At 49.5% G+C, this 113,539-nt stretch carries 103 protein-coding genes, 1 tRNA gene and 1 riboswitch (1 of these 105 cut by a window edge); of the genes, 37 read left to right on the top strand and 67 right to left on the bottom strand.

Annotation, left to right across the window (positions count from 1 at the left end; all coding sequences use genetic code 11):
- Positions 1-8 precede the first annotated feature (8 nt).
- Positions 9-275 carry a DUF1294 domain-containing protein gene (locus ACYVUT_RS01635; protein ID WP_484499776.1) on the top strand — a complete coding sequence of 89 codons (267 nt, stop codon included), beginning with the start codon at positions 9-11 and terminating at the stop codon, positions 273-275.
- Here ACYVUT_RS01635 and ACYVUT_RS01630 read toward each other — a convergent pair.
- Complete coding sequence (locus ACYVUT_RS01630; protein ID WP_484501402.1) at positions 268-1,143, bottom strand: hypothetical protein; 876 nt, start codon at positions 1,141-1,143, stop codon at positions 268-270. The two genes, ACYVUT_RS01635 and ACYVUT_RS01630, sit on opposite strands and share 8 nt — an antisense overlap.
- A 251-nt stretch (positions 1,144-1,394) precedes the next feature.
- On the opposite strand from ACYVUT_RS01630, the gene ACYVUT_RS01625 reads away from it, so the two are divergent.
- Entirely contained in the window at positions 1,395-1,949 is a 555-nt protein-coding gene (locus tag ACYVUT_RS01625) for a cysteine hydrolase family protein (protein ID WP_439776019.1), read from the top strand.
- A gap of 68 nt (positions 1,950-2,017) precedes the next feature.
- Complete coding sequence (locus ACYVUT_RS01620; protein WP_439776018.1) at positions 2,018-3,454, top strand: nicotinate phosphoribosyltransferase; 1,437 nt, start codon at positions 2,018-2,020, stop codon at positions 3,452-3,454.
- 70 nt (positions 3,455-3,524) lie between these two features.
- Here the strand turns inward: ACYVUT_RS01620 and mscL are convergent, their stop codons facing one another.
- The 11 genes from mscL to mmuM form a co-directional block, all read right to left on the bottom strand.
- On the bottom strand, positions 3,525-4,001 hold the full coding sequence (mscL, locus tag ACYVUT_RS01615; RefSeq protein ID WP_439776017.1) for a large conductance mechanosensitive channel protein MscL: 477 nt from the start codon (positions 3,999-4,001) through the stop codon (positions 3,525-3,527).
- 110 nt (positions 4,002-4,111) lie between these two features.
- A complete protein-coding gene (locus ACYVUT_RS01610; protein ID WP_484501401.1) occupies positions 4,112-6,019 on the bottom strand; it encodes an ABC transporter permease in 1,908 nt (635 codons plus the stop codon).
- The gene (locus ACYVUT_RS01605; RefSeq protein WP_484501400.1) at positions 6,009-6,773 is read right to left on the bottom strand and encodes an ABC transporter ATP-binding protein; all 765 of its coding nucleotides are present in this window, start codon (positions 6,771-6,773) and stop codon (positions 6,009-6,011) included. The genes ACYVUT_RS01610 and ACYVUT_RS01605 overlap by 11 nt, the downstream gene beginning before the upstream one ends.
- A 78-nt stretch (positions 6,774-6,851) precedes the next feature.
- The gene (locus ACYVUT_RS01600) at positions 6,852-7,835 is read right to left on the bottom strand and encodes an ATP-binding protein (RefSeq protein WP_484501399.1); all 984 of its coding nucleotides are present in this window, start codon (positions 7,833-7,835) and stop codon (positions 6,852-6,854) included.
- Positions 7,825-8,490: a response regulator transcription factor gene (locus tag ACYVUT_RS01595; protein ID WP_484501398.1), complete on the bottom strand. Its 666-nt coding sequence runs from the start codon at positions 8,488-8,490 to the stop codon at positions 7,825-7,827. Before ACYVUT_RS01595 ends, ACYVUT_RS01600 begins: the two co-directional genes overlap by 11 nt.
- Positions 8,491-8,497: 7 nt before the next feature.
- The gene (locus tag ACYVUT_RS01590; protein ID WP_484501397.1) at positions 8,498-9,328 is read right to left on the bottom strand and encodes an HAD family hydrolase; all 831 of its coding nucleotides are present in this window, start codon (positions 9,326-9,328) and stop codon (positions 8,498-8,500) included.
- A 117-nt stretch (positions 9,329-9,445) separates the two neighbouring features.
- Complete coding sequence (locus tag ACYVUT_RS01585; RefSeq protein ID WP_484501396.1) at positions 9,446-10,453, bottom strand: asparaginase; 1,008 nt, start codon at positions 10,451-10,453, stop codon at positions 9,446-9,448.
- A complete protein-coding gene (locus tag ACYVUT_RS01580) occupies positions 10,443-10,895 on the bottom strand; it encodes a MarR family winged helix-turn-helix transcriptional regulator (protein ID WP_484501395.1) in 453 nt (150 codons plus the stop codon). The genes ACYVUT_RS01585 and ACYVUT_RS01580 overlap by 11 nt, the downstream gene beginning before the upstream one ends.
- Positions 10,896-10,956: 61 nt before the next feature.
- Positions 10,957-11,220: a chorismate mutase gene (locus ACYVUT_RS01575; RefSeq protein WP_484499770.1), complete on the bottom strand. Its 264-nt coding sequence runs from the start codon at positions 11,218-11,220 to the stop codon at positions 10,957-10,959.
- 240 nt (positions 11,221-11,460) lie between these two features.
- Positions 11,461-11,922 carry a YbaK/EbsC family protein gene (locus tag ACYVUT_RS01570; RefSeq protein ID WP_484501394.1) on the bottom strand — a complete coding sequence of 154 codons (462 nt, stop codon included), beginning with the start codon at positions 11,920-11,922 and terminating at the stop codon, positions 11,461-11,463.
- A gap of 55 nt (positions 11,923-11,977) precedes the next feature.
- A complete protein-coding gene (gene mmuM, locus ACYVUT_RS01565; protein WP_484499769.1) occupies positions 11,978-12,910 on the bottom strand; it encodes a homocysteine S-methyltransferase in 933 nt (310 codons plus the stop codon).
- Between the two features lie 78 nt (positions 12,911-12,988).
- Between mmuM and ACYVUT_RS01560 the strand changes: the two genes are divergently transcribed.
- From ACYVUT_RS01560 to ACYVUT_RS01550, 3 genes are all read left to right on the top strand, one after another.
- Positions 12,989-14,383, top strand: coding sequence for an amino acid permease (locus ACYVUT_RS01560; protein ID WP_484499768.1), 1,395 nt, complete (start codon positions 12,989-12,991; stop codon positions 14,381-14,383).
- Positions 14,384-14,533: 150 nt separating this feature from the next.
- On the top strand, positions 14,534-15,499 hold the full coding sequence (locus ACYVUT_RS01555; RefSeq protein WP_484499767.1) for an ATP-binding protein: 966 nt from the start codon (positions 14,534-14,536) through the stop codon (positions 15,497-15,499).
- A gap of 94 nt (positions 15,500-15,593) precedes the next feature.
- A complete protein-coding gene (locus ACYVUT_RS01550) occupies positions 15,594-16,859 on the top strand; it encodes a carboxylate--amine ligase (protein ID WP_484501393.1) in 1,266 nt (421 codons plus the stop codon).
- 79 nt (positions 16,860-16,938) lie between these two features.
- On the opposite strand, the gene ACYVUT_RS01545 is transcribed toward ACYVUT_RS01550, so the two are convergent.
- The 3 genes from ACYVUT_RS01545 to ACYVUT_RS01535 form a co-directional block, all read right to left on the bottom strand.
- Entirely contained in the window at positions 16,939-17,703 is a 765-nt protein-coding gene (locus ACYVUT_RS01545) for a nucleoside phosphorylase (RefSeq protein WP_484499766.1), read from the bottom strand.
- A 120-nt stretch (positions 17,704-17,823) separates the two neighbouring features.
- Entirely contained in the window at positions 17,824-18,711 is an 888-nt protein-coding gene (locus tag ACYVUT_RS01540; RefSeq protein ID WP_484499765.1) for a mucin-binding protein, read from the bottom strand.
- Between the two features lie 788 nt (positions 18,712-19,499).
- Positions 19,500-20,345 carry a helix-turn-helix domain-containing protein gene (locus ACYVUT_RS01535; RefSeq protein WP_439776005.1) on the bottom strand — a complete coding sequence of 282 codons (846 nt, stop codon included), beginning with the start codon at positions 20,343-20,345 and terminating at the stop codon, positions 19,500-19,502.
- 94 nt (positions 20,346-20,439) lie between these two features.
- Here ACYVUT_RS01535 and ACYVUT_RS01530 point away from each other — a divergent pair, with 94 nt between their 5' ends.
- On the top strand, positions 20,440-21,672 hold the full coding sequence (locus ACYVUT_RS01530; protein ID WP_439776004.1) for an MFS transporter: 1,233 nt from the start codon (positions 20,440-20,442) through the stop codon (positions 21,670-21,672).
- A gap of 158 nt (positions 21,673-21,830) precedes the next feature.
- Positions 21,831-22,784: an Rpn family recombination-promoting nuclease/putative transposase gene (locus ACYVUT_RS01525; RefSeq protein WP_484499275.1), complete on the top strand. Its 954-nt coding sequence runs from the start codon at positions 21,831-21,833 to the stop codon at positions 22,782-22,784.
- Between the two features lie 49 nt (positions 22,785-22,833).
- On the opposite strand, the gene ACYVUT_RS01520 is transcribed toward ACYVUT_RS01525, so the two are convergent.
- Positions 22,834-24,306: a glycoside hydrolase family 1 protein gene (locus ACYVUT_RS01520; protein ID WP_484499276.1), complete on the bottom strand. Its 1,473-nt coding sequence runs from the start codon at positions 24,304-24,306 to the stop codon at positions 22,834-22,836.
- A gap of 138 nt (positions 24,307-24,444) precedes the next feature.
- Here ACYVUT_RS01520 and ACYVUT_RS01515 point away from each other — a divergent pair, with 138 nt between their 5' ends.
- Positions 24,445-25,287, top strand: coding sequence for a helix-turn-helix domain-containing protein (locus ACYVUT_RS01515; protein ID WP_439775287.1), 843 nt, complete (start codon positions 24,445-24,447; stop codon positions 25,285-25,287).
- Positions 25,288-25,321: 34 nt separating this feature from the next.
- On the opposite strand, the gene ACYVUT_RS01510 is transcribed toward ACYVUT_RS01515, so the two are convergent.
- The 3 genes from ACYVUT_RS01510 to guaB form a co-directional block, all read right to left on the bottom strand.
- Positions 25,322-26,932, bottom strand: a complete 1,611-nt coding sequence (locus ACYVUT_RS01510; RefSeq protein ID WP_484501392.1) for an ATP-binding cassette domain-containing protein — start codon at positions 26,930-26,932, stop codon at positions 25,322-25,324.
- Positions 26,933-27,084: 152 nt separating this feature from the next.
- Positions 27,085-28,638 carry a glutamine-hydrolyzing GMP synthase gene (gene guaA, locus ACYVUT_RS01505; RefSeq protein WP_416724746.1) on the bottom strand — a complete coding sequence of 518 codons (1,554 nt, stop codon included), beginning with the start codon at positions 28,636-28,638 and terminating at the stop codon, positions 27,085-27,087.
- The gene (guaB, locus tag ACYVUT_RS01500; protein ID WP_484499763.1) at positions 28,638-29,795 is read right to left on the bottom strand and encodes an IMP dehydrogenase; all 1,158 of its coding nucleotides are present in this window, start codon (positions 29,793-29,795) and stop codon (positions 28,638-28,640) included. Before guaB ends, guaA begins: the two co-directional genes overlap by 1 nt.
- Positions 29,796-29,984: 189 nt before the next feature.
- Positions 29,985-30,082: riboswitch (purine riboswitch) on the top strand.
- A gap of 73 nt (positions 30,083-30,155) precedes the next feature.
- On the opposite strand from guaB, the gene ACYVUT_RS01495 reads away from it, so the two are divergent.
- Positions 30,156-30,725 (top strand): xanthine phosphoribosyltransferase, encoded by a 570-nt coding sequence (locus ACYVUT_RS01495; protein WP_484501391.1) that lies wholly within the window; start codon positions 30,156-30,158, stop codon positions 30,723-30,725.
- A 29-nt stretch (positions 30,726-30,754) separates the two neighbouring features.
- Positions 30,755-32,047: a nucleobase:cation symporter-2 family protein gene (locus ACYVUT_RS01490; protein ID WP_484499761.1), complete on the top strand. Its 1,293-nt coding sequence runs from the start codon at positions 30,755-30,757 to the stop codon at positions 32,045-32,047.
- Positions 32,048-32,112: 65 nt separating this feature from the next.
- Here the strand turns inward: ACYVUT_RS01490 and ACYVUT_RS01485 are convergent, their stop codons facing one another.
- The 3 genes from ACYVUT_RS01485 to ACYVUT_RS01475 form a co-directional block, all read right to left on the bottom strand.
- Positions 32,113-32,472, bottom strand: a complete 360-nt coding sequence (locus ACYVUT_RS01485) for a hypothetical protein (RefSeq protein ID WP_484501390.1) — start codon at positions 32,470-32,472, stop codon at positions 32,113-32,115.
- Positions 32,465-33,772 (bottom strand): Y-family DNA polymerase, encoded by a 1,308-nt coding sequence (locus ACYVUT_RS01480; protein WP_484501389.1) that lies wholly within the window; start codon positions 33,770-33,772, stop codon positions 32,465-32,467. Before ACYVUT_RS01480 ends, ACYVUT_RS01485 begins: the two co-directional genes overlap by 8 nt.
- A 140-nt stretch (positions 33,773-33,912) precedes the next feature.
- Entirely contained in the window at positions 33,913-34,905 is a 993-nt protein-coding gene (locus tag ACYVUT_RS01475) for a GMP reductase (protein ID WP_439775280.1), read from the bottom strand.
- Positions 34,906-35,089: 184 nt separating this feature from the next.
- Between ACYVUT_RS01475 and ACYVUT_RS01470 the strand changes: the two genes are divergently transcribed.
- From ACYVUT_RS01470 to ACYVUT_RS01455, 4 genes are all read left to right on the top strand, one after another.
- Positions 35,090-36,379, top strand: a complete 1,290-nt coding sequence (locus ACYVUT_RS01470) for an adenylosuccinate synthase (protein ID WP_484499758.1) — start codon at positions 35,090-35,092, stop codon at positions 36,377-36,379.
- 135 nt (positions 36,380-36,514) lie between these two features.
- A complete protein-coding gene (locus tag ACYVUT_RS01465; RefSeq protein WP_439775278.1) occupies positions 36,515-36,985 on the top strand; it encodes a hypothetical protein in 471 nt (156 codons plus the stop codon).
- A 168-nt stretch (positions 36,986-37,153) separates the two neighbouring features.
- On the top strand, positions 37,154-37,714 hold the full coding sequence (locus ACYVUT_RS01460) for a hypothetical protein (RefSeq protein ID WP_484499757.1): 561 nt from the start codon (positions 37,154-37,156) through the stop codon (positions 37,712-37,714).
- A gap of 54 nt (positions 37,715-37,768) precedes the next feature.
- A complete protein-coding gene (locus ACYVUT_RS01455) occupies positions 37,769-37,978 on the top strand; it encodes a hypothetical protein (RefSeq protein WP_484499756.1) in 210 nt (69 codons plus the stop codon).
- A gap of 42 nt (positions 37,979-38,020) precedes the next feature.
- Here the strand turns inward: ACYVUT_RS01455 and greA are convergent, their stop codons facing one another.
- A complete protein-coding gene (gene greA / locus ACYVUT_RS01450; RefSeq protein ID WP_484499755.1) occupies positions 38,021-38,485 on the bottom strand; it encodes a transcription elongation factor GreA in 465 nt (154 codons plus the stop codon).
- A gap of 232 nt (positions 38,486-38,717) precedes the next feature.
- Between greA and ACYVUT_RS01445 the strand changes: the two genes are divergently transcribed.
- The 9 genes from ACYVUT_RS01445 to ACYVUT_RS01405 all read left to right on the top strand — a co-directional run bounded on the left by ACYVUT_RS01445 (position 38,718) and on the right by ACYVUT_RS01405 (position 46,915).
- Positions 38,718-39,143 (top strand): Hsp20/alpha crystallin family protein, encoded by a 426-nt coding sequence (locus ACYVUT_RS01445; RefSeq protein ID WP_484501388.1) that lies wholly within the window; start codon positions 38,718-38,720, stop codon positions 39,141-39,143.
- 206 nt (positions 39,144-39,349) lie between these two features.
- Positions 39,350-39,508, top strand: coding sequence for a bacteriocin (locus tag ACYVUT_RS01440; protein WP_484499753.1), 159 nt, complete (start codon positions 39,350-39,352; stop codon positions 39,506-39,508).
- A gap of 97 nt (positions 39,509-39,605) precedes the next feature.
- Positions 39,606-40,706, top strand: coding sequence for a glycosyltransferase (locus ACYVUT_RS01435; protein ID WP_484501387.1), 1,101 nt, complete (start codon positions 39,606-39,608; stop codon positions 40,704-40,706).
- Between the two features lie 16 nt (positions 40,707-40,722).
- On the top strand, positions 40,723-40,944 hold the full coding sequence (locus tag ACYVUT_RS01430; RefSeq protein ID WP_439775271.1) for a hypothetical protein: 222 nt from the start codon (positions 40,723-40,725) through the stop codon (positions 40,942-40,944).
- Between the two features lie 73 nt (positions 40,945-41,017).
- Positions 41,018-41,185, top strand: a complete 168-nt coding sequence (locus tag ACYVUT_RS01425; protein WP_484499750.1) for a bacteriocin — start codon at positions 41,018-41,020, stop codon at positions 41,183-41,185.
- Positions 41,186-41,195: 10 nt separating this feature from the next.
- Positions 41,196-42,548, top strand: a complete 1,353-nt coding sequence (locus ACYVUT_RS01420) for a GHKL domain-containing protein (RefSeq protein ID WP_484499749.1) — start codon at positions 41,196-41,198, stop codon at positions 42,546-42,548.
- A 2-nt stretch (positions 42,549-42,550) separates the two neighbouring features.
- Positions 42,551-43,312 (top strand): LytR/AlgR family response regulator transcription factor, encoded by a 762-nt coding sequence (locus ACYVUT_RS01415; RefSeq protein ID WP_439775269.1) that lies wholly within the window; start codon positions 42,551-42,553, stop codon positions 43,310-43,312.
- Positions 43,309-45,489, top strand: a complete 2,181-nt coding sequence (locus tag ACYVUT_RS01410) for a peptide cleavage/export ABC transporter (RefSeq protein WP_484501386.1) — start codon at positions 43,309-43,311, stop codon at positions 45,487-45,489. The genes ACYVUT_RS01415 and ACYVUT_RS01410 overlap by 4 nt, the downstream gene beginning before the upstream one ends.
- 115 nt (positions 45,490-45,604) lie before the next feature.
- Complete coding sequence (locus tag ACYVUT_RS01405) at positions 45,605-46,915, top strand: C1 family peptidase (protein WP_484499746.1); 1,311 nt, start codon at positions 45,605-45,607, stop codon at positions 46,913-46,915.
- Between the two features lie 63 nt (positions 46,916-46,978).
- On the opposite strand, the gene ACYVUT_RS01400 is transcribed toward ACYVUT_RS01405, so the two are convergent.
- Both ACYVUT_RS01400 and ACYVUT_RS01395 read right to left on the bottom strand, forming a co-directional pair.
- Positions 46,979-47,344 (bottom strand): type II toxin-antitoxin system PemK/MazF family toxin, encoded by a 366-nt coding sequence (locus tag ACYVUT_RS01400; protein WP_439775267.1) that lies wholly within the window; start codon positions 47,342-47,344, stop codon positions 46,979-46,981.
- Positions 47,337-47,519 (bottom strand): hypothetical protein, encoded by a 183-nt coding sequence (locus ACYVUT_RS01395; protein WP_484501385.1) that lies wholly within the window; start codon positions 47,517-47,519, stop codon positions 47,337-47,339. Before ACYVUT_RS01395 ends, ACYVUT_RS01400 begins: the two co-directional genes overlap by 8 nt.
- 136 nt (positions 47,520-47,655) lie before the next feature.
- On the opposite strand from ACYVUT_RS01395, the gene ACYVUT_RS01390 reads away from it, so the two are divergent.
- The gene (locus ACYVUT_RS01390; RefSeq protein WP_484499743.1) at positions 47,656-48,969 is read left to right on the top strand and encodes a C1 family peptidase; all 1,314 of its coding nucleotides are present in this window, start codon (positions 47,656-47,658) and stop codon (positions 48,967-48,969) included.
- Between the two features lie 69 nt (positions 48,970-49,038).
- Here ACYVUT_RS01390 and ACYVUT_RS01385 read toward each other — a convergent pair whose 3' ends face one another.
- The 19 genes from ACYVUT_RS01385 to ACYVUT_RS01295 form a co-directional block, all read right to left on the bottom strand.
- Complete coding sequence (locus tag ACYVUT_RS01385) at positions 49,039-49,722, bottom strand: DUF975 family protein (RefSeq protein WP_484499742.1); 684 nt, start codon at positions 49,720-49,722, stop codon at positions 49,039-49,041.
- A 169-nt stretch (positions 49,723-49,891) separates the two neighbouring features.
- On the bottom strand, positions 49,892-50,845 hold the full coding sequence (locus ACYVUT_RS01380; RefSeq protein ID WP_439775261.1) for an ABC transporter ATP-binding protein: 954 nt from the start codon (positions 50,843-50,845) through the stop codon (positions 49,892-49,894).
- Positions 50,846-50,859: 14 nt separating this feature from the next.
- A complete protein-coding gene (locus ACYVUT_RS01375; protein WP_484499741.1) occupies positions 50,860-51,903 on the bottom strand; it encodes an ABC transporter ATP-binding protein in 1,044 nt (347 codons plus the stop codon).
- Positions 51,904-51,916: 13 nt separating this feature from the next.
- Positions 51,917-52,948: an ABC transporter permease gene (locus ACYVUT_RS01370; protein ID WP_439775260.1), complete on the bottom strand. Its 1,032-nt coding sequence runs from the start codon at positions 52,946-52,948 to the stop codon at positions 51,917-51,919.
- Positions 52,949-52,969: 21 nt separating this feature from the next.
- Positions 52,970-53,890, bottom strand: coding sequence for an oligopeptide ABC transporter permease (gene opp3b, locus ACYVUT_RS01365; protein ID WP_484499740.1), 921 nt, complete (start codon positions 53,888-53,890; stop codon positions 52,970-52,972).
- Between the two features lie 424 nt (positions 53,891-54,314).
- Positions 54,315-55,961 (bottom strand): peptide ABC transporter substrate-binding protein, encoded by a 1,647-nt coding sequence (locus ACYVUT_RS01360; RefSeq protein WP_484499739.1) that lies wholly within the window; start codon positions 55,959-55,961, stop codon positions 54,315-54,317.
- Between the two features lie 231 nt (positions 55,962-56,192).
- Positions 56,193-57,827: a peptide ABC transporter substrate-binding protein gene (locus ACYVUT_RS01355; protein WP_484499738.1), complete on the bottom strand. Its 1,635-nt coding sequence runs from the start codon at positions 57,825-57,827 to the stop codon at positions 56,193-56,195.
- A gap of 175 nt (positions 57,828-58,002) precedes the next feature.
- Complete coding sequence (locus ACYVUT_RS01350) at positions 58,003-59,631, bottom strand: peptide ABC transporter substrate-binding protein (protein WP_484499285.1); 1,629 nt, start codon at positions 59,629-59,631, stop codon at positions 58,003-58,005.
- A gap of 234 nt (positions 59,632-59,865) precedes the next feature.
- Positions 59,866-61,494: a peptide ABC transporter substrate-binding protein gene (locus ACYVUT_RS01345; protein ID WP_484499286.1), complete on the bottom strand. Its 1,629-nt coding sequence runs from the start codon at positions 61,492-61,494 to the stop codon at positions 59,866-59,868.
- Positions 61,495-61,750: 256 nt separating this feature from the next.
- Positions 61,751-63,382 (bottom strand): peptide ABC transporter substrate-binding protein, encoded by a 1,632-nt coding sequence (locus ACYVUT_RS01340; protein WP_484501384.1) that lies wholly within the window; start codon positions 63,380-63,382, stop codon positions 61,751-61,753.
- Positions 63,383-63,581: 199 nt separating this feature from the next.
- Entirely contained in the window at positions 63,582-64,232 is a 651-nt protein-coding gene (locus ACYVUT_RS01335) for an HD domain-containing protein (RefSeq protein WP_484499736.1), read from the bottom strand.
- A gap of 84 nt (positions 64,233-64,316) precedes the next feature.
- Positions 64,317-65,468 carry a diguanylate cyclase domain-containing protein gene (locus ACYVUT_RS01330; protein WP_484501383.1) on the bottom strand — a complete coding sequence of 384 codons (1,152 nt, stop codon included), beginning with the start codon at positions 65,466-65,468 and terminating at the stop codon, positions 64,317-64,319.
- A 95-nt stretch (positions 65,469-65,563) separates the two neighbouring features.
- A tRNA-Thr gene (locus ACYVUT_RS01325) sits at positions 65,564-65,636 on the bottom strand.
- 98 nt (positions 65,637-65,734) lie between these two features.
- Positions 65,735-67,000 carry a tyrosine--tRNA ligase gene (tyrS, locus tag ACYVUT_RS01320; protein ID WP_484499734.1) on the bottom strand — a complete coding sequence of 422 codons (1,266 nt, stop codon included), beginning with the start codon at positions 66,998-67,000 and terminating at the stop codon, positions 65,735-65,737.
- A 202-nt stretch (positions 67,001-67,202) separates the two neighbouring features.
- A complete protein-coding gene (locus ACYVUT_RS01315) occupies positions 67,203-68,897 on the bottom strand; it encodes a hypothetical protein (RefSeq protein WP_484499732.1) in 1,695 nt (564 codons plus the stop codon).
- Positions 68,898-69,033: 136 nt separating this feature from the next.
- On the bottom strand, positions 69,034-72,030 hold the full coding sequence (locus tag ACYVUT_RS01310; protein ID WP_484499288.1) for an LTA synthase family protein: 2,997 nt from the start codon (positions 72,028-72,030) through the stop codon (positions 69,034-69,036).
- A gap of 78 nt (positions 72,031-72,108) precedes the next feature.
- Positions 72,109-72,726: a glycerol-3-phosphate acyltransferase gene (locus ACYVUT_RS01305; RefSeq protein WP_439776274.1), complete on the bottom strand. Its 618-nt coding sequence runs from the start codon at positions 72,724-72,726 to the stop codon at positions 72,109-72,111.
- A 2-nt stretch (positions 72,727-72,728) separates the two neighbouring features.
- Positions 72,729-73,979 (bottom strand): LCP family glycopolymer transferase, encoded by a 1,251-nt coding sequence (locus ACYVUT_RS01300; protein WP_439776273.1) that lies wholly within the window; start codon positions 73,977-73,979, stop codon positions 72,729-72,731.
- Between the two features lie 265 nt (positions 73,980-74,244).
- On the bottom strand, positions 74,245-74,934 hold the full coding sequence (locus ACYVUT_RS01295; protein ID WP_008461910.1) for a 2,3-diphosphoglycerate-dependent phosphoglycerate mutase: 690 nt from the start codon (positions 74,932-74,934) through the stop codon (positions 74,245-74,247).
- A 163-nt stretch (positions 74,935-75,097) separates the two neighbouring features.
- Here ACYVUT_RS01295 and ACYVUT_RS01290 point away from each other — a divergent pair, with 163 nt between their 5' ends.
- Complete coding sequence (locus ACYVUT_RS01290) at positions 75,098-75,847, top strand: hypothetical protein (protein ID WP_484501382.1); 750 nt, start codon at positions 75,098-75,100, stop codon at positions 75,845-75,847.
- A gap of 11 nt (positions 75,848-75,858) precedes the next feature.
- Positions 75,859-76,824: a Gfo/Idh/MocA family protein gene (locus ACYVUT_RS01285; RefSeq protein WP_484501381.1), complete on the top strand. Its 966-nt coding sequence runs from the start codon at positions 75,859-75,861 to the stop codon at positions 76,822-76,824.
- A gap of 101 nt (positions 76,825-76,925) precedes the next feature.
- On the opposite strand, the gene ACYVUT_RS01280 is transcribed toward ACYVUT_RS01285, so the two are convergent.
- The 5 genes from ACYVUT_RS01280 to ACYVUT_RS01260 all read right to left on the bottom strand — a co-directional run bounded on the left by ACYVUT_RS01280 (position 76,926) and on the right by ACYVUT_RS01260 (position 82,503).
- Positions 76,926-78,764, bottom strand: coding sequence for a monovalent cation:proton antiporter family protein (locus tag ACYVUT_RS01280; protein WP_484501380.1), 1,839 nt, complete (start codon positions 78,762-78,764; stop codon positions 76,926-76,928).
- A 111-nt stretch (positions 78,765-78,875) separates the two neighbouring features.
- On the bottom strand, positions 78,876-80,483 hold the full coding sequence (locus ACYVUT_RS01275; protein WP_484501379.1) for an SLAP domain-containing protein: 1,608 nt from the start codon (positions 80,481-80,483) through the stop codon (positions 78,876-78,878).
- 21 nt (positions 80,484-80,504) lie between these two features.
- Positions 80,505-81,707, bottom strand: a complete 1,203-nt coding sequence (locus tag ACYVUT_RS01270; RefSeq protein WP_484501378.1) for an SLAP domain-containing protein — start codon at positions 81,705-81,707, stop codon at positions 80,505-80,507.
- A 289-nt stretch (positions 81,708-81,996) separates the two neighbouring features.
- Positions 81,997-82,233 carry a DUF2922 domain-containing protein gene (locus ACYVUT_RS01265; protein ID WP_439776267.1) on the bottom strand — a complete coding sequence of 79 codons (237 nt, stop codon included), beginning with the start codon at positions 82,231-82,233 and terminating at the stop codon, positions 81,997-81,999.
- Positions 82,234-82,293: 60 nt separating this feature from the next.
- The gene (locus ACYVUT_RS01260; RefSeq protein ID WP_484499723.1) at positions 82,294-82,503 is read right to left on the bottom strand and encodes a DUF1659 domain-containing protein; all 210 of its coding nucleotides are present in this window, start codon (positions 82,501-82,503) and stop codon (positions 82,294-82,296) included.
- 215 nt (positions 82,504-82,718) lie between these two features.
- On the opposite strand from ACYVUT_RS01260, the gene ACYVUT_RS01255 reads away from it, so the two are divergent.
- The 3 genes from ACYVUT_RS01255 to ACYVUT_RS01245 all read left to right on the top strand — a co-directional run bounded on the left by ACYVUT_RS01255 (position 82,719) and on the right by ACYVUT_RS01245 (position 86,413).
- Complete coding sequence (locus ACYVUT_RS01255; protein ID WP_439776265.1) at positions 82,719-83,669, top strand: hypothetical protein; 951 nt, start codon at positions 82,719-82,721, stop codon at positions 83,667-83,669.
- A gap of 116 nt (positions 83,670-83,785) precedes the next feature.
- Positions 83,786-84,199 carry a hypothetical protein gene (locus ACYVUT_RS01250; protein WP_484499722.1) on the top strand — a complete coding sequence of 138 codons (414 nt, stop codon included), beginning with the start codon at positions 83,786-83,788 and terminating at the stop codon, positions 84,197-84,199.
- 153 nt (positions 84,200-84,352) lie between these two features.
- Positions 84,353-86,413 carry a KUP/HAK/KT family potassium transporter gene (locus ACYVUT_RS01245; protein WP_484499721.1) on the top strand — a complete coding sequence of 687 codons (2,061 nt, stop codon included), beginning with the start codon at positions 84,353-84,355 and terminating at the stop codon, positions 86,411-86,413.
- Between the two features lie 306 nt (positions 86,414-86,719).
- Here the strand turns inward: ACYVUT_RS01245 and ACYVUT_RS01240 are convergent, their stop codons facing one another.
- The 7 genes from ACYVUT_RS01240 to nrdD all read right to left on the bottom strand — a co-directional run bounded on the left by ACYVUT_RS01240 (position 86,720) and on the right by nrdD (position 95,385).
- Entirely contained in the window at positions 86,720-88,672 is a 1,953-nt protein-coding gene (locus ACYVUT_RS01240) for a M13 family metallopeptidase (RefSeq protein ID WP_484499720.1), read from the bottom strand.
- 24 nt (positions 88,673-88,696) lie between these two features.
- Positions 88,697-89,035 carry a glutaredoxin gene (locus ACYVUT_RS01235; RefSeq protein ID WP_439776261.1) on the bottom strand — a complete coding sequence of 113 codons (339 nt, stop codon included), beginning with the start codon at positions 89,033-89,035 and terminating at the stop codon, positions 88,697-88,699.
- Positions 89,036-89,162: 127 nt separating this feature from the next.
- The gene (locus tag ACYVUT_RS01230; RefSeq protein ID WP_484501377.1) at positions 89,163-90,383 is read right to left on the bottom strand and encodes an MDR family MFS transporter; all 1,221 of its coding nucleotides are present in this window, start codon (positions 90,381-90,383) and stop codon (positions 89,163-89,165) included.
- A gap of 105 nt (positions 90,384-90,488) precedes the next feature.
- Positions 90,489-91,805 carry a DUF438 domain-containing protein gene (locus ACYVUT_RS01225; protein WP_484501376.1) on the bottom strand — a complete coding sequence of 439 codons (1,317 nt, stop codon included), beginning with the start codon at positions 91,803-91,805 and terminating at the stop codon, positions 90,489-90,491.
- A complete protein-coding gene (locus tag ACYVUT_RS01220) occupies positions 91,805-92,362 on the bottom strand; it encodes an iron-sulfur cluster assembly protein (protein WP_484501375.1) in 558 nt (185 codons plus the stop codon). The genes ACYVUT_RS01225 and ACYVUT_RS01220 overlap by 1 nt, the downstream gene beginning before the upstream one ends.
- 18 nt (positions 92,363-92,380) lie before the next feature.
- On the bottom strand, positions 92,381-93,103 hold the full coding sequence (gene nrdG / locus ACYVUT_RS01215; RefSeq protein WP_003614463.1) for an anaerobic ribonucleoside-triphosphate reductase activating protein: 723 nt from the start codon (positions 93,101-93,103) through the stop codon (positions 92,381-92,383).
- A 71-nt stretch (positions 93,104-93,174) separates the two neighbouring features.
- On the bottom strand, positions 93,175-95,385 hold the full coding sequence (gene nrdD, locus ACYVUT_RS01210) for an anaerobic ribonucleoside-triphosphate reductase (RefSeq protein WP_484501374.1): 2,211 nt from the start codon (positions 95,383-95,385) through the stop codon (positions 93,175-93,177).
- A gap of 637 nt (positions 95,386-96,022) precedes the next feature.
- Between nrdD and ACYVUT_RS01205 the strand changes: the two genes are divergently transcribed.
- Together ACYVUT_RS01205 and ACYVUT_RS01200 are read left to right on the top strand one after the other, a co-directional pair.
- Entirely contained in the window at positions 96,023-96,559 is a 537-nt protein-coding gene (locus ACYVUT_RS01205; protein ID WP_274606154.1) for a phenolic acid decarboxylase, read from the top strand.
- Positions 96,560-96,607: 48 nt separating this feature from the next.
- A complete protein-coding gene (locus ACYVUT_RS01200) occupies positions 96,608-97,141 on the top strand; it encodes a PadR family transcriptional regulator (protein WP_439774778.1) in 534 nt (177 codons plus the stop codon).
- A 164-nt stretch (positions 97,142-97,305) separates the two neighbouring features.
- Here ACYVUT_RS01200 and ACYVUT_RS01195 read toward each other — a convergent pair whose 3' ends face one another.
- From ACYVUT_RS01195 to ACYVUT_RS01180, 4 genes are all read right to left on the bottom strand, one after another.
- Complete coding sequence (locus ACYVUT_RS01195; RefSeq protein ID WP_484501373.1) at positions 97,306-98,565, bottom strand: carboxylate--amine ligase; 1,260 nt, start codon at positions 98,563-98,565, stop codon at positions 97,306-97,308.
- Between the two features lie 33 nt (positions 98,566-98,598).
- Positions 98,599-100,548 (bottom strand): asparagine synthase (glutamine-hydrolyzing), encoded by a 1,950-nt coding sequence (gene asnB, locus ACYVUT_RS01190; RefSeq protein WP_439774780.1) that lies wholly within the window; start codon positions 100,546-100,548, stop codon positions 98,599-98,601.
- A 96-nt stretch (positions 100,549-100,644) separates the two neighbouring features.
- Positions 100,645-102,045, bottom strand: coding sequence for a metallophosphoesterase family protein (locus ACYVUT_RS01185; protein ID WP_439774781.1), 1,401 nt, complete (start codon positions 102,043-102,045; stop codon positions 100,645-100,647).
- A 57-nt stretch (positions 102,046-102,102) separates the two neighbouring features.
- Positions 102,103-102,588: a hypothetical protein gene (locus ACYVUT_RS01180; protein WP_416721351.1), complete on the bottom strand. Its 486-nt coding sequence runs from the start codon at positions 102,586-102,588 to the stop codon at positions 102,103-102,105.
- A gap of 251 nt (positions 102,589-102,839) precedes the next feature.
- Between ACYVUT_RS01180 and ACYVUT_RS01175 the strand changes: the two genes are divergently transcribed.
- Entirely contained in the window at positions 102,840-104,465 is a 1,626-nt protein-coding gene (locus tag ACYVUT_RS01175; RefSeq protein ID WP_439774782.1) for a peptide ABC transporter substrate-binding protein, read from the top strand.
- A 74-nt stretch (positions 104,466-104,539) separates the two neighbouring features.
- Here ACYVUT_RS01175 and ACYVUT_RS01170 read toward each other — a convergent pair whose 3' ends face one another.
- From ACYVUT_RS01170 to ACYVUT_RS01140, 7 genes are all read right to left on the bottom strand, one after another.
- Entirely contained in the window at positions 104,540-105,277 is a 738-nt protein-coding gene (locus tag ACYVUT_RS01170; RefSeq protein WP_484501372.1) for a hypothetical protein, read from the bottom strand.
- 406 nt (positions 105,278-105,683) lie between these two features.
- Positions 105,684-106,316 carry an ABC transporter ATP-binding protein gene (locus tag ACYVUT_RS01165; protein WP_484501371.1) on the bottom strand — a complete coding sequence of 211 codons (633 nt, stop codon included), beginning with the start codon at positions 106,314-106,316 and terminating at the stop codon, positions 105,684-105,686.
- Positions 106,317-106,505: 189 nt separating this feature from the next.
- Positions 106,506-107,318 (bottom strand): phosphonate ABC transporter, permease protein PhnE, encoded by an 813-nt coding sequence (gene phnE / locus ACYVUT_RS01160; protein ID WP_484499711.1) that lies wholly within the window; start codon positions 107,316-107,318, stop codon positions 106,506-106,508.
- On the bottom strand, positions 107,318-108,118 hold the full coding sequence (phnE, locus tag ACYVUT_RS01155) for a phosphonate ABC transporter, permease protein PhnE (protein WP_439776191.1): 801 nt from the start codon (positions 108,116-108,118) through the stop codon (positions 107,318-107,320). The genes phnE (ACYVUT_RS01160) and phnE (ACYVUT_RS01155) overlap by 1 nt, the downstream gene beginning before the upstream one ends.
- A gap of 2 nt (positions 108,119-108,120) precedes the next feature.
- A complete protein-coding gene (gene phnC / locus ACYVUT_RS01150; RefSeq protein WP_484499295.1) occupies positions 108,121-108,891 on the bottom strand; it encodes a phosphonate ABC transporter ATP-binding protein in 771 nt (256 codons plus the stop codon).
- Positions 108,892-109,006: 115 nt separating this feature from the next.
- Positions 109,007-109,951 carry a phosphate/phosphite/phosphonate ABC transporter substrate-binding protein gene (locus ACYVUT_RS01145; protein WP_439776189.1) on the bottom strand — a complete coding sequence of 315 codons (945 nt, stop codon included), beginning with the start codon at positions 109,949-109,951 and terminating at the stop codon, positions 109,007-109,009.
- Positions 109,952-110,370: 419 nt separating this feature from the next.
- A complete protein-coding gene (locus ACYVUT_RS01140; RefSeq protein WP_439776188.1) occupies positions 110,371-110,844 on the bottom strand; it encodes a universal stress protein in 474 nt (157 codons plus the stop codon).
- 205 nt (positions 110,845-111,049) lie between these two features.
- Between ACYVUT_RS01140 and ACYVUT_RS01135 the strand changes: the two genes are divergently transcribed.
- The 4 genes from ACYVUT_RS01135 to ACYVUT_RS01120 all read left to right on the top strand — a co-directional run.
- On the top strand, positions 111,050-111,847 hold the full coding sequence (locus ACYVUT_RS01135; RefSeq protein WP_484501370.1) for a tyrosine-protein phosphatase: 798 nt from the start codon (positions 111,050-111,052) through the stop codon (positions 111,845-111,847).
- A 152-nt stretch (positions 111,848-111,999) separates the two neighbouring features.
- A complete protein-coding gene (locus tag ACYVUT_RS01130) occupies positions 112,000-112,785 on the top strand; it encodes a hypothetical protein (protein WP_484499709.1) in 786 nt (261 codons plus the stop codon).
- Positions 112,772-113,425: a hypothetical protein gene (locus ACYVUT_RS01125; RefSeq protein ID WP_439774969.1), complete on the top strand. Its 654-nt coding sequence runs from the start codon at positions 112,772-112,774 to the stop codon at positions 113,423-113,425. The genes ACYVUT_RS01130 and ACYVUT_RS01125 overlap by 14 nt, the downstream gene beginning before the upstream one ends.
- Positions 113,422-113,539, top strand: partial view of a hypothetical protein gene (locus ACYVUT_RS01120; protein WP_439774970.1) — the 5' portion only. The gene runs 515 nt beyond the window's last position; the window shows 118 of its 633 coding nt (coding positions 1-118); its start codon is at positions 113,422-113,424; its stop codon lies beyond the right edge, outside the window. Before ACYVUT_RS01125 ends, ACYVUT_RS01120 begins: the two co-directional genes overlap by 4 nt.

Below are 113,539 nucleotides of genomic sequence, written 5' to 3'. Positions count from 1 at the left end.
GAGACGACATGAATCACTTTTGGCAAAGCAGCCTGCTGCTTATCAACTTAATCGCCTTTGCCCTCTACGGCATCGACAAGGCTAAAGCCCGGATGCACGCCTGGCGCATCCCCGAACGGCTGCTGCTTACTTGCGGCCTGCTGGCCCCTGCCGGGTCCGGCCTGGGCATGCTGCTCTTTCACCACAAAGTCCGCAAGTCCTACTTCTATTTAGCAGTCCTTACCGGCTTTATCCTCTGGGCTATTGCTACTTATCTGCTTTTAAAGCTTAGCTAAGGCTCTTAAGCATCTTAAAGGCGGTCTCCGTGCTGTGGGCCTTGAGCTGGTAAACGCTGGATCCTTTGGCCCAGGTGATTACCGTGTTCAAAGAACCCAGGCTTTCACCAACATCAACCTGTACGCTGGACTTTGCCGTCACATCCGGCAGGCCATATTGCTGGTAGAGCGATAGCAGCTTTTGCGCCGTTGGCAGCGGCTTTTGCCCCTGGACATTGCTTGCCCGGACGACAAAGGACCACTGGCCCTGGTTGAACTGCAGATAAGTCGACCCAGCCGCCCCTTCTTCTGTCCCAGTCACGTTACCAGCAATCTTAACTACCGGCAGGCCGGTCTTGGGCTCTTGGTAATTGATTAAGCTGCTGGCGTCAGCCACATTCTTATTTTCCGTTAAAACGGCATATGGCTTTTCACTGGCAATCCGGCTGTCGTTTAAGGCCAGCGGGCTATTTCCGACGCTGTAGTAGACAACATTCTGGCTGCTTGAGCTGGTGTAGCGGATATTCAAGTTGCTGCTGCCCTGGCCTAAGCCGTCAGCCGCGGGCAAAAGCATCCCCGGCAGCTTGACCCTTAATTGACTAGTTAAAGTCCCTATCCGGTTTGTGTCTGTACTTGTACTTTGACTTTGGCTGCTGGAAGCCGCGGACTTAGAGTTGGCCTGGCTTGAGGAGGATTTTGCTGAACTAACGGCAGAACTGGCCGCAGATTTAGCCGCCGACTTAGAGCTGGCCTTATTTTCCGCCTTCTTCTCGCTCTTAGCCTGGCTGGATTGACTAGACTGCTGCTCACTTTGACTTTGGCCCGCGCAACCGGCAAGCAAGCTTGTCGCCAGCAGAAGCAGGGCCAAATTTTTCCTGTTCTTCTTCATTTTTTACACTCTTTCTTTATCAATAATTATCCTGCTTTTCACCCCTAATTATAGATCTTAGCCCGGCTTTTATAAAGAAAGTTCCGTTTTCCCCGGTTAAAAATTGTTTATTCCTCGTAAATTGTCTGAGAAAACTTGCAAAATAATCTTTTATGGAGTAAAGTTTACGTCAAGCGAGTAAAAGTTTATTTTACTTTTTATTTTTATCCTGTTTTAGGTAAGTTATACTTTTAACAAAAAGGAAGAAAAAGATGGAAAATGAAGCACTCTTGATCATTGACTATACCAATGACTTTGTAGATGACAAAGGCGCCCTGACCTGCGGGGCACCTGCTCAAGCCCTGGCTGACCAGATCGTCAGCTTGGCCGACCAGTTTTTGTCCGCCGGCAAGTGGGTCATCCTGCCAACCGACAAGCACTTTAAGGGCAACCCCTACCACCCGGAAACCAAGCTCTTCCCGCCGCACAACCTGCCAAATACTTGGGGCCGGGAGTTCTACGGTCCCCTGCAAACTTGGTATAATAAACATCAAGACGACGAGCACGTCCTTGTCTTGGACAAGTCACGCTACTCTGCCTTCTGCGCTACCGGCCTGGACCTGTTCCTCCGTGAGCGCCAGGTTCGCCGGGTTCACCTGGCCGGGGTCTGCACGGACATCTGCGTCCTGCACACCGCCATGGACGCCTACAACCATGGCTACGACATCACGGTGCACGAAAAGGCAGTTGCTGCTTTAAACGACGCGGGACAGGAATGGGCACTGAACCACTTCAAGTCCTGCCTGGGCGCTGAAGTCGTCGACTAACCTTTACCGTTTAAGTTTTTATTTTTACTTTTAACAGTTATATTTTTGAGAAAGCAGATTTTTACACTATGTCTTTATCACACGCGTTAATTACCGACCTGTACGAATTCTCAATGGCAAACGGCTACTTTGAAACCCTGCCTAGAGATACCGAAGCCGTCTTCGACGTCTTTTACCGGACTGTTCCGGACAACGGCAGCTTCGTCGTCTCCGCCGGCCTGGAACAAGTCGTTGAACAGCTGCGGGGCTTCCACTACACCAAGGAAGACATCGACTACTTGAAGTCCCTCAAGCTCTTCAGCGATGAATTCATTTCCTACCTGGAAACCATGACCTTCGACTGCGTCGTTTACGCGATTCCAGAAGGCACCCCGGTCTTCCCGCGGGTGCCAATCCTGACGGTCAAGGGGCCGCTGATTCAATGCCAATTGCTGGAAACCTTCGTTTTGAACCTGATCAACCACCAGTCCCTGATCGCCACCAAGTCCCGCCGGATCAACCTGGCCGCCGCTGGCCGGCCAGTCATGGAATTTGGTGCCCGCCGGGCACAAGGGCCAGACGCTTCCGTTCTTGGCGCCAGAGCTGCCGTTATCGGCGGCTGCGGGTCAACCAGCAACGTCTTGTCAGCAGCCAAGTACAACATTCCAGTTGCCGGCACCATGGCCCACGCCTGGGTTCAAAGCTACCCAACTGAACTTGAAGCCTTCGAAAAGTGGGCTGAAGTCTACCCGGACAATGCCCTGCTTTTGGTCGACACTTACGACGTCTTAACCAGCGGCGTACCTAACGCCATCAAGGTCTTCAAGCAGCTCCGCGCCAAGGGTCACAAGAAGTTCGGTATCCGGATCGACTCCGGCGACATCGCTAAGTTGTCCCGCAAGGCCCGCAAGATGATGGACGACGCCGGTTTCCCGGAAGCAACCATCACCGCTTCCAACGCCTTGAACGAAAACGTCATCCACTCGCTTCTCCAAGAAGGCGCTCCGCTTGACAGCTTCGGCGTTGGTGAACAATTGATCACCAGCTCTAGCTCACCAGTTCTGAGCGGGGTCTTCAAGCTGGCTGCTTTGAAGATTGGCGACGGGGAATGGCAGCCAAAGATCAAGCTGTCCAACTCCAAGGAAAAGGTCACCCTGCCTGGTGAAAAGAAGGCCTACCGCCTCTACCACAAGGGGACCAAGAACGCCTTCGCGGACGTCATCGCCCTGGCTGATGAAGAATTGCCAGAAGAATTCACCGGCATTAACATGGACCCAATGATGACTGAAACTGAAGCTGACTTGAAGGACTTCGACGCCGTCCTCTTGACCCAGGTCGTTGTCGGCCCAAAGGCCAAGTCAATCGAAACCGACACCTTCAAGATCCAAAAGCACATGTACGAAAAGCTGGCTGAACTGCCAGAAGAAACTCAAAGACTGCTTAACCCGGACCGCTACCCGGTCTACCTGACTCCTGCCCTGGCTGACCTACAGGCCAAGATGATCAAGGACCACAAGCTTAAGTAAGTCACCAGTTCAATTGAATAAGCAAAAAACGAAGTTGCTCGAGCAGCTTCGTTTTCTTTTGCCTTTTATTTTATTGTTCAGCCAGTTTTTCTTCCAATTGTGACGTACACATCGGGCAACGGCTGGCTTCGATATCGATCTCGCTCTTGCAGTAAGGGCAGACCTTGGTCGTTGCTTCTTCTTCAGCTTCCTCTTCCTTCTTGATCAAGGACCCGGCCCGGTTGAAGGCCTTGACGATCAAGAACAGGACGAAGGCCATCATCAAGAAGTTGATGACCGCGGTCAAGAACTTCCCGTAAGCCAGGGTCACCCCGGCAAATTTCAGTGAGAACTGGTCAAAATTCATCCCGCCGACCAAACCTAAAAGAGGACTGATGATGTCACTTACCAGGGACTTGACGATGGTGGTGAAAGCACCGCCGATGATGATACCGACGGCCATATCCATCACGTTGCCCTTAGAGATAAAGGCCTTGAACTCCCCGAAGAAGCCCTTGGTAGATTCGACAGCCTGCTGGCCGTCTGGCAAATTAATTCGCTTTGGCATTTTTTACTCCCGAAAAAATATAATCGCTGACTGCTTATTTTGCTATAAATAGCGAACTAATTATATCATTCCCGGGAAAAAGTTGACAGCTGACGGGGAAATTTTTCCCCCTATTCGTTGACGATCCGCCGGTAAACCCGCGTGGTGATCGCGTAGATCAGCAGGTAGAAGGCGAAGACGGCCAAAGTTACCAGGCCCCCTACCCGCAAAAGCAGGGAGCGGTCGTAGACGCCCAGTTCCGACAAAACGGCGGAGACGGCGGGCGCGGCGATCAACAGGTTCACGATCCCGCCCAGCAGCGGGAAGAAGAAAATCATGAGCACCTGGGAGTGAATGGCCTGCACGCTTTCCTTCTGGCTCAGTCCCACCTGCTCCATGGTAATGAACCGCTGCCGGTCAGCGTAAGCTTCCGTGATCTGCTTGAAGTAGATGATCACCGCCGTGGTCAAGATCAAGGCTATGCTGATCATCATCCCGGCCATGATCAGGCCGCCCATGACTGCCGTAAGCAGGGAGGAGCTGGTGGTGTAAGAGGAAGCGTAGATCTTAAAGGAAATGCCGGACAGGGCCCTTTCATACTTGATCCGCTTTTGCTCCTGGTTGTCCCGCAGGCGGTAGTTGTAGGCGTAGTAGTAAGTCCGCCCGCTGGCTGCCGGCAAGGACTTGACGATCAACCAGACCGGCTCAAAAATCGCGCGTTCAGGATTGAATGACCAGCGGTAGCTGCTGACCGGCTTGATCCGGTAATTCCGGTTGAGAACGGTCAGCCGGCCTGGCAGTTTCTTCGTCTTCGAAATTGCCAGCGCCTCATTGGCCCGCAGCTTGACCTTCTGGCCGCTGAGCTTTTCATAGCTGGCCTGGTCCATCATGATCAAGGTCGTGTCGCTACTGCGGCTGATGATCTGCTTGCCAGTGAACTTGCCGCCAGAAATGTAGCCATACCACGGCCGGCTGCTGTAGAAGTCATAAACCTGCCCGGTCCGCGCCTGGTGCTCGCTGCCGATCTTTTGGATGCTGGCCCGGTCCTTGGAAGTAAACGGGCTCTGCTTGATCAAGACGACATCGGTCGGATTCCAGTTGGCCAAAGTGGCTTTCTCGCCGCTGTAGGCACTGATGGAGCCAAACAAAACGACCATGACCGCGCTGACCATCAGGCAGATTGAAGCCAGCCCCGCCCCGTTGGCCTGCATCCGCTGCAGCAGGCCCGAAACGGCGATGAAGTGCTTCGGCCGGTAATAGTAGCTCTTTCTTTTTTGCAAAAACTTCAGCAAAACGATGCTGCCGGAAATGAAGACCAGGTAGCTGCCGGCAACGACCAGGACTACCGCCGTCATGAAGCGGGTAAAGGCCGTCATCGTCGGCTTGGTGGTCAAGGCCTGGTAATAGCCGCTGCCCAGCAGGACAGCCCCCAGCAAACCGAAGAAGTACGGGGTCCGGTGCTTGATCTTGACCGGCTTTTTCCCGGCCTGCCAAAGCTGCTTGGGCGTCATCTTCTTCAAGCGGATGCTGCCCAGGATGAGCAAGAAGAGGTAGATGCCGGCCAAAAGCAGGGCAGTTTTCCCGGCGGCCGCTGGCGAGAACCAGCTTTCCTTGATGCCGGAGATCTGCAGCAGGCGCGCGTAGCCCTGGAAGGCGATTTTTTCAAAAATGCCCCCTAAAAGGACGCTGCCCAGCCAGCTGGCCGCGGCCAGAAAAAGCTGCTCCAGCGCCAGCAGGCGGGTCAGATCCCGGCTGGTCATCCCCAGCATGCTGTAAAGGCCCATCTCTTGCTCGCGCTGCTTGGCGATGAAGCTGCTGGCGTAAAGCATGAAGGCGACCGTCAAAAGCAAGACGAAGGTCTGACCCAGGTTGAGCATAACGGCTGTCATCGCGCCCGCGCTTTGCTTCATCAAGCTGCGGTTGGCCAGCATGGCCCAGATGATGTAGTTAAGCGAGCCCAGAACGGCCGCCGACAAAAGGTAAGGCAGATACAAGCGGCGGTTGCGGCGCAGGTTGGATTCGACAAGTTTACGCAGCATCGTCATCACCGCCCGTCAAAGCCAGCATGGCCTGGTTGATCCGCTCCTGGTAGCCGCGCTGGTCCAGGTCACCCCTGAAGAGCTCATGGTAGATCCGCCCGTCTTTGATGAAGAGGGTCCGGTTAGCGTAACTGGCCGCGGCCGTGGAGTGAGTCACCATGATGATCGTCTGCCCCTGCCCGTTGACTTCATCAAACAAGCCCAGCAGTTGCCGCGAGGTCGCTGAATCCAGCGCCCCGGTCGGCTCATCGGCCAAAAGCAGGTCCGGCCGGGTGATCAAGGACCGGGCCACGGCGATGCGCTGGCGCTGGCCGCCGGAAATTTCTACCGGAAAACGGTCCAGCAGCTGCTCGATCCCCAATTTCGGCGCCAGGTCTTGCAAGCGCCGCTCCATTTCAGAGACCGGCTGCTTGGCCAGAACCAGCGGCAGGAAAATATTGTCCCGGTTGGAGAGGCTGTCGAGCAGGTTGAAGTCCTGGAAGACAAAGCCCAGGTGCTCCCGGCGGAAGCGCGCCGCGTCGTCGGGCTTCAGCTCGTTCAAGTTCTGCTCGCCCAGAATTGCCTGGCCGCTGCTGGCCTGGTCCAAAGTGGCCATGATGTTCAAGAGCGTGCTTTTGCCGGCTCCGGATTCCCCCATGATCGCGACATACTCGCCTCTTTCAACAGTGAAGGAAACGTCCTTGAGGGCCGTTACGGCATTGGCTGACTTTTCATTGTAGACTTTTTTTACATGATTCAATTTTAAAAGCGTCATCGTTTTTCCCCTTTCATTGACTAATACCATTATAAAAAGCTTCCCCGCCCTTTCCTACTTACGGAAATGCGAAGAAGCTTACGATTTTGTAAGGTACTTGACCCGGTCGCCGGGGAAAGTCAGCCGGGCACTGACGCCGCCGTTTTCTGAAGCCAGCCGGGCGCTGAGGCCCAACTGGCCGGCCGCCTGTTTGACGAAATACAGGCCCATCCCGGTCGACTGCTGGCTGCGGTGGCCGTTGACGCCGGTAAAGCCCTTGTCAAAAACCCGGACCAAGTCAGCCGGCCTTATTTCCGGGCCCTGGTTGTGAACCGTCAAAGTCTGGCCTTGAAAGGAAATGACGATTTCCGGCCCGGTCCCGTATTTCAAGGCATTGCTTAAATACTGCTGGATAATGAAGCGGAGCCACTTGCGGTCGGTTAACAGGGCCACCGGCTCCATTTCCAGCCGCGGAACCGTCTTTTTCTCCAAAAAGCTGGCCATGTTCTGCCGCAAAACTTCGTTGACCAGGCTGGCCAAGTTGACCCACTCGAAGTCAAAGTCGTGCTGGCTGGCCGCCAGCCGCTGCCCGTTCAAGAGCAGGTTGAGCTGGTAGTCAGCCTGGACCAGGGGCTGGCGGAGCTTGGCGCTGGGCACTTGATCGCCCTGGCTGCACAGGCTCGTCAGTTCGGTCAGGGAGTTCTTGATTTCATGAGCCAGCAGCTCCATCTGTTCAACGGCTTCCTTTTCTTCCAGCTCCTTGGCCGCCAGATCCTGCCGGTGCCGGCTGGCCAGCAGCCGCGCCTTTTCTTCAAAGGCCGTTTCGCCCGGACTAACCGCTGCCTGGCCGCCGGTCCCGTCCCAGTCCGCGATCTGCTTGACCTGCTTGCGGCACCAGAAGAAGTCAGCCGCCAGATATATGAGCAGAAAAGGCAGGCTGTAGCGGAGCAAATCGCCCGCCATGGCCGCCGGCTGGCCGTACAGCAGGCTGATCAGCCAGGCCAGCAGCAAGAGCAGGACATACATGACCAAAAGCGCCGCCTGCTTCTGGAAGAATTTCCGCCAAAAAAGCTTAGTATTCAAACCGGTAGCCGATCCCCCTTTCCGTAATCAGGCAGCCGCTCAGGCCCAGCTGGGCCAGCTTGGCCCGCAGGCGGGAAATGTTTACGTTGAGCGTGTTTTCATTGAGGTACTTGCCGCCCTGCCAGAGCAGTTCCAGGATTTCCTGCTTGGAAACCGTCGCCTGCCCCCGCTGCAGGAAGATCTGCAGCATGGCTCCTTCCGTCGGGGTCAGCTGGACGGTCTGCCCATCTTTGGTCAGGTCCCCGGTCAGGCTGTTGAAGGTCGCCCCGGCAAAAGTCTGCTGCTCGCCGCGCCGGCCCCGCCGCCTGAGAAGCGCTTGAATCTTGGCCACCAGAACCGTCGCGGAAAAAGGCTTCATTAGGTAATCGTCCGCCCCGGCTGAAACGGCGTGCATCACATTGGCATCGATATCAGCCGCGCTAATCACGATCAAGGGTGCGTCGGTGACCCGGCGGATCTCCTGGATCCAGTAAAAGCCGTCAAAACTGGGCAGGGTGATGTCGCACAGGATCAAGGCTGGCCGCGCCTGCTCGGTTTCCCGGGCCACCTGCTGCCAATTTTTGACCGTAACGACCTGGTACTGCCACTTTTTCAAGCTGGCCGCGATGTTTTCGATGATCTGCGGATCATCTTCTATCAGCATGATTTTTTCCATGGCCGCCTCACTCATAATCCGGCAAAACCCAGCGCTCAATCGCTTCCGCGACCGCTCCCTGGTCAAAGGTCTTTTCCGTGATCCGGTCGCATTCTCCCCGCATCTCCGGGCTGACGTTGGCCACTCCGACGCCGGTGCCGGCGGCCCGGATCATGGGCAGGTCGTTGAAGCTGTCGCCGATGGCCATGGTCTCATCCAGCTGACAGCCCAGCTCAGCGCATAAAGTCTTCAGGCCCAGCCCCTTGTTCACCTTGGGCGGGTTGAATTCCAGATAGCGGTTGGATGAAAAGCTCATCTCGCTGACTGCCTCCAGATCCGTCAGGTTCCCGCGCAGCTTCTTCAGCTGCTCAAAGTCCGGGTTGACGTAGAGAATCTTGGCAAACCTGGCCCCGCTTTTTCTCAAAGCAGTCAGGTCTCCGCCCGGCAGCGCGAAGAAAGTCGCCCGCCCCTTGCAAAAGTCGATCTCTTCCTGCGTCAAGGCATAGCCGTAGACCCGGTCTTCGGTGTAGATGTGCATCCCCAGGCCCAGTTTCTGCCCCCGCTTGAAGATTTCCTCGACCAAATCAGCGTCCATCCCCGTAAAAGAGATCAAGCGTGGCCCCTTGTTTTCAAAAACCGCCCCGCCGTTGTAACAAATCGTGTACTGGCCGGCCTGGTCCGTCTGCCCCAGTTCTGCCAAGGTCTGCTTTAATGAGTAAAAGCCCCGGCCTGTAGCGGGCACGAACTTGATGCCCAGTTCCTGGCACTTTTTAATAGCCCGCAGGTTTTCCTCCACTACCCGGTTGCCCGGCCCAAGCAAGGTCTCATCTAAGTCGCTGGCAATCAATTTGATCATCATTTTTTCCTCCTGACTCATCATCTTTCTACCACCATAATAGCGTTTTTAAGAGCGAAAAGAAAAGCAAAATGGAAAAGGAAATGGAAAGAGAAAATAAAAAAGCTGCTTTACAGCAGCTTAATCGGTGATGGTTACCTCACCGGCAATATCCTTGTTGAAAAAGGCCCGGACGTCAGTCAAGTCCATCCCCTGGCCCAGGGCCCACATCAGCTTGGTCACGGCACTTTCACTGGTCATGTCCCGGCCGCTGATCGCCCCTTCCAGCATGGCTGCCCGGCCAACCTCGTACTTGGTCAGGTCAGTCCGTTCGTACAGGCACTGGCTGCAGGCCACCACGGGCACTCCCCGCTTGATGATCTCGCCAATCGCCTTAACCATGTTCCGCCGCATGTAGTTCATGCCGCCGAGGCCATAGGCTTCGATGACGATCCCCTTGACCCCGCTGTCAACCATGGCGCTCAAAACGGCCGGGTCAAAGCCAGGGAAAAGCTTGATCATGGCCACCTGGGTCTCCACCTTGGTGTTCAAAGTGCAGATGGCGTGCTCACTTGGCACGTATTCAAAGTCCTTGTGCTTAATGTCGATGCCGTCTGAGGTCACCATGGCTACCGGGTCGACATTGATGCTCTTGAAGGCGTCAAAACCGGTCGTCCGGATCTTAACGCAGCGGCAGCCCCGCATGATCTGCCGGTTAAAGGCAATATAGATCCCCGGCTTGCAGGTTGCTGCCGCGGCAAAAGCAACCCGGAGGTTGTCTGGCGCGTCGCTTAAGATGGCCTGCATGGGCACCTGGCTCCCGGTTAAAACAACCGGCAGGTCGATCCCTTGCAGCATAAATGTGAGCATAGACGCCGTGTAAGCCATTGTGTCAGTCCCGTGGGAGACAACAATGCCATCAAAGCCCCGGCGCAATTTGTAAATCTGTTCGGCGATAAAAGCCCACTCTTCCGGCTGGATATTGGAAGAGTCCAAAGACAAAATGTCCTTGACCTCGACTTCATAAGGCAGACCGCCCAGGGTATGGAGCAGCTCCGCCCCTGACTGGCCTGGAATCAGCCCCTCTTCTGACGCTACGGACGCGATTGTCCCCCCAGTCGACAGCAGCAAAATTTTCTTATTGGTCATCTTTTTCCTCACTTGCTTCGCGGTCTTCCTCAGCCAAAAGCTCATACAAACGGTCCAGGTACTTTTCCAGCTGGCTTAATTCCTGCCGGCTGTAGAGCTGCTCCACCTTTTCTTGCAGCTTGTGCATCCCTTTTTTAGCGCTCATGCAGATCTGCCGGCCTTCCTCGGTCAAGCAGACGATCTTCACCCGCTTGTCGCATTCAGCCAGATGGCTTCTGACATAGCCCTTGCCTTCCAGGCGGCCGACAATCCCGGCCATGGTGGCCTGGGCCACTTCAAAGTGGTTTTCCAGCTGCTTTAAAGGCGCCTGGCGGCCTTCACATTTGTCCAGATAAACCAGGCAGTGAAACTGTGAGAAGGTCAAGCCCAGCTTCTTGAGCTCGCAGTTGCCCCTTTTGGCCATCAAATCATTGATCTTCTTGACTCTTAACCCTAAATCCATCGTTTACTCGGCTCCTAATCTACCAACGATACCTAAGAGCCTATTTTACCATTTTTGCCGGTTAAAAGTCCTCTTCCAGCCGCTTGGCCTGGTCCATAATCTCCTGGTAGACCGCCCTTAAGGCTGCTTCATATTCCGGCCGCTGGGCCAGGCCCGTCACCTTGTCTAAAACCTGCGCTTCTCTTTTCGGGTCAAAAACCGCCTGCCCCTTTTCCCGCTTGAGCCGGCCAACTTCCATGACCAGGTCGTACCTTTTAACCAGAGCCTTGACCAGGTCTTGATCCGCCTGGTCGATTTGCTCTCGCAGCTTGCTTAAATCTGCCATCGTTTTTCCTCAAAAGTCCCCTATTTTCCAAGTATTTTTAAAAAAAGCACCCTTAGTACTTTACGAGATAAAATGAAAGTATTATCATAAAGATGAAAAAATTACGATTAGGTTGAGCGTCACACCAAACGCTGAACTTTATCTGTGGTAAATTGTTATTGTTATCAGTGTAATTTTTCACATCACAGAGAACGCGAACCAGCCGGTTCGCGTTTTTTGTTTCTCTGTTTCTTATTTCTTTTAAGCTGTCTTGGTCACGTCTACCCAGGCCGTGTAGTCGGAGTATTTTTCCAGAGCCGGGATAGTCAAGCGGACAGCGCTGTTGCTCGAGCCGGCTGCCGGGTAGACCTCGGCGTGGCGCTTGAGGGACTCGTCCAAGTAGACCTTGACGCCTGGCTTAACGGCAAAGGGGCAAACCCCGCCTGGAGCGTGACCGATATAGTCTTCCACCTGGTCAAAAGGAATCATCTTGGCCTTCTTGTGGAAGGCGGCCTTGTACTTGTGGTTGTCAGTCCTGGCTTCCCCCGCCATAACGACTAAGATCGGGGCATCGTCGACCAAAAAGGACAGGGTCTTGGCGATCTGGTCCGGTTCGGTATCCAGAGCCTGGGCGGCCAAAGCCACGGTGGCTGAAGACTCGGGAAGTTCAATTACCTTAACGTCAGTATCTTTGAAAAAATCTTTTACTCTTTCAACTGCCATTGTTTAACCTGCTTTCTCTGCTCAAAAAGCTGATGAATCTAAGATTAGAAATATTTTAAAAAGCAGTATAAACCTTTTTGACCGCGGCGGCAAGCCCGGCGATATCTTCCGGCATCGTCGTGCAGCATCCCCCGACCAGTTTTGCCCCGGCAGCCAGCCAGTCACTCCCTGCCTGGCCAAAGTCCGCGGCTTCTGGCGGATAGACCCACTTTTTAACAGAAGGATCGTATTCCGCCCCGGAATTAGGGTAAACGACGATTGGCAATTTGGAAGCGCGGAGATTTTTCACCACATCGACAGTCCAGGCCAGCTTGAAGCAGTTGGCTCCGGCCGCGAAGACTTGAGGATAGCTGCCAACTTCCTGGACCGCTTCAGCTAAAGGCAGGCCCTCGCTGATAGTGGCCGGGTCTTTTAAGGAAAAGCTGACGTAGACCGGCAGGCCCGGGTAATTAGCCGCCAGATAGTCCAGAATGGCTCTGACTTCGCTCAGCTTGGGCTGGGTCTCAATGGCCAGGCAGTCCACCCCGCCGGCAACCAGTTCTTCAATTCGCGGGGCATGGAAGTCCACGTATTTCTCATGGCTTAAGCCGTAGTCCCCCCGGTATTCACTGCCGTCAGCCAGGTAGGCCCCGTAAGGGCCGACTGAACCGGCCACGTAGTTATGGATGCCGGTCTCTTTCTCAAAGTCGTCTCTGGCTTTAATGGCTATGGCAGCTGACTTCCTGATTAGGGCGCGAGCCGCGTCCTCACTTAATCCGTGCTTCATGAAGGCCGGCAGGCTGGCCTGGTAGCTGTCGGTGATCGTAACCCGGGCACCGGCCTTGAAGTACTCCTGGTGGACCCGGTAGACCAGGTCGGGGTTGTCCTGTAGGGCCCGGGCGGTCCAGAGGTCAGAATTGGTGTCTTCGCCCCAGGCTTCTAAGGGCGTGGACATGGACCCATCCAAAGTCACCGGGCCTTGGGCCAGAAGAGTTGGTAAATCTGCCATCGTTTTTTCCTCCATCATGTGCTATCATGTTACTGTTTATTTTAATAAAAAACTAATCTGTTTTGAAGAGGTATTTTTATGGCTCAACAAGAAAAAGTCGACCACCTCGAGCGGAAGATGGAGGCCCGGCACATTCAGATGATCTCCCTGGGCGGGGTCATCGGGACCGGTCTCTTCTTAAGCTCGGGCTATACCATCAGCCAGGCTGGCCCAATTGGCACGATTATTGCCTATTTCTTCGGGGCAATCCTGGTTTACGCCGTCATGCTCTGCTTAGGTGAATTGTCAGTGGCCATGCCCTACACGGGTTCCTTCCACGTTTACGCTAAAAATCTGCTTAACCCGGCCACCGGCTTCACGGTCGCCATTCTCTACTGGCTGACCTGGACTATTGCCCTGGGCAGCGAGTTCACCGCGGCGGGGATCATCATGCGGCACTGGTTTCCAAGCGTCCCCGTCTGGATCTGGAGCCTGGTTTTCATGATTTTGATTTTCCTCTCCAACTTCTTCTCGGTCAAGATTTTCGCTGAAAGCGAGTTTTGGTTCGCGGCCGTCAAGGTAACCGCCATCGTCGCTTTTATCATTTTAGGGGGACTGGCAGTCGTTGGGGTTATTCCTTTAAAAGGCAGCCAGGGGGCGCCAGGCTTGACCAACCTGACTAAAGACGGCTGGTTTCCGACTGGTTTTGGTGGAGTTTTTACCACCATGCTCACGGTCAACTTCGCCTTCTCAGGAACAGAACTGATCGGGATCACGGCCGGGGAAGCCAAGGAGCCGGAAAAGACCCTGCCTAAGGCCATCCACACCACTTTATGGCGGCTGATCATCTTCTTTATCGGTTCCATCTTCATCATGGCCTGCCTTATCCCCTACAAGCAGGCCGGCGTTACCGAAAGTCCCTTCGTCCACGTCTTTAACATGATGGGGATTCCTTTTGCCAGCGATTTGATGAACTTCGTCGTTTTGACGGCCATCATCTCCGCCGGCAATTCCGGCCTCTACGCCTCAACCAGAATGCTCTGGTCCTTGGGCAATGAGGGAACTATCCCGGTTGTTTTCGCCAAGACCAACAAAAGAGGAATCCCGGCTGTCGCCTTGCTGGTAAGCATGCTGGGCGGGGTCTTCTCCCTTTTGACCAGCGTCTACGCGGCTGACACGATCTACCTGGTCCTGGTTTCCATCTCCGGCTTGGCGGTGGTCTTCGTCTGGATGGCGATCGCCCTGTGCCAGCTCAAGTTCCGGCAGAAGTGGCTGAAAGAAGGGCATACGGAAGGCGAGCTCAAGTTCAAGACTCCTCTCTATCCCTTCACGCCTTGGTTTGCCTTTATCGCCAGCCTGGCCTCCTGCCTTTTGATCTGGTTTGACCCTTCCCAGAGGGTAGCCTTGTACGCGACGATTCCTTTCGTCATCTTCTGCTACATCGCCCACCACTTCTATGCCAAGTATCAGGAGAAAAAGCAGACCAGCCTTTAACAGAGCGCCTTCGGGCGCTTTTCTTTTTGCCCGGGGAATCGAATCAAATCAAGTCAATCAAATCAAATCTAATCAAATCACATCATTGACGAGATTGACGCGATTCGCTAAAATATGATTAGATTCAAACTAGTAAAAAGGAGGACCGCCATGCTTACACCAAACGATTCCAGCAGCTTTGAAAACCAGCTTTCTCCCCGGCAGGACTTGACCTTTAACTCCCTGCAGGCCCTTTTTGACCAGCAGGGTCTGCCCTTTACCCCGCCGTCCAGCCAGTTTGGCATCCTCCAGTTCAGTAATTTCGACCTCCTGGTCTCTGACCAGTGCCCTTATACGATCAAGTGCGCTGTTTTTAAGGGACGTGACCAGGATGAATTCCTGGACCGGCAGGAGTTTACCGGGTCCCTGGCGGCCCAATTCCAGCAGGTCTACGCTTTTTTGGAAAAGCACAACCCCGTAGAGAGCCAGATCAAGGGCCTTTACCGGGAAGACCGGCCAGCCTACCCCAAGCAAGCCTTAAGAGAAGCCTTGATGAACGCGATTATCCACAGGGACTACAGCAATCCGGCCAGCAGTCTGATCAACTTATACACAGACCGGGTGGAATTCATTTCTTTTGGTGGCCTCATGCCCGGGATTACCCTGGAAGACATCCAGCTGGGCCTGTCAGTTTGCCGGAACAAGCGCCTGGCTGACCTCTTTTACCAGCTGAAGCTGGTGGAATCTTACGGAACAGGGTTAGCCAGAATCAAGAGTGCCTACAAGGGCAGCCGCCTTGCGCCCCAGATTTTGGCCGCTCCCAGCTCTTTTAAGGTAGTCCTGCCCCATTACGAGGCGGCTGTCAAAGCGGCCCCCAAGCCGGTCAAAAAGGCGGCTGGGCCTGCCCCCTCCCCTAGCCCAGCTCCCAAGCCAAAGGCCAGGGCAAGCGGCAATGAAGAAGCCGTTTTGGCTTTTGGCAAAGAACATGGGGAATTTATCAGAAGCGACATTGAGGAGCTCTTAGGGGTCAGCCCGGCTACGGCGACCCGGCTCTTGCGGCAGATGGAAAACAGCGGCTTGGTCCTCAAGCGGGGCAAGGCCAAGGCCATCCGCTACCGGATCAGCGAAAATTCCTAAGCAAACAGTTCAGTTCCTGCCTAAACGTGCTAACATAGGTAGGGACTTTTTTCATCCAAAAAATTACAATCCATATAGAAATCTGGCAATAATCATGCAACAATTTACTCCGATTCTTTTAGGCAGCGACATCAACGTTTACGGGATGGCCCGGTCCTTCCATGAGGCTTACGGGATCAAGGTCCAGGCCTGGGGCGCGTCCACTTTGGCCCCGACCCGGTATTCAAAGATCGTTGACATCGAGGTTCACCCCGGCTTTACTGAAGACCCGGAATTCATCAAGGTCATGCGCGAGAAGATCAAGGAATACAAGAATCACCCGGAACCGGTGATCTTGATCTCTTGTGGGGACGGCTACTCAGAGCTTTTAGCCAAGCACAAGCAGGAGCTGGAAGAGGCCTTCATCGTTCCTTATATCGACTACTCCCTCTTAGAGAAGCTGATCTCTAAGGAGGGCTTCTACGAGGTCTGTGAAGAATACGGCCTGCCTTACCCGAAGACCAAGATCATCACTATGGCCGCTTACAAGGACGGTTCTTACGCCGACGTGCCTTTCCCCTTCCCGGTCGCTTTAAAGCCGGAGGACCCGGTTTCCTGGCTGGACGTCCAGTTTGAAGGGCGGAAGAAGGCTTTTGTCATCAAGGACATGGCGGAATTCAAGGATATTGTGGGCAAGATCTACAAGAATGGCTATAAAGCAGACTTGATCCTGCAAGACTTTATCCCAGGCGACGACTCCAACATGCGGGTCTTGAATGCTTATGTGGATAAAAACCACAAGGTCAAGATGATGTGCTTGGGCCACCCGCTCTTGGAAGACCCGGACCCGATCGCTATCGGCAACTACATGGTGATCGCGCCGGACTATGACGAGAAGCTCTACCAGACTGTCCAGGCCTTTTTGGAAAAGATCAACTACACGGGCATGGCCAACTTCGACATCAAGTACGACGTCCGCGACGGCCAGTACAAGTTCTTTGAAATCAACCTCCGGCAAGGCCGGTCCAGCTTCTACGTCACTTTGAACGGCTACAACCTGGCCAAGTGGTATGTGGACGACTATGTGGAAGACTCACTTAAGGACCAGCCGGTTGTTTACGGCAACCAGGATCCGGCCAAGCACAAGCTCTGGTTAGGCGTGTCAGCTAAGATTTTTGAACAATACGCGGTCGACTCCCTGGCCAAAAAGGAAGCATTGGCGCTTCTCCGGGCCGGCAGAGTGGGCACCACGGTCTTCTATAAACCGGACATGAACGTCAAGCGCTGGCTCTTGATGAAGCACATGTACCACAACTACTACAAGGATTACCAGAAGTACTTCAGGGTCAATAAAGAACAGTACTTCGAGAAAAAGAAGTAAGAAGCATAAACTTATGCACAAGAAAAAGAGGAAGCTCACTTGAGTTTCCTCTTTTTTGCATGATATTTTTCTGTCCTGTTTAAAAGCTGTGGATAATCCGCAGGCAGATGTGCAGGGCTTTTGCTTGGGAATCTTGGCCCCAATCGCGGTCATCATAGGCCTCTACGTTAGCCAGGGAATCAGCCGTGTAAAGCAGCTGGCCGAATTCAACGCCGCGTTTGGCGCTAACAGCGGCCATTGAGGCGCACTCCATCTCTACCACCTGGCAGCCTTCGCTGCGCCGGTATTCAACCATGTCCTTGGTTTCCCGGAAAAAGCCGTCAGTCGTCCAGGTCGTGCAGTGTTCAAAGGGCAGTCCCTGCTCTTTTAAGCCTTGGCCGATTTTTTCAACAGCTGCTGGATCAAGGTCCACGTAGCGGCTGGCTGGCAGGTACTTGTAAGAAGTGCCTTCATCTCTTAAAGCCCGGGTCGGGATCAAGAAGTCGTTTTCCTTGATGTCCACCAAGGTCCCGCAAGAGCCAACAGCCAGAAACTTTCGGCAGCCAAGGGCGATCAAGGCATCCATGAACTGCGCCGCCGCGGGACCGCCTAATGGCGCCCGGCATAAGCACAGCTGCTCACCTTGGTTCTCAATGACATAGATCGGCCGCAGGCGGTCAATCGTAATAAAGTGGTCAGCCACTGTTGCCTTAACTTGCTCGGCATACTTATCGACTTCGTCTCCTAAGAAGGCAAAGAGGCATTTTTCCGGCAGCCTTACGCCTTCATTATCATGGCCTGGTTTCAGAACCTCCTGGGAAACTGGGTCGTATTCCAAAATCGGCAATTCGTTTTTCTCGATCATAATCTAGTCCTTTCCAGTTTAAGCAAGTTAAAGTATAGCAAATTTTTGCCAAAAGAAAGGAGTCAGTTCCGGATTGGAACTGGCTCCTTTTTGGATGCAGAGATTAAGTTGAGATGATGACTAAGCGTGGAATTCGATTACGATGCAAACCATAGCGTTGCTGCCAGTGCCGTAGTGGCCTACGCCGATGTAGGCAGTGTGGTTGCCGGAGTCGACCATCATCGTGTAGTGTTCGTAAGTACCGCTGATGTTGGTGATGTTCTTTCTAGTCTTCTTAACGACGATTGCTTGGTAGTCATCCTTTTCTGCCTGCATGTTTTCAGTGAAAGTGCTGGTCAGGCTGGACTTCATTTCAGCCGTAGCGTCGCCGCTTTGCGCGTTGTAGTAGCAAGCGTGCAGGGTTTCGCCGCCGTGGTAGATGATCTTGCCGTTAACGATCGGGTAGGTGTTGAGGTAGCTTGGCAGGGAGTTGTAGCCGGAGTGGTCGTAAGTCCCGGTAGTAACGTACTGCTTTGCCTTGGCAGTAGCCCGCTTGTCAAGAACGGCGTTGTACTTGGAGCTCATCTTGACTGCCTTGACGCCTGCCTTAGCCCGGAAGCTGTTGACAACGTTCAAAGCTGCCTGACGGAGTTGGCTTTGGCTGCTCAGACTGCTGTCGGTGCTGGCCTTAACGGCTGCCTTCTTGGTGTTGTTAGCCTTGTAGGTGATGTTAACAGTCTGGCTCTTAGTCTTTGAGCTTACCTTGACTGCCTTGACAGTCTTGGTGCTGGCCTTGTAGCCGGCAGCCTTAGGAGCCTTGTAGGACTTCCAGCTGGAAGTGGTCCACTTGCGGCCCTTCTTCTTTAAAGTAGCAGTTTGCTTAACCTGGCTGTACTTGCCTGGCTTGTAAACCTTGATGGTCCGGGTAACCTTCTTGGTAGTGGTCTTAGCGTAAACCGGATTCGTGGTCGTGGTTGCCAGCCCGAGGAGGGCTGCCAGAGCTGCTAAAACTGTGATTTGCTTTCTCATAATAGATCACCTATTTCCACTTAATTTCTGCTATTAGTTATCTCTTATCTTTCGACTAGAATTATAGCAGGGTTTTAAGGAAAAAGTTATAGTTTCTTGGTATTTTTTATAAGCTTTTACTTATCAGTGTAAAAATGAGGCTTCTTTCTCAGTATTCAAGAATCTATAACCGTTGATTTATCAAACTTTAAGCCCACTAACTTATCCAGCTGCTCTAAAGCACTGATTTAAAGCAAATGTAAAGGGATGCAAGATTTATTTTTGAATATTTCTAATTAGTTTAAACTTATCAAAAATATAATGATTAACCTAACACATTTTCTAACCAGCAAAACCGTCAAGTTATCACTATAACCATAATCTTAAAAGTTGCATTTACAGGCCCACTATAACTATTAGCTGAAAATTATTATTTAAAACTAATGAGATAAACCGGATACAACAGCGGTTTGATTATCTAAAAGTTATTATCATAATCTGCCGACGCTTTTTAAGGCAAAAAAACAGGCCGCTGCTTATCTTTTTTAAGCAACAGCCTGTGGCACATTATTTTTGCAATTAAAACTCAATGTCAATATGAATCTTGATTCTGCCTTGAATACTCATAAAACTCACCTCCTAAGCTATTTATCTGCTTGTTAATGCCGCCAAACTTCATCTCCAAATACAATTCTATTCATTCAAGAACCACCTCTTCTTTATCAACTTTTGTATTTTAGTATAGCCAGCTAGAAAAGACATATAAGCAAAAAGTCAGATCTGCAAGTGAAATTGCAAATCTGACTTTCTCACATATGTTCCTGTAAAAACTTCTCAACTTCCTGCCCGTACTCCGGCATCCCCAGCAAGTAGCAGTTTTTAACAGCCAGCCGGCAATTTTCCAGCCTTTCTTCCTTAGGCTCCGCTTGGTAAGCCAGCAGATTTTCAAAAAATAGCAGGGAGTTCTTATAGAAAAACAGCTCCGGCCTGGTCGGAATCTGCTTGCCGGCCTCGATAAAGTACTCCGCCCCACTGGACTGCCGCAGGTCCGCGAAATCAGACAAGAGATTGTCGATGATCGCCAATAGCGCTACCTGGATATCCACATCCCTGGTCTGCCGGTACTTTTCCACAATTTGCCGGCTGAGATAACGATTGCTGTCCAAGTCATAGAAATCCATGAAATTGCAGTAGAGCATCAGCTTCTTTTTATCAAAGCTGGCGATGTTAAAAATCTTCTCCTTAATTCTTTGCCGCAGGGCTTCATCACCATCTTTATCGTCTTTCACCGTTTCCATCCAGCCCGCGACGATCAAAAGCTGCTCTTCCTTGTCCGGGAAATTGCTGGCTTGCACCTCTTGAAACAGTTCCTGAAAATCGGCCTGGCTGCCGTGGTAGTAAGCCTGCATCAGCCTGGCCCGGAGGTCCTTCTCCCACTTCTTCTGCCGGCCGGCTTCTACCTCCAGGTGACTAAAGAACTCCCACAAGGGAATCTGGTTCGCCTCCAGCAATTTCAACAGGTCTTCCGCGCTAATCCGGTTCAAGCCCTTCTCAACTTTTGAATAAAAAGAAGGACTGATCACCTCTCCCGCCCATGCCTTCTGCGTTTTCCCCTGCTCCAGCCGGTATTTTTGCAATAATTCCCCGATTTTCATCTTTTTCCTCCAAAGTCAAATATGCCATTTTCCGTTGCCCAGCCGCCAGTCCCCTATCATTGGTAAAAAACTATTTACGAAAGCTGGTTCAACGATGAATTCTTTTCTCAAAAATAAAAATTTCCGCCGCTTCGCTACAGGTGGTCTTCTGTCTGCCGCTGGCGATGTCTTCTTCTACCTTGCCTTCATGACTTACGCCAGTCAGCTGCGCAATTACTCCCTGGCCATCTCACTGATTGCCATTTCTGAAGCCGTGCCAAAATTTCTGGAAATCTTTGCCGGATACCTGGCAGACAAGACCCGGCACAAGTTCCGCAATATCGTGCTGACCGCGCTTTTCCGCTGCCTCTTTTACGCCCTGGCTGCCCTCTTGCTGGCTTCCAGGGCTGACCAATGGAAGCTCCTGCTGGCCATCATCACCATCAACTTTTTGTCTGACCTTTGCGGCTCCTACTCTTCAGGGCTCATAGTTCCGCTTGTGGTCGACCTAGTCGGAGAAGATGACTTTGGTGAAGCTGAAGGCTTTGTCAGTGGCTGCAAGCAGATCATCGACATTCTGGCCCAGTTTGCCGGCGCGGGCCTCATTTTGGTCCTTTCCTACGCTGCTTTAGCCTGGATCAACTCGCTGACCTTTTTGCTGGCCGCCATCCTTTTTGCCTTAGTTGGCCGGCAAGCCGCCCCGGTTCAAACCGAAACAGCTGAAACTCCAGCTTTTTGGCCAGCCATGCGGCAGGCCTACCAGCAAGCCAAAAAGCAGACAGGACTCTTAACCGTAGTCCTTGTATTAGCAGTAATCAATGCTTCTTTAACCGCGATTGAGCCCCTGTTTTCAATCACTCTGGCTGCTCATAAAAGCAGCATGGTCATCTCCAGCTACAGCTTTACCCTGGCCTTGACCAATGTGGCCGCGGCAATTGGAGCGGCCAGCGGGAGCCTTTTTGGCCAAAAAGTATTCCACTCTATCAGCATTTTCCCTTTAGCCAGCTGGACTGCCTTGTGCAGCCTACTGACAACGCTGAGTTTGTTTTGCCAAAACGGCTGGTTGACCGCTCTTCTTTTCGGACTCTTGGCCGCTTTAGCCAGTGCTGTTTCCATTAAAATGACCCAATGGCTGGTGACCAGCGTCGACCGGCAGATTTTGGCTTCAACCGTTGGCCTATTGAACACTATTTTAATGGCCGCCAGTCCCTTGATCACCACTCTGATCACAAGCATTTCCAGCATCAACCTGGCCTGGGCAATTATCAGCCTGCTGGCCTTGGAAGTCGCCGCCTTAGCGGTACTGCTCATTCTCAACCAGCGGCAATTATTTAAAATCTCTGCTTAACAGGTGTCCATTAACTTGGACGCCTGTTTATTTTTTGCCTCTTTAGTCATCAATTATATCTTAAAAACAAAAGTGTAATCTGCAAAATAAAAAATTTGGCACTTTTTCTTGTATTAGTAAGTGGAGGGAAAAACTGACCTCCTAGTTAAGGAGAAACCATGGCAAAAAGAAAATCACAGCAGACTCATGGCACCAATGACCTGGTTGAAAAAATTCTGCTGGACAAGAATGAAGTGTTCGCTGACGTATTAAATGGCTTCATTTTTAATGGTAAGCAGGTCATCAAGCCAGGGATGCTGGCAAACACCAACACGCTTAGCTACTACAAAGCTAGCGGGAAGATTCACAGCCAAGACCGAGATGTGGCCAAGCTGCTGACGATCGGTAAGAAGAAGTTTGTTATTTCGCTAATTGGCATTGAGAACCAAACCCGACCGGACAAGAACATGCCGGCGCGGGTGATGAATTATGATGCCGCGGCCTACCGCTACCAGCTCACCAAAAGCAAAAGGCTCTACCCCGTGCTCACACTGGTGGTATACTACGGGAAAGAAGCTTGGAACTACAGCCGAAATTTGCTGGGGAACATCAATATGAAGAAGCTGCCCGAAGAGATTCGGCCACTGATCAGCGATTACGAGATCAAAGCTTTTTACCGGATCAGTGATTTGTCTGCGCAAGAGCTGGACAAGCGCTTCAAGAGTGCCTTCTTCTGCCTGGCAGAATACTTCATCCAGACCAATGCTGGTGAAGAATACCACCCAAGCGCCAAAAAGCTGTCAGTAGAAGATATCATGCTTCTTTTGGACATGATGAATGCCCTGTCGGGCACGCATGCTTTTGATGATTTAATCAAGGAACTGGAAAAAAGAGATAAGAACGAGGTGACTACCATGACTGAAGTAATGCCACAATTTATCCAGGTCAAGCTTGACCAGGCCAAGAAGGAAACGACTGAAGAAGTGACTAAGGAAACGACCGAGAAGGTAACGCAAGACTACTTGCGCAACATTTTGAACACCACCAACTTAACTCCAGACGGAGCCATGGACCTCCTGGGCATCCCCGAGGCAGACCGGCCGATGTACAAGAAGCTGCTCAAGAAGAAGTAAGCAAAAAAGCGGACAAGTTTGCCTTGTCCGCTTTTCTTACGCATTTATTTTATAATTCATCGCCGTTTGAAGCGATAACCTTTTGGTACCAGTAGTATGAATCCTTAGGAAGACGCTTAAGCGTACCTTCGCCCTTGTCATCACGGTCAACATAGATGAAGCCATACCGCTTGGACATTTGACCAGTCCCGGCAGAAACGCAGTCAATGCAGCCCCAGGTCGTGTAGGCACGCAGGTCAACCCCATGTTCAACCGCCTTGTCCATCGCCTTGATGTGCTTTCTCAAGTAGTCAATCCGGTAATCGTCATGAACAGTACCATCTTCCAGCTTGTCAACGGCACCAAGACCATTTTCAACAACCATCATCGGGATGCCATAACGGTCATACATCTTTTCCAAGTACAGTTGCAGGCCGTCTGGGTCAGTTGACCAGCCCCATTCAGAGTATTCAAGATATGGGTTCTTAGCGCCAGCAGCGAAGTTACCCTTAGCCTTTTCGCCAACATCATGGGTGGTAACCATGTTTGACATGTAGTATGAGAAGGTGTACATGTCAACTTTACCTTCCTTCATGATTTCAAGGTCGCCATCTTCAATCTTCAAGTGAACATTGTGTTCATCCCATAAGCGCTTGGCAAAACTTGGGTATTCACCCTTAGCTTGCGCGTCAGCACAGTAAAGCTGGGCCAATTCTTCTTCGTAGCGGGCAGCTATAGCATCCTTTGGGTCAGGCGTGCCTGGGTAGTAGACAGAACCGGCGATCATGTTCCCGATCATGAAGTCTGGGTTGATCTTGTGGCCTGCAACAACTGCCTTGGCAGAAGCAACGAATTGGTGGTGCAGCTTTTGGTAAGCCTTTTGGTAATCTTCATCAGATGCGTTGCCATCGCCCACCATCTTCAAGAACATCAAGGATGAGTTGATTTCGTTGAAGGTCAGCCAGTACTTAACCAGGTCCTTGTATTCCTTGAACAAGGTCGTTGCGTACTTGACATAGAGGTCAATCATCTTGCGGTCTTGCCAGTCGTTGTACTTTTCACCTAAAGCCAATGGGTCTTCATAGTGGGAAATAGTAACTAATGGTTCAATCCCGTTCTTCTTCAGTTCTTCAAAGACTCTGCGGTAGAAGTCAAGGCCTTCCTGGTTTGGCTTGTCTTCTTCGCCAGTTGGGAAAATCCGCGTCCAGGCAATGGAGGTTCTGAATACCTTAAAGCCCATGTCGGCAAACATCTTGATGTCTTCCTTGTAGTGGTGGTAAAAATCAATCGCTACATGGTTCGGGTAGTATTCATTGTCAAAAATCTTACCCTTGGCGCCCTTTGGCAAGGAGCTGGCAAACATCCCGGCTACCTTGCCGTCCTTGCCATCCAGGGTATAAGTCAAGTAGCGCGGGCTTTCCAGAGAGCCGGCCGTGGTGATGTCAGTCACTGACAAGCCCTTGCCGCCTTCGTTGTATCCACCTTCAACCTGGTTGGCCGCTACCGCGCCGCCCCACAAAAAGTCTTTTCTGAAATGAGCCATTATTTTTTCCTCCTAAATTGTAAGTTCAGGTTTATTGCCGTCTAAATATTTTTCCTACAAGCAGTATGGTATCATAGGAGAAAGCGATTACGCCCCATTTCTTAAAGCACTTAGGGACGATTTATAAAGGAGAAAAACATGCCCATTGCTTACGAAGAAGTCGACAACCTCACCCGCCTCCCCTTCAAATTTTTTAAAAAATCAAGTTATGCGCCTAAATCACCCACCCACTGGCATACCGGGATCGAAATTGATTATCTGGTATCTGGGGAAGACTTCAAAGTTGTCATTGCCGGCCAGACCCACCATTACAATTCCGGTGATATCTGGGCTATTGACCGCTCACAGATTCATGCCGCGACGGGGCACAAAGACCGGTCTTATTATGTTATGGGGATGATTATTGACAATAACTTTTTAGAAAAAGAATATCCTTCCAGTAAGAATTGGCGGATCAAAATGGGCCATATCAGCCGCGATACTGCCAGCTACCGGCAATTGAGAAAAAATCTGATTGCCATCGCTGAACTCGTCGACCAACCGATCAGTGACAGCATCCGTTTTTTAATTTTGAGCGAATTTTTTCAAATGATAGCCCTGATCGACAGCGAATATACTGAAAAAACGGACATCACCACCCCGCCCAACCAATCATTGGCTGACACGGTGATCGCCTACATCGCCAACAACTCTTCCACCAATATCACGGCCCAAAGCATCGCTGAACATTTTAGGGTTTCGCAAGTGACTTTAAATAAAGAATTGAGCCAAGTGACAAAACTTCCTTTAGGCAAATACTTAAAGCAAGTCCGGCTCATGCATGCCAGATACCTCTTGCTGAGCACGAACTATTCCGTCGCCTACATTGCCAATTACTGCGGCTTTTCTTCGGCCAAAGTTTTGGAACGCAATTTTAAAGCCTGGAAAGAAATGACCCCCAGCCAATATCGCAAGGCCTTCAGCAAATATTTCAATGAATGAAAAAACGGGCAAGCCAAACTTGCCCGCTTTTTGTTTAACCTGCAGTATTGCTTAAATGAATCTCCCGGTCAAATAACTGCCGCATCTCTTCAGTCAAGTTGTGCGCGATAAAAATAATCGTTGCGTCCGTTTGCAGCAGATTCTGCAAAATTTCCAAGCCATTATGCGCATCAATGGCTGAAGTGCCTTCATCAATGAAAATCAGCTGGCTGTCATGGATTTGTGCTCTGGCCAAAACCACTTTTTGCCGCTGGCCGCCAGACAGGGCATGCTTGCCTTGATCGAGTTCCGTATCTACTCCTGCCGGGAATTTAGCCAGATCTTTTTCCAAATTCACCTGCTTAACAAAGTGCATTACCCGGTCATTCAGCTTGGAGTTGAACATTGTAATATTTTCCTTGATTGTACCCGGAAAGAGAACCGGATCTTGCGGAACATAGCCGATTTGAGACAGGTCTGGCTGTTTGATTTCCTGATCAGCTTCGTTTTTAAAACAAATCTTTCCAGTTGCCAATGGCAACTCCTGCAGGATCAGTTTAAAAAGCGTAGATTTTCCAGTCCCACTGTCCCCTGACAATAAGATTTTTTCTCCCCGCTTGATTTGAAAATCCGGATAAGTGATTTTTTCTTCATTGCTAAAAGCTACAGACAAGGCTTGAACTGACAATGACTGAAAGTGGTCCAAACTTTCTATCTTTTCTGAGTGGTCAGTCTGGACTGCAAGCTGCTCTCTGAGCTTGGCGTTTAAAGTTTTGCTTGACTGCAAAACAGTATATTGGTTGACCACTACCCCCAGTTCAGTAAAAATCGTGCTGGCAAAGTTGCCAATGCTAAAGAAGACACCGAAATTCATCCGGCCAGTAATAATCAAGACACCTGACACCAGCAAAATTAAAGCTTGTGACAGCATGTTTGCGGCATTGTTGACGCCGCTGGCAAATTGCATCTGGCCAGACCGTCTGACATTGGCATCTTCAAGTTGCTTTCCTTGAGCTGTCGTCACTGCCAAAAGCTTCTGCTTGACATGATATCTCTGCAAAACGCTCAAACCGCTAAACCATTTTTCCAGCATATCGAGATAACGCTTGTTTTTATTAGAAATATCATCGGTAGCCTTTTGCAAAGCTGGAGATAAAAAACGTGGCATAAAAAACATCAAGACTGCAAGAAGCAGAATTACCAGCAATAAAAGCCAGCTGTAGGTAAAGACGATGATTGAGGAAAGGACTACATCCAATCCACAAGCGGCAATTTTCAGCCATGGAGCCAGAAAATTTTCCCCCAGCATATTTAAATCTTGGGTCAAACTGTTTTGAACGCTAGAAACTTTCGGTGCCTTGTTACCACTGTTGTAGATTTTTTCCACTTCAGCAGACCGAAGCTTGTGGAAATACTCTTGGGTCTGTTTATCATACAAATAATTGGCTCTATAAGACAGGCCGCTGCCGATAGCATCAACCACAAAATTGATCCCGATAATTGACACGAAAAGCAGCAGGTTTCCTTTGCGCAAGCTGTCCCCCAGCAGCGTCAGCAAGGCATTGTTGCCGGCAAGAAGCGCGCTGCCGCCAATAACTAAAAGAATAATCGCGATAAACCTAACTCGATTGCCCTTGATAAAATCTGAATAATACAAAACACTCACAACCTTTTTAAAGAATTCTCCCCCATGTTTTCATGTGTTAAGTATATATTAAAAAAATAAAAAAGGTTAAGTACATTTTTTCATTTTTTTCAACAAAAAAACTACCCGGCAATAACCAGGTAGTTTCCACGGCGGAGAAAATTCCGCTTATTTTATTCGTATTCGATAGTTGCCGGCGGCTTGCTCGTCACGTCGTACAGTACGCGGTTAACCTGCTTGACTTCGTTGACGATCCGCACTGAGATCTTCTGCAGAACATCCCATGGAATCTGGGCAAAGTCAGCCGTCATCCCGTCAATTGACGTAACAGCCCGGATGCAGACAGCGTAGTCGTAAGTCCGGCCGTCGCCCATAACCCCGACGCTCCGCATCCCTGGCAGAGCAACAAAGTATTGCCAAATGCTTTCCTGCAGGCCAGCGTTCTTGACTTCTTCCCGCAAGATCGCGTCCGCATCCCGGACGATCCGCAACTTCTCTTCAGTGATCTCCCCGATCACCCGGATAGCCAGACCAGGACCTGGGAACGGCTGCCGCCATACCAAGTCGTGTGGCAGGCCCAGCTTTTCACCCAAGACCCGGACTTCGTCCTTGAACAATTGCCGCAGCGGTTCAATCAGCTTGAACTGCATGTCTTCCGGCAAGCCCCCGACATTGTGGTGGCTCTTGATCGTGTGGGCCGTGTCGGTCCCTGATTCAATAACGTCAGTATACAAGGTCCCTTGGGCCAGGAACTTGGCGTCCTTGATCTTCTTGGCTTCATCGTTGAAGACCTGCACGAATTCGTTGCCGATGATCTTCCGCTTCTTTTCAGGGTCGGTTACCCCGGCCAGCTTGGACATGAAGCGGTCCTTGGCATCAACTCTGACGATGTTCACGCCCAGCCCTTCCTTAAGGGCGGCCATAACTTCATCGCTTTCGTTCTTTCTAAGCAGGCCGTGGTCGACAAAAATCGCCGTCAATTGGCTGCCAATTGCCTTGTGCAAAAGGGTAGCCGTAACGCTGGAGTCAACCCCGCCGGAGATCCCCAAGATCACGTTGGCGTCGCCGACTTCTTCTCTGATTGAGTCAACAGACAGCTTGATAAAGTCGTCCATGGTCCAGTTGTCCTTGGCCCCGCAGACGTCAAAGGCAAAGCGGCGCAAGATGTCCAGGCCGTATTCTGAGTTGCGGACTTCTGCGTGGAACTGGATGGCGTAGAACTTCCGGGCTGGGTCTGCCATGGAAGCGATCGGGCAGTTCTTGCTTGAAGCCAGAACTTCAAAGCCTTCTGGCACCTTGGTTACCAAGTCGCCGTGGCTCATCCAGACAACCTGCTTTTCTGGCAGACCCTTGTAAAGCGGGCTGTCAGCTTCCTTGACTTCAATGTGGGCTGAGCCGTATTCAGCTTCACCGGCCTTTTCCACCGTCCCGCCCAGCTTCTGGGTCATCAATTGCATCCCGTAGCAGATGCCCAAGATTGGAATCCCCAGTTCAAAAATTTCCGGATCAACGTCCAGGGCGTTTTCATCATAAACTGAGTTCGGGCCGCCGGAGAAGATGATCCCCTTAGGAGCGATCTTCTTCACTTCTTCTGCCGTAATCGTGTGCGGCAACAGTTCTGAGTAGATGCCAAAGTCACGGATCCGGCGGGTGATCAATTGGTTGTACTGGCTGCCGAAGTCCAGGACGATGATCTTGTCAAAATTGCTTAAGTCGATTTTTGCCATTAGAAGTCGATACCTCCGTAGTTAGGTGCGGCCTTGCTCATCATAACGTCGTGCGGGTGAGATTCACGCAGGCCGGCGTTTGAGATGCGGACGAATTGGGCGGTTTCAATCAGCTTGTCGATGTTTTCAGCCCCGCAGTAGCCCATACCGGACCGCAGGCCCCCAAGGATCTGGTAAACAACGTTACTTACCGTACCCTTGTAGGAAACAACAGCTTCGATGCCTTCTGGCACCAGCTTGTTGGCTTCGTTCACGCCGCCTTGGAAGTAACGGTCGCTTGAGCCGTGCTGCTGGGACATGGCGCCAACTGACCCCATACCCCGGTAGGACTTAACCAGACGGCCGTCAGCGCCTTGCTGCACGTCCCCTGGAGCTTCTTCAGTACCTGACAGCATGGAGCCCAGCATAACCGCGTTGCCGCCGGCTGCCAAAGCCTTAACCACGTCACCTGAGTACTTGATCCCGCCGTCAGCGATGATTGGCTTGCCAAATTCCCGGGCTACGTCAGCCGCGTCGTAAATAGCAGTCAATTGCGGCACGCCGACACCAGCAACCACTCTGGTGGTGCAGATTGAGCCAGGCCCGATACCAACCTTGACTACGTCAACGCCAGCTTCAAACAAGGCCCGGGTGCCTTCGCCAGTAGCCACGTTACCGGCAATCAAAGTGTTGTGCGGGAAGTGGTCGCGAATTTCCTTAATCTTGCGCAAAACGCCGGCTGAGTGGCCGTGGGCCGTGTCGATAACGATCGCGTCAGCACCGGCTTCAAACAGGGCTTCTGCTCTTTCAAAAGTGTCGCTGGTTACGCCGACAGCAGCTGCTACCAAGAGCTTGCCATCCTTGTCAACGGCAGCGTGAGTGTCTTCGGCAGTTACCGGAGTGTTCTTGGCCAGACGAACTTCATCGGCTTGCGCTTGAATTGAAAGGTTCTTGTGGACTACCCCAAGGCCGCCCATCTTAGCCATGGCTGCCGCCATCTTGCCTTCGGTCACCGTGTCCATCCCAGCGGAGATCAAAGGAATGTTCAGCTTCAAGTTTGGTGCCAGCTGGGTTGACAAGTCGACTTCGTTCGGCAGAACGTGACTTTCAGCTGGAATCAAGAGCACGTCGTCAAAAGTAATACCTTCTTTAGCAAATTTGGTTTCCCACAAAGACATGATTTCATCCTTTCAAACAATCGTTGATACTTTTTAATTAATCAACTTTACACGTTTTTCGCCGCCAGGTCAACAAAAAGCGAATCATTCACTTATTTTTTTAATCTTTTAGGACTTTTTGCGCCAAATTAACAATTTTTCAGCGAATCTGATTGAATTAATTCGGTTTTTGCTGTAAGATTTAGCAATAACTTAACAAATGTTTCTACTTATATATCGCTGCGATACGGGCAGCAGTCTCTACCCGGAGCCGTAAACTCCGGACTATAGGTGAAGAAGGGCTGGCTATTGCCGGCGCGGCTTCTTTTGCCTAGTTTTGGTAAAAGGAGCCTTTTTCTTTTTTGTTTTGGAAGGAGTCACATGGAACTTTTAGAAGAACGCATTAAGAAGGATGGCGTCGTTTTACCAGGCGACGTCTTGAAGGTCAACTCATTCTTGAACCACCAGATCGATCCACAATTGATGATGACCCTGGGCCAGGAATTTGCCCGCCTCTTCAAGGACGCTGGCGTCACCCGGGTCCTCACCGCTGAAGCCAGCGGGATCGCTCCCGGCATCATGGCCGCCTACTGCTTAGGCGTGCCGATGGTCTTTGCCAGAAAGAAGAAGCCTTCAACCGTCACTGACAAAGTCTACACCGCGGAAGTCTTCTCTTACACCAAGCAAGTTACCAACACCATTTCCGTTGAAGCCAAGTTCCTTGACGCAAATGACCGCATCCTGGTTATCGATGACTTCCTGGCCAATGGTGAAGCAGCCAAGGGCTTGATCTCCCTGGCTGAACAAGCCGGCGCTGAAGTAGTCGGCGTGGGCGTTGTCGTGGAAAAGGCCTTCCAGGGCGGCCATGACTGGCTGGTCAACCATGGCTACCACCTGGAAGCTTTGGCCAGCATCAAGGAATTCGCCGACGGGCAAGTCATTTTCAACTAATTTTTGACAGTGGGAGTTATCAAATAAAAATGGATCAAACACAAGAACCTTCACAAGGCCGCTCTTTCGTCCTGGGCCTGCAGCACCTTTTGGCCATGTATTCCGGGGCTGTGGCTGTCCCGATCTTGATCGGCAATGCCCTGCACTTTAACTCAGAGCAATTGACCTACTTGGTCTCCATCGACATCTTCATGTGCGGCCTGGCCACCCTCTTGCAGCTGATGCGCAACCGCTACTTCGGGATCGGCCTGCCAGTCGTTTTAGGCTGCGCTATCCAGGCTGTTGCTCCTTTGGAAATGATCGGGCAGAAGTACTCCATCGGCACCATGTACGGGTCAATCATCGTGGCCGGGGTCTTCGTCTTCCTCATCGCCGGGGTCTTTTCAAAAATCAAAAAGCTCTTCCCGCCAGTTGTCACCGGGACCTTGATCACCACGATCGGTCTGACCTTGATTCCAGTCGGCATCCAGAACCTGGGCGGCGGGTCCGCCACTGCCAAGGACTTCGGTGACCCCAAGAACCTCCTGGTCGGCTTCGTCACTATCTTAGTGATCGTGGCTCTGCAAGCCTTCGCCAAGGGCTTCATCGCCTCAATTTCCGTCTTGATCGGCCTCATCGTTGGCACTCTCCTGGCTGCCTGCCTGGGTATGGTTTCCCTTACCCCAGTTTCCCAGGCAGCCTGGCTGCACTTCCCGCAGTTCTTCTACTTTGGCTTGCCAAAGTTTGAATGGTCATCCAGCTTGACCATGATGATCATCGCCTTGGTCTCCATGGTTGAATCAACCGGGGTCTTCTTCGCCTTAGGCGACCTTTTGGGCAAAGACATCACGGAAGATGACCTCAAGCGGGGCTACCGGGCTGAAGGGTTGGCCCAAATCTTCGGCGGCCTCTTCAACACCTTCCCTTACACCACCTTCTCCCAGAACGTCGGCCTGCTGCAATTGTCCGGCATCCGGTCCAAGCGGCCGATCTACTGGGCAGCCGGCCTCTTGATGGCCATGGGCCTTTTGCCAAAAGTCGGCGCCCTGGTCACCATCATGCCAACGGCCGTATTGGGCGGGGCCATGGTAGTCATGTTCTCCTCCATCGCCGTACAGGGGATCAAGATGCTGCTCAAGGTCGACTTCAGTGACAACCACAACCTTTTGATCGTGGCTATCTCCCTGGGTCTGGGCTTAGGCGTCTCCGTTTACCCAACCATCTTCCAGGCTCTGCCAAGCGAACTGCAGCTCTTCCTGGAAAACGGGATTGTCATTGCCTCAATCTCTTCCGTCCTTTTGAACTTGATCTTCAAGGGCAAAAAGGGCCTGGACGAAAACTAACTTTTGCTAATAATCAGACTAAAAGCTTCTTCACCAAATAAGTGAAGAGGCTTTTTATCTTGTCCTTAGTCGCCTAAAAGCAGGACGCAGCGCAGGTCGTCTAAAGCAATGACGTGCTCGTCGATAACCACCTTGTCTTCCGCGTAACCCCGGACAAAGCCAACTATTTCCTCCGGCCGTTCCCCGTTTTCATCTACTTCCTTCAGCTGGACAGCGACTGGGTGCTGATTGGCAAAAGCTGCTCCCAGCACTTTCCCGCACTCTTCCCGGCTCATCTCCGCCCGGTCTGGCACGCTTTTCTGCCTTGTCTCTTTATTGATCATGGCCGTGTGATCGCTTAGGAAAAAGCCCGCCCACTTCTTCATCCCCCGGTCCTGATAATGAGCAAAAAAATCCGTCACCCGCTGGTCAAACTCCTTACTCATAGGCGTTGCCCCCATTGTGACCGCCGACCAGGCGGCTTCTGGCGATTGCCGTGGCCCCTGGCAAAAGGCTGGAGGCTCTGACGACACTGGCAAAGCCGTACTTCTTCCGTAATTTGTCGACTACCTGGTCCCGCTTCTGCTGCTTGATCTGCTCGGCCGGCGGCAGGAAAAAGGTCAGCTGCTGGCAGCCGGCCGGCGCTAAATTGCTGTAAGTCACCCCCAGCCGTCTGACGGCCTGCCCCCGCCACTTTTTTCTAAAAAGGGCCCAGAGCTTGGCCACCAAATCGCTGGAAATATCAGTAGGCGTGATCTTCTCTTGAATGCTGAAGCCAGCTGGATCAGCTTCATAGTCAGCGTAACCGACATAGAGGCTGACCCGGCCCGCCAGCAAATGGTGAGCCCTAATTCTGGCCGCGACCTGGTCGCCGATTTCTTGAATGACGATCTCGATTTCCCGCTGGTCCTCATAGTCCCGGTTCAAGATTTGGGAGTTTCCGTAGCTTTTGCTTTTGGGCCGGTACTTCTGCTTGATAATGCTCCGGTCCACTCCCCAGCTCATGGCAAAAAGCTGCTCGCCGATTACGCCGAACTCCTTCTTCAAAACTGCCGGATCGCTGTGGGCCAGGTCGTACATATTGTTGATCCCCAGCCGGCGCAGGCGATTGGCCGTCTTGACATTGATCCCCCAAACATCCTCCAGCTTAGGAATCTTCCAGATGGTATCGGGCACGTCGATATAATGCCAGCAGGCAATCATTGAAGTCCGGTGCTTGGCGGAAATGTCCATGGCCAGTTTGGCTAAAAGGGGGTTCTCCCCGATCCCGCAAGTCGTGTACAGGCCCAGGCTGTCGTGAATGTCTTTTTGAATCTTCCGGGCCACCAGATAAGGATCATCCCCAAACAAGTGCCAGGACTCGGTCATGTCAATCATGCTTTCATCGATCGAATAAACATGGATATCCTCATCCGCCGCGTACTTGCGAAAAATCTGCAAAACCTCCATGCTGCGCTTGATGTAAAGATTCATATGCGGCTCAACCAGCATTAGGTCCGGGGCCTGGTCTTTAGGCGGCAAGTCCCTGGCCCGCATGACATTGCTCAGGCCGTACTTTTTCTTGGCCAAAGGCGAGGCAGCCATAATCAGGCCTGACCCCCAGTCAGTCCCCGGCTGCTGGGACACGACGGCTAAAGCGACTTCCATCGGATTCAGCCCCAGGCGCAGGGCCTCGCAAGAGGCATAGAAAGATTTGTTGTCGATCATGAAAATAACCCGGTGGGGCTCATAACGGTAATCGTACATCAAAATCCACTTCTTTCTTGAACATTTGTTCCAATAAATTATATCGAACTTTTGTTCTGAAAAGCAAGCGAACAAAAAATAAAACAGAAAATAAAAGCAAAAATAAAAAGAGGCCTCAGCCTCTTTTCCAAAAATTCAGTTTAATAGTCGCCGTTCATGATCGTGTTCTTCACGATGACGTAGTCGACCCGCTTGATTGATTCCAGGTCCCGGCCACCGGCGTAAGAGATAGAAGACTGCAGGTCTTCCTTCATTTCTTCCAAGGTGTCAGCGATGCTGCCCCGGTAAGGGACCAGCATTTGCTTGCCTTCAACGTTGCGGTAGGCCCCCTTTTGCACTTCACTGGCTGAACCCCAGTACTGCTTGTAGGTCTTGCCGTCGATCTTGATCACGTTGCCCGGGGACTCTTCATGCCCGGCCAGCATTGACCCGATCATGACCATGCTGGCCCCGAAGCGGACAGACTTGGCGATGTCGCCGTTGTGGCGGATCCCCCCGTCAGCGATCAAAGGCTTTCTGGCCACCTTGCTGCACATTCTGAGGGCAGCCAGCTGCCAGCCGCCAGTCCCGAAACCGGTCTTGAGCTTGGTGATGCAGGCCTTGCCCGGGCCAACCCCGACCTTGGTAGCGTCAGCGCCGGCATTTTCCAATTCCCGGACGGCTTCTGGCGTTGCCACGTTGCCGGCCGTAAGGAAGGTGTCCGGCATTTTTTCCTTAATGTACTTGATCATGTCGATCACGTAGACTGAGTGCCCGTGGGCCACGTCGATCGTGGTGTATTCCGGGATTAAGTCCTTTTCCACCAGTTCGTCGATAAAGTCATATTCATCGTCTTTGATGCCGACGGAAATCGATGCAAAAAGTCCCTTCTCATGCATCATCTTGATGAAGTCGGCCCGCTTTTCGGGCTGGAAGCGGTGCATGACATAGTAATAGCCGTTTTGGGCCAGCCAGACCGCCAGGTCTTCGTCAATGACGCTTTCCATGTTGGCGGGAACGACTGGGATCTTGAAAGTTCGGTTTCCAAACTTGACGCTCGTGTCACATTCCTTCCGGCTCTTCACGATGGCCTTGTTGGGCACCAGTTGGATATCATCATAGTCAAAAGCTTCCATGCTGAAATAATTGCTCATTTTTTGCCAGCTCCTTTTTTAAAGTACCTTTGATACTTTACTGACATTTGCCTTAAAAGTCAAGGCTTATTCGAACCATTCACGAACATTCTGAAAATATTATTCGGATTTTTGTTGACTAATTGCCAAGTTAATGCTAACCTTTCTAACGTAAGTTCTACGAGATATTTTTTGAGGTGAAAAAATGACATCAATCGCAGTTGTCGGCAGCCAATGGGGCGACGAAGGCAAGGGTAAGATTACAGACTTTTTAGGGACGACGGCAGACCTGTCAGTTCGCGCCAACGGCGGCAACAACGCTGGCCACACGATCGACTTTGACGGCAAGGAATTCAAGATGCGCTTGATTCCATCCGGGATCTTCGCGGCTAAATTGGGCGCCGTGATCGGCAACGGGGTGGTTATCAACCCTGAAGTCCTCTTGGGCGAACTGGACAACTTGGAAAAGAGCGGGATCGACACCAGCAACTTGAAGATCTCCAACCGCGCTCACGTCATCATGCCTTACCACGTAATGCAAGACACTTATGAAGAAGAAGCCAAGGGCAGCCTGAAGGTCGGCACCACCAAGAACGGGATCGGGCCAACTTACATGGACAAGGCTTCCAGAATCGGCATCCGGGTTTGCGACTTGATCGATCCGGAAACTTTTGCTGAAAAGCTCCGCTTCAACCTGGAAAGCAAGAACGCCCTCTTCACCAAGGTTTACGGCAAGCCAGCCATGGACTTTGACGAAATCTACAACAAGTACGTTGAATACGGCAAGCGGATCGCCAAGTACGTTTGCGACACTTCCCTCTACGTCAACGATGCTTTGGACAAGGACGAAAAGGTCCTCTTTGAAGGTGCCCAAGGGATCATGCTGGACATCGACCAGGGTACCTACCCATTCGTAAGTTCTTCTAACTCAGTTTCTGGCGGGATCGCTTCCGGCAGCGGGATCGGGGCCAACCGGATCAAGACTGTCCTGGGCATCTGCAAGGCCTACACTACCAGAGTTGGTGCCGGCCCGTTCCCAACTGAACTGCACGATGAAACCGGCGACAAGATCCGGGACATCGCCCACGAATACGGCACTGTTACTGGCCGTCCGCGCCGGGTTGGCTGGTTTGACTCAGTTGCCCTCCGTCACGCTAAGCGCGTAGCCGGCATCAACGCCTTGAGCTTGAACCTGTTGGACGTCTTCAGCGGCTTTGACAAGATTAAGATCTGCGTGGCCTACGACTTGAATGGCAAGCAAATCGACTACTACCCAGCCAACTTGAAGGAAGTTGAAGCTTGCCAGCCAGTTTACGAAGAACTGCCAGCCTGGGAAGAAGACATCACCGGTGCCAAGAGCTGGGAAGACCTGCCAGAAAAGGCCCAGGCCTTCGTCAAGCGGATCAGTGAAATCACTGGCATCCCTGTCGTGACTGTTTCTGTCGGCCCAGACCGGGAACAAACCATCGTTTTGCAAGACCCATGGACTTTGTAAAAAATTAATATCTACTAAGAGCCTCGTCTTTGACGGGGTTCTTTATTTTGGCAAAAAATGTTTTATCTTGTTTTACTTGAAGAAAGTGCTACCATAGAGGCGTAAATAATATTATTTGGAAGAGATGTTTTTATCATGAAAAGCAAAAATCTTTTTCAATCCGTAAAGGATGTACTAAATGGTAAAATCGCTCTAAGTATCTTTACCTTTTCTACTACCTTCATAGCTGGTTTTGCGGCAGCGACTGTTGCCTTAGGGCTCAAGGGCGGTTATCATAACAGCTCCATAGCCGAAGCTATTATCTGCGGACTTATCCTCTTGTTCTATGGTATCTATGGCACATACAAGCTCTACAAGTTAAACAAGGTAAAAGTCAAGTTGACTACTAATAAATTTAGAGAGAGATTGTGGAATATTTTAACTGGAAAGGGAAGTTTGAGAATTATTGCGTTTTCTGATTCTTTATTTGCTGGCTTTGCAGTTGGGGCTATCGCCTTTTGGAATAGAAGCACAAGCAATTATGATCCAACCATTGAATTGGCCATAATCGCCATTTTCTCTTTTGGCTTTTCAATTGAAGAATTCTACAAGCTCAACAAAAAATAACACACAAAACCCGTCTAGCTCTAAGCCAGACGGGTTTTCCACTTTAGTTATCCACACTGGGATGATTGCCTACTTTTTCCAAAATATCCTTTCCAAAAGAGCGCTTCCTTTCCGCAATGTAAGTGCTATACTATATTTGTTGGAAATGTAATTTTTCGGAGGTAAAAAGTGAAAAAACTAAGCAAATTAATCGCAATTGGACTAGCAACTGGCCTTTCTGCTACAACTCTTTTGCAAGCAACAATTCCAACCGTGGTAAATGCATCTACTACAACAAGCAGTGTGCAAGTTACTAGTTCAACTAACAATTCTTCACAGGGATCATCAGACAACAAATGGCAAAACATAACCACAAAATCAGGAGAAACAATGCAAATCTTGCCAGATGATCCTTCAAGAATGAGCGGCAAGGTAAGATACAACGGTGAGGAACACTCTTACAAAATTACCAATGCAGATGGGATCTACACCATCTATTTAGATGGCGATGAAGTTTGCTCTATCGATATCAACAATAGCCAGGTACCGTCTTCTCAAAGTAGCAGTATTTTCAGCCCGTTTATCAACTTCAGCTACGCAAATGGCAAAGTTGCTTTTAGACATGCTGGAAGAAAATACTACTATCTAGATACTCAGAAATATAATAGCGAATCCGTAAGAAAAATAACTGAGAGTGGAAAGTTCATACTATCTACGTTGTTAACCTGCTTGGAAGACTTACACTTATAAGGATTCAGCTAGAAAACATTTGCAATCTGTAAAGTGGGTGTACAAGAAAGTACTATGAAAAAGCTGAAAGAAATTCTAGAAGGTAAAATTGCTACTAGCCTTTGTGCCTTCATTGCTAGTTTTGCAACCGGCATTACCACAACTGACATTATGTTGTGGAAAAAATATGGTTTTCTTGCTAAAGACATTTGGGAAGTAGCTCTTATTGGGATCGCTTTCTTTATTGACTCTATCTACTTCTTCTACAAGCTCAACAAAAAATAACACGCAAAAACCGTCTAGCTTAGAGCTAGACGGTTTTCCATTTTAATTTTCCACACTGAGGATGGTGACTTGGTAGTCTCCCATCGGCGCTTCAACCGTCACCACATCCCCAGCCTTGCGGTGCATGAGGGCGTGGCCCAAAGGACTGTCAAAGGGCAGCTTGCCATCGCCTACAGCCTCTTCCATCCGGCCCACGATCTTGTAGCTTTCCTCTTCCCCATCGTCTTCATAGCGGATGGTGACATTTTTTCCCAGGTTGACCTTGCCGTCATTCTTGATCTCAATGATTTCGGCATACTTGAGCTGCTTGTTCAAGTAGCGGACCCGGCTGTCCAAATGGCGGAGTTCTCTTTTTGCGGTTGAATATTCAGTGTTTTCAGACAAGTCGCCCAGGGCCCGGGCCTCCTTCAGGTTCTGCACCCGGCGGGGCCGGTCAGCCTTCAAGGCCGCGATCTCGTCTTCAATCTGCTTGTAGCCCTCCGGGGTCATTTTTTGATAATATACCATGCTTGCCAGTCGCCTTTCACTTCTATTTTTAAATCATTATAGCCCGCCCAGATCTTTTTGCCAAAAAATTTATTTAGCAGTCAAAAAAGTTGAGTGCTAAATGCTCCATTTTTCCAAAAAGGGACTATAATATAGTTGTCGGGAAAGAAAGCGGCTCCACCGCTTCTCTTCCTGCCTCTGTTTGTAAAAAGCAGCTTGAATAGAATAATTTGTTGAAGGGAAGTTTTAGATTATGACTAATGATTTAATGAACCGTTACAACGACTTGTTCGATCACATGGGCGGCTGGCTCGACAACTCCAAGGACTTCTTGGACAGCCACGCTTTCAGAAACATTTTGCAATCAGACGTTGCTGAAGATGAGCACGAATACACCGTCAAGGTCGACGTGCCGGGGATGAGCAAGGATGACATCCACCTCTCCTACACTGACGGGATTTTGACGATTTCCGGCCACCGCAGCACTTTCAAGGATGACAGCGACAAGAAGAAGAACCTCTTGCGCCAGGAGCGCAGCGAAGGGTCAGTTTCCAGAAGCTTCAGCCTGCCGAACGTTGACAAGAAGGCCATCAGCGCCAAGCTTGACGGGGGCGTTTTGACGGTTACCCTGCCAAAGAGCGCTCCAGAAGAAAACAAAGACACGATTACTATCGAATAAGCTCAGAGTGCTTAGAGAAGCCCGCGAGGGCTTCTTTTTTTGCCAAAAATTTCAGTATAAAACTTGTGAAATTGTGAAAAGATGCCATTTAAGCATCAAAATTGACCGCTTAGGCAAATTTGGTTTCTTCTCAATTAATCGCATTATAATAACAATTGTGATCAGAAGATCATCCAAATTCAATTTGTGACCGGGAGGGTTTAACTATGGAAAAGTTACTAAAAATAATGTCCGAAGACGAATTAAAACAAGTCAAGGGCGGTAAGAAAAAGCAACCAAGTTGGGTAAAGTGGTCCAACGGAATCAGTGGACTAATTGGTGAACTAGCAGAGCCAGGTTCAATTAACTGGAAGCACCACCACTAATAATAATATGATCAAATTTAAGAGACCTGAATCCAACAATTATACAGAGTTCTATCAAACCAATTCTGAATACAATCTTCATTTAACAGGTTTAATAATGACTAAAAATCAGGAGCACAACATTCTAGAGGCACTAAGATCAATAGACAATTACTGTGACTCTATTGTAGTTGTAGACACAGGATCTACTGATAATACTATTCAGGTCGTTAAAGAAAATTTCTCTAAAGCTCATCTTTATCAAGTTCCTTGGCGAGAAAACTATGCTTATATGAGAAACGAATGCTTAAAGTTCATTCCAGCAGGCTGGACTTTTATCATTGATTCTGACGAAGTGTTCGATAATTCACTCTGTACTAGTCATGAATTAAAAGATTTTCTATACTATCTAGATCAAACTAGTTCAGCACCTGTTTGTACTATAAAAATAAAATCATACAATGGCAATTCCTTTGTGAGGAAAAAGGTTCTATTCAAAAAGGATGACTTTATAAGGTATCATGGTTGCGTACATGAAGAGCTAATAACCATAAAAGGTAAATTAGATATCGTTGACTCCAATCTTTGCATAGTAAACAAGGGAAACAGCCCTCAAGAAATCGTAAGATTTAATAAGGCTAAAAGATACTCAAAACTACTATTGCATCAGATAGACCAAGAACCCAATAATCCACGTTGGGTTGCAATGATCTCTCAAGACTACATCGAGCTTGGATTTATATCTAAAAAATATTATATAAAGCATCTTAAAAAGTTTATATTTAGTAACGAAGCAGATAACTTTTCAGATAGCAACATTCAAGGCAGCAAATGGCTAAAATATCTTTTGGCAAGATACGCTCTTTTACTGATGTCAGATGGGAAACTTAACGAATCTATAGAATGCTCAAAGGCGGCTATGAAGAAATTTCCCTATGATGCGAACTTTTTAGCAATATTTATCTCTGCAAGCAATATATTAAATGAAACCAGAAACAGGTCTACCTTAAAATTCGTCAACAAGTGTCTAAGACAATATGAATCAAATCTTGACAAGGTAGAGGAAGAATCTCAGGGAACCGAAGATTCAGTAATACCTGCTTTAATAAAATTACTAATTAACATTGGCGAGTATTCTAGCGCCAAAAATCTTGTTGAAAATATTGATAATCCAGAGTATAAAGAGTTATTAGATAGTGAAATAGATTTTCTATTGTAAATAGGAGAACACGGTTATGGAATATGTAATTCTGTTAGTAGTTGGCTTGCTACTTATTGTAGGTGGTGCTTTTGCTTTTAAACAAACTAAGAAGTATCTTGAGTTAAAAACAAATAGTAGCAATTATTCTAATGATCAATGGTGGGGATTTGCTCTATGGAGTGGATATATTGGAGCAGGCATCTTGTCACTAGTTGGCGCTATTTTAATTATTGTTTCTGTAATTTCAATGCTATAAATTGATCATTAATAGTATTATTTAGGTAACTACCTAGGTAACGCTATTTTTTATTAGAGTGAGGAATCTTTTTATGAAAAAATTAGATAAAACAGAGCTTCAAAAAATTAAGGGCGGTACTACACAATCTCAGCTTTCTGCTTATATTACTACCAACTTTATTAACATACGGGGCTTTAATACTGATAAGAAAAGCCACCAATTATACAAGAGTTTAGTTAAAGCTTTTAGAAAGCAATGAGTAAATATCAATGAACAATACATTTGAATTATTTAGCATACTTGCCAATATTATACTAAGTTTGATTGTAGATTTATCTATTTTTACCAAAATATCTATGGTCAAGTTTACGTCATCCCAGAAAATTCTTGTCACTGCTTTTTATATTTTTTGCTTTATAGCCTCCGTATTAATCCCGTCTAATGTAGTCGTCAATATTTCGATTACAATTGTAGAAATTCTTTTCTTCACACTACTTGGTTTAAGAAACACAAAAGATAAATTTCTAATTCTAGGTGCTGCGCTTTTCCTAGGAATTTTTGACTCCATTACTATCATCCTTTCTAACTTAATTCTTTTTCTCTTTCCCATTTTGGACTCTAGTAATTTAGATTTTTTTACTAATATTGCGATTATTATTATTAGTTACCTACTACTCCTTAAAATTATTCCCAAAATCATTACTAACCTAACTAGCACCAATAAAAAAGTTTTTATTGGTGTTTTGGCGTATATATATATTAGTTCGATGGTTCTTAACGCGTATGTTTTAAGCGATACCAAACCAACCGAGGTCATCATTGTATCTTTAGCTTTATTGTTTTTGCAATCGATTTTTATTTTGATCATGTATATTTCTTTAGTCGAAATACAAAAGAAGTTGCTTTCCCATACTCAACAAAAAGAACTGCTCCAGGAAAAGCAGGAACTAGAAGAATACTCATCTTATCTAGATCAAAACGAGGATGATCTTCGCAGGTTTAAGCATGATTATCAAAACATTCTTAATAGCTTAAAAATTGACGCTCAAGAAGGCAATGTCAAAGGCGTTATTGACAAATTAAGTGAATATACAAATAGTCATTTTAACGAAGAAGCATTACGAAAGTACAAAGACTTAAATCATATTCATATAAAAGAACTTAAAAGTATAGTATTTAGCAAACTGACACAAATGTACAGTTTAGGAATTTTATATAGCTTTGGATGTGAATCCGAAATTTATGAAATTCCCCAAAATATCGATTTACTTGATTTGGTGAGAGTGATTGGTATTACTTTTGACAACGCAATTGAGGCAGAAACGGGTTATTTTAACTCCAATTTCCTTCAGAAACAAGACTTACGAATTGAAGCCATGTATTATCAAGATCATGACGACTTTGAGTTTATGATCAGAAATCGAATTCCTAATTCTGATATTACTTTGAGTCAGTTAACTGAAAAAGGATACACGACTAAAAAGCAACATCCTGGCCTCGGATTAGCAAACGTTAAGCAATTTTCTCAAAAATACGACAATGTCATAATTGACTATCATATCAAGGATACTTGGTTTATTTTCAATCTAACCATCCTGCCAATAGATGAGGTAATAGACTAGCTATGAAGTATCAAGTATTTATTTGTGATGACAATCAAGATACAATTGGTCAGCTTAAGCACATGCTATTAATCGCTGCTTTTCGATTATCTGATAACGATTCGGTAACTTTTAACGTATTTGGGCAAGCGACAACATACAAAAGTGCTATCAATATTTTACAGAAGACAATACCTACCGGTGGAATCTATTTCCTAGATGTTGAGCTTGGTAAAAATATTGGTAAAGATAACGGATTTGACTTAGCAGAATACATTAAGCAAAACGATCCAAAAGCTCAGATTATTTTCGTTACAAGTCATGCCGACCTTTCTATCATCACTTATCAAAGACGATTGGGGCCTATCGATTATATAGTAAAAAGCTCTAATGTAGCAGAGTTAACTACGCGTATTTCAGACACCTTAAAATCAGCCATTAATTATTTTGAAAACTCAAGCTCAGAATCTGCAAACTTCTTTACTTATAAAGCTGGATATGAAGTAAAGAAAATTGCTGCAGATAATATTTACTATATTTCAACTACTGGCAACTCCCATAAATTAGAACTTGTTCATACCAACGGAATTAGTCAGTTTATCGGTAGTATCAGCAAAATTGCGGAAACGGCACCTTATCTCTTGCAAATCAGTCAATCATGCTTAATTAATCCTAAAAAAGCTGAAATTGATTATCAGTCGCACAAAATCACCTTCCCTAACGGTGATATTCAATACTATTCACGAAAAAACAGTCATATGCTTAGAAAATATTTTTCAAAATGATCAGCCTATTTAATTCTATTAAGTATCATAAATCGTATATATCTCAATTGGAAGAAACTGATTGTGGAATAGCTTGTTTAGCAATGGTTTTAAAAAGCTACCATTCAGATGTAACTTTAGCCCATTTACGACATCTAGCCAAAACAAATATTGAAGGTACCACTGCACTTGGTTTGGTAAAAGCAGCAGAACAGCTATATTTAGATGTTACTGCTGTTAAAGCAGATTTATCATTATTCCATTCTAGAAATACCACATATCCACTAATTGTGCACGTAATTAAAGATAACGAGCTCCTTCATTACTATACTGTTTTAAAAGATTTGGGCTCAAAATTATTAATTGCTGATCCAGACCCAAATATCGGAATTATTGAAATTACTAAAACAAAATTTAGTCAGGAATGGACTGGAGTTGCCCTTCTTTTTAAACCGCAATCTACTTTTAAAGAAGTGCACGAAAAAAGCACTACCATTTGGTCTCTTCTTCCATCATTATATAAAAAAGAAAGTAGTTTAATTTTTAAGTTGATCACCGTATCTCTACTGGTGACCATAATTGATATTATCAACTCTCTTTTTTTACAAGAACTGATTGATACTCTTATTCCAAGAGGAAATTCCAATTTAATTACTATCTTTTCTTGTAGTTTGTTAACAGCTTATATAGCCAGTTCTATTTTTTCTTTTGAGCAAAATCTTCTATTAATTCGGCTAGAGCAAAAATTATCTAACAAGCTAAATTTCAAATACCTAGAGCACCTTTTCCAATTACCAATAAACTTTTTTACTACTCGAAAGACCGGTGAAATCACTTCACGTTTTTCTGACACTGGACATATCGTTGAAGCTTTAGCTAATTTGACCGTCTCCTTCCTTCTCGACTTAACCATCATCATTACTGTCAGCTTTATCCTATTCTTTCAGAATAGACATCTTTTCATTTTGGCTATTCTTTCAATCCCACTATTTTTGATAGCCATTATCTGCTTTAGTAAAAGATTTGATCGACTCAATAATGAACAAATGGAGAGCAATTCGGAAGTTTCATCTGCAATTATTGAAAGTATCGAGGGGATGGAGACAATCAAAGCCTTTAATGGAGAGCAACAATATTTGAAAAATCTCAGCGATAAATACCTTCATTATCTTCAAAAGAATTTTGAATATGGAAAAATGGCTGCTTATCAAAATACCATAAAAACTTTTATCGAAACTTCTTTAACTCTGCTAATTTTATGGTTTGGCTCAAGAGACATCATCGGTCATTCAATGTCAATCGGTCAGCTAATAGCTTTCAACTCTCTACTAATTTATTTTTTCGAGTCTATCAAAAACATTATAGGTCTTCAGCCTACAATCCAATCAGCTCAAGTAGCCCAAAAGAGGTTAAATGAAGTTTATGCTGTAAAACCAGAAAATTTTACTCCAACAACAATTACTGCCCGCGATCAAATTGATGGAACTATTCAGCTCCAAGACGTTTTCTATCACTACAATTTTAATAAGGATACCTTGAGAAATATCAACTTCCAAATTGAAAAGGGCGAAAAAATTACAATTGTTGGAATGAGTGGCTCAGGTAAATCTACATTGGCTAAGCTGCTCGTTGGCTTTGATTATCCAAGCAAGGGCAAATTGACATTTAATCATTACCCTATCAGGAAAATTGAACATCACTTACTCCGCAATTATATTAACTATACTCCTCAAAACTCTAACATTTTTTCGGGAACAATTAGAGACAACCTTCTACTCGGTTCACCTAATTCAATCTCAGAGCAACAATTAATAGATGCTTGTAAAGTTGCTGAAATCTTTCAAGATATTGATAACCTGCCTCTTAAGTTTGATACTCAACTTGACGAACAAGGAAAAATGCTATCCGGTGGGCAGAAGCAACGCATTGCAATTGCGCGTGCGCTTTTATCATCAGCTACTGTTTTAATTTTTGATGAAATCACGAGTGGCCTTGATACCATTACTGAATCTAAAATTGTTAGAAATCTACTCCAAATTCCAGATAAAACAATTATCTTTATTGCACACCATCTTTCTACCGCACAACAATCAGATCGAATCATAGTACTACACCAGGGCGAAATCGTAGAGCAAGGTAAGCCTAACGACTTACTTGACCAACACGGTTACTACTACAACCTAATTAAAAATTCATAGAAATGAACGCACTCCAAGTCTTGAAGTGCTTTTTTACTATTTAGCAATCATTGAAAATACGCAATATTTCCCGTAAGATTGAAGAAGATTGACTAAGAAATAGAAAGGAAAATATATGACTAAGCACGAATTAAATTCCGAATTGCTGGACCAATTTAGCCGGCAATTTAACGCCGACCCCAAAAAACAAGTCATCAGCCGGGCTGTTAGCCGGTCGGGCCTCCAAGAAGCGGCCTACAACTCTGCCGCTGAGCACAACCACACCTTTTCTTTAGAGCTGGACACTGACAATGTCACCAACCAAAAGCAGTCCGGCCGCTGCTGGCTCTTTTCAACCTTAAATGTTGTCCGCCACAACTTTGGCAAGAAGAACAAGGACAAGAACTTCACTTTTTCCCAAAGCTACAACTTCTTCTGGGATAAGATTGAACGGGCCAACTACTTCTACGACCGAATCATCAAGACCGCTGACCGCCCCTTAGACGACCAGACAGTGCGCGGCTACTTTGACTGGTGCCAAACCGACGGTGGCCAGTGGCACATGGCCGCCTCCCTAATTAAAAAGTACGGCGTCGTCCCAACTTACGCCATGCCGGAAAGCTTCAATAGCGAACACTCCGCCGTCTTAGACCAAATCCTAGCTGACAAGGAACGTAAAGATGCCCTAGCCTTGCGCGAATTAGCCCAAAAAGACGATCAAGAGGCCCTAGAAGCTGCCCGGGTGCGTTTCCTTGGCGATATCTACCAAATCATGGCTACGGCCTTGGGAGAGCCTCCTAAGACCTTTGACCTGGAATTTCGGGACGATGACCAAAATTACCACCTAGACAAGGACCTCACTCCCCTTGCCTTTTACCAAAAATACTGTGACACCGACTTAGATGACTACGTTGTCTTGGCCAACGCCCCTGACCACCCGCTAAACCGGGTCCTCCACCTGGGCTTTGAAGACAACATCCAAGGCGGCTACCCAAACCTCTTCATCAATGTGCCGATGGAATACCTGGAACAGGCCACGGTTGAGCAGTTAAAGGGCGGCGAAGCAGTCTGGTTTGGCAATGACGTCCTCCGGCAAATGGACCGGAAGACCGGGATGATGGACCTAAAGCTTTACCAATATGACGCTTTGCTTGGCATTGACACCCACTTGTCCAAGGCTGACCGCCTGCGGACCGGGATCGGCGAATCTTCTCACGACATGGCTATTGTCGGTGCCGACATTGATGGCGGCCACATCCGCAAGTGGAAGGTAGAAAACTCCTGGGGCGACAAGTCCGGGGAAAAGGGTTACTTCACCATGAGCGCTGACTGGTTCAGAGAATACACCTACGAGGTTGCCGTGCAAAAGAAGCACGTGCCAGCTGAAATTCTGGACCTGCTCAAGAGTCAGCCGATCGAACTTGATCCTTGGGATTCTTTGATTTAAATAAGCAAAAAGTTGTTAGAACTGCAAATTAGTTCTAACAACTTTTTTACTGGTCGATTTCAATTATTCTTTCTTAAATATATTTTGAACTTGCGTGAGAATATTATCAAATTGAGCCATATCATGGATATGACCTATAACTTTGCCTTTTCTAGCTAAGAAGTCATACGATAATAGCTGCAACAATAAAGCATCACCATTGGTTCTACTTGCAAAGTCAACTACTGGAAACCTAAAGGGATCCTCCCGATGTACATGCGTGAGTGCCAAACCAATTACTAAACCTGATCTTGCATTATAGACATCACGACTGACTATCAGAAAGCGCCGCCTAATGTTACCTTTTTGTGGATCATGCCCGCCCATTTCATGTCCTGCATGTGGTTCAGCATCGATGATGATTATATCTCCTTGATGAACGTCAATCATCCTTCGGTAATTCCCTTCCAACAGGCTTTAATTCACGAGGGTTATAGCCTAAATCGTGATATTCTTCCGCAATCAACTGATCATAGTCCAGATTATTGTAGCTAGAATCTGACCAGATATCGTACTTAATCTCTTTCTTGATTGGCTTATGTTCATTATTTGCTTTAACAACCATACTATCACCTCTACCCACAGTATAACGGTAGTCGTACTGATTAGCACTTATAAAGAACTGAATCCTTGGGATTCCTTGATTTAAGCAGGTATGTTAACATTGACTTATTAATATTAAAATAAAAGGAGAAACAAACATGAGTCATGAATTAACTCTGCAGGAATTGGCGGAATTCAGTGCCAATTTCAATGCTGACCCGAAGAACCAAGTCATCGCCCGTGCCGCCGCCAGAAGCGGGGTTCTGGAAGCTTCCTACAACGAACGCGTGGCTGGCCGCCTGACCCGGGTCTTTTCAACTGAGTTGCCGACGGACAACGTTACCAACCAAAAGCAGTCCGGCCGCTGCTGGCTTTTTTCAACCATGAACATCTTGCGCCACAACTTCGGCGCCAAGCACAAGGCCAAGAACTTCACCCTGTCCCAAAGCTACAACTTCTTCTGGGACAAGCTGGAAAGAGCCAACCTCTTCTATGAAAAAGTGATCGAAACCGCTGGTAAGCCATTAGACGACCGGGAAGTCCGCAGCTACTTCGACTTCGCTGGCCACGACGGCGGCCAATGGCACATGGCCATCTCTTTGGTCAAGAAGTATGGTGTCGTACCAAGCTACGCTATGCCTGAGAGCTTCAACACTTCCGCTACGGCCGGCTTGGCCAGCGCCTTGGCTGACAAGGAAAGAAAAGATGCCCTGGCCTTGCGCCGCCTGGCTCAAGCAGGTGACCAGGAAGGGCTGGAAAAGGCCCGCAAGACCTTCTTAAACGAAATCTACCGGATGGTCGCTATCGCCGTTGGTGAACCGCCAAAGACTTTTGACCTGGAATACAGAGACGACGACAAGAACTACCACCTGGAAAAGAACTTGACTCCAGTTTCCTTCTTCAACAAGTACTTTGACGTCGACCTGGACGACTACGTCGTCTTGACCAACGCCCCAGACCACGAATACGGCAAGCTCTACCACCTGGGCGCTGAAGATAATGTTGAAGGCGGCAGCCCGATCCTCTTCTTGAACGTACCGATGGAATACCTGGAACAAGCCGCTGTTGCCCAATTAAAGGACGGGGAAGCTGTCTGGTTCGGCAACGACGTCCTGCGCCAAATGGACCGCAAGACCGGCTACCTGGACACTGACCTCTACAAGTTGGATGACCTCTTTGACGTTGACCTCAGCTTGTCCAAGGCTGACCGCCTGGCTACCGGCGTTGGTGAAGTTTCCCATGCCATGACTTTAGTCGGGGTTGATGAAGACAATGGCGACATCCGTCAATGGAAGGTGGAAAACTCCTGGGGCGACAAGTCCGGGGAAAAGGGCTTCTTCGTCATGAGCCACAACTGGTTCAAGGAATACGTCTACGAAGTTGTTGTCCACAAGAAGTACTTGACCAAGGACCAGCAGGAACTGCTCTCTTCAACTCCTGTTGAGCTTGCTCCTTGGGACTCATTGGCTTAATACTAGCTTTTTAAGCGCGAAAAAACCGCTCAGTTCTCTAACAGAACTTGAGCGGTTTTTGCTTTGAACTTAATCCTTGCTCTTGAACTGGTCACCAGCCAAAGCCCGGTAGAACTCAGCGTGAGCCGCATTGTAGTAAGGCACCAGCCAGAGGAAGCCGATCCCCAAGGACAGGACGGCTAGAATGTCCCAGCCAATAAAACTCAAGTCGAAAACAAACAGTTCCCACTTGTGCCCGTCCATCAGTTTCCGGCTCTTGGTGATCGCCTCAGTTGGCTCTGGCTCCTTGCCGGCACCCAGCATATCCTTCAAGATGTATGGCGCCATGGAGTAGCTGAGGCCCTTGATAATCCCGGGAATTACCAGCAACAGAGTCCACATGGCCGTAAAGAACATGGTCAAGAAGGTGGTTAAAAAGGTCGGCAAAAAGCGGCTGTTGGTAAAACCGGAAAAAATCCCGGTAAAGATATTAGTCTTCTCTTCCTTGTCGACCAGGTGCAGGTAGGTATAAGTTACCCCCGCAATGATCAAGGCGCTTAAAAGAGAGCCGACTACGCTCGTGCTCACTGAGACGGCACTGATGTTACTCCCCTGCACGGCCGTGAAGCCAGCTGGTACCCCGTTAAAAATCCCGGAGAAGACAGCGGTCATGAAAGTCAGACCAACTGCCCAGCCCCACTTGCCCTTTAGCTTGCTCTTGGCCGCGGCCTTCAAGGCCGGGCGGTCAATTGTTACATTTGCATCTTCCATCATAAATACCCCCGAATTCGAAAGCTGCCCTTTAGGCAGCACTGTTATCTTGTCATAATTATATCATAGCAAGGATATCCTTATCAGTTAAACAGACAAAAATGGACAAAAAATAGACGAAAGACAAAAAGAGAGCTCGCTAGAGCTCTCTTTCTTTATCTGCTTTATCAAACTACTTTTCGTAGCTTTGGGCAACCTTTTCGTAGTAGGCAACTTCATCGTCAGTACACTTAACAAAGTGGCCTGGACGGATTTCATGCATGGACCGTTGGTCGTCCTTGCCGTCGCCTTCGAACTTGCCGTATTCGTAGTCGATCCGCTTGCGTGACCGTTCGATTTCTGGGTCCGGCTGCGGCACGGCTGAGATCAAACTCTTGGTGTAGTCGTGCAGCGGGTGGTCGTAAACTTCATCAGCACTGCCGACTTCCAAAAGCTTACCGTAGTGCATAACCCCGATCCGGTCGGAAATGAACTTAACCATGGACAAGTCGTGGGCGATGAAGAGGTAGGTCAAATCGCGCTGCTTCTTCAAGTCGATCATCAAGTTGACAACCTGAGCTTGAATGGACACGTCCAAGGCTGAAATTGGTTCGTCGGCCACGATGAACTTCGGTTCAACGGCCAAGGCCCGGGCGATACCGATTCTTTGCCGCTGACCACCGGAGAATTCGTGTGGGAAACGGGAAGCGTGGTTACGGTTCAAACCAACCGTTTCCAGCAGGTCTTCAACTCGCTTGCGCCGTTCTGCCTTGTCCTTGACCAAGTGGTGGATGTCCAGCCCTTCCGCGATAATGTCTTCAACCGTCATTCTTGGGTTAAGGGAAGCGTATGGGTCCTGGAAGATCATCTGCGCGTCGCGGCGGAAAGCCAATTGTTCCTCGCGGCCATGCAGCTTGGTCACATCCTTGCCTTCAAAGAGGACTTCACCGGCCGTTGGCTTGTACAGCTGCAAAATTGACCGGCCAGTGGTGGTCTTACCAGAACCTGATTCACCAACCAGGCCGAAGACTTCACCTTCATAGATGTCGAAGCTGACGTCGTCGACACCCTTAGTGACGGTGCGCCCGTTCTTGAAGTATTGCTTCAAGTGCTTGACCTCTAAAATCTTTTTTCTTTCTTCTGGCATATTCTGCTTCTCCTTTAATCCTTGTCAGCTGCTTGCAGTTCCTTGTAGTGGGCCCAGCGACGCACGATTTCATCAGGCGGAGTAACCTTTGGCGCGTCTGGGTGCAGGAGCCAGGTAGCAGCTTGGTGGGTTTCTGAAACCTTGAAGAACGGCGGCTTCATTTGCGCGTCGATCTTCATCGCGTACTTGTTTCTCGGGGCAAATGGGTCGCCCTTTGGCGGATCAAGCAAGTCTGGCGGGGTCCCTGGGATTGATTCCAGCTTTTCACTGGTCAGGGTCGGCATGGAGTTGATCAAGCCCCAAGTGTAAGGGTGTTGCGGGTTGTAGAAGATTTCGTCAACCGTCCCCTTTTCCAAAAATTCCCCAGCGTACATAACGTTAACGCGGTCAGCCATCCCGGCAACGACACCCAAGTCGTGGGTGATGAAGATGATAGAAGTCTTGACTCTCTTTTGCAAGTCCTTCATCAAGTCCAGGATTTCCGCTTGAACAGTAACGTCCAAGGCAGTGGTTGGTTCGTCGGCCAAAAGGATTTCCGGTTCACAGATCAAGGCAATGGCGATAACGATTCTTTGCCGCATACCACCAGAGAATTGGTGCGGGTATTGGTTGATTCTTTCTTCAGCGTTCGGAATACCAACGGCCTTCATCATTTCCAAGGCCTTGGCCCAGGCTTCCTTCTTGGAAGCACCTTTGTGCTTGATCAATGGTTCAGCGATCTGCTGGCCAATCTTCATGGTCGGGTCCAAAGAAGTCATTGGGTCCTGGAAGATCATGGCGATCTGGTTACCACGGATTTGCTGCCATTCCTTTTCGGAAATCTTCAGCAGGTCCTTGCCGTGGAAGAGGATTTGCCCGCCCATGATCTGGGAGTTCTTGGCCAAAAGCCCGATGATGCTCCGGGTGGTAACAGACTTGCCTGAACCGGATTCGCCAACGATCGCTAAAGTTTCACCTTCATCAAGGTGGAATGAAACGTCACGAATGGCCTTAACTTCACCAGCGTAAGTGTGGAAGTCGATCTTTAAGTTTTTAACGTCTAAAATTCTATTTGCCATATGTTCGTCTCCCTTATCTTTGGCCCTTAGGGTCGAAGGCATCACGCAGACCGTCGCCGAGCAGGTTGAAGGCAATCATCAAAACGCAGAGGACTGCAGCTGGGTACCACATTTGGTATGGCAGGAACTGGAAGTTCTTCTGCCCTTCGTTCAAAAGCACACCCAGAGAAGTTTCAGGAGCAGAAATACCGATACCGATGAAACTCAGGAAGGCTTCGAAGAAGATGGCACTCGGGATGGTGTACATGGTTTGAATGATGATGATACTGGACAGGTTTGGAATCAGGTGCTTGGTAGCGATCTTAAAGGTTGATTCACCCAAGGACCGGGCCGCCAGAACGTATTCTTCATTCTTCAAAGACAGTGTCTCGGCACGGATCTGCCGGGCCATCGTGGTCCAGGATGAAATAGCCAGGGCCAGGATGATGGAAGTGATACCAGGCTTCAAAACAACCAGCATCAAAACAACGATAACCAGAGTTGGAATTGAAGAAATGATTTCGATGATCCGCTGCATGATGTTGTCAGTCATGCCGCCCTTCCAGCCGGAGATGATCCCGTAGGTAACACCGATAGCCAGGTCAAAGAAGGCAGCGACAATAGCAACAATCAAGGAAATCTTGGTACCATAGATGATTCTTTGTGCCAGTGACCGGCCCAGGTAGTCGGTCCCGGCAACGAAGTACTTGCCAGCTGGCACTGATGCGTAAGCGTCAGTCCAAACGCCGTTTTGCTTGATCTTACCGTTCAAGCCGTTGAGCCAGTCAAAGCCCTTCCACTTGGCAGGCAGGTTGGCATATTGCGGAGCTGACTTAACCAAGCTGGAGTTGTTGATCCAGAAGCTGGAGCCAAAAGCGATAACCACCATCACGATGATGATTACGGCTGAAATCACGGCTGCCTTGTTGCTCTTGAATCTGATCCACACGTTCTGCATGAAAGAAAGTGAGGGACCTGAAATGTGTTCCGCGCTTTGCGTGTCACCCTTTTCCACGTGTTCAAAGGATTCAGGTGTGATCTTTACGTTACTTGCATCTTGATCCATTGATTTTAACCTCGCTTTCCATTAATCAGTCAATCTGATCCGTGGGTCGATCAGACTGTAGACGATGTCAGTAATCAGCAGGATTACCACCAGGCCGAAGCAGTAAACCATACTTACGCCCATGATGGTTGGGTAGTCGTTAGTCAAGATTGACTTGGTGAACTGTTCCCCGATCCCAGGAATGTTGAAGATGTTTTCGATAACCATTGAACCAGTCATCAAAGCAACTGCGTATGGCCCGATCAAGGTAACCAATGGAATCATTGAGTTACGCAGGGTGTGCTTTCTGATGACTTCGATCCGGCTGAGGCCCTTGGCCTTGCCCAGTTCAACGTAGTCAGAACTCAAGGTATCGACCATTTCCGTTCTGATAAATCTGGCTGTTTCGGCCAGCGGCCCTACCGAGAGGGCAATTGTCGGCATGACCGTCTGTGATACTTCACCCCAGCCGGCGATTGGGAACCAGCCGAGCTTCAAACCGATGTAGTATTGAAGCAATACCGCCAGAACGAAGTTAGGAACAGACTTACCGATGATGGAAACGATCGTCGCGGTTGAGTCGATCCAAGTCCCTTGGTTCATGGCAGCGATTGAGCCGATGATGATCCCCAGGATAACCCCGACAACCAGAGCCTGCAGACCCAGTTGAGCTGAAGCGCCCAAACGTGCCCCGATCAGAGTAGAAACAGGCTGGTTGCTGTATTGGAAGGAAATCCCAAAGTCACCATGGGCGGCGCCTGCCAAGTAGGTAATGTATTGTTGGATAACAGGTTTGTCCAAGCCGTATTGCTTGTTCATAATCGCCTTTTGGGTAGCCGTCATCTTTGCTTCGTTGGCGTACGGAGAACCTGGCATCATCTTCATTAAGAAGAAGGTAATCGTCGCAACGAGGAACAAAGTGAGGATCATGTAGAAAATACGTTTTAGTAAGTATTTAGCCATAGTATTGCTCCTTACACTTTTTCGCTTTAATCAGCATTACATTTTTAATGTTTTTCTTATTATACCAAAAAATAAAGAAATTACCATACGATGATATAAAACTGTAGCCCTAAAAGTCAAGCACTACGGGCTTTTTGTCCGTTTTTTCCGTCATTTGGCAACTAACTTAAACTTTGCTTTTTTCTTTTTTGAGTCTATCTGGAACTTAGACTGTGCTTTTTAAAATAAGTGTTCGGCTAAGATAATAATGTTAGTCTTTTTTCTGCAAAAAGCTAATTTTCTTAACTTTTTGTTCCAGAAGCCCCTCGCCTGCTCCCCTCCTTTTAGTCAAAAATTTTCTATTCCCGGACATAAATCCCGAAATAAAGAAAAAGTTGAGCGTTATTGCTAACATCTCAACTTTCAATTATACCACGGTTAAATTTTAATTTTTCACCGCGTAAGTCGTCTTAAAGTCAGGGTATTCGCCATTGAAGACCAGGTTCTTGATAGTTGGTCTGATCATCCAAGCCTGGCCCATGTGGTAAAGCGGGCTGATGGCTTCCTGGTCGATCAGGATCTTTTCAGCCTTGAGCAAGGCCTTGCGGCGCTTGGTCTTGTCCATGGTCAAAGACGCTTGGACGGCCTTGTCGTATTCCTTGTTCTTCCACTTGCCGAAGTTGTAAGTCTGCCCTGACTGCATGTAAGCCAGGAAGTGGTATGGGTCTGGGAAGTCGCTGGTCAAACCGCCTAAAACGACGTCAAAATTATTGGCAATTTGCCGGGAAACCCGGGTCGTCTTTGGCAGGTTGTTGACGGAAACGGTCATCTTGCCGCCAAAAGCCTCAGTCAAGGCGCTCTGGATGAACTCAGTCTGCTTCTTGTAGCTGTCGTCGTCATCCGCCATCAAAGTGAAGGAAACCTTCTTGACGCCTAATTCCTTCAAGGCCTTCTTGAAGTAGCTGCGGGCGGACTTGAGGTCGTATTCCACGTACTTGTTCACGCTGGAGTTGGCACTTTCAGCTTCCTGGGCAAAATTCTTCCCGTCTAAGACCACATTGGTGGCTGAGAAGGTCTTGGCCTGGGTGTTGTAGGTACCGATCGTGGACAGGAGCTGCTTGCGGTTGATGGCCATGGAGATGGCCCGGCGCAGGTTGGCGTTGCGGAAGATCTTTTTCTTCTTGTAGTTGTAGCAGAGGTAAGTGGTGTTACCCAAAGTCAGAACCCGGTAGCCCTTCTTGCCTTTCATGCTTTTTGCCGCCTGGGTGTCCAGGATGGCCGCGTCCAGCTTCCCGGTCTGGTAGAGGTTGTAGTCAGTTGATGGGGTCTTCTGGACGCTGTAGTTGATGGTCTCCAGCTTAACAGCCTTTTTATCCCAGTAATACGGGTTCTTAGCCAGCTTCCAGGTCAGGTTGGACCCAGTCCAGCCCACGGACTTGAAAGGCCCGTTATAGACGGCGTAGGCGGATTTGGTCCCGTAGCGCTTGCCGTACTTCTTGACAGCCTTGGAGTCCAGGGGCTTCAAGCTGATAGCCGTAACGACCTTAAAATAAGGAATCTTCTTTTCAAAAGTCACGACCAGCTTGTACTTGCCTTCGGCCTTGACGCCCAGGCTAGACGGCTTCTTCTTGCCTTCAGAGATCTTGATGGCGTTCTTGATACCCTCATAGTTATTGACCTGGCCGGAAGCGGTCTTGGGGTCAACCTGCCGGCGCCAGGCGTAAACAAAGTCTTCTGCCGTTACCGGGTCCCCGTTTGACCACTTGGCATTCTTTCTCAAGTAAAAGGTCCAGGTCAGACCGTCTTTAGAGGTCGTGCTCTTGGTGGCCACGCCTGGAATAGTCTTGGAGTCCTTGCCCAGCCGGTAGAGGCCTTCATAAGTGTTGGCGATCTGTTCCTCACTGGCCGTGTCGTCGGCTTTGGCCGGGTCCAGGCTCTGCAGTTCAGAAGTCGTCATCCAGTTGATTGACTTTTCATAGCCGCTGCTGGACACGGGCTTGGCTGACTTGGTCGCGGTCTTGCTGCAGGCCGCCAGCAAGAAAGCGCCGGATACGGCAACAGTTGCCGTCAGAAGCTTTTTAAAATTACTCACTGTCTTATCCTCTCTCTTAGTCAAAAACTTGTTGTAAAACACATCTTTTAGCAATTCATCAGCATCTAATCATTCTCTCATTATAAAATATTTCCCAGCCTGTGACAAATCAAAAAATATAAAAAACAGGAAATAGCCAAAATAACATATAGGGAAAAAAGAAAACGGAGCCGGAGCTCCGTTTTCGTAAAAATCTGTCAACTTATTTTTGTAATTTCCAGACTACTTAAACTACTTGATGTAGGCTTCCTTAAAGTTGTAAGGAGCACCGGCACCGTTGAAGACAACGCCCTTGACGCTAGTCTTAACCAGGGTAGCTTCGTTAGTGTAGTACAGTGGAGTAACCCCTTGGTCTTCCAGCAGGGCCCGTTCAGCAGCCACCATTGCCTTCCAGCGGGCTGCGGTTGACCCGGTCGTCTTGGACAGGGAAACGTTCTTGTTGTAGGCAGTTGATTCCCACTTGCCGTAGTTGTAGGCGTTGCCCTTGGTCAAGAGGTCCAGGAAGGAGATCGGGTCTGAGAAGTCAGCCGTCCAGCCAGTAGCCACAACGTCGAACTTCAGACTTGATACCCGGGACAGACGGGTCTTGAATGGCACGTTGGAAACTTCGACCTTCATGCCCAGGGTTGATTCCAGGGCACTTTGGATGAATTCGGTAACCTTCTTGGCGTCATCAGTGTCATCCCCAAGCAGGTTGATCGTGATCTGCTTCTTGCCCAGTTCCTTCAGAGCCTTCTTGTAGTATTCCTTGGCCTTGGCCTTGTCGTAGCCTTGAACTGCCTTAGTAGCAGCGGTTTGCACTTCGCTTGAGAAGTCCTTGCCAGTGCTTGAGTCAGTAATGCCGGCAGCCGTGAAGGAAACAGCCGGGTTGTTGGCGGCACCAACAGTCGTTGCCAGTTCCTTCTTGTTGATAGCCAGGGAGATGGCCTTACGCAGGTTGGCGTTAGCTAAGTTCTTGTCCTTGGCGATATTGTATTGCAGGTACTTGGTTGAAGCAAACTTTCTTACAGTCCAGCCGGTTGAACCCTTAAGCTGCTTGCTTTGCTGGGCGTTCAAGTTGGTTTCGTCCAGCTTGCCGCTTTGGTAGAGGTTGTAGCTGGTTGACTGGGTCTTTTGGACGCTCATGCTGATCTGGTCCAGCTTGACGTTCTTCTTGTCCCAGTAGCTGTTGTTCTTAACCAGCTTCCAGGAGAGGTTGGTCCCAGTCCACCCGGTCATCTTGAATGGACCGTTGGACAGAACGTACTTGGCAGCCGTACCGTACTTGTCCCCGCACTTTTCCACGAACTTTTGGTTTTGTGGGAAGAAGATGTAGAAGCCCATCAGCAGCTTGAAGTATGGGATTCTCCGGTCCAGGGTCACCGTCAGCTTGTACTTGCCGTCAGCCTTGATACCCAAAGTGTTGACTGCCTTCTTGCCGGCAACGATCGCGTCAGCGTTCTTGATGCCTGAGAAAAGGTAGGCGTATTCAGAAGCAGTCTTTGGATTGACCGTTCTTCTCCAGGAGTAGACGAAGTCCTGGGCGGTAACTTCATCCCCGTTGGCCCATTTAGCGCCCTTGCGGAGGTTGAAGGTCCAGGTCTTGCCGTCAGAGCTTTCCTTCCAGCTCTTGGCGATGCCTGGAGTGGCCTTGGCATTGTTGCTAAGCCTGATCAAGCCTTCCATGACGTTGTTGAATTGGTCAGCGTCGTAACGGTCGGTGGCCTTGGACGGGTCCATGGTCGTCAGTTCGGCAGCTTCAGTCCAGGACAGCTTTTGCGCCTTGGATGATGAGCTTGACTTGCTTGATGAGCTGCCACAGGCTGCCAGAAGCGCAGCTGAGGCGAGCAAAACTGAGCCGGTAGCGAATAACTTCTCTTTTCTCATAATTGCACCTCGTTTAATTAAAAAACAAACATAAATTAGACTAGAATTAAAAGCTATAACTTAAGTCTAATTATAACGGGGATTTTTTAATTTTCAACCCTTTTTTTAAAAATAAAAGCAGACAAAAAAGAAAACGCCTTCCGGCGTTCTCTTCTAAGCTTTAACTTGCTTGTTTTTACTTGATGTAGGCGTCCTTGAAGTTCCAAGTACCACGGTTTTGGATGACGTTCTTGACGCTTGGACGGATCATCCAGACATTAGTGTCGTAGTACAATGGTGAGATCCCGGCATCCTTCAGCAGGATGGTTTCAGCCTTGCTCAGATCGCTCCAGCGCTTGCTTGCGGAAGCAGTGGTCTTGGAGTCGGCAACCAGCTTGTCGTAAGTTGCGTTCTTCCACTTACCGTTGTTTTCAGAGTTGGTTGAAGTGAACAGGTCCAGGAAGGAGATTGGGTCGGCGAAGTCGGCGCTCCAGCCGGAGACAACGATGTCGAAGTTGCCAGCAGTTGACCGGGACAGACGGGTCTTGAACGGCAGGTTTTGCACGCTGACGCTGACCTTGTCGCCGAAGGTTGATTCAAAGTTGGACTGCAGGGCTTCAGTGGTCTTGTTGCCGGCGTCAGTGTCGTCAGACAGGATCTTGAAGCTGAACTTGCTTACGCCAAGTTCCTTCAAGCCCTTGTTCATGTACTTCACAGCTTCCTTCTTGTTCGGGTTAGCTGGGTACAGAGTTTCAGCTGAGCTTGGGATCAGCTTGGTGTAATCTTCCCCGTTGACGCTAGTCAATTGGGTTGGAGTCAAAGTGTTGGCCGGTTGGTTGTTGCCGCCCAAAGTGGTGGTCAAGCCCTTCCGGTTGACCGCCAGTGACAAGGCCTTGCGGACGTTGGCGTTGGCCAGGTACTTGTTCTTGGCAATGTTGAATTGCAGGTAGAAGGTAGCACCTTGGTTAAGTTCGGTGTAGCCCTTTTGGTTCTTCAATTGCTTGGTTTGTGAAGAGTCCAGGGCCGTAGCGTCCAGCTTGTTTGACTGGTAAAGGTTGTAGGCGGTTGATGGAGTCTTTTGAACAGTCCACTTGATGGTGTCGAGCTTGACGCTCTTCTTGTCCCAGTAGTATGGGTTCTTAACCATCTTCCAAGACAGGTTGGACCCGGTCCAGCCAACGTGCTTGAACGGACCGTTGTAGAGCATGTACTTAGAAGCCGTGCCGTACTTAGAACCGTACTTGGTTACGGCCTTTTCTGACTGCGGGAAGAAGACGGCAAAGCCCATCAGCTTGTCAAAGTATGAGATCCGCCGTTCCAAAGTCACGACCAGCTTGTACTTGCCAACTGCCTTGATCCCCAAGGAGCTGACTGGCTTCTTGCCGGCTACGATGGCATCAGCATTCTTGATCCCGGAGAAGAGGTAGGAATATTGGGAAGCGGTCTTTGGGTTAACGGTCCGGCGCCAGGAGTAAACAAAGTCCTTGGCGGTCAATTCACTGCCGTCGCTCCACTTAGACTTGCGCAAGGTATAAGTGTAAGTCTTCCCGTCCTTAGAAACCTTTTCGCTGGTTGCCAAGCCCTTTTCCAGCTTGGAGTTCTTGCCTAAACGGTAGAGACCTTCCATAGTGTTGGAAATCTGGTTGAAGGAAGCCGCGTCGGTGGCCTTTGAAAGGTCCATCGTTGGAATTTCGGCTGAATCCATCCAGGTCAAGGTCTTCTTGCTGCTGGATGATGAAGAACTGCTATTGCTGCCACAAGCAGCAAGCAATGCTGCTGAAGCCAGAACCGTGGCTCCCAGGCTTAAACTCTTAGATAATTTCATCTTTTTCTCCTTGCTTTTACTGACTGTTCCAGCGCCTCGCTAGTTAAGACTCCACAGCAGTCTTTAATGATATTTTCATTATAATTCTCTGCTTGATCAGCTTCAAGCGTTTTTAAGAAAAAATGTCATATTATTTCATCAATCTAAATATACCAAAGCAAATACAAGTCAATTAAACATATATCAAAATAAGCAGACAAAAAAGAAGAGGCAGAGCCTCTTCTTTTTGCTTGATTACTTGATGTAAGTGTCCTTGAAGTTCCAAGTACCGCGGTTTTGGTAGACGTCCTTAACAGTTGGACGGATCAAAGCAGCATTAGTGTTGTAGTAAAGTGGAGCAACACCGACATTGTTCAGCAGGATGTCTTCTGCCTTAGTCAGGTCGTCCCAACGCTTGCTGGTTGAAGCAGTAGTCTTGGAGTCAGCGATCAGCTTGTCGTAGCTTGAGTTCTTCCACTTACCGTTGTTTTCTGGGTTAGTTGAAGTGAACAGGTCCAAGAAGGAGATCGGGTCAGCGAAGTCGGCACTCCAGCCGGAGATTACGACATCGAAGTTACCTGCAGTTGACCGTGACAGACGGGTCTTGAATGGCAGGTTTTGAACTGAAACGCTGACCTTGCTGCCGAAGGTTGATTCAAAGACTGATTGCAGGAATTCAGTAGTCTTCTTGCCTGAGTCAGTGTCGTCGGACAAGATCTTGAAGCTGAACTTGCTTACGCCCAGTTCCTTCAAGCCCTTGTTCATGTACTTCACGGCTTCCTTCTTGTTGGTTGAAGCTGGGTAGTAGCTTTCAGCAGACTTGGAGATCCGCTTGGTGTAGTCTTCACCGTTAACTTCAGTCAATTGAGTTGGAGTCAAAGTGTTGGCTGGAACACTGTTACCACCAAGTGATGAAGTCAAGCCCTTACGGTCAATAGCCAGTGACAGGGCCTTACGGACGTTGGTGTTGGCCAGGTACTTGTTCTTGGCTTGGTTGAACTGCATGTAGAAGGTTGCACCTTGGTTCAAGGTTACGTAGCCCTTCTGGTTCTTCAATTGCTTGGTTTGTGAAGCGTCCAAGCCAGTGTAGTCCAGCTTGTTTGATTGGTAAAGGTTGTAAGAAGTTGATGGAGTCTTTTGTACGCTCCAAGTGATAGTGTCAAGCTTGACGTTCTTCTTGTCCCAGTAGTATGGGTTCTTGACCATCTTCCAGGACAGGTTTGAGCCAGTCCAGCCGGTTTGCTTGAACGGACCGTTGTACAGCATGTACTTAGAAGCAGTACCGTACTTAGAACCGTACTTGGTTACGGCCTTTTCTGACTGCGGGAAGAAGACGGCAAAGCCCATCAGCTTGTCAAAGTAAGCGATCCGGCGTTCCAAAGTAACAACCAGCTTGTACTTGCCAACAGCCTTAACGCCCAAAGTGTTGGCCTTCTTCTTGCCGGCTACGATCGCGTCAGCGTTCTTGATCCCACTGAAGAGGTAGGAATATTGTGAAGCAGTCTTTGGGTCAATAGTTCTGCGCCATGAGTAGACGAAGTCTTGGGCAGTAACGTCGCTGCCGTCGCTCCACTTGGACTTGCGCAGAGTGTAAGTGTAGGTCTTCCCGTCCTTAGAAACCTTTTCGCTGGTTGCCAAAGCCTTTTCCAACTTGGAGTTCTTGCCCAAACGGTACAGACCTTCCATAGTGTTTGACAACTGGTTGAAGGAAGTAGCGTCAGTGGCTTTGGACATGTCCATGGTTGGGATTTCAGAAGCAACCGTCCAGTTCAAAGTCTTCTTTGAAGAAGAGGATTCCTTACTGCTGTTGCCGCCGCAGGCAGCCAAGAGAGCAGCTGATGCCAGCACAGTTGCACCAACGCTCAAAGTCTTAGATAACTTCATCTTTTTTCTCCTTATAACACATATTTGTTTGCGCTGAAAAGATGGCCAACACAGCTTTAAGCCGTCTCTCAGTCAACATGATAAATTGATTATAATTCTAAGTTAGACTCTTTTCAAGGGCTAACTTAAAGAAAAATAAATTTTTGCCGAAAAATAAGCGAAAAATGTCAAGAAAAAGATAAAAAAGAAGCGACCACCTGGTCGCTTCTTGTCAAATTCTTTTAATTTTGTTGTTATTGTTGTGATTTGCTCGGAATTACTTGCTGCTGATGTAGGCGTTCTTGAAGTCCCAAGTCCCCCGGTTCTGGATGACGCCCTTGACGCTCGGCCGGATCAAGGAAGCGGTCGTGCTGTAGTAGAGCGGAGCCACACCGGCATCATTAAGCAGGATGTTTTCAGCCTTGCTCAAGTCGCTCCAGCGCTTGCTGGTTGAAGACGTGGTCTTGGAGTCGGCAATCAGCTTGTCGTAAGTCGAGTTCTTCCACTTCCCGTTGTTTTCAGAGTTGGTGGAAGTAAACAGGTCCAGGAAGGAGATCGGGTCGGCAAAGTCGGCACTCCAGCCGGAGATGACAACGTCAAAGTTGCCGGAAGTTGACCGGGAAAGCCGGGTCTTGAATGGCAGGTTCTGAACAGTGACGCTGACCTTGCTGCCGAAGGTGGCTTCGATGTTGGACTGCAGCAATTCTGCCGTCTTCTTGCCGGAGTCAGTGTCGTCAGCCAGGATCTTGAAGCTGAACTTGCTTACGCCCAATTGCTTCAAGCCCTTGTTCATGTATTTGACCGCCTCGCTCTTCTTGGTTGAGGACGGGTAGAGGCTTTCAGCTGATGATGAAAGTAGCTTGGTATAGTCCTTGCCATTGACTTCGGTTAAGCCAGTTGGGGTCAAAGTGTTGGCCGCCACGTTGTTGCCGCCAAGGGATGAAACCAGGCCCTTCCGGTTGACAGCCAGGGACAGGGCCTTGCGGATGTTGGAGTTGGCCAGGTACTTGTTCTTGGCAATGTTGAACTGCATGTAGAAGGTTGCCCCCTGGTTCAAGGTGGTGTAACCCTTAGTCGTCTTCAGCTGCTTGGTTTGTGATGAGTCCAGGCTGGTGTAGTCAAGCTTGCCGCTTTGGTAAAGGTTGTAGGAAGTTGATGGCGTCTTCTGCACGCTCCAAGTGATCGTGTTCAGCTTGACATTCTTCTTGTCCCAGTAGTACTTGTTCTTAACCATCTTCCAGGAGAGGTTGGACCCGGTCCAGCCTTTTTGCACGAACGGACCGTTGTAGACCATGTACTTGGAAGCCGTCCCGTACTTAGAGCCATACTTCTTGACCGCCTTTTCAGACTGCGGGAAGAAGACCGCGAAGCCCATCAGCTTGTCAAAGTAAGGAATCCGCCGCTCCAAAGTAACAACCAGCTTGTACTTGCCGACAGCCTTGATCCCCAAACTGTTGACAGACTTCTTGCCGGCCACGATGGCGTCGGCATTTTTAATCCCGGAGAAAAGGTAAGAATACTGGGAAGCCGTCTTTGGGTTGACCGTTCTTCTCCAAGAGTAAACGAAGTCCTTAGCCGTAACTTCTGTCCCGTCGCTCCACTTGGACTTGCGCAGGGTATAAGTGTAGGTCAAGCCGTCTTTAGAAACCTTCTCGCTGGTTGCCAGCCCTTTTTCGAGCTTTGAGTTCTTGCCTAAGCGGTAGAGACCTTCCATGGTGTTGGAGAGTTGGTTGAAGGAAGTAGAGTCAGTGGCCTTGGACAAGTCCATGGTCGGAATTTCTGACGCGACCGTCCAGTTCAAGGTCTTTCTGGTCGACTTGGAAGACGAGGAACTTGAGCCGCAAGCAGCTAGCATTAAAGCAGATAATGTTACCGCTGCTCCAGCTCCTAAAAACTTGGAAACTTTCATAGTGTTTTCTCCTTACTTATCTATACTGATGATTGACTCACATGTCTAACCAAAAGTTTAATGTTTACGTTAGAGAAAAGCAAGGATAGTTTCATTTAAAGTTCATTTGCAAATCGGCTGAGCAATTGGTATAACAATGATCCAACGGATTGCTTAAATGTTTCTGTATTTTATTAAGAAGAGGTAAACTTCATTAAAATTAATCTAAATCCCATTCATGTCTAAATTCCTGGACAAAATCTCGCATGTATTCTGTCCGCCGGCGGGCTTCCTTTTGGGCGGCCTGGCTGTTCATCAGCCCTTCCAGCTTAAAAAGCTTTTCATAAAAATGATTGATCGTAGTTTCTTCATGATTCCGGTATTGATCATGACTGACCAATTCCATCGGCGGAATTTCCGGGTCGTAGATCTTGTCATCGTGCTTGCCGCTGTAAACGAAAGCTCGGGCAATTCCCATCGCCCCCAGAGACTCCAGCCGGTCGGCATCCTGGACGTACTCTCCTTCTAAAGAAAGCTGGTAGTGGCGGTCAATGTTTTTGGAAAAAGACATGTGCTCGATCGTGAAAAAGACGTTTTCCTGGTCCTCTCGGCTTAAGCCGGCTGCCGTGAAGACTTTCCGTAATTTAGCCAAAACTTCACTTGGGTTTGGGCAGACCTTCTCATCGATCGTATCGTGAACAAAGCCCGCCGTATAAGCAATGTCCCGGCTCTTTTGGCTAGACTCCGGGTGATCCGCCAGCAGCATTCTTTCAGCTAAAACCGCCACCCGCTGGCCGTGGTAATAATCATGCCCCGTTCTTTCTTCGGCCAGGTTTTCTTTGACAAAATCCGCAATCAGTTTCCGTTCCATTTTTACCTCCGTGTTTGCTTTAATTATTTTTTCAATTATAGCGGATGGCTCTAAAATTGCAAGCAAAAAAGAGAACTAGAGTTCCTAGTTCTCTTTTAGAATCTTATAGTCATTCTGCAATGACAAGGTGACATAAAAGACCTTGCCATAGCGGGCGTCTTCAACTAGCCGGGTCTTGCTGAAGACCTTCTCGCAGCCGCCATCCTTGGTTAGCAGGCGGCAAGACAAGCAGCGAGGCCGGTCAGGTACCCGTCTTACATCCTCACCGGCCACCAAGTCAAGCAATGCCCGGTCAGAAGGGTAGATTAAAGCCAGCAGCTTGCCAGCCGTAAAGGCAATTAAATCCGCGAAACCCTTGAAGCCCAGCATGTCCAGAAGGGACTGGTTGGCAAAAAGAATTTCCCTCTCCCCTTCTGCCTGGCAAATGAAGAAAGAAACCGGCAGGTTGTCGGCCACCTCCCTTAAGGTAAAGCCAAACTGCTTCCGGTCAGTTCGCGTCATTGCATCGTTGTACTCCCGCCAGCCATGCTTGCCATCGTCCTTGACCACGTAAAGGGCCAGGTCTGCCTTAGCCAGGGCATCAGCCACCGAGATGGCCTGCTGGGGGTAGTGAACATAGCCCAGGGAAATGGAAAAAGGATACTGCTGCTCTTTAGCGGAAAAAACCTGGTCCAGCTTGGCCAGATTGGCGACCTGGTCGTCGCTTGTGCCCGGAACGAACGCACAGAATTCATCACCCCCGTTGCGGCAGATGATTGCCTCGCTGCCCAGGGTACTCTCCATGTTGAGGGCCAAAGTCACCAGAACCTGGTCACCCACATTGTGACCATGGACGTCATTGATCAGCTTGAAATTGTCGATGTCCAGCATGACGAAGCTGCCCTGGGCAGCCGGATGCTGGCGAAGGTAGTCATTGACCTGGTCATCAAAGGCCGCCCGGTTCAAAAGGGTGGTCAAGTCGTCCCGGCTGGACATGTATTCCAGCTGCTTCTGCCTTTGCAAAAAATAGCGGAGCAAAACCAGCAAAGCCGTCAGCAGCCCGGCGATCAAAAGATGGGCCAGCAAGTATTTTCCGTCCAGCAGGTAAAACTTCCCGTCATCAGCTATGAAGTCCCGTGACCGGGTTTCTATCGCGGCTAAAGCAACTGTAAAAATAACCAGAACAATGGCCGTCGTATTGGCAAAATTGGCGAATCGCCGCCGAATGACCAAGAGCCGGGTCGAAAATTTCTGCATGCGATCCCCTCCAAAATAACAATTGACTAATAATTCTTAGTATATCAGTATTTTGAAGAGCGATGCAAATAATTTAATCACTTTTGCTGATCATAAGCTGCTAGCCAGATTTGAACTGGCGACCTCCTCCTTACCACGGCGGTGCTCTACCTCCTGAGCTACAGCAGCGCCTTAATTGTAACATGCCGGCTTCTTTTCGGCAAAAAGATAAAAGCGAGAAAAAAGAAAAAGAAAGCTTCCAGTTTGGAAACTTTCTTAAAATCTTTTTAGCCCTTGATGTGCACCAAGGTGTACTTCTTCTTTCCCTTGCGGATGATGACGAACTTGCCGTCAAAAGCAGCTGCCGGGTCAACTTCAAAGTCAGTGTCCTGGATCCGGTCGCCGTTGACGTAGATGGCACCGTTGTTAACGTCTTCTCTGGCCTGCCGCTTGGATGATTCGATCTTGGTGTCAACCAGGAAGTCCACCAGATTCTTCTTTTCTGCCCCGCTCTCAGCACTTGGCGCCTTGGCCAGGGCGATTTCTACCTGCTTGGTGGGCAAGTCCTTCACGTTGCCGGAGAAGAGGGCCTCAGTGACCGTTTGGGCTTCCTTCAAGCCGCTTTCGCCGTGAACGAACTTAGTCACTTCTTCCGCCAGCCGCTTTTGGGCTTCCCGCTTCCAAGGTTCAGTCTTGACCTTTTCTTCCAAGGCGTCGATTTCTTCATGGCTGAGGAAGGTGAAGTACTTAAGGTACTTGATGACGTCCCGGTCATCCTGGTTGATCCAGAATTGGTAGAATTCGTAAGGACTGGTCTTTTCCGGGTCCAGCCAGACAGCGCCGCCGGCAGACTTGCCGAACTTGGTCCCGTCAGCCTTCAGCATCAATGGAATAGTCAAGCCAAAGGCTGGCCGGTCTGCCCCTTCCAAACGGTGGATCAAGTCGATCCCGGCCGTGATGTTGCCCCATTGGTCAGCCCCGCCGATCTGCATTTGAACGCCGTGGTCCCGGTTCAAGATGTAGAAGTCGATGGCCTGCAGAATCTGGTAGGAGAATTCAGTGAAGGAGATCCCGTTTTCCAGCCGGCTGGCAACGACTTCCTTGTTCAGCATGTTGTTGACCTGGAAGAGCTTGCCGTAGTCGCGGAGGAATTCCAGCAAGGTCATCTTGCCCAGCCAGTCGCGGTTGTTGACGATGCGGAAGTTTTCCGTGCCAAAAAGCTTGACCATCTGCGCCGTCAGCGCTTCTTCATTGTGCTTGATCGTTTCTTCAGACTGCAGGACCCGTTCAGTTGACCGGCCAGATGGGTCACCGATTGACCCGGTACCCCCGCCGATAACGATGACTGGCTTGTAGCCGGCCAGTTGGAATCTCTTCAAGATCATGAAAGGAATCAAGTGACCGATGTGCAGGGAGTCACCAGTCGGGTCAGTCCCGCAGTAAAGAGCCAGGTCGTCATGCTTGGCCAGGTAATCCCGCAAGCCTTCCTCGTCAGTTTCCTGGTTGATGGCGCCGCGCCATTTCAAATCTTCCAAAATGTCAAAATTTGCCATTTCTGCCTCCGGATAAAAAAAGTCCCTGGATCAAAAGATCCAGGGACGACTAAATTCTGTCTTAGCCGTGGTACCACCCACGTTCGCACAAAGTGCCTCTTTGGAGCTTCTTAACGGGGCTCTCCTCCCCGCGCTGTATTTCGTCTGCCTGGCCTGTCTAGCTCGCACCAACCGCTAGTTCTCTGAACGCTGAACCAGGCAGCTACTTCGCTGTCGCGTTTTTATAAAAATAACATGATTTCGCCCCGGGGTCAAGCGCCTTTTTAAAAAGCAGCAGGAGGAGCAGCAGCCAGGAAAACCAGCACAGGTTAATCAGCAAGCTGCACCATAAAGGCTGTTTAAAGGTCATAATCACGGTATTCTTGCCCATTCTAGCCCGCACAACCGGGAAGCCGCCGCTTTTTCTTTTTAGATTATGGATCTTGCGGCCATTGAGCGTTAATTCTGTCTGCGAGTATGCAACAAGTGGCAAGGTTATTTTGCCGCCAGTACTTGTCCAGCTTAATTTAAGCCTGCCGCCAGTCATTACCTGGTGGTCAAACTTCTTCCAGCGTTTAATTACCAGCATATGGTATTTGTGGCCTAAGTTGTCTTCTTTCCCAACAACGGGCAAATAATCCGGCTGATTGCCATAACTCATCACAGAAATCAAGGGTTTAAGCCCTTTGCCCACTACCTGGGCCATTTTAGGCGTTCCATTAGCGTGAAAAGTATTTTTCCGATGGCTTTCCGCTACCGGGACAGCCGTATCTAGCAGCAAAGCCAGCAATAAAAGCAGCAAGAATGGCTTCCCGCCTTTAGCTGCAAGTTTCTGGATGCTTAAGCCAAAAGACAGAATCACCATTGGGTAGATTATAACCACCAAACGGAATGGAAATTGAAAGTTGCTGGCCAGAACTGGCCACTTATTTTGCACATACCCCCAGGGAAAGCGGTTGGATGCAATGAGCATAAGTACTAAAGACCACATTGCCAAAAGCTTTTCCACGCTTTTGGCAGCCCGGTTAAAAAAGATGTACAGGAAATTCAAAAGAATTATGGCCAAAAACATCGGCATCAACTGTCCATAGCTGCTTCCCAGGTCGTTTTGGTAACTTCCCAGCTTCAAGCCGCTTACTGCCATATTATAGGCATCCAAGTGGGCCATCTTGTTGCTGGCAGCCAGCCAAAAAACTGCAACAATCGTATTCAAGCCCAATGCGCTGGCCAATGCAACTGCCTTAAAGAAGTCTTTCCAAACATTTCTCTTTTTAAAAAGCGCCAGCAAGAAAAACGGGGCCAAAAGCACGCATGCCAATAGGGCGCTGAGCAGGTGAACCTGCAAAAGCAAACCCATCGTTGCCCCAAGGATGACCCAATCGATCGGCTTTTCCTGGTCTTTAACCATTCGCACCCCATTAAGCAGGACCAAGGGCATGAAGGCCTGCCCCCAGCCGCTAAAGGAACTGGCGTTGATAAAAGCGGGTATCATGCCGATATTGATGTACACCAAGCTTAAGAGCAAACTGGCGATTTTGCTGACGCCGCTATAGCGTAAAAGATGCATCATATTTCCCGCGGCTAACAGGCAAAGCAGGTAAATACTGATGATTTGAAAAGTAAACCAATTTCCGCACAGCAGAAGCAAGGCACCATTAAAATAGGCAAACAATGGCCCATAGCAGGCGTTAATGATCCGGCCGCTTTGCTGGAAACCATAGTTTGTTTGAAAAAAGCTGTAATGGCCAGTCTTAATCTGCATGGCCGCATCATAAAAGCGGCCAAAGTGAAAGCGGGCATCTCCAGCAATAATTACCCTTTTAGCCTGCAGCTGCGGCCAAATAACCACCGTTGTTACCAAAGCAACTGCCAAAAGCGGCCAAAGATAAGCCCAAAGATTTTTTACTTGTTTTTTCATTAGTTTTATATTTACAATCCTCTATTTTTTTCAAGAGCTAGAAAAATTGTAACATACCAATCAAATACGTTTTAACAAAAAAGCAGGCTAACCTGCTAAGTTAGTCTGCTTTTGCCAGGTATTCTGGCTGTTTAAACTATTTCTTCATGGTATAGAAGCCCTTGATCTTCAAGGCATAGGCTGAACCAGCCGTCATGTCGTATTGGATCATTTCGTAGTCCTTGAGCAGAGCTTGCTGTGAGCTGGTCAAGGTCTTCGGGTCAACTTCCTTGCCCTTTTGGTCGACCAGGGTAAAGCCGGTGTCATCGCTGTAGCTGATAGTCAAGGCTGGCAGCTTCTTGTGCACTTCAGTCAAAAGTGCCTGGTAAGCCGTCACCTTGCTGTTGGTCTGTTCCAGCATCATGGCGATGAAGTCACTGGTGTTGACGTAGTTGGTCTTGGAAGTCAATTTAGCCTTAGCCCCATGCTGACGAGCGTACTTGTTAGAGTAGATGAAGTAGCGGGTCGAGTGCATTTGAACCGGGTACTTAGACGTGTATGACTGGGAAACGATTGACGGGTAGTGGTCACCGTAGAAGACCAGGGTAATTGGCTTCTTGATCTTGTCGATCTGCTTGATGAACTTCTTGACCGCCTGGTCAGTGTAGTGGGTCCCCATAATGTAGGTTGCCGCTTGCGTTCTGATACTGCCGTCGTCAAAAAGATCACCGGAAATCTTGCCGGCATAGTAGTTCTTCGGGTACCAGTTGTTGTACGGCATGTGGTTCTGAATTGAAATCAGGTTGATGAACTGGCCGCCCTTGCGGGAGTTGATCTGCCGCAAGCCGTTGGCGTAAGTCGTGAAGTCAGAGTTGTAGGAACTGGTCCCCAGCTTCTTTTGGTCCACGATCTTGTACTTGGAACCCAAGTAAACGAACTTGTTGAACTTGAAACGCTTGTAGTCTTCAATTCTTGAGTAGTAAGTCCCGATGAACGGGTGAACTGCTGAAGAGTAGTTGAAGTTAGCCCCAATAGTCGGGTAGTACTGGTATTGCGGAACGACTTGAACATAAGGCGTCAAAGTAGTGCTGAAGGCCCCCATGTTGAAGCCAGTCAGTGATTCCCATTCCATGTTGGCCGTACCACCGCCGTAGCCGGCACTCAGCATGCTGCCGTAAGTGGTAGTCTTCTGCAATGAGTGAATGTAAGGAATCGGGTCCTTGGTCCCCTTGGCGAACTTGATCGTCGGGAAAGTAGTCGGATCGATAAAACTTTCACTCAAGTTAAAGATGACGGTCTGCTTGGACAGGTCGTTGGTCCGGGTCTTGTTGATCTGGTCAGCCACCTTTTGGTACTTCTCATAGAGCTTTTGAATCTGGCTCTTGGAGTAGTTGCTTGGCTTGTCCATGATCTGCAGGTCGATGTAGTTGAGGAAGTTCAAGATCGGCCCATTGACCTGGATGTCTCTTTCCGGGTTCCGGAAGGACTGCTTGTTGTCAAAAGCCCGGTTCAAGCGGTAGATGGCTGACCCCTGGTGGTTGAACCACATTGGCGTCATGAAGAGGGCCAGGCTGGCCAGGGCCCACATCCCCCGCCGCTTCCAATTGCCGCGCTTCTTGACCTTGAACTTGATCTCACAGAAGACCATCAAGGCAATAACAGCAGCTAAAGCCAGCAGGATCATGATCAAGGTCTTCTGTCCCCCGATCATGCTCAACAGACTGTCAGCGTTGGTTACTTCAGACAGTTCACTCGGGTAGATCGGCTCGCCCCGGAGGTCAAGCTTGATCTTGTTGGCAACCGCCCAGCCGATAACGACCGTGGAAGTCGTAATAAGTGAAACCCAGTATCTGGTCGTGACGAAGTAAAGGATCGTGAAGAAGGCGTCGATAAAGATCGTCGTCAAAATCAAGGCCCCAAGCTTGGTCCCAACCAGCCAGACTACGGCGTTAACGTTGGAAGCAGTCGTGATCTGGATCCGCATGTTGTCGGATTCGATCAAGAAGGAGGCAAAGGACAGGATAAAGAAGAAGGTCCAAGTCAAAAGGTTGGTCCGGTGGTACTTCATCCAGCCCCACAGGCGGTTAAAGGCCCCTTCAGCCGCTGCCCCGAAGCTCTTGCTTTCGTACAAGAAACGGTTAGCCCGCTTAACCGGCTTGAAGCGCCACAAGTAGCGCTCAATCAGCCAGTGCCAGACAATGGCGATGGCCAGCATGATCAAAATCGTGATCATCCGGTTCAATTGCCGGCTGCCGGTACCGTATTTAAAGGACGACATGAAGGAGTTGGCGTCTGGTACCTGCATGAAGACGATCAGCGGAACCAGGAAGTCCAGGTCCCTTTCTTCCAAAGCCTTGATCGCCGGCCGGGCAAAAGCAAAGGCCGCCAAGGCAATGATGAAGATGAATGGTGAGGTCACGTTGATCAGGAACTGGTAGTTCCATGATGACGGGTTGGCCCGCCAAGACATGATCTGTGACCAATAAACGGCGTTAAAGCCGGCTACCCCGACAATTACCATCCCCAAGGAGAGAATGCCGGCCACAATAAAGATGACCGTTTGCTTGACAGAGAAGTCAACCTTCCCTAAGAACATCCCCCAGGCAAATGGCAGGGCCAGGTAGAGACCATAGATGGAGTAATTCATCTCGAAAGTCCCAGCCGACAGGGTAAAGCCCAGCAAAGTCAAGGCGATCAAAATGATCAAACTCTGCTTCTTGCTGAACTTCTCCTGCCAGTCATAGATGACCGGCTGCACCAGCAAACTGAAAACCAGGCCCGTCATCAAAACGGAAGTCGAGGTCAAAATCGGGAAAAGGATGCCCCAGAAACGCCAGGCATTTAAGTGCCATGGCTTGGAGATGAAGAAGACAAGGTAGTAGACCAGGAGGGTCACTTCCATAATGGCCCAGGCCTTAAAGCCTTGGTTAAAACGCAGCTTGCGCTTGCTGTAAACTGCCCCGAAGACCATTGGAATAAACCAATAGGTCACGCTTTCCACGATTAGCGGCAGGTGGCGCAGATAGGTAATTGAGCTTTTCAGCATGCTGGTTTTGAAATTAAACATCTGCAGCAAAAGCACCAGAGCCGCCAGTACGAGAAAGCCGTACTTCAGCAGATTATGAGTTTTTCTGGATTGTGTTTGTTCACTCATCGATATCGGAATAATTCTCTTTCTTTTGCAAATTCATTATCCATTATACCCAGCTTTTTTTAAAAAAAGGCCAAGAAATTATTTCAAAATTCCCAATTTCTTCTTGATCGTATACAAAATATCGACCCGTTTGCCATGACCTGTGAAAAAGTCCCGGATATCGTAGCGGAACTTGAAGGCCATGATCCCCGTGATAATCAAGAAGATCACGCCAGCTTCCAGCGACTTGGTTATTTCATAAATGCTGAAAGACAGCATGAAAACCAGCGGCGGGATAGTCAGATTCTGCATGATGCAGGTCAAAACCAAGGCCACCAGCAAGGTGATAAGACCGGCCCGCCAGTCGTAGAGAACCGTAGTCATGGCCATGACTGCCACCGCCTTGCCTCCCTTAAAGTGGTTGAAGACCGGGAAACAGTGGCCTAAAACCACGCCTAAGCCCGTGTAGGCTGTCAGCAAGTGCTGATGGTAGATGGCATAGACCAGACCAATGGCCAGCAGGGTTTTAAGCAGGTCGCCGATGCAGGTCAAAATCCCCGCCTTCTTGCCAAAAACCGCCCCCATATTGGCCGTACCTGGGTTGCCCGACCCGTACTTGGTCGGATCCTTGTGCAAGTAATACTTGCCCACGAACATGGCACTGATGAAGTTGCCAAACAAATAGCCAATGACTACTGCCAAAAATTTGTTAAGCACCTTTAATAGCCCCCTGAAAACGGATTGGTATTGTAGTTATAACTGTAACTATAAGTCGTATCGTAGTTCGTGCTGGAATTTGTGCTGTAAGCAGTATTACTGCTGGAAGTCTGGCTGCTGGACTTGGAGCTGGTCTTGCCGCTCTTGACGCTGTCAGTCGTCGTGCCGGGATCATAGATCGTATAATTCTGGGTCTCGCCGCTGCCAAACTTGAAGCCGCTGGCCTCGTTCAAGGTATTCAGCTCAGTTTCCCGGTTGGAAACAGTAGCCGTCTTGAGGCCCAGCAATTTTCTAATCTTGTTGGAAATCCGCTGCAGTTCACTGGTTGACGCGATCTGGTAGGCCGCGTCGCCAACATAAGCACTATAGCCATGCAGGTAGTCGCTGTCACTGGAAGAAGTACAGTCTGAGTAGTTAGCCAGGATTGACTTCAAAGCCTGGAAGCTCAAGTTAGTCTTCACGTTGGTCGACAGGTTATTGGCGATCTTGCTGAAGTTCGTCAGTGAATCTGCCGTGGCCAATTTCTGGACCAGCTTGGTGATGACTTCTCTTTGCCGTTTCTGCCGGCCGTAGTCGCCTTGCGGGTCATCATAGCGCATCCGGCTGTAGGCCAGAGCGGCCTGCCCGTTTAAGTGCTGGCGGACTCCCTTTTTGAAGACTATTGTATTGTAAGTAAATGACAATGGCGGCGTCACGTAAATCCCGCCAACATAATCAACCAGCTTCATCAGCCCGCCCATGTTGACCAAGGCGTAGTACTTAACCGGAATGTTCAAGAGGTTAGAGACAGTCTTCATGGCCATCTTAGCCCCGCCAATCGAATAAGCCGCGTTGATCTTCTGCACGTCATTGGAATCATCGCCAACCATGTCAGCCATAGTATCCCGCGGGATCGAGACCATCGTGTAGTTCTTCTTCTTAGGGTTGACTACGACAACGATGATCGTGTCCGTATTTCCGCGCTTTTCAGTTCTGTTCAAAGCCCCGGTGTCGGTCCCTAAGAGCATGACGGCAAAAGGCTTCTTGCCGTTGAATTCGCCATAAGTCGTCTTGACGGCGTTTTCCGAGTCATAAGCCTTGTTGGCCGCCTGCTCAGCCGTTTTGTACAGATGTGCCGCGTACAAGCCCACTCCGGCAGCAATCGCGCAAACGACCGCCAAAACGCCGATGATCCAGTTGCGGACCGTCTTTTGCTTGCGCTTTCTGGCATGTTGCCGAGTTTCGGGCAAGGCCCGTTTGTCTTCTTTCTTCATATAGTTGATACCCACTTAAAAAATCACATTAGTCTGTATTATAGCAAAAAAGCCCCGCCAACTTTTGCCTGCTGTTTTTTCTTATTGAAATTGTAAAAAATCAGCCGGCATTTTCAGTAGAGCAGGCTTACGATATTTTCCGGTAAGTATCCCTGTGCACAACTTTCCTATCTAAGCTATCATCTTAGCAAGTCATCTGTCAATCCTTAATCAGTTCAACAAAAAAAGCGAAGCCGGAGCTTCGCTTTAATTAAGGAAAGAGGACTTAGTCCAGCTTTTCCTTGCTTACAACGTTCAACTTGTCGTCGAAAGTGTAAACAACTGGTTCACCAGTCTTCATTTCAACATCCATGATGTCTTCGTCAGAGATGTTTTCGATGTACTTAGTCAAGGCACGCAGTGAGTTGCCGTGGGCAGCGATGATCACGTTCTTGCCAGCCAGCAGGTCTGGAGCAATGTGGTCTTCCCAGAATGGCATAACTCTGTCCAGAGTAACCTTCAGGTTTTCTGCCTTAGGAACGATGTGTGGGTCCAAGTTTGCGTAACGACGGTCGTTAGCTTGGCTGAATTCTGAGTCGTCAGCCAAAACTGGTGGCAAAACGTCGTATGAACGACGCCAAATGTGAACTTGTTCGTCGCCGTACTTTTCAGCAGTTTCAGCCTTGTTCAAGCCTTGCAAAGCGCCGTAGTGACGTTCGTTCAGTCTCCAGGTCTTAGTTTCTGGAACCCAGAGTTGGCCGCTTTCTTCCAAAGCGAAGTGCAAAGTCTTGATCGCACGGGTCAAAACTGAAGTGTAAGCTTGGTCAAATTCCAAGCCGGCTTCCTTGATCAAACGACCAGCCTTCTTGGCTTCTTCAACACCCTTGTCTGACAAGTTAACGTCAACCCAGCCAGTAAATTGGTTTGAAAGGTTCCATTCACTTTGACCGTGACGGATTAAAACTAATTTAGACATTAAAAAATCTCCTTTAGCAAATTAAACGTTTCACTAATTATTATACGGCCTCTCGCGGCCTTTTCAAAGTCCTAAAGGCAAAAAAAGCACTTTTTCTGAGTGCAATCGCTAACAATTAATCAGTGATTTGTTAGAATTGAAGAATAAGGATGTGATTCATACTATGCCGTCAAAGAAAAAGAAATTTCACCTGCTCGCCCTCCTGACCTTGGTCAGCATTTTTCTAGCTGCCTGCTCCAAACCCAGCCCCCAGAGCCTGATCAAAAAGGCCCAGCAGAGCAAGATCAGCAATTTCCAGCTGAAGGTCGACGAGCGCTATTACGAGAACGCCAAGCCGGTCCGTTTCTACGGCCAGATCAATTACCAGCGGTCTCCTTTCGTCATGCAGACCGACTTGACCCAGAGCGGGGACCAGAATGTCAAGATGTGGGTGGGCCAGCGCTATGCCTACGTCAAGTTCTATAAAGGCCAGCAGGCTGCTTGGTACAAGGCCAAGCTCAGCCAGTTCACGACCATCTCCCACTTCCAGCAAGTGGTCAAGGACATGGACACCCTGACCCTCAGCCAAAAGAGTGCCAAGCTCTTCACCGTCAGCCAGGCCAAAAGCGGCTGGCGGCTCAGCTACAGCGGCAAGAGCCAGCGCTTATGGAAAGAGATCACGGAAACTAACGGCCTGGCCAGCCTGTCAAACGACAGCCAGATGGCCAAGGCCAAGCTCCAACAGATTAAAATGACCATCGATCTCAATCAGAAAAAGCAGCTGACCGGCCTGGCGATTTACGCCAAATACAAGGTCAAGGGGCAGACCAGCTCAACCAAGCTGTCCATGCTCAAGGTCAACCAGCAAAAGAAGCTGGCCATTCCCAAGACGGTCAGCAAGAATTCCGTTGACGTCAGCAAGCTGAATAAATAAGGAGGCAAAAAATGCAACTCGGAATCATTGGCAGCGGCAAGATCGTCAAAGACTTTCTCACTGCCCTTCCCCTGCCCGGCTTAAGTTTAACCGCTATCGCTACGACCAAGCGGTCGCTAGCCACTGGCCAAGCCTTGGCTGAGCAATACGGCATCAGCCGCGTTTACGACGACTATCTGGCCATGCTCAAAGACGACCAGGTCGACACGGTTTACGTGGCTACCCCTTCTTCCATGCACTATCAGATGTGCCTGGACTCCCTGGAAGCCGGCAAAAACGTGATCTGTGAAAAGCCCTTTGTCTTCACTACTGAAGAAGCCTTAGAGCTCAAGCAATTAGCTGACCAAAAAGGCTGCCTCATCACCGAGGCCATCACCAACCGCTACCTGCCAGCCTTTAAGTCTTTGGCAGGCGACTTACAGCTTTTAGGCCCGGTTCACGTGGTCAGCCTCAATTACACCCAGTATTCTTCCCGCTACGACCGCTTCTTAGCCGGCGACATAGCTCCGGCCTTCAATCCGCGCCTGGGCGGCGGGGCCCTTTTGGACTTGAACGTCTACAATATCCACTTAGCCGTCAGCCTTTTCGGGGCGCCTTTGGATGTCCATTACTTCCCTAACCTGCAAAAAGGCGTCGACACTTCTGGCGTTTTGGTCCTGGGCTACGATGACAAGCAGGCCAGCTTGACCGCGGCCAAGGACTCCCAGGTTTTTGCCCACAATCCGTCAATGATTGCCGGGGAAAAAGGGGCCATCAGCTTTAGCGGCAGCCCAGGTGACCTCAGAAGCTACCGGCTGGAAACAGCAGGCGGGCAGACTGACAAGGACTTTGACCAAGACCTGCACCGGATGATCCCGGAATTTACCGAATTCATCCGGATCTTTGACCAAAAAGACAAGACCGCCGCTGACCGGGCCTTCGCCCACAGCTTGCAGGTCATCGCCGTCCTGGAAGCCGCCAGGGACTGCCTGCCTTAAGCAAAAAAGCAAAAACAGAAAAAAATAAAGAACTAGAGCACTAAACAAGAAAAATCGCTTTGCCGTTTGGCAGAGCGATTTTTTGGCATATCATCTTTTTTCTATTCCCGGCTCAAAAGCTGGTGGATCCGGTCAGCTTCCCGCCAAGGACCGCTGTAGATCAGTTCGTCGCCCGGCTCGATCACGGTTGACCCGTGCGGGGAAATCCACTTGTCCCCCCGCCGGATCCGGGAAACGGTGATCTGGTCGACGAAGTCCCAGTCCATCAGCTGGCGGCCGGTGTAAGCTGAATTTCTGACCACCACGTCGTAGAGGGCATTGTTGGTGTCCGTGATGATCCGGTAGACGGCCGGCGATTCGATCAAGGCCCGGAGCATGGCCCCATGCAAGTTGTTGAAGGCAAAAAGCTCGATGCCTTCCTCTCTGAGCTGGTCGACCGTGTCGGCCACGACCTGGCTCTGGCTGACGATGACCCGTTTGACCCCGGCCTTTTTAGCTGCCCGGCCGACCTCCAAATTGGCCTGGTCATCAGTGAAGGTGGCCACGAAGATGTCAGTATCAAAGGCCCCGGCTTCTTCCAAAGTATCCAGTTTTTTATCCGGCAGCAGCTTCAGATTCTTGACCTTGCTCTTGTAGGTGTCGTATTTTTCCTTCCGGCAGGTCAAGACCTGGACTGAGTACCAGGAGTCGTGCAGGTCCTGGTAGACCGTCATCGTTACGGCATTGAGGCCGAAGATCACGACTTTTTCCTTGATCTTGTCTTCTGGCGTCAAGGCAAAAGTTGAATTGAAGACGATTGGACAGGCGATGCAGACGATGACCGCCGCCAAGATGAAGGCACTGGACTGGGTAGCCGTAATTGCGTTCAACTTCCGAGCTACCTGCAGGGTTGGCAGAACGATCGTAATCGTCGTTGCCGTCAGGAAGCCCCCGGCAAAAGCATTCCGCTTGTTAAAAGCCCGCATGTAGGTCAAGGTAACCGGCAGCTTGGCTAAGAAGAAGCAGATGACCAAAACCGGCAGCAGCATCAAGGCTTGCGGGTTGGCAAAGAGCAGTTTCAAGTTGAGGTTGACCCCGGTCCGGATGAAGAAGATCGGGATAAAGAAGCCGTAGCCGATGGAAGTCAGCTTGTCCTTGGTGGCCTGGGTTGGCTCCAGCAGCTTCATGACCATCCCGGCTAAAAAGGCCCCCAGGATGTTTTCCGCCCCAACCTGTTCCGCCACCGTCACCAGAGCAAAAATCAAGAAGAAGGCCAGGCGGACGTCCAGCTGGGTCGTGGCCTTGGTAATCTTGGCAAACCACAGGTAAGGCCGCTTGAAGCGCCGCAAAAGAATAATCGCGGCCACAAACAAGAGGATGATCAGCCAGAGCTTACCGGCATCCCCGCCGTTAACGGAAGAATAGATAGTCAATAAAAGCAGGGGAATAACTTCTCCCATGACCGCCGTCAGCAAAATCGTCTGCCCGATCGGCCGGCCCAGGATTTCTTTTTCCTTTAAAGTAGCGATGACCACGCCCAAGGCCACGGTCATAAAGATGATCGAAGCCAGGGCCACATCGTTAAAGAGGCCCAGGACCTTCATCCCCAAAGCCAGCAAAACTGAGGCCACCGCTACCCCGCCAAAGGCGACGGCAGCCACAACCATGGGCTTGACCTGCTTGCCGCTCTCTGACTTCCGGGCCCGGGTGTGCTTTTTCGGGCTGAGCAAGTCAAAATCGATTTCCATCCCTGACAAAAACATCAAGACGATGACCCCCAGGTTGGACAAAAAAGTCAACTGAGAAGTCTGGGTGATCAGGTTTAGGCAGCTCTTGCCCATTAGGATCCCGACAATAATCTCGGCCACGGCAGTCGGCACCGTGGTCACCCGCAGGCGGGCCATGACGATCGGAATCACCAGGGCCAAGAAGACCGTTAAAAACAGTGATAGTCCTTCCATGCTAAAAAAGTATCTCCTCACTAATTACAGTTTTTCTAATTATACAATAATCGCCAGATTAAGAAAGAAAAACGGACCCAGGCTAAACCTGAATCCGTTCCTTGTCTTCAATTAAAAGTTGCCGGCCTTGAGGTAAAGGGCGGTTTGGCCGGAGAAGCCGACCATGTAGTAGTATTTGCCGCCAAGCTTGACCCGGCTGCCGTAAGTTACGACGGCCGTGCCTTTAAGGCGCTTGGCTTCGTTCCAGTTCCGGGCTCCCTTGACCGTGTACACGTAAGCGTTGTGGGTCAAAGTCCGGCTGGTCCCGTCGATGTTGCCAGCCTTCACGTACTTGTTAGTACCGTACTTGTAGTACTTGGCATTGCCGATCGTTACAGCTGAACCGTAGACCTTAAGGTAAGTACCCGCGGTCAGCTTGGCGTTTGACAACTTTTTACCAGAAGCATCGTAGCTGTAGGAGTTCCGCATCAAGCGCTTGGTCGTGGTAGTTTCCACTGGCTTGGCTTGGAAATTGCTTGCCTTAACGTACTTAGCCACGTTCTTGCTGGTAAAGCCAGTCATGTAGTAGGCCTTGCCCTTGATCTTGACCTGGCCGCCGTAAGTCGTCACCTTGGTCCCCTTAAGCAGCTTGGCCGTTGATGTCTCCCGGCTGCCAGTGCTGGTGTAAGTCCAAGCATTGGCCGTCAAAGTCCGGCTAGTCCCGTCAATGTTGCCGGCCTTCACGTACTTGCCATCTGCGTACTTGTAGTACTTGGCGTTGCCAATCGTTACGGCTGAACCATAAACCTTCAAAGAAGAGCCAGCCTTCAGCGCCGCGATTGACAATTTCTTGCCAGAAGCATCATAGCTGTAGGAGTTGCGCATCAACTTGACCGTCTTGGTTGATACCGGCTGGGTAGCTGGTGCTTGGCTTGAGCTGCTTGAACCACTGTTGTTGGTATTATTGCTAGTGTTATTGTTGTCTCCAGTGTTTGAACCAGTATTAGTGTTGCCGCTGTTGCTGCTGGTCCCCAGCTTGTTGTAGTAGTAAGTGATCAAACTGTAGAAGTCGCTCATGGAGTAGCCCCATTTAGCAAAGTAGCTGTCCGGGTCCCCGTGGTCGGTCCCGCCCAGGTACTGGGAGACTTCGTTGTGGGACCAAATGGTGCCTGACCCGTCCTTGCTTGCCCGGGATGGAGTCAAGTTGTATTGGTGCAAAAGAGTGGCGATGTAGTAAGCATCGTTGGCCACGCTCTGCACGAACTGGGACCGGCTTGAGACTTCACAGAGCTCGATCTGGATGTAGCGGACGTTGGCGATTGGGCCTGCCCCCCAGGTACCATAGTCAGTCGACATCAGCTGGATGGTCTGGCTGTTGTCAACCACAGCGTGGACGTAAGAGTAGACGCTGGTCCAGTTGTTGTTGAAGTAGCGCCCTTCATCCCAGGCCGTAGCCCCTGGAGTCGCCGTTTCGTGAACAACGATCCCTTCCGGTTTGCCGACCCCGTTCCGGTAGCCAAAGCGGCTGCCATATTTCTTGCCGTTGGCCACGCTGTTGAACTGGTTGTAAGACAAGCCTGCCGCCTTGAGCAGGGTTTCCAGTGACTTGGTGCCGCTGTAAGTCGTCTTCTTAGCATCACTGTTGATTGAAGCTTGGGCTGCCTGCCCTTGGCCAAAAGTAAAGGCCAGACCAAAAGCTGCCGTTGCCGCTGCCGCGGTAAAAAATCTTCTAAATCTCATTCAGTTTTCTTCCCCGTCTGCTTAAAAGTTGCCCTTCTTGACATACTGGTTCAGGCCAACAATGTAGTACTGCTTGCCCTTGATCTTCACGCTGCCGCCATAGACGGTGTGGGTGCTGCCCTTGAGCCACTTGGTCTTGCCGACCCGCTTGCCCGCGTTGTTGTAGATGTAGGCGTTGTGCTTGAGCTTGCGGCTTGCGCCGTCAAAGTTGCTTGCCTTGATGAACTGGTCAGCGCTGGCTGAGTTAACCCGGTAGTACTTAGCCCCGTTGATCGTGACTGACCCGTAAGTCGTCACGCTCTTGCCGGCCTTGACAGACTTGGCCGTGCTTCTCTCCCCAGTGCTAGTGTAGACAGCAGCTGAGTGCATCAACACCTTCATTTGCCCGGAAACGCTAGCGGCATTGTCCGCACTTGGCGCTTGTGAAGTGCCAGTGTTCAAGTCTTCGCCGTTGATCCAGCCCAGGCCCTTGAGGTACATCCGCTTCTTGCCATTGTAGTAAGTGTAAGTCTTGGTAACCGTTACGCTTTGCCCGGCAGTCACGTAAGACTTCTTCGGTGAAACAGAGTGGTCAGTTGGGTAAAGGTAAGTTGCCCCGGACTTGGCTACCTTGGCCGTATAAGTAGTGCCGGAGTAAACCGGGTCATACTTGGTCAAGTTGTAGGTCGCGATGTGGTTGATCAGCTTGGTCGCGTAATTCTTGTCGGTCGCGTAGCCGGCAGCCTTGATGGCCTTAGCGGCAGCTGAAGCGCTTGAGGCATTTTCCAGCCAGGTCTTGCTGTAGCGCAGACCCCCGTTGCCCAAAGTCGTCCGCATCTTCAAGCCGTAGTCGTCAAAAGAGGCCTGGTAGCTGCTGTACTTTCTAAAAGCAGCCGTGATGTAGTAAGTCTTGCCGCTGGAAGTCTGTTCAGCCGTCTTAACGCTGTAGGTTGCCCCGGTCCAAGTATCAGCAGCCTTCATCCCAAAGAAGTTGTTGGCCTGGGTGGACAAGGTTGAAGTCCCCCAGCCGGATTCCAGAGCAGCCTGGGCCAGCATCAAAGAGGCGTAGACGCCGTACTTCTTGGACGTCTTCTGCGCCTGCAGGCTGACCTTGCTTAAAAAGGCATCACTGGTGGCTGATGCCTGAACTGCCTGATTTGAGAGAAACATGTTGTTGGTCACTGGAACGGCGACGGAAGTCAGCATCGCTGCGGTAGCAAGTCCAGTCAAAAATCTTCTCTTCATTAATTTCCTCCTAATAATTTCAATCGTAACCTCTATTGTATGTGCTCAGCGCTCTAGTTACAATCGAACGCATATTCTGTAAAGCAAAAGTAACAATTTACTTAAGCAATTACATTTTTTAAAGGAAAAAACCGCTTTTTCCAAAGCTTTTGCCTTAAAAAGCAAAGGACAAAAAACATGTATTATGTGAATAAAAACACGAAAACAAGCAAAAATGAAAAAGAAAAGAGGCGGCCAAGGCCGCCTCTCGGGTACAAATTTTGCAGCCGGCTAAAGAGGCCAGATCTGCCTAATGATTACTATCGTCAAACACACCCGTAACAGTACGTTCAATATAGTTTGCAGCCAGCGGCTGAGCATAAAGGACCTCCCCTTCCTTGACGAACACGCCCTCGCCGGCGATGGCTGCCGCGGCCTCCCGGACCACGTCCGCGCTCAAGCCCTTGACCGCGTATGGCAGGTTCAGGCTCTTCTTTTTGCCGGCACTGGACTTAAAGGTTAATTGCAATTCGGTAGTCGTAGTCATGATTTTTTCTCCTGTTTCTTACTCAAAAATTCTTTTTCTGTCAGTTTCCGCGTCAAAGAGTTAGGCCAAGGTCAAATTCTGCTTTTGGACCAGGGTCAAGGCAGCCAGTTCATCGCCCTGCAGCTTGCTGATAGCCTGGCCCACCTTGACCAGGCTTTCCGGGCTGGCATCTTTCTTGACGTTTTGCAGGCTGCGCTGCATCTGTCCCTTGTCGTACTTGTCGGCCTTGAAGGTGTATTGAATGCTTTGATCAGCTAAAGTAAAGTTCATTTTTTCTCTCCTGTTTCTGTTAAAAAATCCAATCTTTCCGCGAAGCTGCGGGCTTCGCTCCGGCCGGCCCCGGCGCCTCGGGCCTGCACTGATACTAACGTTTTAGGAGGCTCAAGTCGGCCACTTTTTGTTAAAGAACAATTACAAGTTGGACCAGCTGGCTAAAGGGAGGGGCGATTCTGGTATAATTGAGGATATTAACGAGGAGGTTATTTATGAAAAAATCGACTATCTGGTCCATCATCGTGGTGGCCGTGCTCGCCTTGGGCGGGGCTGGCGTCTACTTCTACTCCAGCCAGCAAAAGCAGAGCCAGGAGCAGACGGCAAGTTCCAGCTACTCCAGCCACATGCAGGCCGGCAAAGAGGCCGTAAAGGCCAAGAAATACAGCCAGGCCGCTGATGAATTTGACCAGGCCTACCAGGCTAAGGCAACTGCCCAAGCCAAAAACTACAAGGCCCAAGCGGAGAACCTGGCCGACTCCATCAAGTTAGCCAAGACGACAGTCAAGTATGCCAGCGCCTTGAACCTGGCCCAAAAGGCGCAAGAACAAAATGGCGGCTACAGCGTCATGACCAGCCAGGCCAAGAAGCTGGTCAAGAAGCTTAAGGCCGTTAAGGACAACTACGACAGTGAAATCAAGCCGCTCTTAAAGAAGGCCGCCCAGGCCATGGAAGACGGCGACTACGACAGCGCCGTTTCCACTTACAGCAGCATCTTAGACTTGCCTTACATCAACGGGGCTTACTACGCCAAGGTCCGGTCTAACGTCAAGGACCTGCTCAAGGAAGCCAAGAGCAAGCAGGCTGACTCCAGTTCCAGTTCTGAAAGCTCAAGCTCATCCAGCTCTTCTGACTCTTCCAGCAAGTCCAGCAGCCAGGAATCCAGTTCCAGCTCATCTTCTGCTGCTTCAAGCTCATCCAGCTCTTCCAGCAACCAAGCTGAAGGGTCCGGGACCAGCAACAACGACAAGGTCGGCGGCAGCACCGTGACCAGCCGGGACGTCCAACAGATCAGAAACCAACTGGACAACCTGGGCGAAAGCACGGCCGGCTGGAGCCCGCAGGACTTGATCAACCTGTTCAACTACGCCTACCAGCAGGGCCACACCACTATCGACTCCATCACCAAGGATGACGTCGAAGGCTACCTGAAGTCAGGCAAATAAGAAATAATTCAGCGCCAGGTCTTGATTTATGGGGGCCTGGCGCTTGCTTTCTGGCCTTAAAGCCGTTAAAATTACTATTGACTTTATGGACTTTTATTTAAAAAGGAGCTACAACTTTGGCAGAAGAAGAAAAGAAACACCGCAGCAATGAAGACATGTTCAAGATCGTGATGCCTGAACCAGAACGCGTAACCATGCCAGCACGCGAAGTTGCCGACCAGCCGGCTTACCTGGTCAACTTCGCCAACTTCTACGTTTCTTCTTTCGAACGCGACGACCTGGAAATCATCAGTGAATTTGACGAAGACCACAACATGGTCAACATCAACCACTACCTCCTGCTTAACCAGCCATTCTCCCGCAAGAACCTGGTCAAGCACGTGCTGATCGACCACGCCCACAATTTCCAAGCCATCCTCGACAAGATGAGCGAAGAAACCGGCGTTGACCCGGAAGCAATGACCACTTACGAAGACTGGAGCGACTGGTACGAAGGCATTCGCGCGACGATCGAAAGCAGTTTGTCCTAAAAGACTTGAAACTTTACTCTAAATATAAGAAAATTACAGTAAAAAGAATGTCTCCTGGCATTCTTTTTTTACTTGTTAAATTTAAGCACAGCTTTAAATTTGTTTTTTAGTGTATCACAGGCTTTTTTAAAGTTTGAGGAGTATTTAATTGCTATGGAAGCAGAAAATAAACGCAATCGCATGACGGCCGCCGGCCTCTTGATCGCGATTGGGATTGTTTACGGCGACATCGGGACCAGTCCCCTCTATGTCATGAAATCCGTAATCGCCGGCAACGGCGGTATCAACACGGTCAGCCGCGACTTGATCATCGGGACCATTTCCTTGATCCTGTGGACCGTGACTGTACTCACGACGGTGCAGACCGTGATTATTGCCTTGAAGGCGACCAACCACGGCGAAGGTGGTATCTTCGCCCTCTACGCCTTGATCAGAAAGAAGGCTGCCTGGCTGGTCTGGCCGGCTTTGATCGGCGGGGCCGCCATCCTGGCCGACGGGACTCTGACCCCGGCCGTGACGGTTACGACCGCCATTGAAGGGCTGAAGGGCCTGGAATTCGGCAAGGGCAATGTCCCGGTTAGCAACCAGACCACGGTCTTAATCATTACTATTGTTATTTTGCTGGTGCTTTTCTCCATCCAGCGGATGGGGACCAGCATCATCGGGAAGGCTTTCGGCCCGGTTATGTTTATCTGGTTCGCCTTCCTGGGCGCCATGGGTTTGATCAACATTGGCGGCAACTGGTGGATTCTCCAGTCCTTGAACCCTTACTACGCGATCAAATTGCTCTTTAGTCCTTACAACAAGGCGGGCTTCGCGATCTTAGGGTCCATCTTCCTGGCCACTACTGGTGCTGAAGCCCTCTACTCCGACGTCGGCCACGTCGGCAAGGGGAACATCATTGGCTCCTGGCCATTTGTTTTCGTCTGCCTCTCCCTGAACTACTTCGGGCAAGGGGTCTGGATCTTAAACAACACCAACATGCGCTCAGCTACTGAAATCAACCCCTTCTACGCCATGATTCCGGAAAACATCCGGCTGGCCTCAATCGTTCTGGCCACCTTGGCCGCGATCATCGCTTCCCAGGCCTTGATCACGGGTTCCTTCACCCTGGTGGCTGAATCAATCAACCTGAAGTTCCTGCCGCGGATGAACATCCTCTACCCATCTGATGAAAGAGGGCAGATCTACATCCCGGCTATCAACAGAATGCTGGGCATTACTACCATCGCCCTGGTTCTCTTCTTCAGAACCTCAGCCCACATGGAAGCAGCCTACGGTCTGTCAATCACGATTTCCATGCTGACGACCACTATCCTGCTTTACGAATGGCTGGTGCTCAAGCAGGGCCACAACCTGGCCAACCTGCTCTTCGTGATCTTCTTCAGCACGATCAACATCCTCTTCATGGGGTCAAGTCTGAGCAAGTTCACCCACGGCGGTTACGTATCACTGTTGATCACCCTCTTGATCGCTTCAGTCATGGTTGTTTGGTACTTCGGCAACAAGGTCCGGGACCAAAACGAAGCCGGCAATGCCTATGTCCGCTTGGATGAATACACGGACATGCTGACCGACCTCAGCCACGACGACAACTACCCGACTTACGCCGACAACTTGGTTTACATGGCCAACGTCAAGTACAACAAGTTCATCAAGCGTGAAGTCCTCTACTCAATTCTGGACAAGCGGCCTAAGCGGGCCCGGGCTTACTGGTTCGTCACGGTCAACGTGACCAACGAGCCGTTTACCGCTGAATACGCGGTCAACACTTTTGGTACCAAGAACGTGATCAACATCCAGCTCTACCTCGGTTTCAAGAAGCAAACCAGCGTCAACGTCTACCTGCGTCAGATCGTCCACGACCTGATCAAAGACAACACGATCGAGGCCCAGCCACAGGAATACACGACTACTCCTGGCCGGGATGTCGGCGACTTCAAGTTCGTCATCGTCAACGACGTCATCTCACCTTCGACCACCCTGTCTTCTTACAAGAAGTGGCTGGTCAAGGCCCGGGTCCAGCTGCAGAACCTGTCGCCTAACCCGGCTCAATGGTTCGGCCTGGAATTCGCGGACACGGTTATCGAACGCGTGCCTTTGATCCTGGGCAAGCAAGAGCCTGAAAGAATCAAGCGGGTTGCCCCAGTCGACTACAGCAAGACCATGCTGAACAAGAACGCGGGCAAAACCAAGAAAGAAAAGAACAAGTAATTAAGCAAATAAAGAAACGGCAAGGCGCGAAAGCTTGCCGTTTTTGCTTTTAGAAAGTCTTAAATACTCTAGAAAATTACAAACTTTTTTTCATTGAAGCAAAGCAGATTGATCACAGCTTTTTTACAAAGGGCCGTTATTATATAACCATAGTCAGAAGCAAGAAATTGCTTCTCCTATAGGAATTAATTTTTCTTTTTCTTTTCCTCTTTTACACACACATATATTAGACAAACACACAGCAGCAGAAAAGCAGTCATTGATGGAATGACTGCTTTTTTGTTGCTTATGAAATTTTATGAAAAACTACCAGATCTTGACCCGGTCTTCCGGAGCCAGATACATCCCGTCGCCTGGCTTGACGTCGAAGGTCTCGTAGAATTCGTCCTGGCACTGGGCCTGGACATTTGCCCGCAACGGGCCCGGCGCGTGCACGTCAACTGAAACGATCATCTTGATGGCTGCTTCCAGGGACTTTTGCGCCCAGACTCTGGCCCAGTTGGCGTAGAAGTCTTCCAGGCCCTGGCCTTCTTCCTTGCAGGCGGTCATGGCCGCGGTCAAGCCGCCCTGGTCAGCGATGTTTTCTGACACGATCTGCTTGCCGTTAAGAGTGGTCGGGCCGAACTTGAGCCCGTCAAAGAGGGCGATTTCCGCCTTGGTCCGGTCAGCAAATTCCTTGTAGTCAGCTTCGGTCCACCAGTTCTTCATGTTGCCGAATTCGTCGAACTGGGCCCCGTTGTTGTCGAAGGCGTGGGAAACTTCGTGGGCAATCACGGCCCCGATCCCGCCGTAGTTGGCTGCCCGGCTCTGGTCAGCGTTGTAGAACGGTGCCTGCAGGATAGCTGCTGGGAAGGTGATGTCGTTTCTTTGCGGGTCGTAGCAGGCGTTGACCAAGTTGCCTGGCATCAGCCAAACAGTCCGGTCAACCGGCTGGTGGAGCTTCTCCAGGCTGTACTTGATGCTTTCCTGGCTGGCGGCCTGCAGGTTGCTGTAAAGGCTGCCGCCGGCTGAAGCTGGAGTAACTTGAAGCCGGTTGTAGATGTCTTCAATCTTGTCCGGGTAGCCGACCTTCAAGATCAAAGCCTGCAGCTTGGTGATGGCCTTGTCCTTAGTCGCCTGGGAGAGCCAATCGTTCTTGGCCAGCCGGTCCTCGTAGACCTTCAGCATCCGCTTGATCATGCCCAAAACGTCTTCTTTGGCAGCTGCCCCGAAGTAGGTCTGCCCGTAGTAGACGCCGACAACTTCACTGAAAGTGCTGTTGGCAATCCGGTAAGCCTGCTTGATCCCGCTGGCCAGTTGCGGCTGGCCGGTCAAAGCCTGGCTGAACGGGAAGGCAGCTTCTCTGAATTCTTGGGACAGGGATGAAGCCACGTCGTTGATGAACTTGACCAGCATCCAGCCCTTGATTTCGCTGAAGCTTGCTTCGTTTAAAAGACCTTCCGCCTGGTCCAGGTAGCGGGGCTCAGTGTTGATCAAAACTTCTGGTTCTTCGCCCAGGAACTCTTCCAAGAACTGGCTCATGTCAAAGCTGCTGAACTTGCCCTTGAAGTCAGCCAGGGAAATCGGGTTGTACATAGCCGGGTAGTCAGCCCATTCTTCGCTGGACTTAACCACCTTGGCCAGGCGCTGGTCGTAAGCCAGGGCCCCGTCCACGTATTCGTTTGCTTTTTCTTCGCTGACCCCAGCCATTTGGAAGAGCTTGAGGGATTGCTCTTTTAAAACGCCCAGCAATTTTTCCGCGTCTGGGCTTTCGTAAGTGGTCGTGTCTGGCAAAAAGATGTGGGGACCGCCGAAGTAGACCGTGTTGACCTTGGTGTTCTTCATGTCCGCGTCAACGGAGAAGGAGAATGGCAAGTCAAAGCCTTCCTTAGCCAAATCAGCTGCTGCGCCTTGCAGGTCAGCCCAATCCTCCAGACCTTCCAGCTTCTTTAAGTCAGCCTGGATTGGCTTGGCCCCGTCAGCGTTCCGCTTGTCAAAGTCCTTGGCCAGCTTGTAGAGTTCAACAGCCTTGGCCAGGTTCGGCACGGCCGGGACTTCCTTTTCCCCGCTGGCAAAAGCCGCGAAGTCAGCCATCAGGCTCTTTTCAACGTTTTCAGCGATTTGGTCAAAGCTCCCCATCCGGGACCGGTCAGCCGGAATTTCCAGCTTGTCCAAATAGTCAGAGTTAACGGCCAAATACAGGTTGTCCTGCGGGCGGGCAGTCTTGTCAACGACGGTCGTGTCGCCGCTGCCGCCGCGGACGGCAAATTTATTGTTCAATATTTTTTCCTCCTTGTTTTTCAGCTAACAGTTGTGCTGACGCAGGTCGCACTGGGCCTTGATTTCTGCCTTGGCCTGGTCGGCTGCTTCCGGCCAGATTGGCTCTAAGCCCTGGTCCTTTAAGAAGCCTTCCCAGTCAGTAAAAATTTCTCCGTCTTCCTTGACGCAGGCCGGAATCCCCGCGTTGCCCTGCTCTTTAGCGTGAGCAAAGGCGGGACTGGCATCCCGCAAGCGCAAAAATTCCTTGAAATCCGGCATGGTGGCGAAAATATTGATAAATTCGTAGTCAATGCCATACTTTTTAAAACTGGCCTCACAGGCGATGCAGTCTGGACAGATCTTTGTCCCGTAAACTTTAAGCATGTTTTTTCCTCCTTTTCTCACTATCTTCTTATTTTACACATTAACTGCTTCCCTGTTCAATCAAAGTGCAAAAAAATAAGGCTGGTTGGCAAAACCTGCCTTATTTTTCAAAAACGCTAAAAATATCCTACTTGAAGAACTGCACCTGGTCCTTCAGCTTGGCTCTCAAGGGCAAGAGGGCCAAAAGGCACAGGAAGATGCCGCAGCTGGCGACCACGAACATGGTCTTGTAGCCGAAGAGGTCGATCAGGGTCCCGCCGAAAAGCGGACCAAAGGCCCGGCCGACCCCGCTGGCCACCAGGGTCATCCCCTGGTACTTGCCCTTGCTGGAATACGGCGACATGTCATTGACATAGGCCGGGATAGCGGAAAAGGCCGTTGATTCACCCAAGGTCAAGATCGACATGGACAAGACAAAGCCCGGGTAGGTTTTGGCAAAAATCAAGGTCAGCCAGGACACGGCAAACATGAAAATCCCAAAATAGATCTGCTGGTAGATGCTCTTGAAGATCCGCGGGAAGCGGGCCAGGATGAGCTGGACAACCACGATGATGCTGGCGTTGATCGTCCACAGGGTTGAGTAGAGGTGGAAAGGAATCCCCAGGCTGACCATGTAGACGGACAGGTTGGACTCCCAGTTCATGTACATCAGCCAGGTCACCCCCAAGGTGATGAAGAAGCCCATGGTCATCCAGAAGTTGGCCTTCGGCATCTTTTCCGCCTTCAGCGGCGCCTGGCCGGTCTCCTTTTGTTCCAGCCGGCGAGCATGGTAGGCCACGATTGGCTTGAACTTGAAAAAGGCAACCAAGGCCCCGATCAGGAACAGGCAGCTGGCAATGATAAAGAGCAGCTCAATTGAATAGTCATAGAGGTAGCCGACGATCAAGGTCCCGATAACCACCCCAAGGTTCTGGGAGAAGTAAAGAATGTTGAAGACGTAACGGCCAGGATACTTGCGCAGGCTGGTGGCGATGGAATTGACCAGGGCGCCGTTCCAGCCCCCTAAAAAGCCCGTACAGATCAGCCAGAACCAGTAGATCGGCCAGCCGTGGAAGAAGGCCATGGCTAAAAGAACCAAAGCATCCAGCAGCATCCCGCCCGTGATCAAAGGATAAGGGTTAAGACGGTCAAAGAGCCGGCCGCTGATGGTTGACCCCAACATGTTGGCCGCGCAGTTGCAGAAGAGGACGATCCCGATTACCGACAGGCTGATCCCCAGCCGCTTGTTCAAGTAAACGGAAGTCAGTGGCCAAATGAAGCTGGCCCCGATCCAAGTAGCCAGTTCGGCCACGACCAGCCAGGGCAGCGCGATTTCCGGCAACTGGCTCTGTCCGTGTTTAGTTTTCATTTTTCCATTACCTCCCTACATTCAGCAAAAAATAACAGTAAAAATTCTCCAGGCAATAAGAAAACCACGACTCAGCAAGTCATGGCTTCTCTCTTTATTACAATTCTACAACTCTTTCTTCTTTCCTTGCAAGGCGCGCAGGTCGGTAATATCCTGCAGGACTTCCAAAACGCCCAGATACTCCCCGGCCTTGTTTCTGACCGCCAAGTATTGGATGTAGACAAAGCGGCCCCGGACTTCAAACCAGAAAGCATGCTTGTCTTTTCTCCCGCTTCTGAGGTCGTCCACAATGGCCTTGACCTTGGGCACGCTTTTTGGCATGTGAATGCTAAAAAGGTTCATCCCCAGGTCATTTTTGGAGTGGGGATAAAAGCCGCAGCTGCCGCCAAAGTAACGGATGACGTCATCCTTGTCCACAAAGACCAGGTCCAGGGGCAAAAGGTCCAGGACGGCAGAAAGCTGCTCATAGCTGAGGCCGCCTTCCGCGAACTCAATGAAAGAGTCAGTCAAGGCCGGCTGGGCTTTTTCTTCCGCCTGCTCGACTTCCACCATCTTTTGGTAGTTTTCGGCTTCGTTGCCGCCCAGCTGGCCGGCAAAAGCCCCGATCTGGTCGTTCCATTTGGCGATCGCTGCCGGGTCAGCTTCCTTTTTCTCAGCAAGTTCAGCAGCCGACGGCCGCCAGGCTGGCGGATCAGGGATCAAGCAGTAGCCTACCCGGACCTCGTCTTCCTTGACTCTGAGCCAGTCGGCCGGCGTCGCCACTTCTGTCAAGAGCGGCAGCATGATTGCCTCTTCCTTAAAGATCATTTCGGTGACTTCCTTAGCCGCCTGCTTGACCTTTTTGGCCAAAAATTTTGGATCACCTGCTTCCGCCGCCTGCCGGGCCTCCTTGATCCAGCCACGGATGTCGTCGTCTACCCCCCACATGACCTGGGGCGGGGCGGTAATGCCGTACTTGGTCATCAAGGGAAACATGGAGATTTCTTTTCTGGTGTAGTGCTTGTCCACTTGAGCCAGGTCAGCCAGCTCCTGCTTGATTTTTGCCAAAAGTTCCGGCTCTTCCTTCTCTTCATACTTGGCCAGGTCTGGCAAAAGGGCATCGTTGACCAAAGAGGTCAAAACGACGTTCTCCTGCTTCAAAGTCTGGACCGGGTGGCCGGGCCGGGCAAAGGCATCCCCCACTTCCTGCTCGCCGATCGACCCCCGGAAGACTTCCGCGTGAACCGTGCACAAGTTCTGGATTTCCTGGGGGTTGAGGCCGCCGGCGATCAAGGCCCGCTCAGCTTCCGTGATTTCCTTGACCGAGACTGAGGAAAAAGCTTCATTGAACATAGCCTTGGCCTGGTCAAAGTCCCCTTTTTCTTGCAAAAGGCGCAAGATCTCCAGCAGCTTCTCCTGCCGCTCTTTTAAAGACATGGTCATTACTCAGTCACCTCGTATCCCTTCAAGCGCAACTTCTCCTTGACCTCTTCCAAGTCAAAGCCCATGGCCCGGCAACCCATTGGCAGGGTCATCAGCCGGCCCACCGTGTCCAGCATGCCCGGAATCTTGATCCGGTTGAAGCCAATCTCAGCCATGTCCTCAATAAATTCCGGATACTGGTCAGCGAAAGTCTTGATCGGCTGGTGGAGGTTGATCTCCTTAGCCGCCGGAGCCGGCTCTTCCTTGATGCCCAGCTGCTTTTTCGCTTGCTCGCTTAAGCGGTCCGGGGTCCAGACCGGGTACCAGACCAGCTTGATGTCCACCTGCTTGATGGCGTCCAGCTGGCCTACGGCCTGGCGGATTTCCCGGTTGAGGTAGTCGTTTAAGGGGCAGCCGGCCGTCGTCAAAGTCATGGTCACCAGGCAGTTGCCCTCATCATCGATGTCGACTCCGTAGATAAGGCCCAGGTCGACCACATTGACCAGGAGCTCCGGATCGATGACGGTCTGCAGCTGGCAGATAACCTGGTTAACCAAGGCGCGTTTTTCTTCGTCCATTTTTTCCTCGCAAAAAAACTATCTCTGCAGCTTGTCCCAGATGACCGGGTGCAGGTCCGGGGTCTTGAGGGACTTCTGCACGTCGATGATCCGCTGGTTGCTGGACCCTCTGAACTGCAGGGTCAGGTCCTTCAAGTTGTCCATGAAGCGGCCGTCGACCAGGATGTCCAGCTTCTTGAGCATTTCCACCTTGTCCGGCGTCTCCTTTAAGAGTTCCTCCCAGGTATAGCCGGACCAGGACCAGATGTCCTTGCTGTGGCCGTATTCGGCCCGGACCCGGTCGATGATCCGGTTGCAGACCCAGGTGTTCAAAAAGGGTTCCCCGCCAAGCAAGGTCAGCCCTTGGACATAGGACTGGCCGATGTCCGCGATGATCTGGTCTTCCAATTCCTGGGTGTAGGGGCGGCCGTAGTTGAAGTTCTGGGCAGCCAGGTTGTAGCAGCCCGGGCAGTCAAAGAGGCAGCCGGACACGTATAAGGAGCAGCGGACCCCTTCCCCGTCAACGAAGTTGAAGGGCTTGTAGTCGGCAATCTTGTGCTTGCTGTAGTCTTCTGAGATCCATTCGCCCGGCTTGGGATTCTTGGGCTGGCGCTTCATCTTCCGGGGCTTGGCCGTCTGACCGGCATTTTTAGCCTTGTACTGGTTGGCATCAACAAAGACCGTTTCCCCGCCGACGCTGATCCGGATCAAGTTGTCCCGGACGTCAGGGCCTTCTTGCTGATTCTTGTCTTTCTCTGGCATCGTGCTTCTCCTTTGCTCTCGATAAAAAATAGGCAGGAAAGATTCCTGCCTATTAGTATAATTCTTTTCGTTTAGTATTGGCTGTTCTTCTGCTTTTCCAGGCTGGCTTCCTCGCTGACCATGCCCAAGCTCATGTGCTTGGCCCGGTGGGCGATTTCTTCATGCCGGCCGTGAACCATTGGCCGCTTCAAAGGATTGCCCAGGTAGCCGCAGGTCCGCTTGACGCAGTCGCAGGTTTCCGGGTTGTGGTTGCCGCATTGCGGGCATTCAAAGCCCTTGGCGGTTGACTTGAACTCGCCGGCAAAGCCACATTCGTAGCACTTGTCGATTGGCGTGTTGGTACCCAGGTAGCCGACTCTGTCGTAAGCCCAGTCCCAGACAGCTTCCAGGGCGGCCGGGTTTTGCTTCAGGTTCGGGTATTCGCAGTAGTGGATGAAGCCACCAGCAGCGTAGTATGGGTAGTCCTTTTCAAAGTCCAGCTTTTCAAATGGGGTCGGGTGCTTGCGGACGTCGTAGTGGAAGGAGTTGGTGTAGTATTCCTTGTCCGTGATGTCCTTGACCTTGCCGAACTTTTTCGTGTCCAGGCGGCAGAAGCGGTCAGTCAGACTTTCGCTTGGCGTGGAGTAGACGCTGTAGTGGTAGTGGTTCGGGTCTTCCTTTTCCCACTTGGCGCAGGCATCGTGCAGCTTCTTGACCACTTCCAAAGTGAAGGCCTTGGCTTCCGGGTTCTTTTCCCAGTTTGGCCCGTAGAAGACCGTGCCGACTTCGTAAAGGCCGATGTAGCCCAGGGAAACCGTGGCCCGGCCGTTCTTGAAGAAGTCGTTGACGTCACCGTCATCGCCAACACCTTTGCCAAAGGCACCGTATTCGTACAGGGTCGGAGCGTTGACCGGCTTAGCTTCAGTGACCTTCTTAGCCTTGTATTCGCAGGCTTGCCGGCCCAGTTCCAGGCGGTCATTGAAGATTTCCCAGAAGCGGTCCATGTCGCCCTGGCTTTCCATGGCGATTCTTGGCAGGTTCAAGGTAACCACGCCCAGGTTCATCCGCCCGGAGTTGACTTCCTGGCCATTTTCATCCTTCCAGCCCTGCAGGAAGGACCGGCAGCCCATTGGGGCCTTGAAGGAGCCGGTGATGTCGATGATCTTGTCATAGCTCAAAACGTCTGGGTACATCCGCTTGGTAGCACATTCCAGGGCCAATTCCTTAACGTCGTAGTTCGGGTCACCTGGGTGCAGGTTCAGCCCTTTCTTCAAAGTGAAGACCAGCTTCGGGAAGATGGCCGTCCGGTGTTCCCGGCCCAGGCCTTCGATGCGGACCTTCAGGATGTCCTTTTGGATTTCCTTTTCAATCCAGTTGGTCCCCAGACCGAAGCCCAAGGTGGTAAAAGGCGTCTGCCCCTGGCTGGAGAACATGGTGTTGATCTCGTATTCCAGGCTCTGCATCGCGTCGTAGATGTCCTTTTGGGTCCGCTTCTTGGCAAAAACCTTTACCTTGTCTTCGTCGTCGATGAATTCGCGCCCTTCTTCCAGGTGCTTTTCGTAGTTCTTTTCAGCAAAAGGCGCCAGAACTTCGTCGCAGCGGTCAAAGGAGCAGCCGCCGTATTGGCTGGAAGCAACGCTGGTGATGATCTGGGCTACCTGGCTGGTGGCCACCCGGATGGAGTTCGGCACTTCCACGAAGGCATTGCCGATCTTGAAGCCGTGGTTGAGCATGTAGTCAAAGTCGATCAGACAGCAGTTGGACATTGGTGAAAGGGGCGTGTAGTCCAGGTCGTGCCAGTGGATGTCCCCGCGCAGGTGGGCCTTGGCGATGTGCTGAGGCATCAAGGTCAAGCCAACCGTCTTGCCCACAGTCCCGGCCGTTAGGTCACGCTGGGTGGCAAAGACGTCAGAGTCCTTGTTGGCATTTTCGTGGACGATGCTTGGGTCCTTGTCGACCAGCTTGGCCAGGCGCTGCTTGGTGTCAGTTTCTGCCTTCCAGTCAGCTTCGTCTTCCTGCCGCTTGGCTTCGTATTCCTTGGCTTCATTCAGATAGCCCAGTTCGTTCAAGCTGGCTTTAAAAGCATCGTGGACCTGAACGGCGTCAACCGTGTAGGCGGCCAGCTTGGCGTAAACCTTGCTCAAAACGGCAGCCTTGATTTCGCTGTCTTCCAGGCCAAGTTCGTCCAGAACCATTTCCAGCTTGAACTGCTCAAATTTAAATGGGGCACCGTCGCGCTTGATGAACTTCTTTGGCGCATTGGCAAAATCCAGGCTCACGGCTTCTGCTGCTGGCTTTAACATGACAATCAACCTCTTATCTCTCAAAAATACTTTACATTTTTTACATCCAGCCCCTGGGGCCGGTTAAGCGAGTTACCCACAAGCAGTAGACTATCTTGTGGATTAAGTGTGGATAACCACCACATCTTGTTTTGTTTATGAGATAAGCATAGCACAAAATACCAGATCTTGTGGTCTATACAAAGACGCATTTGTGTTAAATGACAGAGCAGAATTCAGTTGCCACGGGACTTTGGGCCCGTATATTTTTAAAAAAAGAATATTTTGTTCGGACAAATATTTTTGTCCTTTTGGCAAAGTCCTTCGAAAATTTCAAAAAGATGAAAAAACGTCTAGAGAAAATCAAGAAATTCCAGAATACAACTGTTCTATGTTTCGCCAACTGAGCCAGCAGAGTCTTAGATATTTCAACACAGTCGATTAGCAAACGAAAGTCTCTCACCGCGGGAGACTTTCGCAGTGAGTCCGTATAGACTATTTTTTTGTATAGTACCCTCATCCTCAAATTTTTTGAGACTGGCGGGCAATCTTTTTTAAGTGGCAATATTTGACAATAACGACATAAAGTGATAATCTGTTTTATGTCGATAACAACATTTATGAAAGGTGGAAAATAATTATGGCAAATTTAAATCACATGGACAAGCAATTCAAAACATTGGATGACTTTTTAGGAACGCATTTCATTTATACGTATGATAATGGCTGGGAATATGAGTGGTACGCTAAGAATGATCACACGGTCGATTATCGAATTCATGGCGGAATGGTTGCTGGACGTTGGGTTAAGGATCAGCCTGCGCATATTCATCAATTAACTGAGGGCATTTATAAAGTTGCTTGGACCGAGCCAACGGGAACCGATGTTGCCTTGGATTTCGTTCCTAATGAACATAAGCTTAACGGTACGATCTTCTTTCCAAAATGGGTACAAGAACATCCAGAGATTACAGTCTGCTTCCAAAATGAACATATTGATTTAATGCATGAATCACGTGAAAAGTATGAGACTTATCCAAAATTGGTGGTTCCTGAATTTGCAACAATTACCTATATGGGCGATGCTGGTCAAGATAATGATGAAGTTATCAACGAAGCTCCTTATGCCGGTATGACCGACGATATCCGCAATGGTAGCTTCTTTGATGAAAATTATCATCGCTTGGCTAAATAGCTTGTTATATAATATTTTGCAGAATCAGATCGGAAAGGATGCTGCAAAATGCCGCAAAAAAGGATACTCCCTTATGTTATTATGGGGATTCTGCTTAATAAGGACTGTACCGGAAAGCAGATTATGGATGAGTTTCGCTTTGACATTGGAGAATTCTGGCAATCATCACATAGTCAGGTTTATCCAGAGCTAAAACGCATGGAACAAGATCATTGGATTGAAAGCTATTCAATGAAAGGTAATGATAAAGAGATACATTATCATTTAACAGCTAAAGGTTATGAAGTTATTAATAGTTGGTTGATGGAACCTGTTGATAAGTTGCCGGTATCCAAAGACCTATTTTCCTTAAAGATATTTTTCATCAATGACTGTAATGATCCGAGACTAGAAAAACTGTTTGACCACCAGATTCAATTGGTCAGCGACAGTCTTAATCATCTGCGCAAGCGTCAGCAAGCATTATTCAGCAGCCAAGAACAGATTGATCAACAATATGGACATTATTTGATTTTAACTCGCGCGATCAGCCGGCAAGAAAATCAATTGGTCTGGTTGGAAGATAAATTGAATAATCGGTAATGAAAAGAGCAATCGCGGTATGAGTCTGGGAAAAACTAGGCTCTAGATAAATAAAAAAGGTGAAACTCGATGTAATATTTCGAGCTTCACCTTTTTTGCTTGCTGGACAGCTAATATTTTTATTCGTTAGAGTCTTTTTCTCCAGACTCTTGTAACATCATTTCTTATTTATCGAAGTACTGGCCCTTGTTGACCTGGAAGTAGGTCTTGAAGCGCTTGTAGTAGTTGTGGAACATGTACTTCATCAAAAGCCAGCGCTTAAAGGAGCTGTCTTGATCGTAGAAGACGGTCGTCCCTACCTGGCCGGCGTCGATCAATTTTAAGGCCGCCTGCTTGGCCTCGTTGTCAACGGCGTATTCCTTGAAGATCTTCTCCGGCACGCCCAGCCAAAGCATGTGGCTGCTTTCCAGTTTGTTGGCGTAGACGGTCTCCTGGCCGGCCAAGGAGTCTTCAGCGTAGTCTTCCACGTACCACTTGGCCAGGTTGTAGCCGTTCAAGGTCACGTAGAAGCTGGACCGGCCTTGGCGGAGGTTGATTTCAAAGAACTTGTACTGGCCGTCGCGGGCATCGTACTTGATGTCGAAGTTGGCCATGCCGACATAGTTGATCTTCTCCAAGAAAGTCTGGACGGTCTCGTAGAGCTTTTCATCATAGGCCGGCAAAATAGCCATGTAATTCCCGATTGACTGCGGAGTCGGGTCTTCCAAGAGTGGGTGGCCCAGGCACATCATCTTGACCTGGTGGTGCTTGTCCACATAGGCGTTCAAGACCCGCATGTTGGAGTCATCGCCCGGGATAAAGTCCTGCAGGATCAAGTCTTCCTTGTAGCCGTTGGTGTAGATCTTGCCCACGATGTCCTTGAATTCGTCCAGGTCCTTGATGACAAAAGCCTTCTTCCGGCCTTCAAACTGGACGTCCAGCCAGGAAACCGGGTCTTCCGGCTTTAAGGCAACCGGAAAGGCAAAAGGCACGTCGGCGTATGAGCCGTCCTGGTAGTCAGCCAGCTTGATAATCTTGGTCTTCGGGTAAGGCAGGCCGTATTCTTCACAGACTTCGTAGAAGCCTTCCTTGGAGATCAGCTTTTCCAAAAGCTGGTAGTCGATGTAAGGAACAACGAAGGTCCCTTCCAGTTCGGCCTTATGCTTAGCCAGCAGTTCCGCGTAGCCGTCCCCACAGGCAATCAGAATGACTGGCTCTTCATGATTCTGGTATTCCTTGATTTTTTCCTGCATGACTTCCATGAAACCCGGGTCTTCGGAAAAACCAGGGTGCACTTCAACGTCCACGATCTTGGAGTAGCGGGTTGCCGCCAATTGCGTTGCCGCCCAAGCCTGGACCTTGATGCCGTAAGCTTCGTTAAAAGACCGCGCCATCCCATAGACGTTGATGTCGCTGCCCAGCAAAATTGGTGTAAATTTAGCCATTAGTAATTAAATTCTCTCTCTCTTCTTTTTGGATTAGAGCAGCTTGCCTTGAGCAATCAGGCTGGCCACTTCTGGCTGCACGTGTTGGTACTTGCGCACAGTTCCCTCGTAGTCAACGAAGAAGAGCTTGTACCAAACCAGGAAGGTGTAGATTGCCCAGATCTGCCGGCGGTGAGAACCGTCCCCATTGTAGTTCTCGTCCAGCAGGTCCAGGATCTTCTTTTGTTCAAAAATGTCATTGACGAAATCTTCGCTGAAGAGGTCTCTGACCTGCTTGTAGAAACGCTCTTCCTGCAGCCACTGCTTGATTGGCGTCGGGAAGCCCAGCTTCGGCCGCTTGGCCCATTCATCCGGCAGAACCTGTTCTGAGGCCTTGCGCAGGGCATACTTGGTGTCGTACTTGTTGACCAGGTACTTGCTTGGAATAGAGTTGGCCAGTTCGGCAATCTTCACGTCCAGGTAAGGCACCCGGAGTTCCAGGGAGTGGGCCATGGAAATCTTGTCGGCCTTCTGCTCGATGTCGTTGAGCATGAAGTGGTGCAGGTCAATGTACTGCATCTGTTTGACATTGTCCAGGTCCTTGACCTTCTTGAAGTCTTCCTGGTAGTTGCCGTTGACGGTCAATTTGTTCCGGTAGCTTGGCTGCAAGACGGCGTTAGCATCCTTGGAAGTAAAGATGGTCGGGTAGTCCATGTCATAGATGACTGACTGGCCCACGTAGAATTCGCTTGGTTCAGCCAGGTTGGTGTAAAGGTGCACCTTGCCCGGGAAGTTCGGCATCTTCTTGATCTTGTGGGCCAGCTTAACCCGCTTGCCCTTTGGCAGCTTCTTCAGCTTGTCGGTAAAGACCTTGATGACATTGTTGTGGGTGTGCATCCCGTAGTTGACGTAGCCGGCAAAAAGTTCATCGGCCCCTTCCCCGGACAGGGCAACAGTCACGTGCTTTCTGGCCAGTTTGCACAGGTACCACAAAGGAATGATAGACGGGTTGGCGTCTGGTTCGTCCATGTGGTACTGCATTTCCGGGAAGTCCCGCATGGCTTCTTCTGAGTAGACCTTGTCGGCGTAGAAGTGCCAGCCGTTGATGTCCGCCAGGGCCTTGGCCTTGGAGGCTTCGTCGTAGGTGTTGTCGTCAAAGCCGATAGAGAAGACTTCGTCCGGGTCCAAAAGGGCCGTCAGGAAGCTGGAGTCAACCCCTTCGCTGAGGAAGGCCCCGACCTTAACGTCAGCGTTGCGGTAAAGGTCAACCGTTTCCTTCAAGTCTTCGTTGATCTTCTTGACCGTTTCTTCAAAGGAAAGGTTGTTGTCCTTGTATTCGGCATCCCAGTACTGGTGGGTCTTCATCTTGCCGTCCTTGTATTCAAACCAGTGACCTGGCTGGAAGCGGTAGACGCCCTTGAAGAAGGTCTCCTTGAGGTCGTTGTACTGGTTCATCAGGTATGGCTTGACGGCTTCGGTGTTCAGTTCCTTTTTAAAATGAGGGAAGGCCAAAAAGCTCTTCAGTTCTGAGCCGACCAAGAGGTGGCCGTCCACGTCCTGGTAGTACATCGGCTTGATCCCGAAGAAGTCCCGGGCCCCGTACATGGTCTGGGTGTTGCCGTCCCAGATGATGAAGGCGAACATCCCCCGGACCCGCTTGAGGATCCCGTCCATCCCCCATTCTTCATAGCCGTGCAGGATGACTTCAGTGTCGGCCTTGGTGGTAAAGGTGTGGCCTGCCTTGATCAGTTCTTCTCTCAAAGGCTTGAAGTTGTAGATTTCCCCGTTAAAAATGATCGCCCGGCTGCGGTCTTCGTTGTAGATTGGCTGACTACCGCCCCGCAGGTCGATAATCGACAGTCTTCTGAAGCCCAGGGCCACCTTGTCGTTGGTGTACATCCCATCGCTGCTTGGTCCCCGGTGTTCAATGGTAGCCATCATCTTGCCGATGGCCGCCTGCTTGTCATTGATTTCTGGATCGTAAAAGGCGACAATTCCGCACATATTTTCTCTTCCTTAATTCTAGTTAGTTTCTATAAAGTCAACTTCTTATTATAAAACAAGGGCTCTAATGTTTACAGAGTCCTTGTCAATCTTTACTTAAATGAAAAAAATTCTCCGTCTGGTCGCGGCCCCATAGCCAAAGACCTTGATCCGCCGCCGGAAAAGGTCCACGTTGACGATGTAGCCGGCAAATTCATTCTGGTGGTCCATCTTTCGGTTTAAGTTCTTGTTATACTTGGTCGTCAGCTGGTGGCTTGGGCCCATCAAGGCTGAGCAGTTGAACAGAACGTACTGGATCCCGTTGATCCGGTACTGGTCTTCCACATGCCGGTGGCCGCAGAAGTAGGCGATGATCCGGGCGTCCTTGACCTTGGTGAAGTCAAAGTCATTGCTTAAGCGGAATTCCGCTGGCACGTCCTTGCTGGAGTGCATCCGGCCCTTTTCCTTCTGGTTGAAGGCCACTAAGAGCTCATGCAGGGACCGCCCGTTGTACTTCAAGGCATTGCCGCCCTTCCGGTTGATCGGGTTGGCGTGGCTGAGCAGGATGACCTGCTTGCCGCTTGACTGTTGCAGGATTTCGATCAATTCCTGCACCTGGTCTTCCCGCACCCCCAGGGTCAATTTGACGTCGTACTTTTTCTGTCCTTTTTCATCCAAAATGTAGGGAATGTCTGACGTGTTCAGACTGATCACCCGGACATGGCCCTGGTCAAACCAGGCCACCCCGTGCTGGCGGGAAACATAGCCCAATTCCCGCTGCCGGTACATCTCCGGCCACATGATCTTCTCAAACTCCCGCTCCGGGAAGCTGGCCTTTAAGTCATGGTGCTCGTCAAACTTGTCGTTTTCATCATGGTTGCCCTTGATCATGAGGTAAGGCACCTGGCTGGACTTAAAGGAGTCCCGCAGCTTCATCAGCTCGCTTTCGCTGATGAGGCCGGCATCAGAACCGTCGATCCAGTCGCCCAAGTGGCATTTGAGGTCCAGGATGTCCAGCTGGTCCAGGTAGGAAAACTCTCTGACATGCATCAAGCCGTTCCAGCCATAGAAGTCCAGGCTGTCGACATTCTTGAAGTGGGTGTCGGTAATGACCCCGATATTGACGGAGTCGTCGCCTTCCCTGATTTCCTTTTTCACGTCGGAGACAAAGCGGGTCAAGTAGTCTTCCACGACATAGCGCCGGCCCGTTTCCCGGCTGCGGAAAGCCTTGAAGCGATTCAGTTCCGGCACGAATTTCCGGTCGTATTCAGCAGCCAGGCTGTCGGTGTTTTCCGGACTGAGCGCCTGGTGCAGGATGCCCTGGTCATCTTGGTAGACCGTCAAGGTAAACGGCCGGCCGTCAGGCGTTGCGTCGCGAGCATCGACATGGTACTCCCCTACCGTCAGATACTTCTGCATGGGATCCAGGAGCTCGCCGCCATTCTTTTGCACGGCGCGCAATTTGGAAGCCCCAACTGCCTTGTCAATAATTCCCTTTGTGTATTTAAACAGGTCCATTTCTACCCTTCCAAAAAGCCTAAAATCACAAAAAGCCGGGCCTCCCCCGGCTCTCAATTATAGATTTTCTGCTAAAGCGTGTGCCGCCAAGCCCAGGGAAAGCACGGCATCCTTGGACAAAACGTTGCGCAGGTCGGCAGCGGCGATGGCTTCAACCGCCCCGATGACCTTGAGCCCGTAGACCAAAACGTGCATGTCGGTTCTTGGCACGTAGTTGCCTTCGACATAAACGTTTTCGTGGTTGTAGGTCAAGTTGATTTCGTCCTTGTCAACGAAACCATCCACGTGGTTGGTCAAGATGCGGTCATGCAGGTCGCCCAGCTTGCCGGTCAGATTAGTCAAGGCCAGGTAGTGGTCACTTTCAGTTTCATAGTATTCATCTTCGGTCCGGTCGAAGTAATTGCTGATGGGATCGTTCAAGACGCCCAAATCATCGATGGCCTGGTAAACCCGGCCGGTATCCAGCTTTGCTTCACCGTTAAGAATCTTGTCTTGAGCTTCAGCCAACTCGTCAGCCAGCTCCATGGTAGTTAATTTTTCCATGTTGTCCTCCTTGCAATCTTACCCTAATTATAGCAAAAAGTCGGTCTGGAATAGCTTTTTTTACTTGGGCAAAGCGCTTTTTTAAGGATAAAAAGAGCTTCCTAAAAATAATGACAAAAAAATTAAAGTCCATCTGGTATTTTTTAAGTTATTTGCTATAATTAGTAATATCTCTTAGATCAGTAGTTTAGCTGCATCTATCTGGCTGTGTCGTAATATATGAGTTTTATAAGAAAAAGAAGGCAAAAAACATGAGAAGCAAGAAACTTTTAGCCAGCTCAGCCGTAATCTTAGCCAGCGCGGCCACCTTAGCCGCCTGCGGGTCAAACAGCTCACAAACCAGCGCCAAGAAGCAGACCCTTACTTGGATGAACACCGCGGAAATGGCGACTTTGGACGCCTCCAAGGCAACCGACCAAGCATCTTATGAACAAATCAACAACGTTGAAGAAGGGCTCTACCTTTTGGGCAAGAACGCCAAGGTGCAAAACGCCCTGGCCACTTCCACCAAGAACAGCGCTGACGGGAAGACCTGGACCTTTACTTTGAGGAAGAACGCCAAGTGGTCCAACGGGGACCCGGTTACGGCCCAGGACTTCGTCTATTCCTGGCGCAGAACCATCGACCCGAAGACCGCGTCTGAATATGCCTATTTGTTCTCCGGCATCAAGAACGCTGACGCGATCGCGGCTGGCAAGAAGAAGCCAACTGCTTTGGGGATCAAGGCTGACGGCAAGTACAAGCTGACGGTTACTTTGGAAAAGCGGATCCCTTACTTCAAATTGCTGATGGCCTTCCCGCTCTTCTTCCCGCAAAACCAGAAGTTCATTGAAAAGGCGGGCTCTAAGTACGCAACCTCATCCAAGTACATGATCTACAACGGGCCATACAAGCAAGTCGGCTGGACTGGGTCCAACCTGACCTGGAAACTGGTCAAGAACGACAAGTACTGGGACAAGAAGAGCGTCAAACTCGACACGGTCAAGTTCAGCGTGCAGAAGACTCCTTCAACTGACTACAACCTTTACCAAAGTGGCAAGCTTGACGCCGCCTTCCTGGATGCCCAAGCCACCAAGTCTTTGAAGGGCAAGACCGGCTACACCCAGCGCAAGATGTCCACGACCCAGTACCTGTCCTACAACACCAAGAAGCACCCGGAATTCAAGAACAAGAATCTCCGCTTGGCTATTTCCATGGCCATCAACCGGAAGGAACTGGCTTCAACTCTGGGCGGGGCAGCTACTCCGGCGACGACTTTTGACCCAGAAGGCATGACGACTGTTAACGGCAAGGACTACACTGACACGGTCAAGAACGCCGCTACTGAAAAGGCAACGACTTACAATGTCACTGAAGCCAAGAAGCTCTACAAGCAAGCTTTGAAGGAAACCGGCAAGAAGAAGATCTCCTTCACTCTCCTTGGCGACGACGACGATACGGCCAAGAAGGCAGCGGAATTCGTCCAAAGCCAACTGGAAAACAACCTGGGCATCGACGTGCAAGTTCAGAGCATCCCGAAGAAGACCCGGCTGACCAGAATGATGAGTGGCAACTTTGATGTTGTTTCAACTGGCTGGAACGCCGACTTCTCCGACCCAATCTCCTTCCTTGACCTGCAGACTACTGGTGCTTCATACAACTACGGCAAGTGGTCAAACAAGACTTACGACAAGTACGTGGCTGCTTCTAAGACGACTGGTTCAGATGCTGACCGCTTCAAGGACCTGGCCAAGGCTGAACAAGTTCTGCTGGAAGAACAAGGGGTTACCCCACTCTACCACCCAATCGAAGCCTGGATGGTCAAGCCTAGCGTTAAGGGCGTGATCTACAACGGCGCCGGGGCAAACTACAGCTTCAAGTACGCTTACCTGAAGTAACAAGCAGCAATAGCGATAGAAAACAAACACTAGATTACAGACAACAGACTAGAAACAAAGAAAAGAGGCTCGCGTTACGCGAGTCTCTTTCTTTTGCCTAAGGAAGGCAACAATAGTAAGAAGCAAGTAATGATGATTGTCACTGTTAAAGTAATAACGCCATGGTTAAAGTCGATGGCTTGATTGTTTACCTGCTGGGCCAAGCTGTTTGAGCTGACGCTCAAGCAGTTAAGATAAGTGCTTGGCAGCCATTGAGCAACTTTAGTCACCGGCACAATAACATAAACACACAGGTTCAAACCGACCGTCAACAAGAGCACGATCAATAAAGTTGGGAACTTGTCGCGGATGATTTTGGCAATAAGTTCCGTCAAGCTGGCCAGCTGGAGGAGCAGCAAGAGTTGCAGGCAAAGAGATGGAGCCAGCAAGCGCCAGCTGGCAATGTAAGCCGGATAGCTTTTTCCGCCATGCCAGTGGTAGACCAAGTATGGGTAATCCCAGCTGCCCAAGCCATAGAAGAGGCTGGCCAGAATAAAAGCCAGAAGGTTGATCAGCAAAAACATGCCAAGCAAGGTCAAGAAGTTGGCAGTAATTTTTTCACCCAGGCCGGCCAAGCGGCTACCTGGCAAAAGGCTGGTCAAATCATATCTCTGCCGGTAAGAATCAGTCGCCAGCTGAGACAAGATAAAGACACCAATCAAGCCAAAAACGATTGGCAAGTAGGTTTCGTTCAAGTTAAACAGGAACTGAATGCCTTTTGAAGGCTGCTCAGTCTGATAAGGCTGGGGATGCTTCTTTAAATAGGAAAACAAGAGAGTTTCCTTATTTAGTTCTGCAATTAGCTCTTGATCTTGTCCTTGATCCGAATCCACAGATTGCTTAATTTCTTGTACATCAACAAGTTTATGTTCATAAACTTGCTGCCATTTTTTCTCTTTGAGCAAGCTCATCAGCTCTTGATTTCGACGAATCTTTTGCTGGTTTACTGTTATGTCTCCCTTAATCTGCCGATATTTAGCACTTGATTTCGCAGATTTTTCTAGACTCTTTTGCTGTTTGCTCACAATATTGTTTCCTTGAGCAATGCTTTCAGCTGTCTGCACCTCCAAAGTCAACGTCCGTGAATTTCTGGCATTCAGATACAAGACGCCAAAAGACAGGGCCAGAGCCAAAGTCATGCAGATTAGGGTCAAGTTGCTTTTAACCGCTTTCTGCAGTCTAAAAATCATGTACGACATCAGACTCAACTTCTTTCAAACTTCCATTCATTAGCTGCAAGCGCTGGCTTTGAAAAGCGCGGACTTCACTTGCATAATGCGATGTCAACAGAATTATCTTCCCCTGTCCAGCTTCCTGGGCCAAGCGTTGGTAGAGCTGCTGGTGGCTGGCTTCATCCAAACCATTGGATATTTCATCCATCAGCAGGTATTTGGCCCCGCTGGTAAAATACATCGCAATCAGCAATTTTTGCTTCATACCGAGAGAGTATTTCTTGATTGGCAGTTTGACAAACGCACTCACGCCCATAAAGTCCAATTCTTTTGCTAAATCAACGTTAGAATGCCACTTCTTCTGCACCAGTTTCAAGTAGTCCAGGGCATTCAAGCTAGGATTCAGCCAGTCATTGCTCTCAAAAAAGAAGACCTGGTCGCGGATCTGCTCGTAAGGCCGCCCATCAAATTCAATCTGCCCTTGAAAAGGAATCAGATTTGTCATCGCTCTCAGCAAACTAGTTTTACCAGCCCCATTTTCAGCCGTAATCTGATAGAAGGCTCCATCAGCAAAGCTGTAGTTGCAGTTGGTCAGGATCGGCTGCCTGGTTTGCAGAGTCAAATTCTGCAGCTTCAACATTTTGTTTCCCTCCAAAAACTTAATAATCCGTTTAATATATTATAAGGTTAAGTCACTTGGTAAATCAATTAATTATGTAAAAAAGTTGAAACTTATGAATTAACTATTAACTTTTTTGGCCTCTCTTAAAAAATAAAAAAAGCCGTGGCAACCGCCACAGCTTTTCAAAGAGTTATTATTCAGTATTTTTTAGACCAGCTTCTTCCGGATAGCACCAGAGATCCAGTCGATGACCACAACCATAACGATGATCCCCAAAAGGATGATCCCGACCCGGCTCCATTGCCGGTAGTTCAAGGCGATGATCAAAGGATAGCCGATACCACCGGCACCAACCAGACCCAAAACGGATGCGGACCGGACGGACACGTCAAAACGGTAAAGGGTGTTGGAAACGATGGCTGGCATCAAGTCAGGCAGGGTTGCAAAAACTGCAACGTTGAACTTGGACCCGCCGACCGCCGTAATAGCTTCAGCTGGACCATCATCCAAGCTTTCAATCGCTTCTGAGAACAGCATGGCCAGCATCCCGACTGAGTGGAAACCCAAGGCCAGGGCACCGGCTGGAGCGCCTGGACCAACGGCCTTAATGAACATCAAGGCCAGAACAATTTCCGGGAAGGATCTGATGAAAGTCAAAACAATCTTCCCGCTTTCAGATACCCAGAACTTCTTGTGCCGGGTGTTGGCAGCCCAGAAAGCAAAAGGAACTGAAATGATAGCGGAGATGAAAGTACCCAGGAAGGCAATACACAAGGTCTGCCACAATTGGGAAACCAGGTCTTCCCCGCTGCCGTTATAAACATATGACCAGTCCGGGTGGAAAAGACCATTGAAGATCGCCCCGGTAATCTGGCCGGCAGTTGGCTTGATCCCGCCGAAGTCGATGCCCGTGCAGGACCAAATGATGATGGCGATGGAAATGATCCAGCCGCCCCACTTCATGGCTCTGGACTTGGCCGTCACTGGTTTTGGTGGTAATTTCTTCATTGTCGTATCCATTAGCGCATCAAAGCCTCCCTTGCTTTAGTTGAAACAAAGTCGATGACCAAAACAACCAGGAAGACAACCAGGATGATCATCCCCGTTTGGTTGTAGCTGAACATGTCCAAAGTGTTCTTCAGCTGCAGACCGATACCACCGGCACCGATGTAACCGAGGATCGTAGATGCCCGGACGTTGATTTCAAAAGCATACAGGGCGTAGCTGATGAAGTAAGGCAAAATCTGCGGCATAACGGCAAACATGATGTTGTTCATCCCGTTGCCCCCGACTGCCTTGATGGCTTCACTTGGACCTGGATCAATGGTTTCGATGGCTTCGTAGAAGAGCTTGACCACAACACCGAAGGTGAAGACGATCAAGGCCAAGATACCGGCAACCGGGCCGATACCAACGATGGCAACGAAGATTGAACCCAAGAGCAGGTCTGGGATAGTTCTGATGATGTTCATAATGAAACGCAGAACACCGGTAATTACCCGGTTGTGGACAATGTTTCTGGCAATCAAGAGTGAGTAAACGAAGGCCAAAAGGGACCCGATAACCGTACTGATGATGGCCATCTTGATCGTTTCCACCAGGTAAGGAATGGCAGTGCCGGCGTATGACCAGTCCGGCTGAGCCATCTGCACGAAGATTTCCGCGAACTGGTCAAAGTTGGCGAAAAATTCCGGCAGACTTGTCTGCGTGTTGTTAACAGATAAAACCAGACCCAGGATCATCAAGATGACCCAGACCCAGTTCCACATCTTAAACTTCTTTTTTGGAAGTTTTAACATGTCGCGGTCAGTTGCTGACATTGTTAGTCTTCCTCCTTACCCTTGCCGCCATTGTAGATGTTGTCGAAGACGCTTTGCGGCGTGTCTTCCATCTTGCCGTCATATACGATTTCCCCGGCCCGGACACCGATGACCCGGTGGCCGAATTCCTTGGCCAATTCAATTGAGTGCAGGTTAGCCACGACCGTCATGTCATACTTTTCGTTCAGCATCTTCAAGTCTTCCATAACCTGGCGGGAAGTCTTCGGGTCCAAAGAAGCAGTTGGTTCGTCGGCTAAAATAATTTCCGGTCTTTGGGTCAAAACCCGGGCAATAGCCACCCGCTGCTGCTGACCACCGGACAACTCGTCAGCCCGAGAGTAGACCTTTTCAGCCATACCAACGCTTTGCAGGGCTTCATAAGCTCTTTGCTTGTCTTCGTCAGTAAAGAGGTTGAAAGTCGTCTTCCAGGTTGGGTAGTAAGCCAGCCGGCCAGCCAAAACGTTCCGCAAAACGCTGGAACGCTTGACCAGGTTGAAGCTTTGGAAGATCATCCCGATCTTGCGCCGCATAAGGCGCAGGTTCTTGCCCTTGGCCTTGGTGATTGACTCACCGTCAATCAAGATGTCACCTTCAGAAATGTCGTGCAGGCGGTTGATGGCCCGGAGCAGAGTGGACTTGCCGGCACCGGAAAGACCAACGATTACCACGAACTCACCCTTGTTGATTTCCAGGTTGATGTTCTTCAAACCAACGGTACCATTGTCGTAGACCTTGGTAACGTTCTTCATTTCGATCATCGGCTGTTCTGCCATGAATAATAACTCCTTAAATAACTAAATTTGCTTTTTCATTGAAAATCGTGTCCTACGTAAAGCGGGGCACGATTTCACTATAGTATTCAGTTGATAGTCTTTGTGATATCAATGACTACTTGGTAGCAGCCATCTTGTCGTACTTGCGGACGATGTCGAAGTTTGAGTCCTTTGAAGGGGTGTAGCCTTCGTGGCTGTAGATGCTTTCGATAATCTTCAAGCTCTTCTTGTCATCGCGCAGAGATTCGAAGGCCTTGGACAGCTTCTTGCGGAAGGAGCTGCTCATGTCTGAACGAACTGAGATAGTGTCGTTAGGGATGCCCTTAGTGAAGTAGATTGGAACAACCTTCTTCATGATGTTTGGTTGGTCTGCCAAAACAGTGTTACGTGCGTCTTCGAAAGTGAAGGCAGCGTCGACGTCCCCGTTAAGAACGTCAAGCACGGCTTGGTCGTGGCCAGTTACAGTTACCAGGTTGGCGTTGCCCTTCTTAGTCAAGTCCAGGCCCTTTTCCTTCAATTCAGCGATTGGGAAGATGTAGCCGGCTGAAGAAGTAGCGTTTTGAACGGCAATCTTCTTGCCCTTCAAGTCCTTCCAGCTCTTGATCTTTGAGCCCTTCTTAACCAGGATTTCTGCCCGGTAGAACTTAACCAGCTTGTTGGTTGCCTTACCGCCTGGTTGCTTTACCCCGTAACGGAGAGCTTGCAGCAGAACGTCAGCAGCCTTTTGCTTGTGGGCCAAAACGTAACCATCTGGTGGCAGGAAGCCAACGTCAACCTTCTTTGACTTCATGGCTTCGACAACCGTGTTGTAGTCGGTTGACATTGAGATCTTAACCGGAACGCCAAGCTTCTTGGAAAGGATCTTTTCAAGCGGCTTAGCCTTGGCTTCCAAAGTGGAAGCAGCTTGACTAGGAACAAATTGGATCGTCAAAGGGTGTGACTTTGATGGAGTGTAGCCCTTTGATGAAGAAGATGATGACTTGCTTGAAGAGCAAGCAGTTGCCAGCACGGCAGCAGCAACAGTTAAAGCACCAAACAATGCTTTCTTGAACTTTTTCATTATTTCCCCCTGAAAAATGGTTAATGAAAGTTAAAACAGTACAACAGCAGCATAAGGGATGAGCCTGAAAGCAGCCAGAGGAAGGCACACACAAAAGCTTCCTCTATCGGCGGCTCTCACACTCATGCATCTCATCGGAACGACAGCTAGGCGAATCTCGCTTCTGTGTTCTGGAACAATTCTACCAGAAATATTCGGGTTTTAGCAAGCTTTTTTCGGTTTTTTTACCCAAACTAATTGATCCGGTCCAATTTTGTAAACAAAAAGTTAATGAAATAGCGAAAAATTACACAAACTACTAACTTAATCGGCTGAAATCCGAACAAAAGTAAAATTCTAGTTAAATAAACAAGAAATAAAAGAACGTTTGGAAATTGTTCCAAACGTTCTCTTTTTAAGCTATACTTTTATCAGCCAGCTTACTTGGCAGGCATGTTGTTGACGTCAGTTCTGACGATCAAGACATCGGCCATGGCGTGCTGGTTGACGTATTCGGTAACTGACCCCATCAGCATCCGCTCAACAGCGTTCAAACCGGTGGCGCCCATCACGATCAAGTTGTTGCCGTGGTCCTTGACGAAGTCGTAAGAGATGATTCTCTTCGGGCTGCCGTAACGGATGTGGTAGTCAAGGTCGTCAAAGGCCAGGTTGTCGTGGGCCCATTGCTTAAGGCTCTTGAGGTATTCCTCTGAGTCTTGGGTCATTTGGTAGATCGTGTCGCCTGAGATCAAGGTGTCCTGCATTTCGCCCATGAACTGCCGGGTGTCGATCACGTTCAAAACATCAACGTGGTAGCCGTTGTTGGCGGCAATCTTCACGGCCTTGTCAAAAGCACGTTCAGCGGATTCAGATCCATCGACAGGTACCAAAATTTTGATTTTTTCTTCAGTCATAGTGCTCATCTCCCGTACTATCTACGTATTTCGCTTATCTATATTTTAACATAAGTCACGGTTTAGTAATGCGCTTTCGCAAAATTGTTACATCTTAAACTTGCAAGGGAGCATTTTTTAAGCGGGATGAAAAAATCAGTCAATTGAAAAACAATTGAAAGAAAACAGAAAAGACAGATATATATAAATAAGAAAGGATTTAACCATGACTTCATTAAAGCAGCAATTGCTGGCCGTTAAAGGCGGCCGGAACTTCCGTGAACTGGGCGGCTACCAGACCGTTTCCGGCAAAAAGATCAAGATGCACAAGCTGATCCGGAGCGGGCACTTGGCCGACCTGCTGGCCGAAGACCAGGAATACCTGCGCCGCTACGGGCTCAAGTATGACATCGACCTCAGAACCAGTTTTGAAAGAAAGAAGCAGCCGGACCGGAAGATCGCAGGTGTTGAGTACTTTGCCGACCCCGTTTTCGATGAGGACTTGACCAACTCCACCATGAGTATTTCAGACATGGCAAGAGAAAGCCAGGATCCAGGCTGGGGCTACCAGCGGATGCTGTGGGCCTACAAGAACATGGCGACCGGGAAGAACGCCAACAAGGCCTACCAGCACTTGTTTGAAGTTCTCCTGGCTAATGAGAAAGACGGTGAGAGCGTGCTTTTCCACTGCACGGCCGGGAAAGACCGGACCGGTTTCGGGGCAATCTTGATCTTGACAGCCTTGGGCGTGCCGATGAAAACGATTGAAAAGGACTACCTCTTTACTAATGAAGTAATCAAGGACTTTGTCAGCCAGCTTTTGGCCAAGGAAAAGGCCGCCGGAGCTGATGACAGCCTCCTGGCGACCTTCCGCGATTTGCAGACCGTGCAGCCAGCCTACTTCAAGTACCTGCTGGACGTCATCAACCGGGACTACGGCAGCATCAATGCCTACCTTCACCAGCAGATCGGCCTCTCTAATGCTGACCTGTTGGATTTGCGGACGATATACCTGGAGAAATAAGCTAAATAAAATTTAGATTGACATGCCTTTTTTGAAATGCTATTATTGCACATAGTCTAGATTACTTATACACATTAGTATTAAAAATAAGGGAAAACAAAAAGTAATTACCAAGCATCTGGCAAGCCAGATGCTTTTTTAGGAGGAGCAACATGATAAAACAACAGCTTATCCGGCTCAGCAAGCGCTGGCAGGGCTGGCTTGCCCTGGCCATTGGCTTTGCCATAATTTTCCTGCAGGCCCGGACTATCTCATCTGCAAATGCGCATTTTATCAACAGTGCCTATGTCCATTTAACTGGTTTTGACTATACCGGGCTCGGCAGCCGCAGCTACTATGTTATTCTGCCTTTAACTGCTGCCTTAGCCGCCGGCAGCACCATTGCTGAAGATAAAAAGCAGCACTTTCGCGAAATGCAGCTCAGCCGATTTCCATTAAATAAATACTTTGCCAGCTGTTCAGCAAGTTCTTTTATTTTTGCTGGTTTAATCGCGGTTTTGCCGCTCATTTGTGAGGGGATCTTTTTCTTTAGTCAATACTCCCTGGCTCCCTTATCCCGAAAATATGAACTAACGCCAATCAACCCTGGCGGCTGGAGCGCAGGTCTGTTCTACTCTCATCCAATTGTTTTCTGGCTGCTTGGCTTGCTTATCGTCTTCATTTTTGCAGGTCTCTTGAGTCAGCTATCACTCATTGCTTCAGCTTTTGGTCTGCGCAATGGATTGGAAGTCATCGTTCCTTTTGCCATCACGCTGACCAGCAGTATTCTGCGCGACTTCAGCGGTTTTGAACCGCTCTCTATTCCCAGCATTATCACCCCAACATTCAGCAATGAATATCCCTTCACGGTCTTTGGACTTATTGTTTATTCCATCTTAATCCTCGCTGTAGTTTGGGGTGGTTTCCTAATAAAGGAAAGAAACGATGTTCTTGATTAAACAGCTCTTAATCATTCAAAAAAGGCGGCTGCTGATCATCGCGGCCGTCTTTTCGCTTCTCCTGCTTGCCCTCCTGTTTGCCGAACCAGCCGGCTCTGCTGCCAGCCTTCAGCTACTGGAAGCCAACCTGCTTTTTCCAGTAATTTCTTTATTCAGCGGTTTAACAGCAGCATTTTTCCCATCAAAAAATGACCCATTGGCCCGGGTTCGCTGGAAAAGTCCTAAACGCTGGCTGACCTGGAAGCTGACTTGGCAGTTGCTCATATCATTTGCTTGTGCAATTTGGTCAGCCTTCCTGGCAGCCATTGTTTTTTCCAGTAGCGGCAAGATCGAATTAGCTAGCAGCCTGCTTTCCATCTGGCTGCTGTTGCAAAATCTTTGTTTAACGCAAAGCATAGTTCTTGTCATCTGGCTGCTCATGCCACACGGCAATTTATACCTGCTGACTTGCCTATGCTATCTGGCAGCCTGGCTTTTCTTCATGTCAGCCTTCTCCAAAAACTGGCTGAGCCTGTTGACCGGAACTGCCTTTGCTGGCCAGCCACAAATTTTGTTCTACTTTAGTTGCTTGGTCTGGGGCGTAATTTTGCTGCTATGGTTCTTAGCTGACTGTCTGCTTAGCCAGGAGGAAATCAAATGAGACTTCATTTTCATAATCTGAAGCGGCGGCAACTCTTTTGGGCAGGCATTTTGTTTGCCTGCCTAGTCTGGAATTTAGCCAATCCATTTTCCGGCAACCGCAATCCATTTGATG

The organism is Lactobacillus sp. WILCCON 0059 (assembly GCF_057197985.1).
The sequence above is the reverse complement of the archived record's forward strand: the minus strand, read 5'-3'. Positions and strand labels throughout refer to the sequence as shown.

Excerpts from the sequence above, each read along its gene's own strand:
- ACYVUT_RS01185 (WP_439774781.1), bottom strand. The coding sequence starts at position 102,045 with ATGGACCTGTTTAAATACACAAAGGGAATTATTGACAAGGCAGTTGGG.
- ACYVUT_RS01165 (WP_484501371.1), bottom strand. The coding sequence starts at position 106,316 with ATGTTGAAGCTGCAGAATTTGACTCTGCAAACCAGGCAGCCGATCCTG.
- ACYVUT_RS01535 (WP_439776005.1), bottom strand. The coding sequence starts at position 20,345 with ATGAAAATCGGGGAATTATTGCAAAAATACCGGCTGGAGCAGGGGAAA.
- ACYVUT_RS01265 (WP_439776267.1), bottom strand. The coding sequence starts at position 82,233 with ATGACTACGACTACCGAATTGCAATTAACCTTTAAGTCCAGTGCCGGC.
- ACYVUT_RS01145 (WP_439776189.1), bottom strand. The coding sequence starts at position 109,951 with ATGAAAAAGTTCAAGAAAGCATTGTTTGGTGCTTTAACTGTTGCTGCT.
- ACYVUT_RS01390 (WP_484499743.1), top strand. The coding sequence starts at position 47,656 with ATGAGTCATGAATTAACTCTGCAGGAATTGGCGGAATTCAGTGCCAAT.
- ACYVUT_RS01335 (WP_484499736.1), bottom strand. The coding sequence starts at position 64,232 with ATGGAACGGAAACTGATTGCGGATTTTGTCAAAGAAAACCTGGCCGAA.
- ACYVUT_RS01430 (WP_439775271.1), top strand. The coding sequence starts at position 40,723 with ATGGAATATGTAATTCTGTTAGTAGTTGGCTTGCTACTTATTGTAGGT.
- ACYVUT_RS01525 (WP_484499275.1), top strand. The coding sequence starts at position 21,831 with ATGGCAAAAAGAAAATCACAGCAGACTCATGGCACCAATGACCTGGTT.
- ACYVUT_RS01605 (WP_484501400.1), bottom strand. The coding sequence starts at position 6,773 with ATGACGCTTTTAAAATTGAATCATGTAAAAAAAGTCTACAATGAAAAG.
- ACYVUT_RS01275 (WP_484501379.1), bottom strand. The coding sequence starts at position 80,483 with ATGAGATTTAGAAGATTTTTTACCGCGGCAGCGGCAACGGCAGCTTTT.
- guaB (WP_484499763.1), bottom strand. The coding sequence starts at position 29,795 with ATGTCTTTGTGGGAAACCAAATTTGCTAAAGAAGGTATTACTTTTGAC.
- ACYVUT_RS01225 (WP_484501376.1), bottom strand. The coding sequence starts at position 91,805 with ATGACCATGTCTTTAAAAGAGCGGCAGGAGAAGCTGCTGGAGATCTTG.
- ACYVUT_RS01490 (WP_484499761.1), top strand. The coding sequence starts at position 30,755 with ATGGATCAAACACAAGAACCTTCACAAGGCCGCTCTTTCGTCCTGGGC.
- ACYVUT_RS01140 (WP_439776188.1), bottom strand. The coding sequence starts at position 110,844 with ATGACTGAAGAAAAAATCAAAATTTTGGTACCTGTCGATGGATCTGAA.
- ACYVUT_RS01350 (WP_484499285.1), bottom strand. The coding sequence starts at position 59,631 with ATGAAATTATCTAAGAGTTTAAGCCTGGGAGCCACGGTTCTGGCTTCA.
- ACYVUT_RS01545 (WP_484499766.1), bottom strand. The coding sequence starts at position 17,703 with ATGATCGAGAAAAACGAATTGCCGATTTTGGAATACGACCCAGTTTCC.
- phnE (WP_484499711.1), bottom strand. The coding sequence starts at position 107,318 with ATGGATACGACAATGAAGAAATTACCACCAAAACCAGTGACGGCCAAG.
- ACYVUT_RS01235 (WP_439776261.1), bottom strand. The coding sequence starts at position 89,035 with ATGCTTAAAGTTTACGGGACAAAGATCTGTCCAGACTGCATCGCCTGT.
- ACYVUT_RS01310 (WP_484499288.1), bottom strand. The coding sequence starts at position 72,030 with ATGAGTGAACAAACACAATCCAGAAAAACTCATAATCTGCTGAAGTAC.
- nrdD (WP_484501374.1), bottom strand. The coding sequence starts at position 95,385 with ATGTTAAAGCCAGCAGCAGAAGCCGTGAGCCTGGATTTTGCCAATGCG.
- ACYVUT_RS01300 (WP_439776273.1), bottom strand. The coding sequence starts at position 73,979 with ATGAAGAAAGAAGACAAACGGGCCTTGCCCGAAACTCGGCAACATGCC.
- ACYVUT_RS01295 (WP_008461910.1), bottom strand. The coding sequence starts at position 74,934 with ATGTCTAAATTAGTTTTAATCCGTCACGGTCAAAGTGAATGGAACCTT.
- ACYVUT_RS01415 (WP_439775269.1), top strand. The coding sequence starts at position 42,551 with ATGAAGTATCAAGTATTTATTTGTGATGACAATCAAGATACAATTGGT.
- ACYVUT_RS01445 (WP_484501388.1), top strand. The coding sequence starts at position 38,718 with ATGACTAATGATTTAATGAACCGTTACAACGACTTGTTCGATCACATG.
- ACYVUT_RS01575 (WP_484499770.1), bottom strand. The coding sequence starts at position 11,220 with ATGGCAGATTTAAGCAAGCTGCGAGAGCAAATCGACCAGGCGGATCAA.
- ACYVUT_RS01625 (WP_439776019.1), top strand. The coding sequence starts at position 1,395 with ATGGAAAATGAAGCACTCTTGATCATTGACTATACCAATGACTTTGTA.
- asnB (WP_439774780.1), bottom strand. The coding sequence starts at position 100,548 with ATGTGCGGAATTGTCGCCTTTTACGATCCAGAAATCAATGACAAGCAG.
- ACYVUT_RS01290 (WP_484501382.1), top strand. The coding sequence starts at position 75,098 with ATGCCGTCAAAGAAAAAGAAATTTCACCTGCTCGCCCTCCTGACCTTG.
- ACYVUT_RS01420 (WP_484499749.1), top strand. The coding sequence starts at position 41,196 with ATGAACAATACATTTGAATTATTTAGCATACTTGCCAATATTATACTA.
- ACYVUT_RS01435 (WP_484501387.1), top strand. The coding sequence starts at position 39,606 with ATGACTAAAAATCAGGAGCACAACATTCTAGAGGCACTAAGATCAATA.
- ACYVUT_RS01245 (WP_484499721.1), top strand. The coding sequence starts at position 84,353 with ATGGAAGCAGAAAATAAACGCAATCGCATGACGGCCGCCGGCCTCTTG.
- ACYVUT_RS01635 (WP_484499776.1), top strand. The coding sequence starts at position 9 with ATGAATCACTTTTGGCAAAGCAGCCTGCTGCTTATCAACTTAATCGCC.
- ACYVUT_RS01260 (WP_484499723.1), bottom strand. The coding sequence starts at position 82,503 with ATGAACTTTACTTTAGCTGATCAAAGCATTCAATACACCTTCAAGGCC.
- ACYVUT_RS01135 (WP_484501370.1), top strand. The coding sequence starts at position 111,050 with ATGACTTCATTAAAGCAGCAATTGCTGGCCGTTAAAGGCGGCCGGAAC.
- ACYVUT_RS01630 (WP_484501402.1), bottom strand. The coding sequence starts at position 1,143 with ATGAAGAAGAACAGGAAAAATTTGGCCCTGCTTCTGCTGGCGACAAGC.
- ACYVUT_RS01125 (WP_439774969.1), top strand. The coding sequence starts at position 112,772 with ATGTTCTTGATTAAACAGCTCTTAATCATTCAAAAAAGGCGGCTGCTG.
- greA (WP_484499755.1), bottom strand. The coding sequence starts at position 38,485 with ATGGTATATTATCAAAAAATGACCCCGGAGGGCTACAAGCAGATTGAA.
- ACYVUT_RS01540 (WP_484499765.1), bottom strand. The coding sequence starts at position 18,711 with ATGAGAAAGCAAATCACAGTTTTAGCAGCTCTGGCAGCCCTCCTCGGG.
- ACYVUT_RS01255 (WP_439776265.1), top strand. The coding sequence starts at position 82,719 with ATGAAAAAATCGACTATCTGGTCCATCATCGTGGTGGCCGTGCTCGCC.
- ACYVUT_RS01495 (WP_484501391.1), top strand. The coding sequence starts at position 30,156 with ATGGAACTTTTAGAAGAACGCATTAAGAAGGATGGCGTCGTTTTACCA.
- ACYVUT_RS01230 (WP_484501377.1), bottom strand. The coding sequence starts at position 90,383 with ATGAAAACTAAACACGGACAGAGCCAGTTGCCGGAAATCGCGCTGCCC.
- opp3b (WP_484499740.1), bottom strand. The coding sequence starts at position 53,890 with ATGGCTAAATACTTACTAAAACGTATTTTCTACATGATCCTCACTTTG.
- mmuM (WP_484499769.1), bottom strand. The coding sequence starts at position 12,910 with ATGGCAGATTTACCAACTCTTCTGGCCCAAGGCCCGGTGACTTTGGAT.
- ACYVUT_RS01315 (WP_484499732.1), bottom strand. The coding sequence starts at position 68,897 with ATGAAAAAACAAGTAAAAAATCTTTGGGCTTATCTTTGGCCGCTTTTG.
- ACYVUT_RS01480 (WP_484501389.1), bottom strand. The coding sequence starts at position 33,772 with ATGTACGATTACCGTTATGAGCCCCACCGGGTTATTTTCATGATCGAC.
- ACYVUT_RS01455 (WP_484499756.1), top strand. The coding sequence starts at position 37,769 with ATGAAAAAGCTGAAAGAAATTCTAGAAGGTAAAATTGCTACTAGCCTT.
- ACYVUT_RS01205 (WP_274606154.1), top strand. The coding sequence starts at position 96,023 with ATGGACAAGCAATTCAAAACATTGGATGACTTTTTAGGAACGCATTTC.
- ACYVUT_RS01130 (WP_484499709.1), top strand. The coding sequence starts at position 112,000 with ATGATAAAACAACAGCTTATCCGGCTCAGCAAGCGCTGGCAGGGCTGG.
- ACYVUT_RS01200 (WP_439774778.1), top strand. The coding sequence starts at position 96,608 with ATGCCGCAAAAAAGGATACTCCCTTATGTTATTATGGGGATTCTGCTT.
- ACYVUT_RS01440 (WP_484499753.1), top strand. The coding sequence starts at position 39,350 with ATGGAAAAGTTACTAAAAATAATGTCCGAAGACGAATTAAAACAAGTC.
- ACYVUT_RS01220 (WP_484501375.1), bottom strand. The coding sequence starts at position 92,362 with ATGGACGAAGAAAAACGCGCCTTGGTTAACCAGGTTATCTGCCAGCTG.
- ACYVUT_RS01355 (WP_484499738.1), bottom strand. The coding sequence starts at position 57,827 with ATGAGAAAAGAGAAGTTATTCGCTACCGGCTCAGTTTTGCTCGCCTCA.
- phnC (WP_484499295.1), bottom strand. The coding sequence starts at position 108,891 with ATGGCAGAACAGCCGATGATCGAAATGAAGAACGTTACCAAGGTCTAC.
- ACYVUT_RS01595 (WP_484501398.1), bottom strand. The coding sequence starts at position 8,490 with ATGGAAAAAATCATGCTGATAGAAGATGATCCGCAGATCATCGAAAAC.
- ACYVUT_RS01550 (WP_484501393.1), top strand. The coding sequence starts at position 15,594 with ATGCAACAATTTACTCCGATTCTTTTAGGCAGCGACATCAACGTTTAC.
- ACYVUT_RS01425 (WP_484499750.1), top strand. The coding sequence starts at position 41,018 with ATGAAAAAATTAGATAAAACAGAGCTTCAAAAAATTAAGGGCGGTACT.
- ACYVUT_RS01585 (WP_484501396.1), bottom strand. The coding sequence starts at position 10,453 with ATGACCAATAAGAAAATTTTGCTGCTGTCGACTGGGGGGACAATCGCG.
- ACYVUT_RS01610 (WP_484501401.1), bottom strand. The coding sequence starts at position 6,019 with ATGCTGCGTAAACTTGTCGAATCCAACCTGCGCCGCAACCGCCGCTTG.
- ACYVUT_RS01270 (WP_484501378.1), bottom strand. The coding sequence starts at position 81,707 with ATGAAGAGAAGATTTTTGACTGGACTTGCTACCGCAGCGATGCTGACT.
- ACYVUT_RS01475 (WP_439775280.1), bottom strand. The coding sequence starts at position 34,905 with ATGAGCAATTATTTCAGCATGGAAGCTTTTGACTATGATGATATCCAA.
- ACYVUT_RS01385 (WP_484499742.1), bottom strand. The coding sequence starts at position 49,722 with ATGATGGAAGATGCAAATGTAACAATTGACCGCCCGGCCTTGAAGGCC.
- ACYVUT_RS01380 (WP_439775261.1), bottom strand. The coding sequence starts at position 50,845 with ATGCCAGAAGAAAGAAAAAAGATTTTAGAGGTCAAGCACTTGAAGCAA.
- mscL (WP_439776017.1), bottom strand. The coding sequence starts at position 4,001 with ATGCCAAAGCGAATTAATTTGCCAGACGGCCAGCAGGCTGTCGAATCT.
- ACYVUT_RS01570 (WP_484501394.1), bottom strand. The coding sequence starts at position 11,922 with ATGGCAGTTGAAAGAGTAAAAGATTTTTTCAAAGATACTGACGTTAAG.
- ACYVUT_RS01180 (WP_416721351.1), bottom strand. The coding sequence starts at position 102,588 with ATGGAAAAATTAACTACCATGGAGCTGGCTGACGAGTTGGCTGAAGCT.
- ACYVUT_RS01520 (WP_484499276.1), bottom strand. The coding sequence starts at position 24,306 with ATGGCTCATTTCAGAAAAGACTTTTTGTGGGGCGGCGCGGTAGCGGCC.
- ACYVUT_RS01375 (WP_484499741.1), bottom strand. The coding sequence starts at position 51,903 with ATGGCAAATAGAATTTTAGACGTTAAAAACTTAAAGATCGACTTCCAC.
- ACYVUT_RS01395 (WP_484501385.1), bottom strand. The coding sequence starts at position 47,519 with ATGGTTGTTAAAGCAAATAATGAACATAAGCCAATCAAGAAAGAGATT.
- ACYVUT_RS01345 (WP_484499286.1), bottom strand. The coding sequence starts at position 61,494 with ATGAAGTTATCTAAGACTTTGAGCGTTGGTGCAACTGTGCTGGCATCA.
- tyrS (WP_484499734.1), bottom strand. The coding sequence starts at position 67,000 with ATGGCAAATTTTGACATTTTGGAAGATTTGAAATGGCGCGGCGCCATC.
- ACYVUT_RS01340 (WP_484501384.1), bottom strand. The coding sequence starts at position 63,382 with ATGAAAGTTTCCAAGTTTTTAGGAGCTGGAGCAGCGGTAACATTATCT.
- ACYVUT_RS01515 (WP_439775287.1), top strand. The coding sequence starts at position 24,445 with ATGCCCATTGCTTACGAAGAAGTCGACAACCTCACCCGCCTCCCCTTC.
- ACYVUT_RS01465 (WP_439775278.1), top strand. The coding sequence starts at position 36,515 with ATGAAAAGCAAAAATCTTTTTCAATCCGTAAAGGATGTACTAAATGGT.
- ACYVUT_RS01405 (WP_484499746.1), top strand. The coding sequence starts at position 45,605 with ATGACTAAGCACGAATTAAATTCCGAATTGCTGGACCAATTTAGCCGG.
- nrdG (WP_003614463.1), bottom strand. The coding sequence starts at position 93,103 with ATGCCAGAGAAAGACAAGAATCAGCAAGAAGGCCCTGACGTCCGGGAC.
- ACYVUT_RS01195 (WP_484501373.1), bottom strand. The coding sequence starts at position 98,565 with ATGGCTAAATTTACACCAATTTTGCTGGGCAGCGACATCAACGTCTAT.
- phnE (WP_439776191.1), bottom strand. The coding sequence starts at position 108,118 with ATGTCAGCAACTGACCGCGACATGTTAAAACTTCCAAAAAAGAAGTTT.
- ACYVUT_RS01400 (WP_439775267.1), bottom strand. The coding sequence starts at position 47,344 with ATGATTGACGTTCATCAAGGAGATATAATCATCATCGATGCTGAACCA.
- ACYVUT_RS01470 (WP_484499758.1), top strand. The coding sequence starts at position 35,090 with ATGACATCAATCGCAGTTGTCGGCAGCCAATGGGGCGACGAAGGCAAG.
- ACYVUT_RS01560 (WP_484499768.1), top strand. The coding sequence starts at position 12,989 with ATGGCTCAACAAGAAAAAGTCGACCACCTCGAGCGGAAGATGGAGGCC.
- ACYVUT_RS01580 (WP_484501395.1), bottom strand. The coding sequence starts at position 10,895 with ATGGATTTAGGGTTAAGAGTCAAGAAGATCAATGATTTGATGGCCAAA.
- ACYVUT_RS01485 (WP_484501390.1), bottom strand. The coding sequence starts at position 32,472 with ATGAGTAAGGAGTTTGACCAGCGGGTGACGGATTTTTTTGCTCATTAT.
- ACYVUT_RS01590 (WP_484501397.1), bottom strand. The coding sequence starts at position 9,328 with ATGATGATCAAATTGATTGCCAGCGACTTAGATGAGACCTTGCTTGGG.
- ACYVUT_RS01280 (WP_484501380.1), bottom strand. The coding sequence starts at position 78,764 with ATGGAAGGACTATCACTGTTTTTAACGGTCTTCTTGGCCCTGGTGATT.
- ACYVUT_RS01330 (WP_484501383.1), bottom strand. The coding sequence starts at position 65,468 with ATGCAGAAATTTTCGACCCGGCTCTTGGTCATTCGGCGGCGATTCGCC.
- ACYVUT_RS01285 (WP_484501381.1), top strand. The coding sequence starts at position 75,859 with ATGCAACTCGGAATCATTGGCAGCGGCAAGATCGTCAAAGACTTTCTC.
- ACYVUT_RS01410 (WP_484501386.1), top strand. The coding sequence starts at position 43,309 with ATGATCAGCCTATTTAATTCTATTAAGTATCATAAATCGTATATATCT.
- guaA (WP_416724746.1), bottom strand. The coding sequence starts at position 28,638 with ATGGCAAAAATCGACTTAAGCAATTTTGACAAGATCATCGTCCTGGAC.
- ACYVUT_RS01175 (WP_439774782.1), top strand. The coding sequence starts at position 102,840 with ATGAGAAGCAAGAAACTTTTAGCCAGCTCAGCCGTAATCTTAGCCAGC.
- ACYVUT_RS01530 (WP_439776004.1), top strand. The coding sequence starts at position 20,440 with ATGAATTCTTTTCTCAAAAATAAAAATTTCCGCCGCTTCGCTACAGGT.
- ACYVUT_RS01620 (WP_439776018.1), top strand. The coding sequence starts at position 2,018 with ATGTCTTTATCACACGCGTTAATTACCGACCTGTACGAATTCTCAATG.
- ACYVUT_RS01555 (WP_484499767.1), top strand. The coding sequence starts at position 14,534 with ATGCTTACACCAAACGATTCCAGCAGCTTTGAAAACCAGCTTTCTCCC.
- ACYVUT_RS01370 (WP_439775260.1), bottom strand. The coding sequence starts at position 52,948 with ATGGATCAAGATGCAAGTAACGTAAAGATCACACCTGAATCCTTTGAA.